This window comes from Streptodolium elevatio (genome assembly GCF_053592165.1).
The window spans coordinates 172,060-285,007 of sequence record NZ_JBSFVE010000005.1 but is presented as its reverse complement, the minus strand read 5'-3'; the positions used below and the strand labels follow the sequence as shown (position 1 = coordinate 285,007).

Below are 112,948 nucleotides of genomic sequence, written 5' to 3'. Positions count from 1 at the left end.
CGGCGCCGACCATGGAGCCGACCACGAGTGCGGTGAGCGTGGGGACGGAGAGTTTCGCCGCGCCGCCTGATCCGCTCGTGGCCTCGGTACTCGTCATGCGCGTCCTTCGGGTCGCCGGCCGATGGCCACACCCTAGAAGAATCACAGCAATTCTCATGGAATCGCCACAAACAATATGAAGAGTCAACGAATCGGGTTTATCTGCGGACCCAGCCGTTCACACTTCCGGGAGCGCCCGCCGCAGCTCCGCGAAAGGCAAGGTGACCGCATGGCCGCTCCGGCCGACTCCGCCGTGCAGGCGTACGGCGTGCATTCCGAAGTAGGCAGGCTGCGCAAGGTCCTGGTCTGCGCGCCCGGCCTGGCGCACCGCAGGCTGACCCCACCAACGCCGACGAACTGCCCTTCGACGACGTGATGTGGGTGGAGAACGCGCAACGGACGTCCGCGCCCACGGCCGCCTGGGTCGTGTCCTCGTGGTCGCGCCGGGCCGACGGCTGCCGACGGCCCTCTGAGGGCTCCCCCGACTTCCGAAGGCGCGCGGACAAGGGGAGCAGGGGATGCGCAGACTGCGGATCGGGGACAGCGCGCACATAAGCGAGGTCGCGCCGGCCGGAGACCTGATGGTCGGGATCGGCGCGGCCGGACCGGCCGTCGCCCTTCAGGCGGGTTGCCTCGGCCTCGGCGAGGGCTGGCGGCTTCCGGGGGCGCAGTACGCGGTGGGTCCGATGCGGGGCGCGTTCCCCGGAGGCGGTGTACGCCTCGTGCCGAGCCACACCGGCGAGCCGCAACTCGTCGTCGACCTGCGCGCCGTGCCCGCCGAACTGCACCACCTGGTGTTCGTCGTGCACGCCGCGCCGAGCGCATCCGGCGGTCCGGCGTACGCGCCGGTGGGGCGCGTGCGGCTCTCGTCGGGCGGCGCGGACACCGCGTACCTGGACCTCGAAGCCGAATACCTCGGACCGGGGACGGCGGTGCTGCTCGCGGAGATCAAGCGACACGGCAACGACTGGTGGTTCGGCACGCTCGGGCGGTCGTACCCGGGCGGGATGGTGCAGCTGAGTTCGGAACTGGGCATACCGATCCGCGAACTCCCCTTTCCCACCCCGGCGTTGGACCACCTTCACCCGGCGGCCGGGGCGGCGGCGTATGTCGAGGCGTATCGGGCGCGGACCGCACAACGGCCCCAATCGCCGCAGCCGCCCCACTCGCCGCAGCCGACGGTGTCGCCCCGGCCGCTGACGCCGCCTCCCGTGCCGTCGGGGGCGCCGGTTCGGCACCCCGCGGCGGCAGCCGTACCGCAGTTCCCGGTCCGGCAGGACGGCCACGGCAACGCGGTGTTCGAACTCGCGACCCCGCTCGGCATGTCGGCCGTCATCGCCGAGTTCACGCACGTCGGCGCATCGGGCACGTCGGGCGCCGGGTACGTCCGGCAGGGCTCAGGGGCGGCCCGGGAGCTCCCGCAGGACGGCCTCCCACCAGGAGGTCCCGGGCAGTGTCATCGGTGCGCCTTCGCCGTTGGTCACGAGGCGTACGCCCGCCCGGCGCAGCAGCGAGGCGCTCGTCGGATAGCGCGGATGCGCAGCGAGGTCCGTGTTGAAGTACGGCGCCGCGACCATCGGCAACTTCGCGCCCAGCGCCTCGTTGAGCCCGCCGAGTGCCACATTGTCGGAAATGCCGGACGTCCACTTGTTGAGAGTGTTGAACGTCAACGGTGCGGCGAGGACCGCCGACGCCGCCGGGAAGGGCTTCTCCTCGCCGGGCAGGCGCTCGGCGGTACGCGGGTGCCGCCCGGCCGCCTCGGCGATGTCGTCCGCCGACTTCTCCAGCCAGCGGGCGGCGGTCGGCGTCAGCGTGAGGCACGGGTCCCATCCCCAGGCCCGGATCAGCCGCAGCGCGTGCGCGATCTCCAGGACGGGTGGGGCGGCACCCGCGATGACGTGCAGGACAGGCGGTTGTGGCATGTCAGGAAGCGTAGGCGCTCGCCGGTTCGGACGGGGTGAGGAACCGCGACCGGGACGGCATCCGGCGGCGTGTCCGCGCGCCCGGGGCGTTGCTCCGTGCTTCCCGTTCCCCTGCCCCTCGGCTTTCCACGCGTCGGCGGTGGTGCGGTCGGGGGTCGGGGGTCGGCTGTCGGCTGTCGGCTGTCGGCTGTCGGCTGTCGGCTGAATCCTGGGCCGGGCAAACCAGTTGGGTACCCCGACCGGGCGGGTTAGGGTCCCGCCATGAGCACGCGTATTTTCCGCATCACCGTCCGCGGCGTCTTCGACGGTCTCGACGCCGACCAGCGCGCCGAACTACTGGCTCGCGCCGCGGACCACGACGTCCTGCGGTCCGCGTTCACGCGCGAAGGGCACCTGGCGTACGACATCGCCGCGCGGGACGCCTTCACTTTCCGGTTCGAGGAGTCCGGCGACGCGGAGGAGGACATCGTGCCCGCGACCGCACGCGCGGAGGCGGCCGCAAAGGCGTGGCTGTCCGAACGCGGCTACGGATACAAAAACCTGCGTTCGCAGGCGACCGACCTTGCGCAGACTCCGTTGGCGAAGCGGCAGCGGCGCGCGGTGGCCCGCGGCGAGGGCTGAGCGGCTCGAACGGCGCAAGGGGTCAGACCGCGTGGTACGCGGACCCGCCCGAGACGTTCGCGGCGGCGGCCAGCGCCGCGGCGAACGTCTCCGCCTCCTCGGGGGCGAGCCGCGCCACCGTGACGCGCACGGCCGGCGGCGAGGCGATCCGGAAGCGCTTGCCGGGGGCGATCAGCCAGCCCCGGGCCAGGAGTTCGGCCACCGTGCCGACCTCGTCGCGCACCGGCACCCACACGTTGATGCCGGAGCGGCCGTGTGCCGCCATGCCGTGCCGGGCGAGGGCGGCGATGAGCGCCGCGCGGCGTTCCGCGTACGCCAGCCGCGCCCGCTCCACCTGCGCCGCGACCTCCGGCGAGGTCCAGGCGTGTGCGACGGCGTGCTGCAGCGCGTGGCTGACCCATCCCGGGCCGAGGCGCTGCCGCCCGGCGATGCGCCCGATGGTCGTCTCGTCGCCGGACACGATCGTGCAGCGCAGGTCGGGACCGTACGCCTTGGCGCTCGACCGTACGTGTGCCCAGTGCTCCGTGTCGCCGACCACCGACGCCAACTCCGGCCCGGCGATGGCGTTTCCGTGGTCGTCCTGGATCAGCAGCACGTCGGGGTGGGCGGCGAGGACCGCGCGCAGTTCCGCCGCCCGCTCGGGTGAGACGGCCGCGCCCATCGGGTTCTGCGCGCGCACGGTGACGACGAACGCCCGCGCGCCGTCCCGGAGTCCGCGCGCGACGTCGTCCGGGATCGGGCCGTCGTCGTCGAGGCGTACCGGCCGCGCGGTCAGGTTGAGGGCGGCGAGCAGGTCGAGGAAGTTGGCCCACCCCGGGTCCTCCACCAGGACGGTGTCCCCCGGACGCGTGTGCGTCATCAGCGCGCGTTCGATCGCGTCGAGCGCGCCGGAGGTGACGACGAGGTGGTCCGCGGGGACCCCTTCTGCCGTGAGGACGCCCCGCGCGGCGTCGGCGAGCGGGCCGTATAGCGGCGGGTGGTTGTAGAGCGGACGCCACGTCGCGGGGTCGGGGAACCGGGGGTCGGGCAGCAGCTCCGGATCCGGTTCGCCCATGACCAGCATGCGGGTCCCGGGCGGCGCGGCCGGGCCGAGGGCGTTGCGTTCCGTCGACGCCGGGCGCGGCAGCACGCGCGTTCCGGCGCGCCCCTGGGTCTCGACGATGCCCCGCTCGCGCAGCAGGCGGTACGCGGCGGCGACGGTGTTGGGATTGACCCCGAGGCCCGCGGCCAGGGTGCGCACCGGCGGCAGCGCGTCGCCGGGTGCGAGGCCGCCGTGCCGGAGGTCGCGCTCGATGGACGCCGCGATCTCGGCGGCGGTACGCCCGGTCGGGGCCACGATCTCCTCCTGAACGGCAACGACGCGCAGTCGTCGGTGCGGTCGCACGGCGCGGGCGACCTGTTGCCCGGCGGCCGCAATCTGTGATCGCACCCTATTGCGTTGACAGTCCCCCAACTCGTCGCCTTATTGTACTAGCACCAACTTGTGATTGACCTAGTACAAAGAGGTTTCCGACATGAGTAGCGCCCGCGAGGCCACCGGGACCACCGGGACCACCGAGCCCCCGTCCGTCTACGCCCGCACCGAGGCGACCACGCCCACGCGATACCGCGAGCGCATGCGCTACGACGCGGAGACCGTGCACGCGATCCTCGACGAGGCGTTTCTCGCGCACGTCGCGTTCACCGCCTTCGGGCAGCCGCAGATCCTGCCGCTGATCTTCGGCCGCGACGGCGGACGCCTCTACCTCCACGTGTCGAGCGGCTCGCACCTGGCCATCGCGGTCCGCCACGCGGGAGACGAGGGCCTGCCGGTCTCCTTCGCGGTGACGCTCGCGGACTCCCTTGTCCTGTCGCGCGCGGCCATGCACCACTCCATGGACTACCGCTGCGTGATCGCCCACGGGCCGCTGCGCCGGGTGACCGACCCCGCGGAGACCGCGCGCGGCTGGGCCACGATGATCGACCACCTCGTGCCCGGGCGGTACGCCGACAGCCGCCCGCCGAGCCCGAAGGAAGCCGCCCAGACCGGCCTGTTCGCCCTCGACCTGTCCGACGTCGCGGCGAAGGTCCGCTCGCACGGGCTCGCCGAGGACGCGGCCGACCGAGAGCTCGGCCACTGGGCCGGGGTGGTCCCGCTGCGCACGGCGGCCGGGACGCCGCGCCCGGACGCCGGGGTGGAGGGCGAGCCGCCCGCGTACCTGAAGGAGTGGCTGGCCCGGCGCGGATGACGGCGTGCGGATGACCGTGTATCGACGGAACCCCCACCTACGGTTCTCTCATATGCGGGATACCATCCCGCATATGAGAGACGACGTCGACGAACGCCTCGCCCGGCGACTCACCGCGCTACGCGTCGAGCACACCTGGTCCCTGGACGAACTCGCCGGCCGGACCGGTGTGAGCCGCTCCACCCTCTCGCGCCTCGAACGCGCCGAGATCAGCCCGACGGCGGCACTGCTGAACAAGCTCTGCACGGCGTACGGGCGCACGATGTCGCGTCTGCTCGCCGAGGTCGAGTCCGGCGCCGAGGCCGTCCGCGTCGTGCGCGCCGAGGAACAGCGGGTCTGGACCGACGAGGCCTCGGGCTTCGTGCGGCGCTCGGTGTCCCCGCCGAACCCGGACCTGCGCGCCGAGGTCGTCGAGGGCCTGCTCGCCCCGGGCGCGCACATCGCGTACGACGGCCCGCCGACGCCGGGCCTCGAACACCACATCCGCGTCCTCGACGGCACGCTCGCCGTCACCGTCGAGGGCACGACGCACACGCTCGACGAGGGCGACGCGATGAGCTTCCGGTTGTGGGGGCCGTCCGCGTACGCCTGCCCGGGCGCACGGCCCGTCCGGTACGCACTCGTGGTGGTCGCGCCGTGACGGCCGCGCCCCGGGTCGGGATCCGTCGCCTGCCGGCGGACGCGTTCGACGACGCCGTGCCCGCTCTCGGGGAACTGCTCGCCGACACCGTGACCGGCGGTGCGTCGCTCGGCTTCCGCACTCCGTTCACGCCCGGCGACGGCGCCGCGTGGTGGCACAGCCAGGCGGACGCCGTGCGCGCGGGCGCCTTCGTCGTGTGGACCGCGTACAACCGCGCCCCCGACAGCGCCTCCGACGGTGCCGCCTTCCACGGCCGCGTGCTCGGCACGGTCTGCCTGGCCTTCAGCTCCTGGGCGAACGGCGCGCACCGCGCCGACGTGGTCAAGCTGATGGTCCACCGCGACGCACGCGGGCAAGGTCTGGGCCGCGCGCTGCTGGCGACCGCCGAGGCGCACGCGGCCGAGGCCGGCATCACGCTGCTCATGCTCGACACCGAGACGGAGAGCCCGGCCGAGCGCATGTACGAGGCGGCGGGCTGGACGCGCTACGGCGTCGTCCCGGCGTACGCGGCCGATCCGGACGGCGTCCTGCGCGACTGCACCTTCTTCTACAAGCCGGTGACCCTCTACAAGCCGTGAACCTCTACAAGCCGGTGAAGAACGGCTCCTGACGCGACGCGTCCCGCGACGGATCACCGGCCGGAAATGCCCCCGGTGACCTTGTGGATCCGCGCGCGCCCCGTCGGTCAAACGTGTGTTGACGGTTTCAGCGGGCTCGTGCGCGCGCCGGGAGGCAGCTTCCCCACATCCGGAACGTCCTAATCGCGGTGATGCGCCGGATTCTCATAACTTTGCCCCTGCTTTACCGAATCGACGCTGCATCACCCCCGGGCCACTTTGGGTGAGGCGATCATGCCCTGCGTGGCCCGGTGATCACCGTACGGAGAAATCCGCACACATACCGGTCGCCCCGAACTACACCGCGTGGCCTATTCCCCGAACGCCGATATTCCCAAACCGGCTTTGCGGGGAGGGGATTTGAGTTGTCGGAGTCCGTCTGCCTACCTTTCTCGGCGTCGGTGTCCCACACATCGACCCCGCTCACCGGAACGCCGAATTCTGCCGCCGGCCGAGACGGGACAGCTGAGAAGCAACCACGGCAGAAGCGGGGGAACCAGGTGAAACGCGCCGGCCCGGCGACAACCGGGACGGCTAGGGGTGAAGCCGCGCTCGACGGCCCTTTCCGAAGGGCGGACGAGAGCGGCCGGGCAACTCCAGCCCGAATCCGACAGCTCACCTCGCAGGCGTAGGAGAGGAAACGCTTGATGCTGTCCGCAACTCGCAACCGTCTGACCACGAAGTCCCGCATCGCCGTCGCCGCCGGTGTCACCGGTGCCGCGATCGCCGCCCCCCTGATCGGCGCCACGAGCGCTTCCGCCGCCCCGGTGAGCACCTGGGACAAGGTCGCCCAGTGCGAGAGCACCGGCAATTGGTCCATCAACTCGGGCAACGGCTTCTACGGCGGCCTGCAGTTCACCCAGAGCACCTGGAACGCGTTCGGCGGCGGCCAGTACGCCGACCGCGCCGACCTGGCCACCAAGGACCAGCAGATCGCGATCGCCGAGAAGGTGCTCGCGGGCCAGGGCCCCGGCGCCTGGCCGGTCTGCTCCGTCAAGGCGGGCCTGACCAAGAACAGCGGTACCCCCTCGATCGACACCGGCTCCACCGGCAGCTCGACCACCAAGTCCCAGAACGCCGCCCCGAAGAGCCAGTCCGGCTCGCAGCTCTCCGAGGACACCAAGTCCGAGGCGAAGACCGAGAGCAAGGCTCCCGCGTCCGCGTCGACCGGCAGCACCTCGTACACCGTCGTCGTCGGCGACACTCTCTCGAAGATCGCCGACGCCCAGCACGTCGACGGCGGCTGGGAGAAGCTGTACCAGGACAACCGCGGCGTCGTCGGCGGCAACCCGAACATGATCTACGCGGGCCAGAAGCTGGCCCTGGCCGGCGGCCAGGCCGCGGCCCCGCAGACCGGTGCCAAGCTCACCGAGGACACCAAGTCCTCCGCCAACACCGGCAGCACGAAGAACCAGGCCAAGAACCAGGCCGGCGCCAAGCTGAGCACCGACTCCGGCAGCTCGACCGCGAAGTCCGGCAGCACGGCCAAGAACTCGACCGACAACGCCACCGCGTCGTCGTCCTCCGCGTCGGGCTACACCCGTCCGGTCCCGGGCGCGCCGCACGGCTCGTACGGCAACTCGGGCTCGCTGTGGTCGAACGGCCACACCGGTGAGGACTTCTCCGCCGCGTCGGGCACCTCCGTCAAGGCGGTCACCTCCGGCACGGTCGTCAAGTCCGGCTGGGGCGGCGCGTACGGCAACGAGGTCGTCATCAAGCACGCCGACGGCAAGTACAGCCAGTACGGCCACCTGTCGTCCTCGTCCGTGTCGGTCGGCCAGCAGGTCTCGACCGGCCAGCAGATCGGTCTGTCCGGCTCGACCGGCAACTCGACCGGCCCGCACCTGCACTTCGAGATCCGCACCACCCCGAACTACGGCTCGGACATCAACCCGCTGGCTTACCTGCGCGCCCACGGCGTCAGCATCTGAGCCACACCAGACGCCCCGCGCAGTTGTGGGGCTGACGCGGGACAGCAGTAAAACCGACGCCCGGCCGGACTCCTCCGGCCGGGCGTCGCCGCGTCCGCACACCCGGGTCGCTGCGACCGGGTCCGCACATGGCTTGACCGGTCTGCCGAACGGCCTGACCGGTCCGGCAGTTCAGCGTGCATTCAGCTTGCGAGTGCCGCGCCGAAGCGCAGGAATCCGGCGACCTGCGGGGCGAAGGTGACGGCACCCTCGCCGACTCCCTCGCGTATACCGGCCGTCACTTCCGCGTCCGGCTCGCCGTACACCTCGAAGCTCTCGACGCGGCAGTGCTCCATCACCCCTTGAATGTACGGATCCGCGAGCCGCCAGTGCGTGCGGACCGCGTCCGAATCCCGGAACAACTGGAAACTGTGCGCGGTCATCTCCGGTTCGTCGACGAAGACTTCGACCATGAGCTGGGGTCCGTGGCGTTCGGCGAACCCGACGGCGTCGGCGATGGCTTTGCGGAAGCCCTCCAGGTGCCCGGCGGTGATCCGCATCGTGTTGTGGAAGAGCAGGATGGCGTCGTTGTCGCTGTTCATGCGGACCATCCTTGAACTTGAAGCGAACTTGAGGTCAAGCCCTTCGGGTGCCGCAATCCACGGCCCTTCACATCGCCCGCCCTACGATGCCGCGCTGCCGTTCGTCACCCAGGTGTGGCAGATCTACCTGCTGATCTTCCTGCTCCAGGCGGCGTCCGCGGCCTTCACCCCGACGTTCCAGGCGACGATCCCCGAAGTCCTGCGCGAGGAACGGCAGTACACGCGGGCTCTGTCGATGTCGCGGCTCGCGTACGACCTGGAGAGCCTGCTCAGCCCGGCGCTCGCGGCCGGTTTGCTCGCGGTCGCGTCGTACGACTGGCTCTTCGCCGGCACGGTCGCCGGCTTCGCGGCGTCGGCGGCGCTCGTCGTCTCGGCGGCCCTCCCGAAACCCAGGCCCGCCGCCCCGGTCGGTCACGCCGGCGGCGTCCGCGCGAAGGCGACGGCCGGAGCGCGGCTGCTGTGGGCCGTCCCGCGCCTGCGCGCGTTGCGCCGCGTGACGGGGGGTTGCGGCGCGCACGCGAGGCAAATGGCGTACGTTGCGCCGTACCGCCTCGCCCGAATTCGCCGCGGATAGCGCCGGCCCGTGAGATACCCCGGTCCGGCAGTCCGCCGGCAGCCCCATCCGGCAGCCAGAAGCGAACGGTCGCAAAACCAGGGCGCCGTGCGGCCCAAACCGCCGCAAAAAGAAAGGCAAGGAGGAATGTTCTCTCCTTGCCACTCTCAACTTATAGCGCATGGGGGGCCTTGCGGCAAGGCCCCCTTCGTACCGCAGAATCGCAGGCCGAAGCCGGAACCTACGGAAATGGGAGATTCACGACGTGCGTGCGTTGTCGTCGGATTACCGCTCGTGCAGCGATGCCGAAGCGGAGGCGGGACCCACACCGCCGCCGCGGCACAGCGATGCCGAGGCGCTCACCGGCGCCCCGGCGGACCACCAGGAGCGACCTCGGAACGGAGCCGATGACATGACCCCGACCACCACCAGCGCCTTCGCCCTGCCCGAGCAGCTCACCGCGAAGGCCGACCGGAAACTGATCAACGCGGACGAACGGCACTTCGCGGCCGTCGCCGCGAGCCTTGACCAGGCCATCGCCGAACTGTCCGACCAACTCGACGCGGCACGCAAAGCGCCCGGCGGCGTCGGCCGTGACGCGATGGACCGGGACATCGAGGTCCACCGCCTCTCCTCCCGCCTGCGCGCGCTGCGGCGCTTCGGCCTGGACCTCTGCCTGGGCCACATCGTCCACGACGACAGCCCCGAACCGGTCTACATCGGACGCCTTGGGCTCACCGACGACTCGGGCCGCCGCCTGCTGCTCGACTGGCGCTCCCCCGCCGCGGAGCCGTTCTTCGCCGCGACCCACGCCAATCCGATGGGGTTGGCCAGCCGCCGCAGGTACCGCTGGACCCGCGGCCGGATCACCGACTACTGGGACGAAATGTTCACCGCCGAGGGCCTGGAAGGGCACGCCGCGCTGGACGACCAGTCGGCGTTCATCGCCAGCCTCGGCGGCAACCGGTCCTCCCGGATGCGCGACGTCCTCGGCACGATCCAGGCCGACCAGGACGCGGTCATCCGGGCGGGCTCGCGCGGCGCCCTGGTCGTCGACGGCGGTCCCGGCACCGGAAAGACCGTGGTCGCGCTGCACCGCTCCGCGTACCTGCTGTACTCCGACCCACGGCTGGGCCACCGTCGCGGCGGCGTGCTGTTCGTCGGGCCGCACGAGCCGTACCTCGCGTATGTCGCCGACGTGCTGCCGAGCCTCGGCGAGGAGGGCGTGCGGACCTGCACCCTGCGGGACCTGCTCCCCGAAGGGGCCGCGGCGTCGCCCGAGCCCGACCCGCACGTGGCGCGCCTGAAGTCGTCCGCGGACATGGTCAAGGCGATCGAGAAGGCCGTCCGGTTCTACGAGGAGCCGCCGACCGAGGGCATGGAGGTGTCGACCGACTGGGGCGACGTCTGGCTGAGCGCGGAGGACTGGGCCGAGGCGTTCGCGGCGCCTTCGGCGGCCACGCCGCACAACGAGGCCCGCGACCTGGTCCTGGAGGAAGTACTCAACATCCTGACGGACAAGTACGACGGCGACGTGTCGCCCGACGTGTTCCGCAGGTCGCTGCGGCACGACACGGAGCTGCTGGACACCCTCAACCGGGCGTGGCCGCTGCTGGAGGCGGCGGACGTGGTCGGCGACCTGTGGTCGGTGCCGGCGTACCTGCGCATGTGCGCGCCGTGGCTCACCTCCGACGAGGTACGCGCCCTCCGGCGCAAGCACGCGCCCCAGGCCTGGACCGTGTCGGACCTGCCGCTCCTGGACGCGGCACGGCTGCGGCTCGGCGACCCGGAGGCGTCACTGCGCCGGCGGCGCCACGAGGCCGGCGTCGCGGCCGAACGGGCGCGCATGGCCGACGTCATCGGCAACATCATCGAGGCCGACGCCGACGGAGAGGGCGCGGTGACGATGCTGCTCGGCAAGGACCTCCAGGACAGCCTGGTCGACGAGAGCGCGCTGCCGAGCGGCAACGCGGATCCGCTGGCCGGGCCGTTCGCGCACATCGTCGTCGACGAGGCGCAGGAACTGACCGACGCCGAATGGCAGATGCTGCTGCTGCGCTGCCCCTCCCGGAGCTTCACGATCGTCGGCGACCGGGCCCAGGCGCGGCACGGGTTCACCGAGTCGTGGGAGGAACGGCTCGAACGGATCGGCCTGGACCGGATCACGGTGACGTCGCTGAGCATCAACTACCGGACGCCGGAAGAGGTCATGGCGGAGGCCGAGCCGGCGATCCGGGCGGCGCTCCCGGACGCGAACGTACCGACTTCCGTGCGCAGCAGCGGAATTCCGGTGACGCACGGGTCCGCGGACGACCTGGAGGAGATCCTCGCGAAATGGATCGCCGAGAACGCCGAAGGAGTGGCGTGCGTCATCGGCGACCCCGGCTTCGAGCCGACGTCACGCGTACGCTCGCTGACCCCGGAGCTGTCCAAGGGCCTGGAGTTCGACTTGGTGGTGCTGGTCGACCCGGAGGCGTTCGGGACGGGAATCGAGGGCGCGGTGGACCGCTATGTCGCCATGACCCGGGCCACCCGCCAACTCGTGGTCCTCACGAGCGGCTGACCGAAGTCGCTGACCGAAGTCGCTGACCGAAGCGACTGACCGAAGCGGCTGACCGGCCCCCGGAGCCGGCGCCAAACCCCGGTTGAGACGAAGAGGTGGCCGCGCTCGACGGCCTAGCTGTCCTGAACTTTGACAGCAGGCTCGAGCGCGGCCACCTCGCGTATTCAGCTGTACGACGACTGTCCGCCTCCGACCTGCACCTCGGACCTCGGATCCGCCATTGGACGGGGTGACGCACAATCTTGTACCTTGCACGTGCCCGTGACACCGCCCGAGGAGGTGAGACCCATGAACGCTGTAGCCATGTGGGTGCTCCCCCTTGCCGTCGCGGTCGGGCGACTGACGTAGTTGTCGCCGGGAGTGCCACGCCAACAAGGCACTCCCGAAAGGCAACACCTATGTACTCTCCGCAGTTCACCACCGCCCCGTCGCCGGACAACACGGCCGCCATCGATGTGATCATCGCCGGGTGCGGGCCGACCGGCGCGATGCTGGCCGCCGAACTTCGGCTGCACGGCGTACGGGTACTCGTTCTGGAGAAGGAATCCGAACCCGTCTCGTACGTCCGCATCGTCGGTCTGCACATTCGCAGCATCGAACTGCTGGCCATGCGCGGCCTGCTGGAGCGCATCCGCGCACACGGACGGCAGCGCCCGGCCGGCGGGTTCTTCGCCGCCATCAACAAGCCCGCGCCCCAGGGCCTGGATTCCGCGCACGCCTACTTGCTGGGCATCCCGCAGCGGGTCATCGTCCGCCTGCTCGAAGAACACGCGGTCGAGCTGGGCGCACGGGTGCGGCACGGCTGTGCGCTGGCCGGTTTCGCGCAGGACGACGAGGGGGTGACCGTCGAGCTGGCCGACGGCGAACAGCTCCGTACGCGCTACCTCGTCGGTTGCGACGGCGCGCGCAGCGCGGTACGGAAGTTGCTCGGCGTCGGCTTCCCCGGCGAGCCCTCGCGGACCGAGACGCTGATGGGCGAGATGGAAGTCGGCGTACCGCAGGAGGAGATCGCCGCGAAGGTGGCCGAAGTCGGGCAAACCGAGAAGCGGTTCTGGCTCAGGCCCGTCGGCGAAAGGGCGTACAGCGTTGTGGTGCCCGCAGCGGGAATCGGCGATCGCACGGTGCCACCCACCCTCGAGGAGTTCAGGCGACAACTGCGCGCCATCGCCGGAACCGACTTCGGCGTGCACTCACCGCGCTGGTTGTCCCGCTTCGGGGATGCCACCCGGCTGGCCGAGCGGTACCGGGTCGGGCGGGTGCTGCTGGCCGGCGACGCGGCCCACATCCATCCGCCCACTGGCGGACAGGGCCTCAACCTGGGCGTCCAGGACGCGTTCAACCTGGGCTGGAAGCTCGCCGGACAGGTCCGCGGCTGGGCACCGGAAACCCTGCTGGACACCTACCACGCGGAGCGCCATCCGGTCGCCGCGGAAGTGCTGGACAACACCCGCGCCCAGATGGAGCTGCACTCCCCCGAGCCCGGCCCTCAGGCGTTGCGCAGGCTCCTCACCGAACTGATGGACTTCGACGAGGTGAACCGCCACCTCATCGAGAAGATCACCGCAATCGGCATCCGCTACGACTTCGGCGAAGGCCCCGACCTGCTCGGCCGCCGCCTGCCCGACATGGATGTGAAGCACGGCCGCCTCTACAACCTGATGCACCACGGCCGCGGCCTGCTCCTCGACCGTACCGAACGCCTGACCGTCGGCGGCTGGTCCGACCGTGTCGACCACCTGGCGGACCCCACCACGGCACTGGATGTTCCGTCCGTCCTCCTACGTCCCGACGGCCACGTCGCCTGGACCGGCGACGACCAACGAGACCTGAACGCCCACCTGACCCGCTGGTTCGGCAACCCCGCCAACTGACCGCGCCCCAACCGCCGAGAAGCCGGTAGTCAACGACCGTCCAGAGACCCATGGCACCCGCCACACCGCGTCCCCGAACTGAGCAAGGAACACCGTCCACACCAAGTTCAGTTCGGGGACCACTCGACGTCGGCATGTCCAGGAGTTCAGACGGCCCGAACTCGACGCCATCGACGAGCGGTATCGCCGGGCCCGCCGGATTCTGTGGAGGTCGTGGCCCGGGTCGAGCCGGCCGCCGCGTGTCGGCCGGCGGAGTCGGCGGGGTGGCGCTGGGCGCGGTGGTGACGACGGTGTGCGCGGGTACGCGCGGCTGGCCCGCCGTGCTGCCCCTGTGGGCGACCGGTGGCGGCCTGGCCGCGACCCTCGTGATCGGCGCGGTCGCCGGCCTCTACCCGGCCATCCGGGCGTCCCGCCTGCCGCCGACGGAGGCACTCACCGCGCCCTGAGCACACGCACTCAGGGCATCCTCCCCGGGAGATCGCCGACGTGACGCCGCTGGACGTGTGCGACACGATCCGCGACACAACTGCCCTAGCACTGCGCAAGCACTGCGGGACGGCTGCGGGGCTGCGGGACGGCCACGGAAAAGTCTGCACAAAGTCCCCGACGGTTGCTCGTTCTGCCCTTGCAGGCAAGGGAGTTGCGGGTCCAGCATGTCCCGTCGGCGATCTCCCGAGAATCGAGGCAACATGACCGACGGCCTGATCCTCCCGCCCGGCGCCGGACGCCCCGTCGGCAACTCCGGCATGACGCTCAAGCTGGGCGAGGAGACCTCGGGCCTCTGGTCGGTCTTCGAGACCGTGGTGCAGCCGGGCTTCGACGTGGGTGCGCACTTCCACCACGAGGCCGAAGAACTGTTCTACATCCTCGATGGCGAACTCGACCTGCTGGCCTTCAATCCGAGCGTGCGCACCGAAGGCGACTGGCAAGCCTGGGAGTCGGCGTCCGGCGACAAGGTGGCGCGGGGCACGACCGGCAGCCTGATGCACGTTCCGGCGGGCTGCGCCCACGCGTTCGCCAACCCCGGAACGACTCCGGCGCGCATGCTCTTCCTGGTCGCCCCCGCGGGCCACGAGAACTACCTCCGGGAACTGGCCGACCTGCTGGCGGCCGGCGGCCCGCCCGACCCGTCCGCGATATCCGAACTGCGGGCCCGCCACGACATCCACCAGCTCACGCCCCTGCGCGGAGGCGGCGGCCCCGGCGGCCCTCGCCCGTGACGGCGGCCACCACCCGGCTCAGCCCACGGGTTCCGGGGCGCGGAAGGACCGCCGGTAAGCCTGCGGGCTGACGCCGACGGTGCGCTTGAAGCGGTCGCGGAAGGCGGTCGGCGAACCGAACCCGGCCTGCACGGCGATGCGTTCGACGGAGTGCGTGGTGGACTCCAAGAGGTACTGCGCGCGGCGGACGCGCATGCGCTGGAGCCATTGCAGCGGGGTGGTACCGGTCTGCTCGCGGAAGCGCCGGTTGAGGGTACGCGTGCTCATACCCGCTTTGGCGGCGATGTCGTCGAGGCTGAGGTCCCGCCCGCAGTTGTCCTCCATCCAGCGCAGCAGCGGCTCCATCGTGGATCCGGCCGGCGCCGGCGGCTTCTCGTGCACGATGAACTGCGCCTGGCCGCCTTCGCGTTCCAGCGGTACGACGGCGAGTCGTGCGGTGTCGGCGGCGACCGCCGAGCCGTAGTCGCGACGCACCATGTGCAGGCACAGGTCGAGCCCGGCCGCGGCGCCTGCCGAGGTGAGGATCTGCCCGTTGTCGACGTACAGGACATTCGGGTCGACGTCGATGTCGGGGTGCAGCTCGGCGAGGCGGTCGGCCGCCAGCCAGTGGGTCGTGGCGCGCAGCCCGTCGAGCAGGCCGGTCTCGGCCAGGACCAGCGCGCCGGCGCAGATCGACGCGATGCGGGTGCCGTTGGCGGCGGCCTTGCGGAGGGCGTCGACGGTCTCGTCGGGCACGGGCGCGGTGAACTCGTGGGTGCCGGGCACGATGACCGTGTCGGCCTGTTCCAGCGCGTCCAGGCCGTAGGGCGCGCGGATCCCGAACAGGGCCGACTCCACCTCGGGGGTCGCCGCGCAGACGATGACGCGGTAGCCGGGCCGACCGTCGGGCAGGCGCGTCAGGCTGAAGACCTCCATCGGCGTCACGAAGTCGAACGCGATGACCTGGTCGAGCGCGAGGACGGCGACGGTGTGCATGGCGCAAGACTAGGTGTCCACCCGAATCCCGCCAAGCCCGTCTGACCTGGCTATCCGTCCGCTCATCCGCGGCGTCGCACCCGGTCGTGGTCATGGCGAGAACCCGTTGGAACCTGTCACTTTCGCCACTTCTGGGTGGCCCGGAACGCCGCTTAGCGTCGGTGCCGTCGCTTTGCCGCCTTCCGGGAGAACCGCCGCCGTGACCAAGTTCCTGTTGATCCTGCACGTCCTGGTGGCGATCGTCGCCATCGGTCCGGTGACCGTCGCGGCCAGCCGCTTCCCGGCCGAGGCGCGGCGCGCGCTCGCCGATCCGGGCGACCCCGGCGCGGTGTCGTCGGTACGGCAGTTGCACCGCATCTGTGTGACGTACGCGTTCGTCGGCGCGGCGGTGCCGGTGTTCGGCTTCGGCACCGCGAGCAGCATGGGCGTCCTGGGGAGCGCGTGGCTGATCGCGTCGATCGTGCTCACCGCCCTGGCGGCCGTCGCCCTCGGCGGCCTGATCCTGCCGCGGCAGGCCGCCATCGTGACCGCGCTGTACGCTCCCCCGGCCGAACGCGACCCGCTCCCCGGCCGCGAGGCGACCGTACGCCTGGCCATGTTCACCGGGATCTTCAACATCCTCTGGGCCGTGGTGACGATCCTGATGATCGTCCGCCCAGGCTCCACGACCGGCGCCTAGTGTGCACCCGACGGTCGGCGCGGTCGTCGTGCGCGCCTCCCTGCACGGACACCCTGCGGCGGAGACCTGCGCGGACACTCTGCGCCGATACCGGCACGGGCGGAGCGGCCAGGCCGGAGTCAGCGTCGGGTATTTTCCGCCGCATGGGACGCAAACCGAACCCTGAGCGCCGGCCGGAGATCCTGCGCGCGGTCGTGGACGAATTGGCGCGCACCGGGCTGGGCGACCTGTCGCTGAGGCCGCTCGCGGGGGCGCTGGGAGTGAGCACGTACACACTGACTTACCAGTTCGGCACCAAGGAGGAACTGCTGCGAGCGGTACTGGAGTTCGTGGAGGAGGAACAGGTCGGCACCGCGCGCGCCGCGGTGCGCGACGCCGCGGGGGACGTGGGCACGGTGGTGGCCGCGTACTGGGAGTGGGTCACGGTTCCCGAGCATCTGGCGCGCGTCCGGCTGGTGTTCGAGGCGCTGACCATTCCCCGGGTCGCGGACCTGCTCGCCGACGACTTCCGGGCGCGGCTGATGTCCGCGTGGGTCGAGTTCCTGACGGGCGATCTGGTCGGCGCGGGGATGGCTCGCGACGACGCGGAGGCCGAGGCCACGATCGCGGCGTCGGCGCTGGCGGGGATGCTGCTCGACCTCCTGGCGACGGGCGACCGGGAACGGCTGGGACGGGCCGCGCGGCGCCTCGCCGCACACCTCCGCGACCTCCAACTCGCGTGCCGGGCACGGTGATCGACGGAGAACCGAGCCGCGGGCAAGGCGTTGCCTTTTGACATGACGCTCGTTATGTTTATTGCCATGACGACTCCGTGCGCCGCCTCATCCCGCTCCGCACACTCCGACGCCCAGGCCGAAGCCCGATCGGTCGCCGGGGCGGCCGCGGCCTCCACCGAACGCCCTCGTCCCGACGGCGCCGTGCCGCGCCGTGCCCACGCCTCGCGGACCGAGACGCTGCGCTGGGAGGGAACCGCCTGGGCGGTCGTCGGCGCCGCCTGGGTCGCCTCGGCATGGCCGGGCCTCCTCGTCGAGTGGGGCGGCCCCGCGTCGGCCGTCGCCGCCGGACTCGCCCTGGCCGCGTTCTTCGTCCTGTGGCAGGCGCTCACGCACGGCACTCCCCTCGGCCGCGTCGGCGAGCGCGTGCTGCGCGCCCGGCCGGGACGACGCCGTAAGTCCCGAGCCCACGTACGGGCCACCGTCATCGCCGACGCCGTCGTGATCGGCGGGTCAGGGGTGCTGTGGTGCGTGGCCGCCCGCGAGTTCGCCTGGTCCGAGGCCGTCACCGGCGGCTTCGCACAGGTCGCCGCGGGCACCGCCTTCCTGGCGTGGGGGGCGCTGCACATCCCGGCGGTCCGCCGCCTGCGCGGCACCCCCCTCGACGCGGACGTGGTCAGCCGCCGGGTACTGGGTGCGGGCGCGATGACCGTCGCCCCGGCCACCACGGCACGCACCACCGAAAACGCCCCTGGAAACGCCACCGAATCCGCCGCCGGGCACGGCGCCGAGCGCGCCGCGGAGCAGGCCGCCGCCCTGGACGCCGCCGAGGCGCGGCACCGCAAGGTCCAGACCCGCCGGCTCCAGCGCCGGCTACTCAACCCGCCGATGCGGATGCTCGCGTGCTCGGGCGTACTCCCCCACCACGCCGTCATCGAGACCACCGGGCGCACGACGGGACGTCGGCGCCGCACGGTCGTCGGGGTGGTCCGCGACCCGGACTCCGTGGTGTGGCTGGTCGCCGAGCACGGACCACGCGCGGGGTACGTGCGCAACCTCGTGGCCGACCCGAACGTACGCGTGCACCTGCGCGGCCGCTGGCTCCCCGGCGTCGCCGCGCTCCTGCCGGACGACGACGTGGCCGCCCGCCTCGCCGCCTTCCCCGCGCATCACGCGCGTACGCTCGGCAAGTTCGCCACCACGCCGGCGACCGTCCGGGTCCGTCTCGCCCCGGCGGCCTGACCGTTCGCGCCCCGCGAGTGCCGGTCAGTGGCCGGGTGGCTTCGGGGGCCGGGCGCCGACGCTGCGCAGGGGGCGTACCGCGCGGGCCGACACGGCGACGCACGGCGTGTCCTGCTCGCGGGCGACGAGCATCACGAACTCGGCCCCGGCGTAAGGCGGTCCGAACAGGACCGCCTCGCAGGCGCGCGGCTGCCACGGCGTCGGGTGCCACATGGGGGTGTAGGCGTAGTGCGGGCCGGCGGACGCGGTCTCGGCCTTCTTGGCGAGATCGACGCCGTCCGGCCCGGGCGACGGCGGATAGGCACCGAAGGGCGTCGCCCAGTACTCGACCTTCGTCCGGAACAGCGGCCACCCGCGCGACTCGTCGTCGGCCGCGAACACCTGCACCGTCCGGCTGTCGACGAACAGCACCTGCACACGCAGGGCCGCCACGGCCGCGCCGCCGGGGCGCAGACGCCGCGCGCGCCTGCGGATGCGCAGCGCCCCCGTGGTCAGCATCAATCCGGGCACGGCGCACACCAGGATGCCGAGCCACCAGGTGATTCCGTCGAAGCGCTCGTCGGCGATCCGGGTCCAGTCGCCGTCGACCAGCACGCCGACCCGTTCGCCCGCCTCGCGGTCGTAGTCGTCGCTCTCGGATATGCGGTGCCCGCGCTCGCCGTCGACCTGCAGCGTGGCGGTCGTGTCGTCGACGTCGACGATCGTCGCCCACACCGTGTCCGCGCGCCGGGCGTGTGCGCGGTCGTCCGCGAAGGCGTCGAGCAGGCCCCATAAGCAGAGTCCGCTGAGGGCCAGCGCGCCGAGGCCGAACACGAGGCGTGCGACGGCGCGTTGCACGGTTCGCCCGAGGACGGCGGCGGGCACCGTGTGGGACACCGCCCCGGCGGCCTCCTCGGCGGCGTAGCGCTGGTCTCGTACGCGCGTGACGCGTAGCGCGGAGGTCACGACCGCCCATGCCAGCCCGGCGAGCAGCAGCCACCACGGCCACGTGGCGCCGATGTCCTCGGGGCGCGGCGGATACAGGACGAGCGCGAGGCCGAGTCCGACGAAAGCGCCGACGACGGCCAGGACGGGCTGGGCGAACAGCGCCGCAACGGCCAGCAGGAGGCCGCCGAGCAGGACGTACAGCACCCATTCGGGGCCGCACTCCCCGGTGTTCGAGTCGCATGCGGTGTCGACCGGGAGCGAGCCGAGCCCCACGACGCCGACGACGATGGCCGCCACCGGCGGGTACGGCGAGGTCCACCACGGCGCCCTGATCGCCGCCCACACCTGGGCCGCGGCGGTCGTCCACGCGCGCGTGTCCGGCGGCACGGCCTCGGGCGGCAGCGGGATGGGTGCGCGCGTGTCCGGCTGCGTCGTGCCGGCGAGCGGGATGCCGAAGGGGTATTGCGGTGGCATCGCCTGTTGCTGCCAGGCCTGGTGCTGTTCCCATGGCTGCTGTTGCCACGGTGGGTGCTGCCCGGGCTGCTGCGGCGGGAACGGCGAGTTCACCTGGGCAGTATGGCGAAACGGCGTCGGTCCCGCTTGATGTCCGAGCAGGTTCGGGATAGGACACAAGGAAATTGACGACTCGTCATATGTCCGGCCGGGTGCGGCCGGGGATCGGATGCCGCGATGACCCAGTCTGCTGCCGTGCCGGCACACGACGCCGTTCCCGTCGGCGACGGCGCGATTCGTCCGTTTCGGATCGAGGTGCCGGACGCCGTGCTGGCCGACCTGCGCGACCGCCTCGCGCGCACGCGGTGGCCGGAGCCGGTGCCGGGCACGGGCTGGGACGCGGGCACGGACACCGCGTACCTGCGCGAGCTGTGCGCGTACTGGCAGGACGGGTACGACTGGCGGCGGCACGAGGCGCGGCTCAACGCCCACCCGAACTTCCTGACCGAGATCGACAACCAGCCGCTGCACTTCCTGCACGTACGCTCGGCCGACCCCGACGCGCTGCCGCTCGTCGTCAGCCATGGCTGGCCCGGCTCGGTCGCGGAGTTCCTCGACGTCATCGGCCCGCTGACCGAACCCGGCCCGGACGCGTTCCACGTCGTGTGCCCGTCGCTGCCCGGCTACGGCTGGTCGAGCCCGGTGCGCGAGGCCGGCTGGGGGCCGGCCCGCATGGCCTCCGCCCTCGCCGAGCTGATGGACCTGCTCGGGTACGCGCGGTACGGCGCCCAGGGCGGCGACTGGGGCTCCATCGTCTCCACCGAACTGGCCCGCGCCCACCCGTCGCGCGTCGCGGGCCTGCACGTGAACCTGCTCATCGCCGGCCCCGGACCGGACGACGACCCCGCCGACTTCACCGACGCGGAACGCGCGTCGCTCGCGCGCATGCGGGAGTTGGGCCGCGACGAGGCCGGCTACCTGCGCCAGCAGGCCACCAAGCCGTACACGCTGGGCCACGGGCTCGTGGACTCCCCCGCCGGGCTCGCGTCGTGGATCGTCGAGAAGTTCCGCGGCTGGAGCGACTGCGATGGCGACGTGGAGAGCCGCTTCACCCGCGACGAGCTGCTCACGAACATCACGCTGTACTGGGTCACGGCGACGGCGCACTCGGCGGCCCGGCTGTACTACGAGAACGCGCACACGGTGTCGCCGACCGCCGGGCAGCGCATCGAGGTGCCGACCGGGTGCGCGTACTTCCCGGCCGAGAAGCTCGGTACGCCGTCGCGGCGGTGGGCCGAGCGGCAGTACAACATCACGCACTGGACCGACATGCCCGCGGGCGGCCACTTCGCCGCGATGGAGGAACCGGAGGCGCTGGTCGACGACATCCGGACCTTCTTCCGCCCCTTGCGCGGCAAGTGACCGGATTCAGCCGGTGGCGCGCGCCGGGGAGGCGCACAACGTGACTGGCTGGTAACCACTCGTAGGGGTGGGCGGCTCATCATGGGAGGACCTCGAATGGGTAGGGTGACCCCTGCCCTAAACCCGACCGGGGGAAGCCGTGCTGATCTACCACTTCATGCATCGCGTCGTCGCACCGACCTCGCGGGCGATTTGGCGTCCCCATGTCGAGGGGACCGAGAACGTGCCGAAGACCGGTGGTGTGATCATCGCCAGCAACCACCTGTCGTTCTGCGACAGCCTGGTCATCCCGATTGTCGCGCCGCGCCAGGTGACATTCCTGGCCAAGGCCGAGTACTTCGACGGCAAGGGCGTCAAGGGCGCGGCGAGCCGGGCGTTCTTCGAGGGCCTCGGGGCGGTCCCGGTGCCCCGCGAGCAGAAGCGCGGCGCGATGGCGGCGCTGGAGGCCGGCAAGGGCGTGCTCGACCGCGGCATGGCCTTCGGCATCTATCCGGAGGGCACCCGGTCGCTGGACGGCCGGCTCTACCGGGGCAAGACCGGTGTCGCGTGGCTCGCGCTGACCGCCCGGGTCCCGGTCGTCCCGGTGGGCGTCATCGACACCGACAAGGTCCAGCCGGTCGGCACGCGCATCCCCAAGTTCAAGCCGAAGGCGCTCGTGCGCTTCGGCGAGCCGCTGGACTTCTCGGCGCACTACGACCGCAAGGACGTGGCCAAGGCCCGCCGCGAGGTCACCGACGAGATCATGGACGCGATCCAGAAGCTCTCGGGCCAGGAGCCCGCGGGCGTCTACAACGAGCGGCCGACCGAGGTCTGACCGCAGCACCGGTGGCCGGCGGTCGGGTCACCGGGCGAGCCGGGTACGCCGACCGCCGCGGGCCGTTGCCGTCAGGCACGCAGTGCGAGGCGGTCGAACAGCACCGTGCCGTCGTTGAACAGCGTGACGTCCGTCAGGGTGTTCTTGTGCGCCAGCGCCGCGACGGCGTTCTGAAACACCCAGACGGGCAGGTCGGCGTCCAGTCGGCGCTGCACTTCCGCGTACGCCGCGGCGCGCACCGCCGGGTCGGTGCTGCGCCGCCCGGTGTCCAGCGCCCGGTCGACGTCCGCGTTGCGGTAGCCGGTCCACGCGGTCGCGCCGCCGCTGTGCAGGAAGGTGTACAGCGCGGGCTCGGGGTCGTCGATCCACAGGGTGAAGACCGATGCCTGGAAGTCCCGGGAGATCTGGGTCTTGAGGGTCATGGCCCCTGGTTCCAGGGTCTCGATGCGCATCGAGGCGTTCCGCAGTGTCTGCAGCCGCGACTGGATGTACTCGGCGGTCTTCACGCTCGGCGGTGACGCGTACGTCGTGAAGGTGAAGTCGAGCGGCCGTCCCTCGGCGGCGAGGGCGTCCAGCAGGCGCTGCGCCTCGGCGGTGTCGTCGTCCGGGGTGCGGGACGCCGGGTCGTGGAAGGCCGTCCCGGGCGCGAACATCCCGCGGGCCGCGGGCGCCTTGCCCTGGTACACCACGGAGTTGAACCCTTCGGCGCTGAGCGCGAGGACGACGGCACGCCGCGCCCGCGGGTCGTCGAACGGCGGGCGGGCGGAGTTGAAGACCACCATCTTGCCGCCGGACAGGTCGAGTTGCTCGACGGTGACGCCGTCCTTGCGGCCCTTGTCGATGAGCTGGTAGTCGACCGTGACCATGGCGGTGGCGCTTCCGGTGGCCACCGACGCCATCGCCTGCTGGATGTCGGGGACGACCTTGAAGGTGACCCGGTCGAGTGCGGGTTTGCCCGGCTGCCAGTACGCGGGGTTGCGCTCCAGCACCATCTGCGCGTCGCGCTGCCACTGCCTGAGCACGAACGGCCCCGCCCCCACCGGCTTGGCGCCGAACCCCTTCGGGTCCTTACGGTAGGCCTCCGGCGATCCGATGTACGTCAGGTTCTTCGCCACCACCCGGTCGAAGTGCGCGTTGGGCGCCGGGAGTTCGATGCGCAGGACGAGCGGCTCGACGACCTGGAGGCGCAGGCCCGCCGCGCTCGACAACTGCGGCGACCGGTTGGCCGGGTCGGCGTGGCGCTCGTAGGTGAAGCGCACGGCCTCGGCGTCGAAGGGCGTGCCGTCCGAGAACCGCACGCCGGGCCTGATCCGCAGGGTCCACACGCGCCCGTCGTCGGCGGCGGTGATGCTCTCGCCGATTCCCGGGCCGACCCGGCCGGTCTTGGGGTCCATCCAGAACAACACGTCGTAGACGGCGGCGAGGCGGTTGCCGTCGCCGACGCCGTTGACGGCGGCCGCGGTCGGGTCCAGGCCGCGGGCCGCCTCGGTGGGCAGCAGGATCGTGGCGGAACCGCCTTGCCGGGGCGGGCCGGACGCGCCGGCCGGGCCGGAGCCGGAGCCGCCGCTGTCTCCGCCGCATGCGGAGACCAGGGCGAGCACGGTGGCGGCGGCTGTCGCGGCGAGGGCACGCCGAAGTGTTCGAGGCGTACGCATGGGGGACTCCCGTCGGTCCGGAGGGCACACCCGGCGGGCCGCCCGCCCCGGACGGTGGGGCCGGGGGCGGCCGGGCGGGCGGCGACGTGCGGAGTTTGATCGAGGCGCGGGTCGGGGCGTACTCGGGGCGTACGGGGAGCCGGTCAGGCCCAGGGGCCGACGGTGCGGAAGGCGAACGGGCTGGCGCCGGCCGGGACGGTGTCCAGCGGCGAGTCGATCTCGTCCCACGTCATCGCGCCGATCGCGCGTGCCGTGCCGGCGAGTGCGGCCGCGTCGAGGCCGTACACCTTGGCGGCCGTGCCGCCGAGCATCGCGCGCACGGCATCCCTGTCGAGACCCGCGAACGTCCGGCGGATCGACAGCTTGCCCATGGCGACGCGCTCGGCGTCGGGGGTCTCGGGGCGCTGGTACTGGTACGTGCCCTCCATGTGCGGATAGTCCGAGCCCCACATGATGCGGTCGGCGTACCCGTCCCGGATCGCGCCGACGGCCTCGGTGCGGGAGAGGAAGCTGCCCCCGATGTAGACGTTGCGGTGCAGGTAGTGGCTGGGGAGTTCGGGGACCTGTGCGGCGAGCCCGGGGTTGCCGCGGGTCGCGGACATGTGCACGGTGTCCAGTTCGGTCGCCAGATACGGCCACCACTCGCCCGGCTGCTCGGTCAGGACCAGGACGAGGCCGGGGTGCCGTTCGAACACGCCGGAGAAGATCATGTGGTGTGCCGCGCGGCGGCTGAACCAGCCGCCGGACTCGATCTGCTGGAGGGCGCCGAGTTCGGGGCCCGCGTACAACGTCGGGTCGCCGGCCCCGGAGTGGGTGGTCAGCGGCATCGACAGTTCCTCGGCGGCGGCCCAGAACGGCTCCCAGGCGCGGTCGTTGTAGTGCCGCAGCCACGGGCGCGGCGCGGGGAAGTTCACGCCGCGCAGGCCCGCGTCCGCCGCCCGGCGCAGCTCGGCCACCGCGGCGTCGACGTCCCACATCGGCAGGTGCGCGAGGCCGACGTGGCGGTGCGGCGCCGCCCGGCACACGTCGGCGAGCCAGCGGTTGTAGATCCGGATGCCGGCCGCGGCGAGCTCCGGGTCGTCGTTGGGGCCGAGCATCGAGGTCTGGAAGGGCACCGGCTGGTCGTTCTGGCTGCCGTGGAAGACGACTTCCGCGGCGATTCCCTCGTGGTCCAGGTCGCGGCGGCGGGCGGCGGGGTCGTGGTGACCGTCGGTGAGCCGGTTCCGCCACGGGGAGTCGGGGTCGACGGCGTCCTCGCGCTCCAGGTAGCGGCCGCGCGAGCGGCCGGGGTCGGCGACGTACGCGTCGTACGCGTCGAGCAGGCCGGCCGGGCAGTACGGACGCAGGTCCTCGACGAGGCGCGGGCCTATGTGGCAGTCGGCGGACACGACGACGACCGGCTCGGTCGAGGAGTCGCGGTCATTCACGGGCACGGGAATCTCCCTTGCTGGAACCGGTGTTCATGTCTCCCGCCGCACCGGCGAGGACCGCCAGGGCGGCCAGCGCCCGCTCCTGGAGGCCGTCCGCGGCGCCCTCGGCGGCCCAGCGCTCGGTGACGTCGTCCAGGACCGCCACGACCGCGGTGGCCAGGACGTGGGCGGACTCGCGTGACAGGCCCTCGCGTTCGGCCACCGCCTCGGCGATGCCATCGCGCCACTGCCCGAGCAGGCCGAGCGCGCGGCCGCGCAGGACCGCCGAACTGGCGATGGCGCGTCGTTGCAGGGCGAGTCGCCGCAGCGACTCGGCGCCCATGGGCGGCTGTTGGGCCACCGCGCCGAGGACGGCGCGCAGCGGCGGCTCGTCGGCCGGGCGGGCGATGACCGCGGCGCGCAGCGCGGGCACGCGTACACCGCGCTCCGGGAACAGCAGGGCGTCCTTGGCCGGGAAGTACCGGGCCACGGTGGCCGGCGAGACGCCGGCGCGGGCCGCGATCTCGGGCACGGTGGTCGTGTCGTAGCCGCGCTCGGCGAACAGGTCGAGCGCGGCGTCGACGATGGCTGCCCGCACCAGCAGCTTCTTGCGGGCGCGCAGGCCGCCGCCGGAAGCCGGGCCCGGGTCGGAGCCGGGGTCGGGGCCGGCCGCCGCGGCGTCGCGGAGGCCGGTTTGCGGGGAGAAGTCGGAAACGGGGATGGGGATCGGCAGCACGCCGTGATGATTGCCGACTCTCATTTGAGAGTCAACACTCATTATTTCCGCTTCGGGCGGTCCGCCCGCCGGCCTTCGGCTATTGGGCGCGGCGCACGGTGCCCTGGGCGGTCGCGCAGATGCGCTCGACACCGCTCTCGTCGAGGGCCGCGATCTCGCAGGAACACACCGCCTGGGACCGCGTCGACGTCAGCACGGTCGCACGGGCCCGCAGGAGCACACCCGAGGCGGGACGCACGTACGTCACCGCGAAGCCGGCGGTCAGAATCGCCGGGCCGAGGACCGTGCCCGCCGCGAAGGTGACGGCGTTGTCCGCGAGGTAGGCGAGCACTCCCCCGTGCACGAACCCGTTCTGCTGCCGCAGTTCCTCGCGTACGTCGACCTCGATCGTCGCGCCGCCGTCGCCGAAGGCCGTCAGGCGGGCGCCGAGCAGCACGCTGAACGGCTGGGCCTCCAGCGTCTTCGATGCCGTCCGGAGGTCGAGCGGAGGCCCGCCCTCCGCCGAGTGTCCTGCTCCCATGCCGCCTCCCGAGATCGCTGCCCAGTCGCCGCCCAGCCGCTGCCCGGTCACCGCCCGGCCGCTGCCGGGGTGCCACCGGGATCGTCGCCGAGATCACTACCGACCGGTAACCCCATCATGCCGCGACCTCCCGCGCGAGGGCAGGCCGCGACACATGGATTCGTCGGCGCCGCCTCCTTCTCCCGGGGCAGGTCACGGAGTTACAGTCGTCGCTTCCCTTTGCGGGGGATTTGCCTAGCGATGAGGGGGTTCGTTATGCCGCAGATCGTGCGCGCCGCGCTCGTACAGGCCAAGTGGACGGGCGACGGTGCGTCGATGGTGGACGTCCACGAGGCATACGCCCGGCAGGCCGCCGCGCAGGGGGCCCAGATCATGGGCTTCCAGGAGGTGTTCAACGCCCCCTACTTCTGCCAGGTCCAGGAACCGGAGCACTACGGCTGGGCCGAACCGGTGCCCGAGGGCCCGACGACCGCCCGTATGAGCGCCCTCGCGCGGGAACTGGGCATGGTGCTCGTCGTGCCGGTCTACGAGGTCGAGCAGTCCGGCTTCTACTACAACACCGCGGCCGTCATCGACGCCGACGGGACCGTGCTCGGCAAGTACCGTAAGCACCACATCCCGCAGGTCAAGGGCTTCTGGGAGAAGTACTACTTCCGGCCCGGCAACCTCGGCTGGCCGGTGTTCGACACCGCGGTCGGCCGGATCGGCGTCTACATCTGCTACGACCGCCACTTCCCGGAAGGCTGGCGCGCGCTGGGCCTCGCGGGCGCGCAGCTCGTGTACAACCCGTCGGCGACCAGCCGCGGACTGTCCGCGTACCTGTGGCAACTCGAACAGCCCGCGGCCGCGGTCGCCAACGAGTACTTCATCGCGGCGATCAACCGCGTCGGGGTCGAGGAGTACGGCGACAACGACTTCTACGGCACCAGCTACTTCGTCGACCCGCGCGGGCAGTTCGTGGGCGAGCCCGCGTCCGACCGAGACGAGGAACTCGTGGTCCGCGACCTCGACTTCGGCCTGATCGACGAGGTCCGCAACCAGTGGGCCTTCTACCGCGACCGGCGCCCCGACGCGTACGGCCCGCTGACGGAGGCATGACGACGTGGCCCGCACCCTGATCCGCGGCGGCCTTGTGGTGACCGCCGCCGAGGAGACGTACGCCGACGTGCTGGTCGACGGCGAGCGCGTCGCGGCCCTCGCCGCACCCGAGGTCGCCGAGGCCTGGGCGCCCGGCGCGGACCGCGTCGTCGACGCGACCGGGATGTACGTGATCCCGGGCGGCGTGGACGCGCACACCCACATGGAGATGCCCTTCGGCGGCACGGTCGCGTCCGACACGTTCGAGACCGGCACCCGCGCGGCCGCGTTCGGCGGCACGACGACGATCGTCGACTTCGCCATCCAGCAGGTCGGCGGGACCCTGCGCGCGGGGCTCGACGCGTGGCACGCCAAGGCCGACGGCAACTGCGCGATCGACTACGCGTTCCACATGATCCTCGCGGACGTGAACGACGCGGTGCTCAAGGAGATGGACCAGCTCGTCGGCGAGGGCGTCACCAGCTTCAAGATGTTCATGGCCTACCCGGGCGTCCTCTACAGCGACGACGGACGCATCCTGCGTGCGATGCAGCAGGCCGCGAACAACGGGGCGCTGCCGATGATGCACGCGGAGAACGGCATCGCCATCGACGTGCTGATCGAGCAGGCGCTCGCCAACGGGCGGACCGATCCGCGCGTGCACGGCGAGGTCCGCAAGGCCCTGCTGGAGGCGGAGGCGACCCACCGGGCGATCCAGCTCGCGCGCGTCGCCGGCAGCCCGCTGTACGTGGTGCACGTGTCGGCCGCGGAGGCCGTCGCCGAACTGACCGCTGCCCGGGACCTCGGCCTGAACGTGTTCGGCGAGACGTGCCCGCAATACCTGTTCCTGTCGACGGACGACCTGGCCCGCCCCGGCTTCGAGGGCGCGAAGTACGTCTGCTCCACGCCTCTTCGGCCGGTCGAGCACCAGGCCGCCCTGTGGCGCGGCCTGCGGTCCGACGACCTGTCCGTGGTGTCCACCGACCACTGCCCGTTCTGCTTCGTGGGCCAGAAGGACCTCGGGCGCGACGACTTCTCGAAGATCCCCAACGGCCTCCCCGGCGTCGAGAACCGCATGGACCTGCTGCACCAGGCGGTGCTCGACGGGCACATCACGCGGCGCCGCTGGATCGAGCTCGCGTGTGCGACCCCGGCAAGGATGTTCGGGCTCTATCCGCGGAAGGGCACCATCGCGCCCGGCGCGGACGCCGACCTGGTGGTGTACGACCCGGCCGCCGAGCAGACGGTGTCCGCCGCGACGCATCACATGAACGTCGACTACTCGGCGTACGAGGGCCGGCGACTCACCGGCCGGGCCCGCACGGTGCTCTCGCGCGGCACGGTCGTGGTGGACGACGGGAAGTACACGGGGCACGCCGGACACGGCTCGTACCTCAAGCGCGACACCTGCCAGTACCTGGTGTGAACGGTGTGAACGGCATCGACGGTGTGATCGCCGTGATCGGCCCCCGGCGTGGCCCTGGTAGGGCCCGGTAAGGAGACAAACCCGCATGGACTTCGGTCTGGTGCTCCAGGCGGACCCGCCCGCGTCCGAGGTCGTCGAGCTGCTGAAGACCGCCGAGCGCGCCGGGTTCACGCACGGCTGGACGTTCGACTCCGTCGTCTTGTGGCAGGAGCCGTTCGTCATCTACAGCCGCGTGCTCGCCGAGACGTCGACGATCACCGTCGGACCGATGGTCACCAATCCGCTCACGCGGGACTGGACCGTCACCGCCTCGCTGTTCGCGACCCTCAACGAGATGTACGGCGACCGCACCATCTGCGGCATCGGGCGCGGCGACTCGGCGGTCCGGGTCCCCGGCGGCAAGCCGGCCACGCTGGAACGCCTCGGCGAGGCCATGCGCGTCGTCAAGGAATTGGCCGAGGGCCGCGAGGTCGACATGCACGGCACGCGCGTGCGGATCCCGTGGGTGCGGGAGGGGTCGAGCCTGCCGATGTGGATGGCGGCGTACGGTCCGCGGGCGCTGGAGCTGGTGGGGCGTCAGGCGGACGGCTTCATCCTGCAGTTGGCCGATCCGTACCTGACCGAGTACATGGTCAAGGCAGTGCGTGCCGCCGCGGTGCGCGCGGGCCGGGACCCCGCGGCGATCAAGGTGTGCGTCGCGGCCCCCGCCTACGTCTGCGAGGACACGGCCGCCGCGGTCGCCCACGCGCGCGAGCAGTGCCGGTGGTTCGGGGGCATGGTCGGCAACCACGTCGCCGACCTGGTGGCGCGGTACGGCGAGCACTCGTCGGCGGTCCCGGAGGAGCTGACCGAGTACATCAAGGGCCGGCAGGGCTACGACTACTCGCACCACGGCCGGGCCGAAAACCCGTCGACGCAGTTCGTCCCGGACGAAATCGTCGAGCGGTTCTGCCTCATCGGGCCGGTCGAGACGCAGTTGGAGCGCCTGATGGAGTTGCGGGACCTGGGCGTGGACCAGTTCGCCGTGTACGCGATGCACGACGCGCGCGAGTCCACCATCGCGGCGTACGGCGAACGGATCATCCCCGTGCTGTCGTGACCTCGCGTGCTCGACCGGCCGCGGGCCCGGCCGCCCGGCCGACCCGCGGGCCGGCCGGGCGGAGGCGCCACGCGGCCGGTCAGTCGTCCCGGCCGCTGGGCGGCGTGTGGTCGCGCAGCATCATCGTGTAGAGCGGGGCGAGCGGGTACGGCCGCGAGAAGCCGACGGAGCGGTACCCCTGGCTGTCCCAGAACCCGACCGCGGCCGGGGAACTGGCGCGCAGCGTCAGCGTGGTGCGCGTGCCGGTCCACGGGCCGACCAGGGCGTTGTGCATCGCGGTGCCGAGGCCCTGGCGCCGGTAGGCCTTTCGTACCGCGAACTCGTAGACCGCGAAGGTCTGCCGGCCGTCCTCGACCGTCATCGGCTCGGGCAGCGGGTCGACCATGCCGGACCACCAGCGGTTGTCCGCGGGCAGCGGGACGCCCAGGCCGAACCCCATGGGTATCGAGTCCTCGGCGGTCCGGGCGAAGACGAGCGCGAAGCCGGGTGCGTCCAGGTGCCGGGGCAGCACGTTCTCGTCCCAGTCCCGGGCGTCGGACTCGGACCGAAGATACGGTTCTTCGGCATACACCTCGGTATATATCGTTCTGATCGTCTGCCGCATCGCCGGAACGGCGACCTCCTGGCCGGTGAGGTGGTCGAGCGTCCAGGGCACGGGCGCGGCGGTCACGGGAACTCCTTCGCGGGGACAGGGCGGAGCGCGTTGGGACGGGCGGTGCGGGGAACAGCCGGAGGACATCGTGGAGGACGGCGGCCCGACGCGACAACTGCGAATCCGCGCCCGGGACGACGGCGGGTCCGGGCGACCGGCAGGTGCGTGCGGAACGCCATCCCCCATGGGGGATGCCGGTGACGCCTCTTCGGTTCCCGGCGCAGGACAGTCCACGCGCGAGCGCGTGCGGACGCAAGGGCGACGGACCGTGCGATGCGCCACCCGCAATGCCGTGGCCCGCCACCCAAACCACCCGGTACCGTGCCGCACATGATCAGAACCGCCACGCGCGACGACGTTCCCACGATCCTGCGCTTCGTACGCGAGCTCGCCGAGTACGAGCGGGCCGCGCACGAGGTCCACGCCACCGAAGCGGATCTCGAACGCGATCTGTTCGGTCCGACCCCGGCCGCGAACGCGCTCATCGCCGAGGACGCGGACGGCACCCCGCAGGGCTTCGCCCTGTGGTTCACGTCGTACTCCACCTGGCTCGGCAAGCCCGGCGTCTATCTCGAAGACCTGTACGTCACGCCCGACTCGCGCGGCGGCGGCCACGGCCGCGCCCTGCTGGCCGAACTCGCCCGCATCGCCGTCGAGCGCGGGTACGGCCGCGTCGAATGGTCGGTCCTGGACTGGAACGACCCGGCGATCGGCTTCTACAAGTCGCTGGGCGCGACCCCGCAGGACGAGTGGACCGTCTACCGCCTGACCGGCAAGGCCCTCGACGACCTCGGCCGCCGCTGATCATTCCGTCTCCGGAGCGCGGAACAGGCCGGGTACGGCGGCCGGTTCCCGTCCGCGCTCCCGGTGAGGCGGCGCGCGTGCCGATTCCGGTCAACCGGCCGCGAGCGGCTTGACCCACCGCGTCCAGTGCGGCTCGGGCCGATACCCCGACGCCGCCCAGGCCGCGCGGCCCGAGGTGTTGCGGTCCAGGACCATGGCATCGCCGCGTCGCCCGCCGAGTGCGACGAAGCGCTGTTCCGCGGCGTCCAGGAGCAGGCGCCCGATGCCGCGCCGCCGCAGGGCCGGGTCCACGGCGAGCCGGTACAGGTGGCACCGCCATCCGTCCCAGCCGGCGACCACCGTACCGACGATGGCGGAGTCACCGGCGGCAGACGTCGCGATCAGCAGCGCGTCGGGGTCACGGGCGACCAGCCCGGCCACACCGTCCCGGTCGTCGCTGATGCTCGTGCCTTCGGCGGCCGCGGCCCAGAAGGCCAGTACGTCGTCGGTGTCGTCGCGGGTCGCGGCACGGATGCGGTAGTCGCTCATGCCATCTGTCTACAGCGCCTCCCGCGCGAGCCCAACCGGATTTGCGCACCCGGTCGGCGGCGTCGGGGTCAGCCCAAGGTGAGGGGCTCGCCCGGCGTCGCGGTGACGACGTCCCGCTCCGGCCCCTCGGTCAGGCCGGTCAGCAGACGCGTGTGCACCTCGCGGCCCGCGTCGCTCAGCACCGCGTCGTGGATGAGGATCGCGCGGCGCGGCGCCACCTCGCGCACGTAGTCCGCCGCCTCGGCGACCTTCAGCCAGGGCGCGGCGGCAGGGGTCAGCAGCGTCGGCACCGGCGCGTCGGGGACGGTCAGCGCGTCGCCGGGGTGGAACACCTCTCCGTCGACCAGGAACCCGACGTTGTCGACGAGTGGGATGTCGCGGTGGATGGTGGCGTGCTTCTCGCCGTACACGTGGACCGGGACGCCCCCGGTGCCGCCGATCTCGAACGTGTCGCCGTGCGTCACGGCCAGCACCCGGCCGCCGAGGTCGGCGAACTGTGCGGCGAGAGCCGGGTTCGTCCATACCTGGAGCTCGGGGTTGTCGGCCAGCGCGGCCCGCAGTTGGTCGGGCACGACATGGTCGAAGTGCTCGTGCGTCACCAGGACCGCGTCGGCGCCGTCGAGGACGTCGGCGGGGTTGAACGCGCCCGGGTCGATGACGATGGTGATGCCCTTGGCATGGAGGCGCACGCACGAGTGGCCGATCTTGGTGAGCTGCATGTCCGTACGGTACGCCTCGCCCCGTGCGATCCGACGGCGGCACGCTCGGGCCGGGTCCGGCGACAGCCCGGGCGGCCGGGGGCACGGCCCGGGCGGCCCGGACCGTGGCCGGGTGCGGGCGTGCCGAGGCGCGCCGGACGGGGCGCGAGGCGGCGGTCAGGCTCCCCCGATCCGCTCGGCGGCGGCCTGCAACTCGCGGATATACCATGCCCGTTCGTCCTTGCCGACTGCCGCCCGCAGCGGACCGATCTGCAACTCGTGCCGCGCGCGCCCGGCCCCGTCGAACACCGGAGCGGACAGATAGCTGAGGGGCAGCGGGCGGTCGTCGTCGAGGTCCGCCTTGGTGTACGGCTGTCCGCCGATCACGACCAACTGGTCCAGCACGCGCGACCGCAGGTCCGCCCGCCCCGGATGCGCGTCCAGCAGGTCCACGACGTCGCGCAGCACGGCCAGAAGCTGCCCGTGCTCGGCGGTGGGCCGCCACAGCGCGACGCCTGTCGCCTGGGCCAGCACCAGCAGTTCCGCCAGCTCTTCGCGGCTGCCCTCCGGTCCACGCGCGAGCCAGGCCGCGCGATCGGCGGGCGGGCGCCACGGCATCACGGCCGCGCCCCCGGGTGGTCGCAAGGGCAGGCGCGTCCCGACGGCGATGCCGGACGGCAGCGCCTCGGGGCCACCCGCGACGGCGACAAAGGTGATCTGCGCAGGGCCGATCTCGGACAGCGCCACCCCGCAGCCGAAAAGCTCGGCGAGGGCGTCGAGTTCGCGCGCGAGCGAATCGAGGACGCCCGCGCGGGTCCGGACCGCGTCCGCGACGCCCAGGAGCCCGGGGCCGAGGGTGTAGGTGCGGGCCGCCGGGTCACGGCGTACCCACCCGGTGGCCTCCAGCGCGGACAGGACGGCCGTGGTTGTCGACCGGTTGAGGTCGAGGCGCGCGGTCACGTCGGCCACCGTGAGCGGCGCCGGATCGGCGGCCAGGAGTTCGACGACGGCCACAACGCGGTGGGTGGGAGGCGAAGGGGATTCCGCGGTCTCGCTCATGCGCCGTCCGTTCCGGCGCCCTGGATGCTCCCGCGCCCTTGAATCGGCCGCACCCGCGGCCTAGAGTCCGCAACGGCACCGAATATACATCACCGGGATGGCGAATATTCGCCATCCTGCCAATGTCGAGGAGCTGTCGATGAGTTCCGCCTCCGATCAGCCCGATCTCATGGACACGCCTGACATCGAAGGGATCGACTTCGCCTTCGACGACATCGAGGACGTACACGCGGTCCTGGCCGACCTGCGCGCGAAGAAGCCGTACGCCGTCGTGCCGTACGCCGGATTCCGCGCCCTCCTGCTGCTCTCCCACGAGTTGGTCACGGCCGCGTTCAAGGACGAGGCGTCGTTCCCGTCCGCCGCCATCTACTCGGCGACCACCGAAGCCGTCCTGGGCCACACGATCCAGTGCATGAGCGGCGAGGAACACCGCATCAACCGCGCGTTGGTGGCACCCGCGTTCCGGCGCAAGCTCATGGACGGGCACGTCGCCGGCATCCTCGAACCACTCGCGCACGAGATCGTGGACCGCTTCGCCGACCGCGGATCCGCGGACCTGGTCGCGGAGTTCACGCACCAGTACCCCATCCAGGTGATCACCCGGCTGCTGGGCCTGCCGGTGGACGACGAGGAGCAGTTCCGGCGCTGGGCGTACGAGCTGTTCCACTACCCCTTCGCGCCCGAGGCGGCGGATCGGGCGTCGGCGGAGTTCACCGCATATGTGACGCCGATCGTGGCCGCGCGCCGCGCGCAGCCCGGTGGCGACCTGCTGTCCACGCTCGCCACGATCCGCGACGACGAAGGCCGCATGCTGTCGGACGAGGAGATCCTGTCGTTCCTGCGCCTGCTGTTCCCGGCCGGCGCGGACACGACATACCTCGGACTCGGGAACGCGCTGCTGGCCCTGCTCACTCATCCCGACCAGCTCGAACTGCTGCTCTCCGCACCCGAGAAGCACCTGCCCTGGGCCGTCGAGGAGGCGCTGCGCTGGGAACCGCCGGTGGGCCTGCTGCCGCGCATGTGCCCCGTCCGGGTGCGGGACTGGCACGGCATCGACATACCCGACGAGACACCGCTGATCTTCGGCATCACCGCCGCCAACCGCGACCCGCAGGTGTACCCCGACCCGGACCGCTTCGACATCACCCGACGCGCGATGGCCACCCTGGCGTTCGGCGACGGCCCGCACGTCTGCCTCGGCACGTTCCTCGCCATCGCGGAGATGCGCGTGGCCCTGAAGGTGGTGCTGGAGCGGCTGCCCGGCCTGCGCCTCGCAGAGGGCGCCGAAGTACGCGTGAAGGGCATGCTGACCACCGCGCTGCGCGGACCTGACCGGCTGCCGGTGACCTTCGGGGGCTGAACCTTCCCTACAGTGCTGTCCCGGCGACGACACGACTCGGCTCGGCAACGGCCCGCGATGCGTGAGGGCTCGAGTCATTCGAAGGGGCGGACGGCGTATGGCACAGCGCATGACACGGCCCACGGCATGGAGACGCAGGCTCACGGCAGTTGCGGCCCTGATCGCCGCATGGGCGCTGCTGGCGGCACCCGGGACCGTCGTGCACGCGGCGGTGAACGACCGCGACGACCAGGTCCCGGGCGCGGGGGGCGTCCCGTGGTCGGTCGCGTCGGCAATGGCCGCAGTCGGAGCGTACGTCTTCTGGCGCTACGTGGTGGTGCCGCGCGGCGGCCGTGACTTCCGCGGCCTGGCAGTCGGCTCGATCGCCCTCGTGGCCGGCGCCTCCGTCGTGGGCTTCGTGGTCGCCGCGATCGACCCCGCCAACGCGTACGCGAGCGGCCTGATCGCCTCGGCAATCTGCCTGGCGGCAGGTGCGCTCAGCCGCGCCCCTGCCGCCGCGGGCCGACCGCCGCGCAGCCGACCGGGCAGGCCTGCCTCGGGCTCACGGCCCTCAGGCGGCCGTCCGCGGCGGCAGCGGGGTACGGCCGGGCCGACGCGTACCGCACGCCCCCCGCGCGTCGTGCGGCCCACGCCGGGGTCGGCACCGTCCCCCGGCCAAATCTGGTTCGCGTCTGTTCCGTTCGACGACGTGGCCGAGACCAAGGACCGCCCGTGCCTCGTGGTCGGCACCGGCCCGCGCGGTGTCGACATTCTGAAGATCACCAGCCAGGACAAGTCGGGCCGCCCGGGGTACATCCGCATGCCGGTCGCGGGCTGGGACAAGTCGGCGACCCACGACAGCTGGCTCGAACTGGACCGTCCCCGTCGGATAGCCCGCTCGGCGTTCCGCCGCCCCCTCGGCATCTGCGACGAGGCCGTCTGGCGCCAGGTAAGCCGCCACCACAACGACCGCTAGCCGCCAGGCGTACGGCAGGATGGCGGGCGTGATCGTGAAGTATCCCTGCGTGTGCTGCGGCCGGTTGACGATGCACGAACAGCCCGGGTCGCACGAGATCTGTCCGGTCTGCTTCTGGGAGGACGACGCGGTGCAACTGCGCTGGCCCGACCGGGCAGCGGGCGCGAACCGGACCGCACTGACCGAAGCCCAGCGGGACTTCCAGAACGTCGTCGGCCTGCCCGTCCCTGTCAGGGTTTCGCGGCGGCTAGGGCTATGAGGTCCTGGGTGAGGTCGGCGTCCTGGTCCTCCAGGTCCCATTTGCCTTCCCGGATGGCGGTGTTGGTGGCCCAGAAGACCATCGTGTGGTCGGACGGGCGGATCGCGAAGCGGGCGAAGGACCAGTCGTTGCCGCCGTCGTGAGTGATCAGCGGGCCCTTGTCGGTCGGGAACACGGTCAATCCGTAGCCGTACGAGCTGGGCAGGCCGTCGCCCTCGGGGACGTGCGGGGTGAACATCTTGGCCTTGGCCGCCCCGTTCAAAATCGTGTCCCCCTCCAGGGCGCGGTACCAACGGAACATGTCACTCGCGGTCGACAGCAGGCCGCCGTTGCCGCGCAGGTTCCAGTACGGGCCGTCCGGCGCCCACGGATGCTCGAACGGCCGCCCCTGGGACGCACCTTGCTCGTCGTACTCGACGGCGACGTCGCCGCGGCCCGGATCGGGCAGCACGTAGCCGGTGCGGGTCATGCCCGCGGGGCCGAAGAGGTTGCGGGCGAGGAAGTCGCCGTACGACATCCCGGACACCTTTTCGACGACGGCGGCAAGCACCGAATAGCCGGTGTTGGAGTACGCGAACTCCTCGCCCGGTGCGGCCTCGAGCGGTGTGGCGAGGGCACGGCCCAGCATCGCGTCCCTGGACAAAGGCTCGTAGTCCTCGCCGATGCCTTCCGGGAGCCCCGAGGTGTGGGTGAGGAGCTGATGGATGGTGATCGCGCGCTTGTCGGCCGGAACCGCGCCCAGGTGGACGCCGATGCTGTCGGTGACCCGCAGCGCTCCGTTCATCTCCAGCTTCAGAACGGCCGCGGCGGTGAAGGACTTCGTGATCGAGCCGATGTCGTAGACGGTGTCGCAGCCCGCCGCCCGGCCCGCGGCCTCGTCCGAGCGGCCCAGTCCTTGGCAGCTCACCAACTCGCCGTTCCGCGCGGTGACCACGGAGCCACCGGCCCCCTCCGGCCAGTTCTCGCCAAGGAACTTCGCGACCGCGTCGGCCTGTTCGGAGGACGGGAGAGGCATCGGGAGGGATGTGGTCCCGCCCGGCGACGGCGGTTGCGAGCCGCCGGACGCCGCAGCCGAGGGCGACCCCGTCGGAGTTCCGGTCGGAGTGCTCGACGGAGTACCTGACGGCGAATCGGCGGTCTTGTCGTCCGTGCCGGAGCAGGCGGACAGTGCGACCGTCAGCGAAGCCACCGTGATTGCCACGTACTTGAGCGCACGCTGACGCGCTTCGTTCTTCATGTTCGGCATGGGATCCCCGAGTTGCCGACGCGGCCTCTCCGCGTCCCCTCCGAAACGCTATGAAGATCGGACGCCGGGGTCGTCACGCATGCGAGCGAACCGTCCCCTCCCCGGTACGGGGGAGCCTCGCCCGGGCGACTCCCTGGCAAGGGGCACCGGCAGCACCCGGCCAGGGGATGCGGAAGCCCGTCCGGGACAAACCACGGGGTCTCCAGGCGGCACGCGGCAAGGTGCCGGGACATGGTGAAGGCCCGCCTCGTGTGCGAGTGTTCCGAGGCGGGCCCGACACCGTCACCAAGGGCGCAGATTCCTTGGAGATGATGTCTGTGACTCTATGCGGCCGCACTGACAACGCGGCCGCACCGACAACACGGCTCGGCGGCGGGCTACTTGCCGCTTTCCTCGGCGAGAGTGTGGGCCACGAGGGCGTTGGCGTGACCGTGGCCGAGGCCGTGCTCGCTCTTGAGCCAGCCCACCAACTCCATGTGCTTGGTCAGCGGCGACGAGCGGATCAGGCCCTGCCACTCCGAAATGGGTCGGCCGTACTTCTTCTCGATCGAGGGAAAGTACGACGCGGGGCCCTTCACCGTCTCAGCCATGTCCGTGGTCCTCTCGGGTGCGGTGCGGTCCGTCGCGCCCCGCCCTGTGCGGTGCGCCTGTCCCCTTATGACCGTCGTCGCCGTGGAAACTCATCGCTCACGCGAACGTGATCCACACCACCCGGCACCTCCCCCGCCCCACGGCGTCCGTCATGCCACGCCGGCCGCGCGGAGGATGTCGGCGTCGGTCAGCGTCGCGGGGGCGAGGCGGTGGCGGGCGTGGTGGTTGGCGAGGCGCTGCACCGCGGCGTTCACCGGGGTCGGCACGCCGTGGAGGCGGCCGAGGCGGGCGATCTCGCCGTTGAGGTAGTCGGCCTCGATGCCGCCGGTGCCGCGCAGCAGGCTCTGGTACGACGAGCCGCCGGCACGGTCGGCGCCGCGTACCGGGAGGTCGACGATGAAGCCGCGGCGCGGGGAGTCGGCCGGTTCGAGGAGGGGTTCGATGCCCGCGGCGGCGTAGCAGGCGTCCGTCTCGCCGCGCAGATGGGTGGCGACGGGGCCGACGCGGACGCTCGGACCGCAGAGCGCCTCCGCGGCGTTGGCCAGGTTGTAGAGGAGCTTGCCGTACTTCCACCGCATGATGTCGTCGCGGGCTTCGGAGGGGAATGTGGCCGACGAGAGCGCCGCCGCGATCTTGCGCGCGGTGTCGTCGGAGCCGCTCGGGTAGCGGCCGAGGTCGAGGGTGCCGGCGACCGGGGTGGAGTGCAGCTGCACGATCCCGGGCTCGGTGTACAGGGCCGGGCACATGACGTTCATGCCGTACACGTTGTCGAACGAGCGCAGGGCCATGTCCTCGTTGGCGACGCCGTTCTGCGCGCAGACCACCGGGGTCGACGCCGGAGCCGCCTCGGCGAGGTCGCGGAGCGCGGCGGGGGTGTCCTGCGTCTTCACGCTCAGGAGCACGACGTCTTCCGGCGCGAACGTGATCTCCTGCGGGTGCTCGGCCACCGGTACGTTCACCACCTGCTCGCCCTCGGGGTCCAGGATGCGGAGCCCCTTCCCGCGGATCGCCGCGGCGTGCGCCGACCGCGCGATGAGCACCACGTCGTGGCCCGCCGCCGCCAGCCTGCCCCCGACCGCTCCGCCGATCGCCCCCGCGCCCAACACGATGAACCGCATCAACTGCCTCCCACCGACCGAAGATCGCTTGCCGTCAGCGGCCCACGATAGAGTTGACGGTCGTCGAATGGGTCAAGGCCCGTGACAGGGGGCCGGCGTCAGTGCGCGGGCGAGACGTGTACGGGGAATCCGTTCAGCACCGCCGTGCCCGACAGGGGGTCGAGCCGTGAGCCGTCCAGCAGCTGGTTCACGTTGACCCCGGGGCGTTCCGCGGCGACCGAGAGCCGGGTGCCGGGGCGGTCGTGCCCCCACCCGTGCGGCAGGCTCACGACACCTGGGCGCATTCCCTCGGTGATCTCGACCTCGGCCTCCAACTCGCCGCCCTCCCCCTTGATCCGGGCCGCCGCGCCGCCGACGAGGCCGAGCCGTGCCGCGTCGTCCGGGTGGACCTGGAGGGTGCAGCGGTTGGAACCGCCGGTCAGCGCCGGGATGTTGTGCATCCAGCTGTTGTTGGAGCGCAGGTGGCGGCGGCCGACCAGCTGGAGTGTGTCGGCGGCCGGAACGGCGTCGAGCGCGGCGCGCAACCGGGGCATGTCGGCTTCGACGGGTGCGGGGAACAGCTCGATGCGCCCGCTGCGCGTCTTGAGGACGCCGGGCAGCCGCGGCTCCAGCGGGCCGAGGTCGATGCCGTGCGGAGCGGCGCGCAGGGCGTCCAGCGTGAGCCCGTAGGAACCGAGGCGCAGCATCATGTCCAGGCGGCGTTCGGGCCCGGTGGCGCCGATCAGCTCGGCGGTCACCTCCTTCGGGTCCCGTCCGTGTACGGGCGACTGCTCGTCCGCCACGGCCTTCGCGAGGGTCGTGGCGACGGCGAGGTCGTCGACCGCCGAGGGCGGGGCGCCGTGCATGCCGGAGACGGCCAGGATCAGCCGGGCGTGGATCTCGCACTCGTCCATGCGGCCCGGACCGAGCGGGAGGACGGCCGGCGAGTACCGGGCCTGGTTGCGCACCGCGAACTGGTTGAACACGAAGTCGAAGTGCGGGCTCTGGGACGGCGGAGGCGGCGGCAGCACGACGTCCGCATGCCGGGTGGTCTCGTTGAGGTACGGGTCGACCGACACCATGAAGTCGAGCGTGTCGAGCGCCGCGTCGAGGCGCCGTCCGTCGGGTGCGGACAGGACGGGGTTCGCGGCGATGGTGACGACCGCGCGGACGCGTCCTTCGCCCGGGGTCTCGATCTCCTCGGCGAGGGCGGTGAGCGGCAGTTCCCCCTTGGCCTCGGGGTGGCCGGACACCCGGCTGGCCCAGCGTCCGAGCGCAAACCCCTTGCCGGGTCCGGCCTTTCGAGGTGCCGGTGCGGTCGCCCCGTGCGGGAAGAGCGCGCCGCCGGGCCGGTCGAGGTTCCCGGTGAGCACGTTGAGGACGTCGACGAGCCAGTTCCCGAGCGTGCCGTATTCGACGGTTGAGGAGCCGACCCGCCCGTACACGGCCGCAGTGGGCGCGGCGGCCAGCTCGCGGGCCGTGGCGCGGATGGCGTCGGCGTCCAGGTCGCAGGCGGCGGCAACCGCGTCGGGGGTGAACTCCTTGACCGCCTCCCGGAGTTCGGATACGCCGTCGACGTGCTCGGCAAGGTCTCCGAGCCTGACGAGATCCTCGGCGAACAGGGTGTGCACGAGTGCCGCGAGGAACAGCGCGTCGGCGCCCGGCCGGATGGCGAGGTGGCGGTCGGCCAGGCGGGCGGTGCGGGTACGGCGGGGGTCGACGACGGTGAACGTTCCGCCCCGCGCCTGCAGTGCCTTGAGCTTGCCCGGGAAATCGGGGGCCGTGCACAGGCTGCCGTTGGAGTCGAGTGGATTGGCCCCGAGCATCAGCAGGTGGTCGGTCCGGTCGAGGTCGGGCACCGGGATGGCGAACGGGTCGCCGAAGAGCAGCCCGCTGGACACGTGCTTCGGCATCTGGTCGACCGTGGACGCCGAGTAGTAGTTGCGCGTGCCGAGGGCGCGGAGCAGCAACGGCGGGTAGAGCGCCCCGGCGACGGTGTGCACGTTGGGGTTGCCGAGGATCAGGGCCACGGCGTTCTTCCCGTGTTCCTCGACCAGCGGCCGGACCCGGGCGGCGATGAGGTCGAAAGCCTCGTCCCAGGTCGCTTCGCGCAGAGCCCCGTTCTCGCGTACGAGGGGCCCGGTGAGCCGGTCCGGATCGCCGTCGACCTCGGGGAACGCGGCGCCCTTGGGGCAGATGAAGCCCCGGCTGAAGATGTCGTCACGGTCGCCGCGGGCGGCCGTGACCCGTCCTGCGTCGATCGTGAGCGTCAGCCCGCAGGTTGCTTCGCACAACGGGCAGATGCGCAGGGCCTTCGACATGGCGATCTCCCAGGGGCGGGGCAATGGCGGTGGCTCACGGGCACCCGCGAGCATACCGACGGGTAGCCGGGCCTGACAGCTTTCGGTCCGCCGCCTGTGGCCCGTCACATCGGTGGAGTCACGGGGTCGGTGCGCCAGCCGCGTTCGACGGACCGGCCGCACTGCGCGGGGTCGTCGCCGGCCGCGACGTACAGACCGGTCAGCATGGGGATCGCGTACGTCAGGGCGCCCTCCGGCAGCGGTCCGGCGGTGGCGAGCGAGGCGAGTCCGTGGCCGATCACCCAGCTCTGGGTTGCCAGTTCGAGCGGATCGACGTCGCCGCGGAACCGGCCGGAGTCTTTCGCCCGGCCGACGTTGCGTACGAGACTGTCCAGCGTGTCGTCGGCCGCCTGAGGGTCCTCGAGTTCGAAGTCCGCGTCGAACATGACGCGGTAGAGGTCGGGCGCGTCCAACGCATTGGCCACGTACGCGGCCCCCTGCGCCGCCAGGTCCCGCACCGGATCCGCACTCGGTGCGACGGCGGCGAGCCGGGCCGCCAGGAGGGTGAACCCCTCCTGGCGCAGCGCGCTCCAGAGTCCGTCCATGCCGCCGAAGTAGGTGTAGACCGCCATCGTCGAGACGCCGGTGCCCGCCACGAGGGAACGGAGCGTCACCGGTTCGCGTGCCCGCAGCATCTGCGCCGCTCGCCGCAGGAGCAGGGCGCGTACCGCCGGGTCCTTGGTTCTTGCCACGGCAACACAATACATAGCACTGCTATGTTATTCCGAAGCACACCGACAGCCAGGAGGACCGACATGGCCGTGCAGCTCATGAACCCCGACGGTCTGCCCAAGCCCGAGGTCTACCGCCAGCTCTCCGTCGCGACCGGGTCCCGCCTCGTCTTCCTCGCCGGGCAGGTCGCCCGCGACGCCGACGGCGGGAAGGTGGGCGAGGGCGACCTCGCCGCGCAGGTGGAGCAGGTGTACCTCAACATCGCCACCGCCCTCGCGGCCGTGGGCGGGTCGTTCGACGACGTGGCCAAGCTGACCGCGTACGTCGTCGACTGGACTCCCGACAAGATGCCGCAGCTCGGCGAGGGCGTCGGGCGGGCGGCCGCCAAACTCGGCGTCGACCCGACCAAGCCCGTCACGCTCATCGGCGTCGCCGCCCTGGCGGAACCGGACCTGCTGGTGGAGATCGAGGCCACCGCCGTCCTGGACTGACGACGCACGCGGGGCCGGCGCCCGGCCCCTGACGCCCGACCCTGACGCCTTGAGGCGCCGGGCGCGGCCCGGAGGGGCGGGGCTGTCGGTGGCATCACCTGCGAGGTAGCTTCGCGGGGTGTTGCTTCACGAGATCTTGCGGGCCGCGGCGGGCCGGGCGGCGGATGACATCGCGCTCATCTGCCCCGAGGACGGAGTCGAGCTGACATTCGGTCAGCTCGACGCGCAGTGTGAGGCGTTGGCGGCGGCGGTGGCCGAGCGCGTCTCGCCCGGCGGCCGGGTGGCGATAGTCGCGCACAACCGGGCCGAGTACGTGGTGGCCTGCTACGCCGTACCGCGTGCGGGACGCGTCCTCGTGCCGCTGAACCCGCGCCTCCACCGCAACGAGTGGGTCGACCTGCTGAACCGCTCGGGTACGGAGCTGGTGCTCGCGGACCCTGCGCTCGCGTCCGAGCTCGCCGACCGGGAGCGCCCGGTGGTGACCTTCGACGAGTGGGACGCCCTCCTGGCGGAGGGTCGCGCTGCCGCGGCCTCGGCGCCGACCGGCCCGAGCGACGACCGGGCGCTCGCGTGGCTGCTGTTCACCTCCGGCTCGACCGGCCGCCCCAAGGGCGTACGCCTGACGCATCGCAGCCTCACCGCCGGCATGCGCACGACACTCGCGCGGCGCCCGGTGCACGCCGACACGGTGTTCCTCACGCCGTTCCCGCTGTGCCACGTGGCCGGGGCGTACCAGGTGCCCATGCACCATATGCGCGCCCGCCCCGTCGTGTTGGTGCGCAAGTACGACCCCGCGGCGCTGCCCGCCCTCGTGGCGCGGCACGGCGTCACCAACATGTCGCTCGCGCCGACGATGATCGACGCGCTGTTGGCGCAGGACGGCGTCGCGCGGTTGCGCGGCCGCCTGCGCGGCATCGGGTACGGCGCCTCGCCCATCTCCCCCGAACTGCTCCGCCGTACCGCCGATGTCCTGGGCTGCGACCTCGGACAGGGCTACGGCTCCACCGAACTGTCGGGCAACGCGGTATTCCTGACACCGGAGGAACACCGCCCGGAGCTGCTGTCGGCGGCCGGTCGGCCCGGTCCCGGCGTGGAGCTGCGCATCATCGACGACGCGTGGGCGGACGTGCCGACCGGGCAGGTCGGCGAGATCGCCGTCCGCGCCAAGCAGGTGTGCGACGGGTACTGGGAGGACCCGAAGGCCACCGACGAGGCGTTCCGGGACGCGTGGTTCCGCACCGGCGACCTCGGGCGCCTCGACGACGCCGGCTACCTCTACGTCGCGGACCGCAAGAAGGACATCGTCATCTCCGGCGGAGAGAACGTCAGCGCGCGCGAGGTGGAGGGTGTCCTGCGCACCCATCCGGGGGTACGCGACGTCGCGGTCATCGGCATTCCGGACGCCCGTTGGGGTGAACGCGTATGCGCGGTGGTCGTGCCTGCCGACGCACGACCGTCCGAAGCCGAGCTGGAAGACGAGCTGGTGGCGCTGTGCCGTGCACGCCTCGCGGGCTTCAAGATCCCGCGTGTGGTCCACTTCGTCGACGAGCTGCCCGCGACCGGGACGGGGAAGGTCAGCAAGCCCGCCCTGCGGCAGCGCTTCGCGACGGCAGCGGGCTGACCGCGCCCACCCCGGCCCGGCGCCGCCGGCCTCGTACCCTCATGTCGCACCCCTGTGACAGCGTGCCTGTCATGATCGCCCCCACCTCGCTCCCGGCCCTCGACCGCGCCTTCCGCACCGCCTGGGCGACGGACACGTGCTCGCCCGACGACGCCGCGCGCGAGCCGTGGCGGCCGGACAATCCGGCGTGGGGGCACTGCGACATCACCGCCCTCGTGGTGCACGACCTGTTCGGCGGCGACCTGATGCTCGCGGACGTCGAACTGGACGGCGCCGATGTCGGCTACCACTGGTGGAACCGGCTGCCCAGCGGCCTGGCGCTCGACCTGACGTACGAGCAGTTCCGGCTGGGACAACAAATCCTCGATCCGCGCACGGTCGTACGGCCGACCGGCCCCCTCAGGCGCCGCGGGCCCGAGTACCACCTGCTGCGCGAGCGCTTTGCCGCGGCTCTGGGCCGGGAACTGCCGCCGGCCGGCAACTGAGCGCCGCCGATGACCGGCCGCGCGTCAGGCGAGAGGCCCAGGCCTTGTAGGTGTGCGGCCGCGTCCCAGCGGACAAATGCCCATATGACGCGAAGATCAAGTTCGCATGGAGGAGCGCACGCGGCGCGGCACACACGCCGAAGGCGCACACACAGGAGACCGTAGGGAGCCCCGGGCATGGCTAAGCAGACCGTCGCGGAACAGTACGTCGACCTCCTCGCCCGCGCGGGAGTCCGGCGCGTGTTCGGGGTCGTGGGCGACAGCCTGAATCCGGTCGTGGACGCCATCCGGCGCAACAGCGCCGTCGAATGGGTGCAGGTGCGCCACGAAGAGGCGGCGGCGTTCGCGGCGAGTGCGGAGGCGCAGCTCACCGGCCGTCTCGCGGCGTGCGCCGGGTCGTGCGGGCCGGGCAACCTCCACCTGATCAACGGGCTCTTCGACGCGCATCGTTCGATGGCCCCCGTGCTCGCGCTGGCGTCGCACATCCCGAGCGCGCAGATCGGCCTCGGGTACTTCCAGGAGACGCACCCGGAGCGGCTGTTCGAAGAGTGCAGCCACTACTCCGAAATGATCTCGACGCCGGAGCAGATGCCGCGCGTCGTGCAGACCGCGATCCAGCACGCGGTCGGGCGGCGCGGTGTGTCCGTCGTGACCCTGCCCGGCGACATCGCGAGCCTCGCCGCCCCGGAGGGGTCGGTCGAGTTGGCGATGGCGTCGGAGCGTCCCACGATCCGGCCGGGCGACGGCGAGGTGGACCGGCTGGCCCGGCTCGTCGACGAGGCCGACAAGGTGACGCTGTTCTGCGGGCGCGGCGTCGCCGGGGCGCACGCCGAGGTCATGGAACTGGCGGAGAAGGTCAAGTCGCCGGTCGGGCACGCGCTGCGCGGCAAGGAGCACATCCAGTACGACAACCCCTACGACGTCGGAATGTCCGGCCTGCTGGGCTACGGCGCGGCGTACGAGGCGATGCACGAGTGCGACCTGTTGATCCTGCTCGGCACGGACTTCCCGTACAGCGACTTCCTGCCGCGCGACGTGCGGACCGTGCAGATCGACATGCAGCCGGAGCGGCTGGGACGGCGTACCTCGCTGGACCTGGCGGTGTGGGGCGACGTACGCGAGACGCTGCGCTGCCTGACGCCGCGCATCCGGGCCAAGTCGTCGCGCGCCTTCCTGGACCGGATGCTGAAGAAGCACCTGGACTCGCTGGAGGGCGTCGTCGGGGCGTACACCAAGAACGTCGAGAAGCACGTGCCGATCCACCCGGAGTACGTCGCGTCGATCCTCGACGAAGAGGCCGCCGAGGACGCGGTCTTCACCGTCGACACCGGCATGTGCAACGTGTGGGCGGCGCGGTACCTCACGCCCAACGGGAAGCGCCGCGTGGTGGGTTCCTTCGTGCACGGGTCGATGGCGAACGCGATGCCGCAGGCGATCGGCGCGCAACTGATCGACCGCAAGCGGCAGATCGTGTCCATGTCGGGCGACGGCGGGTTCTCGATGCTGATGGGCGACTTCCTGACGCTCGTGCAGTACGACCTGCCGGTCAAGGTCGTGCTGTTCAACAACTCGTCGCTGGGCATGGTCGACCTGGAGATGATGGTCGACGGGCTGGCGCCGCACGGTACGCGCTACCCGCACACCGACTACGCGGCCATCGCCACCGCCGCGGGCGCACGCGGCATCCGGGTCGAGAAGCCGCGCAAGGTACGCGCCGCGCTGCGCGAGGCCTTCTCGCACGACGGCCCCGTGCTCGTCGACATCGTCACGGACCCGGACGCGCTGTCCATCCCGCCCAAGATCACCTCGGCGCAGATCAGCGGCTTCGCGCTGTCCGCCAGCCGGATGGTCCTCAACGGCGGTGTGGGCCGGATGGTCCAGATGGCCCGGTCGAACCTGCGGAACATTCCGCGGCCGTAGCGCGCGTTCGGCGCCACGGCCGGGGGTGGGCGGCGTGTCGGGACCGCGACCGGGTCCCGACACGCCGCCCATCACACGGCGTCAACTCGGCAGGCCGCCGATCGGCACCCCGACGGATGCCAACCCGACCACCGGACCGTCCCCGAGCCGACCGCCGAATCCGCCCTCCGAAGCCGGATCCCGGGCGTTGCCCCCTCCGGCTAGCCGTTCACCTCCAGTGCCGCGCGCACCGCGGACTCCAGCGAACCTTCGATCCAGGCGTGCTTGAGCGAGGTGTGCTCACCCGCGAAGTGCACGGGGCCCTCGGGCGTGGTGACAGCCGGATGCAGGGCGGTCCACTGGCCCGGGGTGAACACGGCCGCCTCGCCGCAGGCGTAGCGGTTGCGCAGCCAGCTCTGGGTCGCGCCGTGGCCGGTGAAGAAGACCTCGACGCGCCGGCCGTACACCTCCTGCAAGCCGCGCAGGGCGTACGCGTAGCGCTCGTCGTCGTCGAGCGAGTCCCAGCGCAGCGCGTCGTCGGCCCAGGTGTAGCTGGCCAGGACGACACCGCCGGCGCTGCCGCCCGCGGTCGGGTGCGACGGGTGGTAGATGAACCGGTTGGCGTTGTCGGTGACCGAGCCGCCGCCCACGGCCTGTACGGCGGGCGGCTGGTCCCCGGCGGCGGTCTGCGGCGCCGAGGCGTACCGGGAGCGCAGCCCAGGGGCGATGTCGGCGCGGTTGACGGAATAGTGCGCGCCCAGCAGTTCGGCGTCCTTGCCGGCGCGGCCGGTCCGGTACAGCTCGTACAGGCCCGGGCGGATCGACTCCAGTTCCTTCCGCCACTGGTCCTCGTCGAACTCCCACCAGCGGCGCGAGAATTCGAGCAGGACCTTGGTGGCCGCGTCGTAGTGCAGCTCGGTGATCGCGCGGCGCTTGGGGTAGGAGAAGGCCGGTTCGACCTGCACGTGGCGCAGGGCCGCGAACGGGATGGTCACGATCGCCACGTCCGCCTCGAAGATCTCCCCGCCGGGCAGTTCGGTGCCGGAGTCCTGGTCGTTGCCGCCCGCCTCCCGCACGGTGTGCACCCACACCGAGCTGCGGCCGGGCTCCGCCAGGTGGGTGGTCCTGGCGGCCGGGTCCGCGGGGTCGCGGTACTCGAGTCGCGTGACGCGGCGGTTCATCACGATGTCGTTCTCGAGCTCGGGCAGCAGCGCGTACGGCAGTTCGGCGGTGCCGCCGGCGATCTCCCAGTAGGTGGCCGACGGGTTGATGTCGGTGTGGCCGAGGAAGCTGTGCAGGAAAGACAGCGGCAGGCGCGAGGTCAGGTTCTCCAGCGTGCCGAGTGCCTCGATGGTCGCGTTGTCGAACCCGGCGACCTCGGACATGAACCGGCGCAGCGAGAACTCGTCGTAGTCGTAGATGAGTTGCGCCCAGCCTTCGATGCGCTGCGGCAGGGGCAGCGGTTCCCGGGTGCCGTCCGGCCGGGTCGTGGTGATCTTCGCGTACGCCGGGGCGAGTGCGTTGGCCCAGCGCTCCCCCATCGTGCCGCCGCCCGCGGGCAGCCCGAAGCCGCCGTGCATGACGTCGGGGGACTTGGCGTATTCGTTCTTGCGCTGCCGCACGCCGTTGGCGCGGATCCAGGTGTTGTTGAGCTTGTCGGGTGCCTTGAAGTCGCTTTGCGCGGGCCCGAACCGCCATGTCTCGCCGGTGAACGCCTTGTACTCGACCGCGGGCGGCTGCCCTGCCGGGTTGCCGGTGCCGGGAACGATGTCGACGAGGTGGAACGGGCGCCGCTCGAGCCCGAGCTTGTCGATCAGCGCGAGGGTCATCGGGTGGAAGCTGGGCAGCCGCATCGCGCCGGCCTCGGCGGTGGCCTTGGGGTCGGCGAACGGGCGGGCGGAGTCCTGGCCGCCGGGGGCGGAGCGGAAGGTCTTGATGCGGCCGCCGATGCGGTTCGCGTTGGCCTCCAGGATGGTGACGCGGTGCCCGGCGCGCTTGAGCAGGGTGCCGGCGACCAGACCGGCGATGCCCGCTCCGATGATCATGACGTGCTTGGGAGCGGTGGTCTTGGGCAGGCCGTCCTCGATCAGGATCTTGAGGTACTTCAGCTTGAGGTCCTCGTCGCGCTCCCCCACCAGCAGGAGTTGGCGTGCCACCGCCACGCAGGTGTTCCAGCGGGCCGGGTCGACGTCGCGCTGCCGCGGGACCCCGACGGCGGTCCCCGGCGCCAACAGCGCGCCGGCTGCGGGGATCACCGCGGTCGTGCCCGCGGCGGTGAGGAACGCCCGGCGGGACGGGGCCGTTGGGCCGCCGCCCTCGCTGGGCGATTCGGGTGACTCGTCACTCTTGGAGTTGCTCTTGAAGGCCATGGAGACAGACTGGTTGCCCGAACGGCCCGCATCCGAATGGCCGCACCGTATCGGGTGAAAGGTTCACCCGAACGCTTGAACATCCAGACACTTGGGGGGTGTTCGGCCGCGACCCGTGATGCGGGCTCAGGCGGCGAGGAGTCCGCCGGTCGCGACCGCGCGAAGGGCACGGCTTACGGCCTCGTCGGCGGAGCGTACGGACGACTCGCCCGCGGCCCAGCGCTCCATGGCGATGCGCACGGCGGTGTTGACGGTCCCGGCGGCCAGTTGCACGTCGAGGTCATCGGGGGACGCTCCGACGCGCGCGGCGATCGCGGGGCGCAGGCTGTCCTCGGTGTCGCGGTAGACGTTCAGCCACACGGCGCGCAGCGCGGAGTGTCCGCCGACCAGGCGTAGGAGGGCGCGGAGTTGGTCCTCGTCGAGGCCGTCGGGGGTACGCGCGTGGCGCACCGACGCGCGGTACGAGGTCAGGAGCGCGTCGACGAGGCCTAGGGACGCGTCCGCGTCGGCGAGCCGGTCCACCCAGTCGCGCGTACCCGCCGCGAGCAGCGGGGCGATCGTCTCCTCCTTCGCCCGGAAGTAGCGGTAGAAGGTGCGCAGGGCCATGCCCGAGGCGGCGGCGATGTCCTCGACGGTCGTCGCGTCGTAGCCGCGGTCGGTGAACAGCCGGGCGGCGACGCGGGACACCTCGGTGCGGGTGTCCTCCTTGCGCCGCTCGGTCAGCGACGGTCGGCCCGGGCCCCGGCGCGTGCTCGTGGTCATGCACACAGCCTAGCGTCCGCCCGAGGAATTATTGGCACGACATGTATGTTTGACATGACGCGTCAACAACAAGGACCGGTGGGAGGCGGGGGCCGAGCGCCGGACCAGCACCAGACGGAAGGCTCCTCATGAACCGCTTCGACAACCGCCGCATCCTGGTCACCGGCGCCGGCTCCGGCATCGGCCAGGCCACCGCGCTGCGCCTGCTCGCCGAGGGCGGCACCGTCGTCGCCGCCGACGTCGCGGCGGACGGGCTCAAGGCCACCGAGACCCGCGCCGCCGAGGCCGGACTCGACACGTCCCGTCTGCGCACACTGGTACTGGACATCGCCGACGAGGCGAATGTCGTCGCGGGCGTCGCCAAGACCGTCGACGACCTCGGCGGCCTCGACGTGCTGGTGAACGCGGCCGGGATCCTGCGCGCGGCACACACGCACGAGACGTCGCTCGACCTGTGGAACCGCATCATCGGCGTCAACCTGACCGGCACGTTCCTCGTCACGCGCGAGGCGCTGCCCGCCCTCCTGGCGACCGGCCGCGGCGTGGTGGTGAACTTCAGCTCGACCTCCGCCGCGTTCGCGCACCCCTACATGGCGGCGTACGCGGCCAGCAAGGGCGGCGTGCAGTCGTTCACCCACGCGCTCGCGCTCGAGTACGGCAAGCAGGGCCTGCGCGCGGTGAACGTCGCACCCGGCAGCATCAAGTCCGGCATCACCGACGCGACCGGCGGCTACCTCCCCGAGGACACCGACTGGTCGCTGTTCGCGAAGCTGAGCCCGATCCTCGACACCGACGTGGAGTCCGCGAGCGGAGCTCCGATGGCCGGACCCGAGACGGTCGCCGGAGTGATCGCCATGCTGGCGTCGGACGACGGGGCGTTCATCACCGGCACCGAGATCCGCATCGACGGCGGCACGCACGCCTGAGGATCCGCCGCGGCCCGGTCCGACCAGACCCGACCCACGCGCCCGCGGCACCGCGCTCATAGGGTGATCAGTCCCGTCGTACGACACGGCGGGGCACGATCCTCGGGAGCACACCATGGCCAGGCCGGCACGTATCGCGCTGTTCTCGATCTCGGGACTGCTCTTGGCCGGCATGGTCGGCTCCGCGGGATTCACCGGCCTGGTCCTGCTGTCCAGCCACGACGTCGCGGCCTCCACGCAGTTCGACCTGCCCGGCGAGACGCTGACGATCGAGAGCGACGACGGCGGCCTCCACCTGGTGCCGGGCGGGCCGGGACACGTACGGGTGGACCGCAAGACCACTGAAAGCATCCGCGGCGCCGACCCCGAGTGGTCGCTCAGCGAGGGCACACTGCGCCTGACGACAAACTGCCCGTCCTTCTTCACGGTCGACTGCGACGGCGACTACACAGTCGCCGTTCCGCCGACCGTGAAGGCCGTCAAGGTACGCAGCGGAGACGGCTCGATCTCGGTCCGCGGCCTGGCCGCCGACATCGACCTGCACAGCGGCGACGGCTCGATGAAGATCCGCGACGTCCGCGCCGGCACCCTCGAGCTGTCCACGTCCGACGGCTCGGTCTCGGTGGCGGGCACCGCGGCGACCGACCTGACCGTCTCCTCCGGCGACGGCGGCGTGGGCCTGACCCTGACCGAGCCGCCGATGCACGTGAAGGCGTCGACGGGCGACGGGAGCCTGCGCCTCACACTGCCGCGCACCGAGGACGCTTACCGCACATCCGTCAAGGTCGGCGACGGCAGCCAGACCATCCAGATCAAGCAGGACCCCGACTCCCCGCGCACCATCGAACTGAACACAGGAGACGGTTCCGTCACCGCCACCTACCCGCGCTGACCCGCACCCACCGTCAACTCCCCACCCCCGCAGCCGAAGTCCACCCCACGTCCCGGTCACATCTACAGGCCGGCTCGCTCCAGCAGTGCTTCTGCCTGTTCGCGGGTGAGCGTCGGCGGGGCCGGTGGCGGTGAGCAACCCGTGTGGGGGTTGGCGGCGGTACGACAGGATCCATTCGGCGCCAGGGTTGGAAGGTTCTCCTGGGCCGCCGACGCGCTCAGTTCGGCATCCAGACCCATGGACCACAGGCTGGACCCGCACAGATCTCCGCGTCGCGGCGTCTTCGCACTCCCCCGCACCGTCGGTGATCCCGCACAGCCACGGGTTCCTCGCACGCATTGGACGGCGCAGCCGTTTCTGCCGGCTGTCCGCGGGGTCGGGTTGCCGGGTTTTGGGCGGGGTAGCGGGTAGCTTTCGCATCGGATACCTGGTTCATCCGGATACGTGGGTTCCCTTGACGCGGTCGTGTCGGGTCGCGCGGGGATTCGCGGTTGCGCCGGGGGCGATGTGGATCGGCTGACCTCCCTCAGGAGCACCGCAGGAGCACGGCATGAGCCACGAGGCACCGGAACCCGGCGAACCGCAGGCGACCGAGACGGCAGGCGGCGCGGATAGCGGCGGCGGGGAGAACCTGCGTACCGTCGTCGTCGCGGTCGCGGCCAACCTGGCCATCGCGGTCGCGAAGGCGGTGGCCGCGATGGTCACCGGGTCGGCGTCGCTGTGGGCCGAGACGGCGCACTCGTTCGCCGACACCGGCAATGAGGTGCTGCTGTTCGTCGGTCTGCGGCGCAGCGACCGGCCCGCCGACCGGCGCCATCCCTTCGGGTACGGCCAGGAGCGCTGGTTCTGGGCGTTCCTGGCCGCGATGGGCATCTTCGTCGTCGGCGGTGTGCTGGCGATCCAGGAGGGCATCCGGTCGCTGCTCGACCCCGAGCCGCTGGAATCGGTGTGGGTGGGCGTCGGGGTGCTGCTGGTCTCCGCGGTCCTGGAGGGCGTCTCGTGGCGCCAGGCGCACAAGCAGTTGAAGGCCGAAGCGGCGGCGAGCGACCGTACGCTCACCGCGCAGTTGCGGCGTGGCTCGGACCCCACGGCCGCGACGGTGTTCTTGGAGGACTCCGCCGCGCTCGTCGGCCTCGCGCTGGCCCTCGCGGCACTGGGCTTGCACGCGTGGACCGGCTCGGCGTTGTGGGACGCGGCCTCCAGCATCATGATCGGCCTTCTCCTGGTGGCGGTCGCCTGGCAGCTCGCCCGCCGCAACAAGGCGCTGCTCATCGACGAATCCGCGCCTGACAAGGTCGTCGAGCAGCTGCGCGAACGCGTCACCTCGCGCCCGTGGGTCGCCGAAACCGCCGAGGTGACGGCCGTGTTCGTCGGACCGCGACAGTTGTTCGTGTCGGTACGCGTGGTCCCGGTGCCGACGGTGGCGATCGGCGCCGCCGACCGGCTCCTGGCCGAAGTCGCCCGGTTGACGGCGGCGTTGGAGGCGGAGCCGACGATCACGCGGGCCGATGTGGTCGTGGTGGCGGCCGATTCCGCGGCATGAGCGGCCGTGGCCGTGTCCGCGGCGACGGCTACGAGGGCGTGGGCCCGCCGAGCGGGAGGGGGACGGCGTAGCGCCAGAACCCGTCCGGAGCGCGCCGTACGACGTCCGTGGCGGAGCCGCCCCGCCGTGCGTCGCCGCCGGGTGCCCACTCGATGACGAGGAGGCCGATATCGCCCGCCACGTGGTTGTGCCGCAGGCGCACGCTCAACTCCAGGGCCGCCGCCGACAGGTCGAGCCTCGCGACGACCGTCGCGCGAACGGCGTCGAACGCCGCCTCCAGCGCCTCCGCCTGCCCGCCCGCGCCGCGGGTCAGGCCGAGCTCGACCGTGCCGGTCGCCCGGTGCAGGGTCATGCGGACGACCGGGTCCGCGGGCTCGGGCACCATGAGGCGGAAGCCCGTGAGCCCCCAGGAGGGCGCGGAGGATCGGTCCGTCGGCGGCCGGTGCGGCGGCGGGGTCGAGGACGACGCGGGCAGGCTCATGCCGGCTCTCCTGGGTTGCGGCGGACGGTCGGGGCCGTCCGGTCGATCGGTACGCGTCCACTGTCGACCGGGGCGCTGACCGTTCCCTGACCACCGCCTGACCGACCACGCGGCCAACCGCGCGACCGACCGACTGCCCGACAACCCGCCTACCGCCGTGTTCCTCTTCGTCCCGCACCCACTCCCCTACGCCACCCCGGAATCGGCCCCGGCCCGCACGAAGCCTCGCCCGGCGCACGCCGCTTCGCGCGTACGGACCGTCCCCCTCCGGTGTGGCGTTCAGCCCTCATTCATCCGTCCGAGACCCTTACCTGGTATGCACATCGGGTGACCTCCCCCGATGTGCCCTTCCCCGCCCCCGCACCGTCCGCCCGGCCCGCCGCTCTCGCGCGCCGGCTGGGCACCGGCGACGCCGTGATGGTCGGTCTCGGTTCGATGATCGGCGCGGGGGTCTTCGCCGCCGTCGGCCCTGCCGCCCGCGCGGCGGGGTCGGGCCTGCTGGTGGGCCTCGGCATCGCGGCGGCGGTGGCCTACTGCAACGCCACCTCGTCGGCCCGGCTCGCGGCGCGGCATCCGGAGTCAGGGGGCACGTACGTCTACGGCCGCGAACGCCTCGGCCCCTTCTGGGGGTACCTCGCGGGCTGGGCGTTCGTGGTCGGCAAGACGGCGTCGTGTGCGGCGATGGCAATGACGGCCGGGGCGTACATCTGGCCGGAGTACACACGGGCGACCGGCGTGGGCGCGGTCGCCCTGCTGACGCTGCTGAACCTGCACGGCGTGCAGAAGGCCGTGTGGCTGACGCGCGCGATCGTCGCCACCACGTTGACCGTGCTCGCCTTCGTCGTCGCGGCCTGCCTCACGTCTGCCGACGCCGCGCGCCTCGAACCGTTCCCGGACGCGAGCCTGTATGGCGTCCTCCAGTCCGCCGGACTGCTCTTCTTCGCGTTCGCCGGGTACGCGCGGATCGCGACCCTCGGCGAGGAGGTCCGTGACCCCGCTCGGACGATCCCGCGCGCGATTCCGATCGCCCTCGGCATCGCGCTCGTCGTGTACGTCGCCGTGGCCGTGGCCGCGCTCCTCGCCGTCGGTGCCGACCAACTCGGCGCCGCGACCGCGCCGTTGGACACCGCGGTGGCGGCGACCGACCTCGACGGCGGAACGGCGGCGGTACGCGTCGGCGCGGCGGTCGCGGCGCTGGGCGCGCTGCTCGGCCTCCTGCTCGGCGTCTCGCGCACCGCCCTGGCGATGGCCCGCGACGGCCACTTGCCGCGTGTGCTGGCCGCCGTCGACACGACACACCAGGTCCCCCGCCACGCCGTCATCGCGGTCGGCGCCGCGGTGGTGCTCCTGGTCGGCCTGGTGGATCTGCGCGGCGCGATCGGGTTCTCCTCCTTCGGCGTGCTGGCCTACTACGCGGTGGCCAACGCCTCCGCCCTGAAGCTGCGTTCCGACGAAAACCCGCCGCCTCGCGCCCTCTCCGTCCTCGGCCTCCTCGGCTGCGTCGTCCTGGCCGCAACCCTCCCCTGGCGGTCGGTCGCCTGGGGTGCGGCCGTGCTGGCGACGGGCGCGGTCATCTGGTTCGTCCGCACCTCCCGCAGCGCACCGGACCGCGCAGCACCGTGAAAAGCCGCTCGCCCGGCGCGCCGCCCGTCGGCATAGTGCGGGCCATGATCTACCGAATCGAGTCCCACCCCGCCCGGTGAGCCCCCAGCACGAGCGCAACCCGCTCGACGGCACACCTGCCTTGTACGACCTGGCCCGGCACATGCTGCGCGACAGCCGCGAGGCGCTCGCCTCCCGGGCCCGCATCACCACCCGGCTCCCGCCCGCCCCTCACGACGATTCGCCCTCGCCCTGACGACATCACGCCCAGAATCTCAGTAGGTGCGGGGCACTGCGGCGATGCAGGTCGGGGTGCCGGTGGTGAGGGCTTCGGCCGGGGGTGCGAGGAGGCCGGTGGTCGGGTCGCGGCGCAGGGCGGTGACGGTGTCGGAGCGTTCGCCGGCGATGTAGAGGTGGTCGCCGATCAGTGCCGCGTCGCGGGGCCAGGTGACGCCGGTGTCGATTTCGGCGACGACGCGGGGCGTACCGCCGTCGAGGGCAAGGACGGTGACCGTGTCGGGGCCGCGGTTGGCGACGTAGAGGTGGCGGCCGTCCGGGGAGGCGACGATCGCGGAGGGGTGGTTGCGCGTCGGGCCCGCCGTGGCCAGGCCGGTCGCCGGGCCGTCGGGCAACGCACGGACCGCGGGGACCAGTTCGCCGACGACCCAGGCACGGTCCGGCGCCGTGTGCACGAGGTGGCGCGGGCCGAAGCCGGGCGGGGTGGGAACGGGCGCTTCCGCGACGAGTGTTCCGTCCGGGCGGAGGCGGTACCGCCAGACGCGGTCGGAGCCGAGGTCGCAGACCAGGACCGTGTCGCCGTCGAAGGCCACCTGGTGGGCATGCGGTCCGGCCTGGCGGTCGCGGTCCGGGCCGTCGCCGTGCAGTTCTACGACGGTGGTGTGCCGGCCGGCGGCGCCGTTCGGGGCGAGGGGGTGGACGGAGACGCGGCCGTCGCCGTAGTTCGCGGTGAGCGCGTACGCACCCGTGGGGTCGACCGCGACGTGGCAGGGCGCGCTTCCGCCGCTGGGGACGCTGCCGAGCGGGGTGAGCGAGCCGTCATCGGCGATGGCGAACGCGCTGAGGGTGCCCTGCGGTTCGAGCTCGTTGACCGCGTAGAGCCTACGTCCGTCGGGGTGCGCGGCGAGGAACGACGGGGACGGGGTCGCGGTCGGCTCGCCCAGCGGCGTCAGCACGCCGGTGGCCGGGTCCTGGGCGCATACCGTGATGCCGGATCCGCGACCGCCGGTGGCGGGGGTGTAGCTGCCGATGCAGACGAGCGGCTGGGCCATGGCGGGGCATACTCCTGATCCTCGTGCGGTCGGACCGGAACGGGCATTGGTCTGGTCCAATGCCCGTTCCGGTCCGACCGTACGGCAAGCGGGGTCAGCCGCGTGCGCCGACCTCCACCCGCTCCGCGTCGTCCTCGCCCGGTGCGGCGGCCTCCTCCGCGGTGTCGGCCGCGAACTCGGCGACCGGCCGCGTGTCGGTCTTGGCGGTGCGCTTGAAGGTGAGCGCCGCCACCGCGCCGAGCAGCAGCGCCGCGGCCACGAGGTAGAGCGTGCCCTGTTGACCGTCGGCGACGGCGTGCTCCAGTTGGGTGCCGGTCAGTCCGTCGGTGTCGGTGTTGGCGATCGCCACGAAGATCGCGAGGCCGACGGCGGCACCGACCTGGGACGCGGTCGAGGCCATGCCGGAGGCGACTCCCTGCTCGCTCGCGTCGACGCCGGACGCGGCGGCGATCCACATCGCGGTCCACGCGATGCCCTGGCCGACGCCCATGACGACGAGGCCGGGGACGAGCACGCCGTACGAGCCGTCCGCCGTGACGCCCGTCGCCAGCACAGCGGTGCCGATCGCGCCGAGCACGAATCCGCTGAGCAGCGCCGGGCGCAGGCCCGCACGGGTGGTCATGCGCTCGCCGATCTGGGTGCCCGCGAAGATCGCCACGGCCGGGACCAGGAACGCGAAGCCGGTCTGCAGCGCACTGAGGCCCTGGACCTCCTGCCACAGAATGGTCAGGAAGTACGGGATCGCCCCGAAGGTCCCCATGAACACGAAGGTGATCATGGTCGCGGCGGCGAGGCTGCGGTTGCGGAACAGGCGCAGCGGCATCAGCGGGTCGGCGGTGCGGGACTCGATGAAGGCGAAGCCGGCCAGCAGCCCGACGGCGAGGGCGGCGGAGACGAGGATCGTCGCAGACGTCCAGCCTGCCGCCGGCGCCTCGACGAGGACGTACACCAGAAGGGTGATGCCGGCGGTCGCGGTGAGCGCGCCGGGCAGGTCGAAGCTGCGGCGTGGGCCGGACATGCGGTCGCGCGGGATGAAGGCGAAGGCTCCGGCGATCACCAGTGCGGCCAGCGGCACGTTGACGAAGAAGACCGAGGCCCAGCCGAACCAGCTGGTCAACACGCCGCCGAAGAGCGCGCCGAGGGAGAGCCCGCTCGCGCCGGCGCCGCCCCAGACGGCGAGGGCGCGGTTGCGCTCCGGGCCTTCCGCGAACAGCGTGTTGACGAGCGACAGGGTGGCGGGGAACAGGAGTGCGCCGCCTATGCCCTGGACCGCGCGGGCGCCGACCATCATGCCGGGGTTGACCGCGAGCCCGCCGAGGACGGAGGCGCCCGCGTAGAGGCCGAGTGCGGTGATCAGGACCGAGCGACGGCCGAAGAGGTCCGCCGTACGGCCGCCGAGCAGCAGGAAGCCGCCGAAGGCGACCGCGTAGCCGCTGATCACCCATTGCAGGGATTGTTCGGAGAAGCCGAGTTCGGTGCCGATCTCGGGAAGGGCCACGAAGACGATGTTGTAGTCGACGGCGATGATCAACTGGGCGAACGCCAGGACGGCGAGCGCCCACCCGAGGTGCCGCGGGCGGGCGGCGGGGACGGTTGTGGGCATGGCGGAGAGACCCCTTGCTGGTGGGACTTGGTGCCGGGTGGGCCGTGCGGGGGGGGGACCGTGACACTGTGGAGCGACTGTGGGAATGTACGTGGACTTGCGTACTGAACGACTGTACGAGGATCTTCGTACAGTCTCACGACGGCCGTCAAGCCGGCTCCGCAGAATTGTTCGTACGTTCACGAACGGTCGTAATCGCGCTATCGTGGGTCCATGACGCTGTTCCACCCCGCCCCCGAGCAGTTCCAGGTGGAGAACGTGCTGACCGCGCTGGGCAACCCCACCCGGCTGGAGGTCGTACGCAAGCTCGCCCACGACTGCGAGTACGGCCACCCCTGCGGCACCCTCATCACCGGGGTCGCCAAGTCGACGCTCACCCACCACTGGCGCGTGCTGCGCGAGGCCGGCGTCATCCGGCAGGAGCCGGCCGGGCGCGAACTGCTCATCAAGCTGCGGCGCCAGGAGATGGACAGTCGCTTCCCCGGGCTGCTCGACGCGGTCCTGCTGGCCGCAGCCCAGGCCGCGGACTCGGCAGAGACCGACGCCGACGCTGAGGCCTCAATCGCCTGACGGCTCCGGCGAGCCCGGCCCGCCCGGTGCGTACACGGCCATGACCGCGCGCGCCGTCGCCTCGACGTCCGCGCGCAGCTCCGGCGGCGCCAGCACCTCGACGTCCGGCCCGAAGCGCAGCAGTTCCAACGCGCCGAAGCGCATCGTCTCCAGCGGCAGCACCGCCTTGACCCAGCCCTCCGCGTCCGGCGCGCTCTCCGTCTCCGCGACGACGCGCTCGCGCTGCGGCCCGAACAGGCCCGCGACGGCCGCCCTTGCGCGCGGTGACAGGCGTACGACGGCGGGGACCTGGTAAAGATTGCGCTCGAAATCCTCCGACCACACGGTCCAGTAGTCCGCCAGCGAGAAGCTCGGGTCCCGCTCGAACTCCTCGTCAAGCGTGGTCAGTTCGATGATCCTGCCGACCCGGTACGTCCGGTCCTTACGTGACCGCCCGCCCTCCCCGCCCTCGGCCGGCCGCGCCACCAGGTACCAGACGCCCGCCTTGAGCACGAGGCCGTACGGGTCGAGCACCCGCGGCGCGACCGCCCCACCCCACCGGCGGTAGCTGATCCGGATGCGCCGCCCGTGCCAGACGGCGTTCGCCGCCTCGGCCAGGTACGGCGACTTCTCGGCCTCCGCATACCAGCCCACCGTGTCCAGATGGAACCGCTCCCCCGTGCGCGTCGCCCGCTCTCGCAGCTCCGGCGCGAGACCCGCCATCAGCTTCAGCTGCGCGGACGCCACCACGGCGCCGAGCCCCAGCTCGGCGGCGGGCCCGGGCAGTCCGGCCAGCATCAGCGAATCGGCCTCGTCGGCGGTCAGACCGTTGATCTTGGTGCGGAATCCGTCGAGCAGGCGGTAGCCGCCGGCCGGGCCGCGCTCGGCGTACACCGGGATCCCGGCGGCGCTCAGCGACTCGATGTCCCGGTAGACCGTGCGCACCGACACCTCGAGCTCGTCGGCCAACTCCTGCGCGGTGACGTGGCCGCGCGTCTGGAGGGTCAGCAGGACGGACAGCAGTCGACTCGCACGCATGCCCCCAGTCTGCCCTGGATCCTGACAGAGGGTGTCAGGTATGGCGGGCATGATCGTCCGAGCGGACCGCGCTGCAGGATGCACTGTTGCGGAGTTCACCGTTGTTGAATGCACTGTTGCGGAATGCACTGTTGCGGACAATCACTGCGATGCGAGGAGCGACGGCATGACCCGCGAAGTCGGCAAGACCCAGGACGTCGGCTACGAGATCGGCGTCTCCAAGACCCTCCCCTACCCGGCGTCCGTGGTCTGGGAGTTCCTGACCGACGACGACGGCCTCGCGGTGTGGCTGGGCCCCGGCGCCGAACTCGGGCGCGAGAAGGGGACGCCGTACCGCACCGACGACGGCACCGAAGGCGAGTTGCGCAGTTGGCGGGAGATGGACCGGGTGCGGCTCACCTGGCGGCCGGCCGGCTGGGACCACGACACGACCGTGCAGGTGGCGATCCGCGCTTCCGGCGAGAAGACGATGCTGCGCTTCCACCAGGAGTGGCTGGCGGACGGCCGCGAGCGAGAGCGGCAGCGCGAGCACTGGAGGGCCGTCATGGACGCCGTCGTCGCCGCCTTGCGCGAGGAGCCGTCGGACGACTGACCCGCGGCCGGAAATTCATATAACCGGAACGTTGCCTTCCGTGATCAGCGGGTACCAGATGTGCGTTGAGGCTTGACGGCACGAGGAAAGGCGGCGTCATGAGCGGGTTCCTGGACAAGGCGAAGGAAAAGGCCAAGGAAACCATGGCCACCGGCAAGCAGAAGGCCGACGAGTTCCAGGCCAACCGTGCGCAGGGCGACCTCTACAAGCAGCTCGGCGCCGCCTACTACGCCGAGCAGCGCCAGGGCGCTTCGCACGACGAGGTGTCGCGGCTGCTTGCGGCCCTCGACGCCCACGAGCGCGAGCACGGACCGTCGACCGGCGACAGCCCCTCGGACGGCCCGGGCCCGGTCGGCCTGGCCTGACCGGACCGAGTGGCCCGACGGAACCGAGCGGCACGACAGGGCCGAGTGACCCGACAGGACCTGACCCGGCCGATCGGCGCCCTACCGACCCCTGCCGAGCCCCTGCCGGACGCCCTGAATGCCGGACGTCCCGAACCCCCATCGGACTTCCCGGCCCCCGGGCGCGCCCGCTCGCGCGTCCGGGTGTTCGGCACTCCGGGGCTGTTCTAGGGGTTCGGGCCGTCCGGAACCGTCGAGGCGTCCGCCGCCTGCCCGGCGCCCGGACGGGCGTCCGCCCCCTGCGTCCCTTCCGCCGTCCCCGGTCCGAACTTCACCACCGTGATCGACGGGCGCCGATTGCGCACCACCGGGATCAGGTGTGCGTGCGGCGCCACCCGGGTGTAGAAAAATCCCCGCCCGGGGACCAGCGCGAGGTCGCTGATCTCCACGATGTTCGGGTGCGCGCCGTGCAGCTTCCAGCGCTCGGAAGCGTCCATGCCCCAGGGCATCGGCGGCGCGACGTACCCCTCGCGCGTCTTCACCCGGCCCTTGACCGTCTGGGCGCTGAACCAGCGCGGCACCGCGTCCAGAATCAGCGAGCCGTTCGGGAACCGCTCGGCGCACCGGGCGATGAGCGCGCGTACGTCGGACGGTTGCAGGTACATCAGCAGGCCCTGCGCGGTGACGATCACGCCGCGCGCCGGGGCCACCTGGTCCATCCACGCCTCGTCGAGCGCCGAGCCGGCGATGGGATGCACGCGGGTCTCCTGCGGGAGCAGGCGCGCCCGTAGCTCGACTATTTCGGGGAGGTCGACCGACAGCCAGGTGAGGAGGCCGTTGTCGACGCGCCAGAACTGCGTCTCCAGCCCTTCGCCGAGGGCGACCACCGTGCCGTCCGGGTGTCTGCCGAGGAACTCGCGGATCTGCTCGTCGAAGGTGCGCGCCCGGAGTGCCTGGCCCTGCGCGCTGCCCATGTCGGCCTTGCCGAACCGCCGTTCGAAGGGATAGTCGATACCGTCCAGCAATTCGACGCCCATCGGGTCGTCGAGCACCGCGTCGGGACGCCTCGCCTCCATCGCCCGGTGGTACAGGGTCCACAGCAGCGTCTCCGGAACCCCGTCGAGCGCAACACGGGTTTTCGGGCCGTTCGTGGTCGCAGTCGCCATGCCGAGACCTCCTCCCGTGCCCCACGCTAGTCCCACGCCCGGGAAAATACCTGGTGACGGGCAAGCGATTCCGCCTACTGTGAGGCACGTGAACAACGCACCTCCCGGTGCGAAGGGTCCGGATACTTCCTTCCACGAAAATCTCCGGTCCCGCTTTTGATCTCGGGAGGACAGGCGTGGGGTGCCCGGTGCGCAGGCATCGGTTACTTCGACTCATAATCGCGAGGTTCCGGGTTCGATTCCCGGTCGCCGGCGCAAGCTCGGCGGTAGCTCAATTGGTAGAGCACGTGTGCCGAAGCCGCTTCGATCTCGGGCACCCCCTCACGCCTCCTCCCCCCAATCCACGGTCCCACGGGGGGATTTCGGCATGTCCAAGTTCAACAGCCGTACACAGCGCGCCGTCGCGGTCGGTCCGGTCCGCACCACCACGCGCACGCCGACCACCACGACGTTCGAGGGCGGCGCCGCGTACGTGCGCGAGCCGCGCGGCGAGCTCCTGCTGTTCGCACTCACCAACATGGTCGGCGAGGCCGCGTTCTACGAGTCCGCCGACGCCCGCGACCGCCGGTTCCGCGACCTCGTACACGACGTGGCCGCCGAGGACCCGGCGTGGATGCGCGGCTTCATCGGCTGGCTGCGGGACGCCGCCGGCATGCGCTCGGCGTCGCTGGTCGCGGCCGCCGAGGCGGTGTTCGCGCGCCTGACGCTCGGCCTGCACGGCGAGAACCGGGCGATCGTCGACGCGGCGCTGCGGCGCCCGGACGAGCCCGGCGAGATGCTGGCGTACTGGACCGCGACGCACGGCCGTTCGCTGCCGAAGCCGGTCAAGCGCGGCGTCGCGGACGCGGCCGCCCGGCTGTTCACCGAGCGTGCGCTGCTGAAGTACGACACCGCGGGCAAGGGCTTCCGCTTCGCCGACGTGCTGGAGTTGACGCACGCCTCGCCGGCGGCCGACAAGCCGTGGCAGGGCGAGCTGTTCAGGCACGCGATCGACCGGCGCCACGGGCGCGACGAGAACGTTCCGGAGCGTCTGCGCGTCGTCGCGGCGAACCGGGCGCTGCGCGCGGAGGCGGCCGAGGACCCGTCGGTCCTGTTGGCCGCCGACCGCCTGCGGGCGGCCGGGATGACCTGGGAGGACGTGCTCTCGCTGGCCGGCTCGCGGCTCGACAAGGCGCGGCTGTGGGAGGCGATCGTGCCGTCGATGGGCGTCATGGCGCTGATCCGCAACCTGCGCAACTTCGACGAGGCGGGGCTGTCGGACGAGGTCGCGCAGGATGTGGCGCGGCGTATCGCGGACCCGGCGACCATCGCGTCGTCGCGGCTGTTCCCGTACCGGTTCCTGTCGGCGTACCGTGCGGCGCCGTCGCTGCGGTGGGGGCACGCGCTGGACCAGGCGCTGGCCGCGTCGACGGCGAACGTGCCCGCGCTGCCCGGCCGTACGCTCGTGCTCGTCGACACCTCGGGCAGCATGTCGTCGTATGTCTCGGCGAAGTCGAAGGTCACGCACGCGGACATCGGTGCGCTGTTCGGCATCGCGCTGGCCCACCGCGGGGCCGAGGTGGACCTCGTCGGGTTCGCGGACCGGCACTTCACGCACCGGATCACGCGCGGCGGTTCGGCGCTGCGCGACATCGAGGCGTTCTGCGGGCGGAACGGTGAGGTCGGCCACGGCACCGAGACCGTCGCGGCGCTGAAGGCGACGTACAAGGGGCACGACCGCGTCGTGCTGGTGTCGGACATGCAGGCGTTCCGGTACGCGGGCTCGGGTGCGGCCGGTGTGTCGGTGTCCGACGCGATCCCGGCGAACGTACCGATGTTCGGCGTCAACACGACCGGCTACGCACCCGCGGTGATCGCGAGCGGCACGCGCAACCGGTACGAGATCGGCGGCTTCAGCGACAAGCTCTTCACGCTGATGGAGGTCCTGAGCAAGGGCGGCGACGCCGGTTGGCCGTGGGAGTGAGCGGCCCGGGACGGCCCGCGATCACGCGTGCCGTCCCGGTTCGCGGGCTCTCGTTGGCTCTCGGGCCGTCACATCCCGCCGGGTCCCGGACGGGGGGACCACCCGGTCCGGGGCTCAGCGCGTGATCCCGAGCGCGCCCGCGATGAGGTCGCTCAGCCCGGTCCGGGTCCCGGCGAGGAAACCGCCGTCGACGGCGATGGCCTGCCCGGTCACGAACGACGCGTCGTCGGACGCCAGGAACAGCGCCGCCGCGGCGATCTCGTCGGGGCGGCCGAAGCGGCCGAGCATGTGCAGTTCGCGGTACTCCTCGCGGTACTGCGTCATGTTGCCCGACCCCATCACGGCCTGGAACATCGGTGTGTCGATGAACCCCGGGCAGATCGCGTTGACCCGGATCCCCGCACGGCCGTAGTCGATGGCCATGTTGCGGGTCAGGGTCACCACGCCGCCCTTCGAGGCGTTGTAGGCGCTGCCGCCCTCGGTGCCCTGGAGTCCCTCGACGCTGGCGATGTTGATGATGCTGCCGGACTGCTGCCCGATCATCAGGCGCAGCGCGTGCTTGGCGACCAGGAACGTGCCCTTGAGGTTGACGTCGACGATGCGGTCCCACTCGGCCGCGTCCAGGGCGTGCACCACTCCCCCGCCGGAGACCCCGGCCGAGTTGACGAGGATGTCCAGACGCCCGTGCTCGGCCTCGACCGCGGCGACGGCCGCGGCGACCGCCTCCTCGTCGCGTACGTCCGCCGCCACCAGGCCGCCCTTGCCCGGGAATTCCCCGTCGGGCGTGCCGAGGTCGAGGCCGACCACCGTGGCTCCCTCTGCGGTGAACCGCTCGACGCAGGCCAGGCCGAGACCGGACGCGCCGCCGGTCACCAGCGCGACCCTGCCGTGCAGCCTGCCGACCTGCCCGCTGTTGGTGCTCATCGAGGCCTCCCGTACGCGTGGAATCGTGGCACCGGCCGATGAGTCCGGCCGGTGGATCCGGCCGAGGGAACCTAGACCAACCGGGTGCGCGCGGCAAGCGAAACGCCTGTGCAGTTCCCGCGCGCTGTCCGGGTGCGGGCGTAGCGTGGATGGCCACGGAGAGGTCGGTCGTGGCGGAAGGACGAGGATCGCGGCATGGCGCGTTGGACCGATGTGGTCGAGAACGAGGCGGAGTTCGCGGACGAGGTCCGCAAGGCGTTCGACGCCTACACGCACAAGACGCTCGCGACGCTGCGCAAGGACGGTTCGCCGCGCATCAGCGGCAGCGAGGCCGGGTTCGTCGACGGCGACCTGTGGTTCGGCAGCATGCCCGGCGCGCTGAAGGCGCTCGACCTGCTGCGTGACCCGCGGTTCGCGTTGCACGCGGGCACCGGGGACGCCGACAGCGACTCCTGGCGCGGCGACGCGAAGCTGTCCGGGCGGGCCGTGGAGGTCACCGACCCCGAGGCAGTCGCGGCGGTCTACCGGGCGTGGACCGGCGAAGCGCCGGAAGGGCCGTCGCACCTGTTCCGGGCCGAGCTGACGGACGTGGTCCTGACGACGCTGAACCAGGCCCGCGACGGCCTGGCCATCCGGCTGTGGACCCCGGACGGCGGGTTGCGGACGTTCGCCCGCAAGTGAGCGCCCGGCGCGGTACGGGCCGGAAGCACGGGCGACCTCGACCGGCGGTTCCTCAGTCGGCGGTCGGTTCGGCGAAAGGGTCCGCGAGTGCCTGCGTCTCGGCGTAGCTCGGCACCCCCGCGGCGGCCCGCCCCGCGTCGTACGTGTCCCCGGCGATGGACCATGCCAGCTCCACCGCGCTGTGCAGCGCCGTGCGGAAGAGCAGCGACCCGCAACTGATGCGGGCGACGCCGAGGTCAGCGAGGCGGCCGTACGTGTGGCGGGCCGGGTTGAAAAGCAGGTTCACAGGCGCGGCGACCTCGCCCACCACCGCGCTGATCTCCGCGTCGTCGTCCAGCCCCGGGACGAACACCCCGTCCGCGCCTGCCTCGACGTACGCGGCGCACCGGCGCAGGGCCTCGTCGAGCGGCTTGCCGTCCGGCCTAACGAGCCAGAACGCGTCGGTACGCGCGTTGACGAACATGTCGGGCACGGCCGCCTTGACCGCGCTGATCGCCGCGCGCTGGAAGCCGAGGTCGGCAAGAGTGCCGTCCGACCTGCCGTCCTCCAGGTTCATGCCGACCACGCCGGCGGCCGCGAGTTCGGCGGCGAGCGCGGCCACCTCGTCGGGGTCGTCGCTGAAGCCGCCTTCCGCATCGACGGTGACCAGCGCGGCCAATCGGGTGATCCGGCGGGCCAGCGCGACGGTGTCGTCCCGCATGCCACCGCCCTGGCCGTCGGGCTTGCCGAGGGCGGAGGCCACGCCGAGGCTGGTGGTGGCGATGGCGGTGAATCCCCGGGCGACGAGTGCCGACGCCGACGCGTGGTCCCACGCATTGGGCAGCAGCAGCGGCCGTGAGCCCTGGTGCAGGGCACGGAACGCCTCGTAGCGGTCGCCGCGTTCGGTGGTCTCGGGGGTCGGCATCGCGTGATCCTGTCTGTCGTGGGTGACGTTCTGCGCGGGGGCGGACGGCTCAGCGGGGCTCGACGAACAGACTCGCCGGAATCCGCAGCACCGGGTGGGCTTCGTACGCGACCGGCGTGTCGACCCGGCGCCTGCCGTCGGCCGACAGCGCTTCGAGTACGCCGCAGGCGATGGCCAGGGCATGATCGCGGCCCGGACACGCGTGCAGGCCGTGGCCGAAGGTGAGGTGCGCGGTGGAGCCGCGCGTCGGGTCGAAGGTGTCGGGGTCGGGGAAAGCGTCCGGGTCGCGGTTCGCTCCCGCGAAGTCGAGGAAGACCGAGGCCCCTTCCGGCAGGCCGAGTTCCGGCACGGGTGCGGTGGTGCGGCGCCGAGTGCCGCGTACCGGCGGGTCGAGGCGCAGGGTCTCGTGCACGAGCGCGGCGACCGGGACGCCCGGGTACGCGGGACGCTCCGAGCGTTCGGCGCTCTTCGCGCCCTCCGTGCCCTTCGCGTCGGCAACCCGCGGCCCGGCGGGGAGCGCCGCGACGGCCGTGTTCCCGATGAGGCCGACGGTCGCGTCGCAGGTCTGCACGAGGACGGCGACGAGGTTGGCAGTGCGCTCGTCGTCGCCGGCGCCGTCGCCTGGGTCTGGGCTTGGGCCTGTGCCTGGGCCCAGGATCGTGGCCGCCCGGGCGACGCCTTCGTCGGCGCGGCACATCGCATGGTCCGGCGCGCCCGGCTGGTAGGCGGGGGCGATGCTCAGAATCGCGGCCACCAAGCTGTCCAGGTCGGATTTCCCGGCCCCCAGCGCCGCAGCGACCACGCGCACCGGAACGCGGCGGGCGAGTTCGGCCATGACGTCGACGGGTTCGGCGCGTCGCCCGAGGATCGCCGCGGTGGTCGTACGGGCAGCGGCACCCAGGGCGTCCGGCGCGATGCCGGCCAGGCAGTCGGCCAGGAGCGCGCGGCGGCGGGTGTGGGGCTCGCCGTCGGCGAAGCGGGCGGCCTCGGCACGCAGCCATGCGGTCGTGCGGTGCTCGCGGTCGGCGGCGGTGGCGGGTCCGACGGGTGGCACCGCGAGGCGCGGGTCGGCGAGGGCGGCGCGTACCGCGGCGTGGCCGGTGACCAGGGTGTCTCCGACTGCGGCTGCCTGAGTGCTCGTCATGCCGCCGACGCTAGGCGCGGATCGTTTCGGCGCACGCCGAACTTTGCCTGCGGCATGCTGGGGGCCATGACCCGCACAGATCATTCCGCGTCACGGCTCTCCGCCTTGACGGCGCTGCTCGCGGACGAGACGCGCGCGACGATGTGCCTCGCGTTGCTCGACGGGCGGGCCTGGACCGGCGGCGAACTGGCCCGGCACGCGGGTGTGGCCCCGTCGACCGCCAGCGAGCACCTGTCGCAGCTGGTCGCGGGCGGGTTGCTCGCCGAGGAGCGGCAGGGGCGCCACCGGTACCTGCGGATCGCGGACCCCGCGACCGCGCAACTGATCGAGGATCTGGCGGCCTTCGCGGGGCCGCCGGCCGGCACCGCGTCGTCGCTGCGGGCCCGTTCCGCGAGCACCGCCCTCGCGCGGGCGCGCACGTGTTACGACGATCTCGCGGGACGCCTCGGCATCGCCATCACGGACGCGATGACCGAGCGCGGGCTGCTCGCCCAGGAGACCGGGTTCGCGCTCACCGACCAGGGGCTGCGGTGGTTCGCCGAGTTGGGCGTGGACCTCGCGGGTGCGCCGCGCGGTCGCCGGCCGCTGGCCCGGCCGTGCCTCGACTGGACCGAACGCAGGCCGCACCTGTCCGGGATCTCCGGCGCGGCGTTGTGCGCACACGCGTTCGAGGCCGGCTGGTGCACGCGCATCGGGACGCAGCGCGCACTCGCGGTGACGGACCTAGGGCTGCGGGAACTGGGTGCGCGGCTGGGGATCGAGCCGGACGCCTTGTCCGTCTGAAGTCGCGGCCTGGGCCGAAAACCGATCGGGGGCGCGCGCCGTGGCGCCGCCCCCGGATCACCGGTCCTCGCGAAGGTCCGCGTCAGAAGTCCGGGTCAGGAATCCTGTCACAAATCCTCTTCACGTCAGCAATCCTCGTCAGAAGTCCTCGTCGAAGGAGACCGTGCCGGTGACGGCGACCTGGTACGCGGACACGCGCCGCTCGAAGAAGTTCGCCAGCTCCTGCACGTCCTGGAGTTCCATGAACGCGAACGGGTTTGCGGCGCCGTACATCGGCTCCATCCCGAGCTGCGCGAGCCTGCGGTCCGCGACGTGCCGGAGGTACGTGCGCATGTCCGCGACCGTCATGCCCGCGACTCCCCCGCCCAGCAGGTCCTCCGCGAACGCCGTCTCCGCCTCGACCGCCTCGGCGAGCATCCGACGCACGTCGTGGGCGAGTTCGTCGTCGAACAGGTCCGGTTCCTCGTCGCGCACGGTCTCGACCACCTGGAACGCGAAGTCCATGTGCGCGGACTCGTCGCGGAAAACCCAGTTGGTGCCCGAGGCAAGGCCGTTGAGCAGGCCGCGCGAGCGCAGGAAGTAGACGTACGCGAAGGCGCCGTAGAAGAACAGTCCCTCGATGCACGCCGCGAAGCAGATCAGGTTGAGCAGGAACTGCCGGCGCTCGTCGCGGTTCGTCAGCCGTCGGAGCCCCATCGCGGAGTCGATCCAGCGGAAGCAGAACTCCGCCTTCCGGCGGATCGACGGGATGTGTTCGACGGCCGCGAACGCCTTGGCCCGCTCGTCCGGATCAGGCAGGTACGTGTCCAGCAGCGTCAGGTAGAACTGGACGTGCACGGCCTCCTCGAACAGCTGGCGCGACAGGTACAGCCGCGCCTCGGGGGCGTTGATGTGCCGGTACAGGTTGAGCACCAGGTTGTTCGCCACGATCGTGTCGCCGGTGGCGAAGAAGGCCACGAGGCGCTGGACGAGGTGGCGTTCGGCCGGCCCCAGCTTGGCCAGGTCGGCCAGGTCGGAGTGGAGGTCGACCTCCTCGACGGTCCAGGTGTTGCGGATCGCCGCCCGGTACTTCTCGTAGAAGTCCGGGTAGCGCATCGGCCGCAGGGTGAGGCTCATACCGGCGTCGAGAAGCCGCGCCCGGTCCGGGGCGGGCCCCGCCTGCGCGGCGTGCGCGCCCAAGGCGGGCGAGGCGGTCGGCGCAGCCGGGGCGGGCAGGTCGGCCGACGCCGCTCGCGCGGCCTCGGGCTCGGGCTCGTGGACGGTCGTCACTGGCATGCCTCGCAGGCCTCGGGGTTCTCCAGGGAGCAGGCGATGACCTCTTCGTCCGCGACGGCGGGGGCGGCGGTCGCGACGGTCGCCTGCTGGATGCGCGTCGCGGGGCGCGAGCGCAGGTAGTACGTCGTCTTCAGGCCGGTCGACCAGGCGTACCGGTACATCGACGAGAGCTTGCCGATGGTCGGGTCGGCCATGAACAGGTTCAGCGACTGCGACTGGTCGATGTACGGCGAGCGCGCCGCCGCCAGGTCGATCAGCGCGCGCTGCGGCAGCTCCCACGAGGTGCGGTACAGCAGGCGTACGTCGTCCGGGAGTTCCGTCAGGTCCTGGACCGACCCCTCGGCGCGCTTGATGCGCTCGCGGATGGCCGCGGTCCACAGCCCGCGACGCTTGAGTTCTCGCACCAGGTAGGTGTTGACCTGGAGGAACTCGCCCGAGAGCGTCTCGCGCTTGAAGAGGTTGGAGATTTGGGGCTCGATGCACTCGTACGCGCCGGCGATCGAGGCGATGGTGGCGGTCGGCGCGATCGCGATCAGCAGGGAGTTGCGCAGGCCGTGGGACGCGACGCGGTCGCGCAAAGTGTCCCAGCGCTTGGTCTGCGTCGGGGTGACGCCGTCCCACAGGTCGGGCTGCAGGCGGCCGCGAGCCGCGTGCGTCTCCTGGTAGGCAGGGTGCGGTCCGGCCTCCTCGGCCAGGTCGCACGAGGCTTCCAGGGCCGTCAGGTAGATCTCTTCGGCGATCCGGGTGGACAGTTCGCGGGCCTCGGCCGAGTCGAAGGGCAGGCGCAGCGTGAAGAAGACGTCCTGGAGCCCCATGACGCCCAGGCCGACGGGACGCCAGCGCGGGTTCGAGGCGGCGGCCTGGCCGGTCGGGTAGTAGTTGATGTCGATGACGCGGTCGAGGAAGGTGACGGCGGTGCGCACGGTGGCCCGCAGCTTGTCCCAGTCGATGCCGGCGTCGGTGACGTGCGCGCCTAGCTGCACGGAGCCGAGGTTGCACACCGCGGTCTCCCCGTCGCTGGTGACCTCGAGGATCTCGGTGCACAGGTTGGAGAGGTGGACGACGTTGCCGGGCTCGGCGGCCTGGTTGCAGGTGCGGTTGGACGCGTCCTTGAAGGTCATCCAGCCGTTGCCGGTCTGCGCGAGGGTGCGCATCATGCGGGCGTACAGCTCGCGGGCCGGCATCTGGCGTACGAACCGCCCGTCGCGCTCGGCCTGTTCGTAGGCCGCGTCGAACTCCGCGCCCCACAGGTCGGGCAGCTCGGGCACCTCGTCGGGGTCGAACAGCGACCACACCCCGTCGGCGTCGACGCGCCGCATGAACAGGTCGGGGATCCAGTTCGCGAGGTTGAGGTTGTGCGTGCGCCGCGCGTCCTCGCCGGTGTTGTCGCGCAGTTCCAGGAACTCCAGGACGTCCGGGTGCCACGGCTCCAGGTACACGCACGCCGCGCCGCGGCGCTTGCCGCCCTGGTTGACCGCCTGGACGGAGGCGTCGAGCGTGTTGAGCCACGGGACGATGCCGTTGGAGTGGCCGTTGGTGCCGCGGATGAGAGCGCCGCGCGAGCGTACGCGCGACCAGGCGACGCCGATGCCCCCGGCGAACTTGGAGAGGCGCGCGATGCGGCCGTACATGTCGTAGATGGACTCGATGTCGTCCTGCGGCGAGTCGAGCAGGTAGCAGGAGGACATCTGGGTGTGCCGCGTACCGGAGTTGAAGAGCGTCGGCGAGCTGGGCAGGTACGCGAGGGAGGACATGAGGCGGTAGAAGCCGACGGCCTCGGGCGCGGTCTTGGACAGGCCGCAGGCGACGCGCAGCAGGAAGTGCTGGGGTGTTTCGACGACCGCGCGGTTGACCGGGTGACGGAGCAAGTAGCGGTCGTAGACGGTGCGCAGGCCGAAGTACTCGAACCGGCGGTCGGCGGCGGGGTCGACCGCGGCGTCGAGTTCGGCGGCGTGCGCGGCGACGAATGCGGCCGTCTCGTCGCCGACGAGGCCTTCCGCGTGGCCGAGCGCGATGCCGGAGCTGAAGCCGGTGATCCCGTGGGTGCCGACCTCGGTGTCGATGGTGCGGGCCAGCAGGCGGGCGGCGAGCCGGGAGTACTCGGGCTCCTCCGCGATGAGTTCTGCGGCGGTGCGCACCACGAGCGCGTCGCGTTCGATGTCCGTGGCGCCGGCGTGGAGTCCGGCGAGGGCCCGGGTGGCGACGCGTTCGGGATCGACGTCGGGGAGGTCGTCGGCGAGGGCCCGGATGACGGCGGCGATCGCCTCGGGGCTGTCCGCCGCGGTGTTCGCAGGGGTCCCCGCGGACGTGTCCGCCGGGTTTCCTGCGGAAATGCCCGCGGGAGTGCCCGCGGCAGCGTTGGCCTCAGATGCGGACATACCGGGGGAAACCGGCTTGTTATGGGCGCGCGAAATCGCGCTGTCCATGACGGTCACGGGCTCTCTCCTCGCGAGCTCGAAATGCGGTGACCACCGTGCGCCGCCTGACAGGGGGGCGGACACGGGCAACCGGCAGGTCTTCGGACTCGCGGGCATGCCGGGCACCGGCACGCTGGGGGCGTGCCGGACCGCGGAGTTCCTAGTGGCCGTCGCTTCCCCCGGCCGGGGGGCCGGAGTGCTTGGTGACGGCGGTCGTTCCCGCTCACCGCTGCGGGGGCAGTCCCGGCTTGACGTACACGCGCCGCGACATGTCGCGGGTGCGCGCACCCGGGTTCCCTCTTCAAAGGACCAATGCCACCTGACGGGACATCAGCACCTTTTCGCCACTTGCTCCGACAGCGCGGAGCAGGTGAACCAGCTGCGATCAGGAGCATATATCTAGTGGGTACCCCCGACGCGAACCACCAGTGGTTGTGTTCGGCGTGTCGCACGGCACGTGTCGTGACACGGGGGGTTCCGTCCCCCTCGCTCTCCGGGTATGTTACCCCCGGTAACACCTTCTGCCCGGGCCCTCCGCCCGGCGGATCGCGCGCTTCGCGCTCCGCTCCCGCACGGTTCACCTCTCCGAAAGGCGGTCGGCATGGCGACCCCGCTTACGGACGCATCCACCGGATCGACCGGTGTGACCGGAGTAGCTGATATGCCTGATATAGCCGACAAGTTCGGTTTGCCGGGAGCATCCGGCGAAGTCGGCGCGGCCGGCCTGACCGGTGCGGACCTCGACGGCTTCCGCGCGGCGCAACGCCTGGCCTACGACTGCGCCGAGGCCGTCGCGGCGCGCCTGCGCCCCGGCACGACCGAGCGCGAGGCCACGGCGATGATGCGGCAGTGGCTCGTGGCGCACGGCGTACGCGACTGGCTGCACCTGCCGTTCGCCTGGTTCGGCGACCGCACCGCGTTCACCGGCTTCAAGGTGCCACACCAGTTCTTCGCGACCGACCGCAGGCTGACCGAGGGCATGCCGTTCATCCTCGACGTCGCCCCGGTGTACGACGGGTACACCGCCGACATCGGCTACACGACCTCGCTCGGGCCGAACCGCGTCGTGGACCGTTTGCTCGACGACCTCGCGGCGCACCGCGCGTTCATTCTGGAGGCCGTGCAGGCCGGTCGGACGCTGCGGCAGATCTACCTGGACGTCGATGCCTTGATGGCCCGTCAGGGATACGAGAACCGGCATCGCGCGTATCCGTTCGGGGTGATCGCGCATCGCGTCGACAAGGTGGCCGACGCCCGGCTGCGGCCGCACGCGTTCGGCTTCGGAATGCGCGCGCTGCGGGGGCTGCTGCACGACGGCCTACGCGGCCACCGCGAGGGCTGGTCGCCGCTGTGGAACCACCGCAAGATGTCCGACCACCCGGCGACACCCGGGCTGTGGGCGGTCGAGCCGCACGTCGGATTCCGGGGCGTGGGCGCGAAGTTCGAGGAGCTTCTCGTCGTCGAGGACGACGGGCACGCGTACTGGCTCGACGACGACCTGCCGCACGTGCACCGCTGGGCGGACCGCGGATTGGCGGGGACCGCGGCCACCGGGACCGCGCCGGGGTTTGCCTCGGCCTTCAGTTCGGCCGCGGGGTCGGCGTCGGGCCCGGATTCGGCTCTGGGCCCGAATTCGGCTCTGGGCCCGAATTCGGCTCTGGGCCCGGCATCGGGCGCGGCATCGAAGGAGTCGGTGTGACCTCGCTGTACGACCTGCCGGGAGCCCGCCGCTTCGAGGTCACGTCGCCGGAGGGCGTACGCCTCGCCGCCGTCGAGGCCGGAGCCGCCGACGGCCCGACCGTTGTTCTCGTGCACGGGTACCCGGACACCAAAGAGGTGTGGTCCCACGTCGCGGCGCGTCTCGCCGACCGGTACCGGGTGGTGGCGTACGACGTACGCGGGGCCGGCGAGTCCAGCCGCCCCGACGCGACGTCCGCGTACGCACTCCACCGTCTCACCGACGACTTCGAGCGCGTCCTCGACGCCGTCGCGCCGGAGGGCCGCGTGCACCTGGTGGGGCACGACTGGGGGTCGGTGCAGAGCTGGGAGTTCGTCACGACGCCGCGCGTCGCGCGTCGCGTCGCCTCGTTCACGACGATCTCCGGGCCGAGCCTCGACCACCTGGGCCTGGTGACCCGGGAGGGGCTGACCCGCCCGACACCCGGGCGGATTTCGCGGAACATCGAGCAGGGGTTCCGGTCCTGGTACGTGTACGCGCTGCACGTGCCGGTCGCCCCCGACCTCGCGTGGCGCGGTGTGCTGGGCAAGCGCTGGCCCTCGATCATGGCCAGGGCCGAGAAGACGCTCGGCGCCCCCGAGCCGTCGTTGTCCGAGGACGGGGTGTTCGGCGCCAAGCTGTACCGCGCGAACGTCCGGCGGCGCATGGCGAGTCCGCGCCGGGACGCGATCGCCCGGATGCCGGTGCAGTTGGTCGTGCCCGACCGGGAGCGGTACCTCGCAAAGCGGATCTACGACGAACTCGACCGCTTCGCACCGGACCTGACGCGCCGCCAGGTGTCGGGCGGGCACTGGGTGCCGCGTACCAGGCCGGACCTTTTGGCGCGCTGGATCGGGGAGTTCGTGGACGGTGTGGAGCGCGCGGGTGGTGTGACTGACGGCCGGGCTGCGGGGATGACGGAGGCGGGCATGCCGGTTGCCGGAGTGGACTCATCCGCGGCGTCGGCGTCCGGGTCCCGCCCGCGGGGGCGCAGGGCGCGTCGGGCCGAGGACAACCGCCGTCGCTTCGCCGGCCAGCTCGCGGTGATCACGGGCGCGGGGAGCGGCATCGGCCGGTCGACGGCGCTGTCGCTCGCCGAGGCCGGCGCACGGCTGGTGCTCGTCGACCGCGACGGTGCCGCCGTGGCGCGCACCGCCGATCTGGCCGAAGTGCTGGGAGCTGCCGAGGCGTTCGCGGAGACCGTGGACGTCTCGGATGCGGCGGCGATGGAGCAGTTGGCGGGCAAGGTCCAGGCCTCGCACGGGGTTCCCGACCTGGTCGTCAACAACGCCGGTATCGGCATCGCGGGTTCGTTCCTGGAGACCACCCCCGAGGACTGGAAGCGCACGCTCGACGTCAATCTGTGGGGCGTCATCCACGGGTGCCGTTTGTTCGGGGCGATGATGGTCGAGCGCGGGCAGGGCGGGCACATCGTGAACACGGCGTCCGCCGCGGCGTTCCAGCCCTCGAAGTCACTGCCCGCGTACTCGACTTCCAAGGCCGCCGTGCTGATGCTCAGCGAGTGCCTGCGGGCGGAGTTCGCCGCGTACGGCATCGGCGTCACCGCGGTCTGCCCGGGGTTCGTGGCGACCGGGATCACGGGGGCCACCCGGTTCGTGGGCACGAGCGCCGAGCAGGAGCGGACACTGCGCGAGAAGACCACGAAGGCGTACAAGCGCCGCGGCTACCCGCCCGAGAAGGTGGCCGACGCGATCCTGCGAGCGGTCGCCGAGAACACCGCCGTACGGCCGGTCACGCCCGAGGCCCGTGCCGCCCGGGCCGCGTCGCGCTTCACACCGCGTGTGCTGCGTGCGCTGGCCCGCATCGACCTGCCCAAATGACCGGCCGACTGGCAAGCGGCAGTGAGGAGTCAGCACAGATGAACACGATTCCTTCGGACGGGCTCAGCGCCTCCTCTCCTCCCGTGGGGCTGGTGGGTCCGGCCAGGTCGGCGGGGTCCGTGGGTGCGGCGACGACGGCAATCTCGGCTACTGACACGCCGATTCGGCCGCGCCGGGTGGCGTTCGACTGGGAGCACACGCCGGTGCACTGGATCCCGGGCGATGCGCCGACCACCCATCTGATCAACGTGCTGCACCTGCTTCTACCCGCGGGCGAGAAGTGGTTCGTCCAGGTCTACAAGGAGGCACTGCCGCTCGTCACGGACGACAAACTCCGGGAGGACGTACGGGGGTTCATGGGCCAGGAGTCGGTGCACTCGTACTCGCACGCGGCCGTCCTGGACCACCTGCGGACGCAGGGCATCGACGCGTCCGGCTACACACGGAAGTTGGACTGGTTCTTCTTCGAATTCCTCGGCGACAAGCCGTACATCCCGATGCCCAAGGCCGAGTGGCTGCGCTTCCGTCTGTCGCTCATCGCCGCGATCGAGCACTTCACCGCGCTGCTGGGCAAATGGGTGCTGGAGGCCGAGGAACTCGACCACATCGGTGCGGACCCGGTGATGCTGGACCTGCTGCGTTGGCACGGGGCCGAAGAGGTCGAACACCGGTCGGTGGCGTTCGACCTGTACCAGCACCTGGGGGGCACGTGGGGGCGGTATCCACGGCGCGTGGAAGGGATGCTCTTCACCGCCCCGACCATCTTGTGGCTGTGGCACGTGGGTGCGAGCTATTTGATACGGCACGACCCGACCATCCCGGACCGCCGCTACCGGCTCCGCGACATGACGCGCGCGGCCCGGCAGGGACGGGCGCCGAGTTTCGTCGACTTGGTGTTCTCGATCCCGCGCTACCTGAAGCCGTCGTACCACCCGGAGGGCGAGGCGTCGACGCAGAAGGCGATCGACTACCTGGCGACGTCGCCCGCCGCGCGGGAGGCCGAGCGGCGGGCCGCGGAACGACGGGCTCGCTTGGCGGGGTGAGGTGTGCACCCGGCGGTCCGAGGTCCGGGCCCCAAGCCTGGCCTGGGGTCCGGACTCCAGGCCAGGCTTGGGGCCCGGGGCTGGGACCGGCTCCGGACGGGCTCTAGACTCCGGCGGATGGACCATGCTTCGGGAAATGTCGTGCGGGTGGGCGGCGCGACGTACGAGTTCCGGGACGAGACGCCGTCGGTGGAGACGTACCGCATGCTCCGGCCGGGCTCCGGGCTGAGCGCCAAGACGCGGGAGGCGTCCGAACTCGGGCTGCCCAACTCGTGGTACGCGGTGACGGTCTTCCACGACGGCGCACCGATCGGCATGGGGCGCGTGATCGGGGACGGCGGGCTCTTCTTCCTCGTCGTGGACATCTGTGTGCTTCCCGACCACCAGGGGCGCGGCCTCGGCAAGCGCATCATGCAGGCGATCAGTGATGAACTGGGCCGCCGCGCACCGCAGTCCGCGCACGTCGCGCTGATCGCGGACGGCGACGCGAAGTACCTCTACGAGAAGTTCGGCTTCGTCGAGACCGCCCCCGGCGGTGTCGGTATGGCCTACGTCGTCGGCGGCACCCGCGACGACATCTGAACCCCGGTCACACCACGGGTTCGTCGGCGAGGTAGGGCGGGGCGGGCTCGTACTGGATGTAGCGGCGTACGGTCCGGGCGTGGTCGCGCCCGTGCAGGCGTCCGATGAGCCACAGCGCCATGTCGATGCCTGCCGACACACCCTGCGAGGTCACCAGGGTGCCGTCGACCACGTAGCGCGCGTCGCGCACCACGGTGATGTCACCGCGGGCCTCAAGGGTGTCCTCGAAGCTCCAGTGCGTGGCGACCCGGCGGCCCTTTGCCGGGCCGGCCTCGTGCAGGAGCAGGGAGCCGGTGCAGACGCCGGTCGTCCACTCGGCCGCGGCGGAGGTCTTGGCGATCCAGTCGAGGAGGGAGCGGTTCTCGACCTCGCGCCGGGTACCCTGGCCGCCGGGGACGAGCAGGACGTCGAGCGGCGGGTGGTCGGCCGTCGTGGCGTCGGGGAGGATGCGCAGGCCCTTGGCGGCGCGGACCGGGTCGAGGGACTCTGCGACGGCGACGACGCGGTCCTGCGTGGCGGGTTCCTGGCTCGCGCGCAGCATGGCGGAGACCGTGAAGACCTCCCAGGGGCCGACGAAGTCCAGTTCCTCGGCACCTTCGAACAGCAGCAGTCCGTACGTAGTCATGGTCGGCCTTTCGTGCTCCGGAATCGGTCGCGGTAGTCGGACGGCGATACGCCGACGCGGCGGTGGAAGGTGCGGCGCAGGGTCTCGGCGGTGCCGAAGCCGCAGCGCCGCGCGACGGCGTCGACGGGATCGTCGCCTTCCGCGAGGGCGCGGCGGGCGGCTTCGACGCGGACCTGTTCCACGTACACGGTCGGCGGGACGCCGCACTCGGCGGTGAAGCGCCGTTGGAAGTGGCGGGTGCTGAGCCCGGCGCGCTCGGCGAGTGTGTCGACCGTGTGGCGGGCGGCCGGGTCGGTGGTGACCGCCTCGGTGGCGGCGCGGATGGGGTCGGTGGCGGGGCGCACCGCCCACAGGGGTGCGCTGAACTGCGACTGGCTGCCGGGCCTGCGCAGGTAGAGCACAAGGTGCTGGGCGACGCGGTGGGCGAGTGCCCGGCCGAGGTCGTCCTCGACCAGCGCGAGCGCGAGGTCCATGCCGGACGTGACGCCCGCGGACGTCCAGACGGGCCCGTCGTGGATGAAGATCGGGTCGGGATCGAGTGCGATGTCCGGGTGGTCCTGCCGGAACTGCGCGACGCGGCTCCAGTGCGTCGTGACGGTGCGTCCGGTCAGCACGCCGGCCGCGGCCAGCAGGAAGACGCCGCTGCACACGGATGTGGTCCGTCGCGCGTGCCCGGCGACCTGGCGTACCCAGGCCACGAGTTCCGGGTCGCGGCTCGCCGCGTCGACGCCTCCGCCGCCGACCACGACGAGCGTGTCGACGTCGGCGGGGTCGATGTCGTCGATGCCGTACGCCGCGTGGATCGGCAGCCCGCTCTCCGACACGACCGGGCCCGCGTGCCGTGCGGCGACCAGGCAGCGGTACTCCGGGATATGGGCCATCACCTCGAAGGGACCGGCCAGGTCCAGGGACTGGAGGCCGGAGTAGGTCAGGAAGACGACAGTGCGTTGGGCCACGTGCCCAGCTTTCCGTGTGTGCCTGGCGTCGTCCACGTCGATGACCCCACAGATTGCGCCATCGGGGGCAGCGGGCGGGCGCGCTGATGATCACTCATTGAGAAGGCGGCCCATCCCGCCTACGCTCCGCTGACAGACCGTCAGATTCAGGGGCCGGGGCGCTCGTGGGCTGTTGTGCCGTGGGCCCGGGCCACCGTGGGCGAGGAGGAGCGATGGGCGTAAGGCTGTCCGACGACGAGGCGTGGGACGTCCTCGCGTCGTCGCACACGGGGGTGTTCACGTCGCTGCGGGCGGACGGCTTCCCGGTGTCGCTGCCGGTGTGGTTCGTGGTCGACGGGCGCGAGGTGTGGATCGCGGGGGCGGCGTCGACGTACAAGTTCCGCCGGGCGCGGCGTGACGACCGGGTGTCGTTCCTGGTCGAGTCCGGGCTGAAGTGGTCGGAGCTGCGGGCGGTCCAGTTCACCGGGCGGGCGGTCCTGGAGCCGGCGCCGGACTGGGCGCGGGTCGACGCCCTGTTCGAGGCGAAGTACCGGGACTTCCGTACGCCGCGCCCCGACATGCCCGAGAGCGCCCGCGCCCGGTACGACGCGGCCCGCGCACTCCTCCGGATCCGCCCCGACGGCCGCCTGCTGAGCTGGGACAACGCACGGCTGGACGGTGGCCGGTGACCGGCACGAGCGGGAGCGACGGCGACCTCCTCCGCACCGATCTCGACGACGGCGTCCTGACCCTCACGATCGCGCGCCCCGAGGCGAAGAACGCGCTCACGCTGGCGATGCGGCAGCAGATCGAACGGGTGTGCGCGCAGGTGGACGCGGACGACGACGTGGCGGTCGTGGTCTTGGCCGCCGTCGACCCCGTCTTCTGCGCCGGGGCGGACATCAAGGAGATCGCGGCTCTCGGTGCCGCACTGCCCCCGACCAACCCGGGCGCCGCCCTGCGGGCCGTCCGCAAGCCGGTGATCGGCGCGGTCAACGGCGCGTGCGTGTCGGGTGGCCTGGAACTGGCGCTCAGCTGCGACTGGATCATGGCGTCAGAGCAGTCGTTCTTCGCCGACACACACGCCCGGCTCGGTGTGCTGCCGCGTTGGGGGCTGTCGGCGCTGCTGCCGCGTGCGGTGGGCGTACGCCTGGCCAAGGAGATGACCGCGACAGGACGCCGCGTCCCGGCCGCCGAGGCACTGCGTGCGGGCCTGGTCAACCAGGTGGTCCCGCACACCGAACTCGCGGACCGGGTAAGGGAGTCCGCCCGCGCAGCCGCCAACACCGACCGCGCGGCGCTCGCGGCGTCACTCGCCCTCTACGACGCCGGCGACGGCACGGAGGAAGCCCTGCTCCGCGAACGCGAGCGCGCCCTCGCCTGGGCACCTCCACCGACCTTCCGCTGACACGAGAAGCCGCAAGCCCGAACACCCTCCCACCCCGGGCCAAGACCTGAACGCCAGGGCAGACCGACCACCCGGGGGGTGGCTTCCCCGTTCCGGCAACACTGGCGACGCCAGCAGCACCAGTTCGCACCGCGGCCCCGCCCTCGGCGCGAACCTGTATCGCGAGGAAGTTGGTGACGCCCAGTCAGGCTCCTCACCCGTACGGCTTTCTCCCGTTGCCGATGCCTCCGCGCGCGGTGACCATGGGCCAGGGGGCCGACTCGTTACGGCCTCCGGTCTGGAGGACACAGTGCGCGCGGTTGCCGTCGCGAAGCCCGCGGGCGAGCCCGAGCTCATGCGGCTGCCCGTTCCCGAGCCCGGGCCGGGCGAGGTGCTCATCAAGGTGGTCGCGGCGGGGCTGAACCCGCTCGACTGGAAGCTCGCGGACCGGGCACGGCGCGGCGAGACGGCCGACGAGGCGGTGTATCCGCTGATCTACGGCGTCGACTTCGCCGGCAAGGTCGCGGCGCTCGGGCCGGGGGTGACGCGGTTCGCCGAGGGCGACCCGGTGTTCGGGCAGCCCAAGCGCGTGCCGGTGGGGGCGTACGGCACCTACGCCGAGTACGTCATCGCCGCCGAGGACGGTGTGCTGGCGGCCGCGCCCGAATCGCTGCCCCTCCCACTGGCCGCCGCGCTCCCGACCGCCGGACTGACCGCCATGTCCATGCTGGACGCGGCCGGGCTCGTCGCGGGGCAGACTTTGCTCCTGGTCGGCGCGGCCGGCGGGGTCGGGTCGTTCGTGACGCAGCTTGCCGCGGCGCACGACGTACGCGTAGTCGCGGTCACGCGCGGCGTGGGCGAGCACGAGATGGGCGAGTTGGGCGCGGCGGACACCGTCGACGCGCGGAGCGGGCTGCCGGTCGACGAGTTGCGCGAGGCGTATCCCGAGGGGGTCGACGCACTGATTGACCTGGCGTCTGATCCCGAGCGGTTCGCGGCGTACGCGGAACTCGTGGCCGACGGCGGCGTGGCGGTCAGCACGATCGGTGCGGCCGATCCCGATGCCTTGGCACGGCGCGGGGTCGAGGGGGTCAACTTCGTCGTGTCGCCGTCCGCTGAGTTGTTGGCGCGGCTGGCGGCCGAGGTCGACGCCGGGCGCGCGACGGTACGGCTCGGCGCGCAGGTGCCGCTCGCGGACGCGCCCGACGCGGTGGCGCGCAGCCGGGCGGGGAAGGCGCGGGGCAAAACGGTGATCCTCGTGTGACGAGCGCGCTGGTCGGTCCGGACCGCCGGGCGGCGGTCGGGGTCCCGTCCGCGGCCGAGGAAGCGGACCGAAGGCGTGTTCCGGCGCGTCCGGTGGCCCCACCCACCGGACGCGCCCGCTTTGCCCCCGCGTCGGTCGCGTCGTCGCGGCCGGGACGTCAGCTCTTCGGGAAGCTGTACGTGTACCCCTCCGCGTCGAGACGTTCCAGCAGCCCCGTCAGCGCCGTCACGGACTGCGAACGGTCACCGCCGCCGTCGTGCACGAGGACGACCCGCCCCGGCCTGATCTGCTGCTCGAGGCTCGCCAGGATCTTGTCGGCGCCCTCCCGCTTCCAGTCCCCTGGATCGACGTTCCAGCCCAGCGGGCGCAGGCCGTTCTCGACGGCCATCTCGCGGATCCACGGCGTGAAGTCGCCGCCCGGAGCCCGGTAGTACCAGACCTTCGCCCCGGGCCCCGCGGCCTCGCGGATGAGGCGGTCGGCCTCGGTGATCTCGTGCCGGTTGTAGTCCGCCGAGCGGTCGCTCTGCCGCACGTTGTGGCTCATCGAGTGGTTGCAGAGCCGGTGGCCTTCGGCGACGACGCGCTTGACCAGGTCGGGATGGGCCTTGGCGGCCGGGCCCAGCATGCAGAACGTGGCCTTGGCGTTGTGCTGCTTGAGGATGTCGAGCATCTGCGGTGTGTAACGCGGGTCGGGGCCGTCGTCGATGGTCAGGGCTATCGTCTTGCCGCCGGTCCCGGTCCCCGACTCGGCTTCGCGGGATATCGAGGGGTCCACGCCACCCGGGGCGAAGCGGGGCGCCTTCTTGGCGTCGGTGCCCCCGTCGGAACCCGGGTCTGTCCCGGGGTTCCGGCCCGGGTCCGCGCCCGGGCTGGTTCCGGGGGGTGTGCCCGGGGTTGTCGCAGGGGTCGTGCCCGGGGTTGATGTGGGGGTCGTGCCCGGGTGTGTGCCCTGGTCGGTGCTCGCCCCCGTGCCGGTGCTCGCGCCGTTGCCCGTGCCGGCACCCGCTCCCGGGGCGGCGGCGCTGTTGCCGCCGGGCACCTGACCGCGGGTCCCCTGCACACCGGACGCCTGGCCGCCAGACGTCTGGCCTCCCCCGCTCACCACCGCACCAGGGTCGCCGTGCGACGTGGCTGAGCCGCCCGTACCGGAGCATGCGGCGACGGTCAGGAGCAGTCCCGCACTCGCGATGCCCAGCATCATTCGGTTGCGAGCCGTCCGCGCGCCCATCCGCATATGTACATCTCCCTGTCGTCGTACCGCACGCCCGTCGGCGCCGCCGTCCGGCCTCCGTATCCGGCCTGGACGTCGGGCCACCTTCGCGGGTCTATGTGTGGGTGACACGTAGGTCAGCCGACGAATGTGTAACAGTTGCCCATCACTCTCATTTGGGGCAGCTGATCGCGGTTTGCGACGGCTTCGACCCGAGAGTCGTCCCGAGCCCGAGGACCCCCTCCCCCAAATGCTTGACTCGGTCTACTATCAGCGGATGACCGGAAGTCCTTCACACCGCGACGCCTGGAAGCCGCTGCTCGACGACCTCGCGGGACGCCGTACGGCCTCCCGGGCGATGGGCGGCCCGGCGAAACTCGCCCGCTACGGAGCCGCCGGCCGGCTCAACGCCCGCGCCCGGATCCGCGCTCTCCTCGACCCCGACTCGTTCGACGAGCTGGGCACACTCGCGGGCGGCGCCGAGTCGCCAGCCGACGCTTTCGTGGCGGGCTCCGGCCGCATCGCCGGGCGCACCGTGTTCGTCGGCGCCGAGGACTTCACCGTGCAGGGCGGTTCGATCGGCGCGTCGGCGGCGGCCAAGCGGGCGCGGCTCGCCCGACTGGCGGGCCAGGAGCGGGCCCCGCTCGTCATGATCCTCGAGGGCGCGGGCCACCGAGCGACCAACGCGCTCCAGGGCCACACCGCCTCGCCCAACGACCTCCAGGCCATCGCGGAACTCGCCGGGCGCGTACCGACGATCGCGATCGTCGTGGGGCCGTCGGCCGGGCACGGCGCGCTCACCGCACCGCTGTCGGACTTCGTGGTCATGGTCGAGGGCTCGGGCGCACTCTTCACCGCGGGCCCGCCCCTCGTCGCGGCGGCGACCGGCGAGCAGGTCGACAAGCAGACACTCGGCGGCAGTGCCGTGCACTGCGCGCTCAGCGGCGTCGCGCACAACGCGGTCACGGACGACGCGGCGGCCCTGGCGCTCGCCCGCCGCTACCTGTCCTACCTGCCCTCGAACGCGTGGCAGCGGCCGCCGTACGCCGGTGCCGAGCAAGGCAACGCGGACACCGCACCGCGCTCGACGGACGCGCTGCTGGACCTGATCCCGCCCGACGCGCGGCGGCCGTACGACATGCGCGCCGTGCTCGACACGGTCTTCGACGCGAAGAGCGTGCTGGAGATCCAGCCGAAGTACGGCGCCTCGGTCCTCACCGCATTCGCGCGTCTCGGCGGCCACGCGGTCGCCGTGCTCGCGAACCAGCCGTCCGTACGCGCGGGCACGATCGACGCGGACGCCGCCGCAAAATCGGCGCGGTTCCTCGACGTGTGCGGAGCGTTCCACCTGCCGGTGGTGTTCCTCGCCGACAACCCGGGCGTGCTGGCCGGGACGGCTTCCGAGAAGGCCGGGATCCTGCGCGCCTCTGCCCGCATGTTCGCCGCGCAACACCGGTTGCGGGTGCCGAAGTTGCACGTGACGCTGCGCAAGGCGTTCGGGTTCGGGTCGTCGGTGATGGCGATGAACCCGTTCGACGCGCAGACGGTGTCGTACGCCTTCCCGGGCGTCACCCTCGGCGGCATCCCGGCCGCCGCCGGTGCGGCGACCGCCAAGCAGGACGACGCCACGCGGGCCCGCCTGGTCGCGAACGAGGCGTCGGGGCCGTGGCGTTCGGCGAACGCGCTGTCGTACGACGACGTCGTCGAACCCGCCGAACTGCGCAACGTCCTGCTGGCCGGCCTGGCCCGGGCAGGCGAACGCCTGACGGGCCCCGTCGAACCGATCACCCACACCGGCTACCTGCCCTGACCGGGCGCCGCCCGCTGTCGCCGTGCGAGCCACGGCGGCAGCGGACTCCCCGCGCACATACCGGCCGGAGGCAGGCGTGCCTTCCTATCTTGAGGCGGGTCGGGTACGCAGGACGGCATGGTGACGCGTACGACGATCCTTGACGGCCTCTGCTTCGGCGAGGGCCCCCGCTGGCACGACGGACGGCTGTGGCTCTCCGACCTGATCGGCCATCAGGTCCTGGCCGTGGACGTCCCCGACGACTTGGCGACTCCCGTCAAGGCCGAGACGGTTGTCGCGGAGCACGCGGATCAGCTCTCCGGCCTCGGCTGGCTGCCGGACGGCGACCTGCTCGTGGTCTCGATGGCCGAGCGGCGGGTGCTGCGGCTGCGCGACGGCGTGCTGACGACGCACGCCGACCTCGCCGGCCTCGGGCGGCACCACGTCAACGACATGGTGGTGCGGTCGGACGGCTTCGCGTACGTCGGGCAGATGGGCTACGACTTCCACACCCACGGCAGCCGCCCCGAGCCGATGCCGCTGATCGGCATCGCGCCGGACGGCACCGCGCGGGCTGTTGCCGACGACCTCAATTGCGCCAACGGCATGGCGCTCTCGCCGGACGCCGGGCTGCTGGTGGTGGCCGAGAGCGCCGCGCGGCGGCTGACGGCGTTCGATGTGGCGACGGACGGATCGCTGTCCGGGCGGCGGGTCTTCGCGGCGCTCGGCGACGGCGACCATCCCGACGGGATCTGCCTCGACGCCGAGGGCGCGGTCTGGGTCTCGTGCCCGGTCTCGCGCCGCTTCATCCGGGTCCGCGAGGGCGGCGAGGTCACCGACGGCATCGAACTGCCGGAGGGGCGCCGGGCTATCGCGTGTGTGCTCGGCGGCGGAGACCGGCGCACGCTGTTGATGGTCACGGCGGAAACGCTCGGGGATGCCGAGAAGTCCCGCGAACTGCGGGCCGGGCGGGTCGAGGCGGCTCGCGTCGCGGTGCCGGGCGCGGGACGTCCCTGACCTCCGGGTCGTCGCCCCGCAACACGTCGTCCTGGCATGCGTCCGTTGAGTGAGCGTCGCCATCGGTACGGGCCAGGCCGGCAAGCGTCGGATCGCGGCCTACGTGGGCGTCACCCTGCGTCAACCGGCGGCCAGGAGCACGGTCCCGGCCAGCGCGAGCCCCGCGCCCACGGCCTGTGGCGGCAGTAGCCGTTCCTTGAGGAACACGACGGCCGCAAGTGCGGTGATCACGGGGTACAGCGAACCGAGGACGGCCGCGACGGTGACGGGGCCGTGCTGGGCGGCCGTGGCGTACGTGCCGTTCGCCGCCACGTCCGTCACGCCGACGATCGTGAGCGCGGGGAGCAGGGCCCAGGGAATCGCACGTGCGGCCGAACGAGGCGCGAGCGATCCCGCCTTCGGCGCCGCCGCGACGGTGACGCCGGCTGTGACGCCGGCTGTGGCGGCAGCACGCACGGCAGCTGGGGCCGCGGTACGTGCCGGCCCGGGAACCCGCGGCTCCGGCACGGGAGTTCCCCCGCCGCCCGGGCGCACCTTGGCAAGGATCCGCGTCGACCTGGGCCGAGGAATCCGCCTCCGCAGGCCGCCCGCGTCGGCCGCGCCGCCCTCGCCGCCCTCTCCAGTCGCGTCGCCCGCCTTCGGCCGCCGCTCGGTGGCCACCATCACCGTGCCGCCCACGACGACGTTGACGCAGCGCTGCACGAACTGCGCGAGCAGCAACCCCGTCAGACTCGCCGAGGCCTCGGCGATCAGGGCGAACACGCTGCCGAAGCCGACGGCCGCGCCCGCGGTGAGCAGCAGCGTCTGCCGCTGTACCGCGCCGCCGCCGCCCAGCTTGCCGCCGCCCGCGAGGGCGATCCCGGCGATGGCGACGGCGATGCCGACGTACTGGAGGGGCCCTGGCCGGTCGCCGTCCACCGCGAGGCCGACCGACACCGGGATGACCACGCCGGCCGTGGCCAGGGGCGAGACGACGCCCATCGGCCCGCGGGCCAGGGCCTCGTAGAAGCACAGCAGCGCCAGTGGTCCGACGAGGCCGGCGGCGACCGCGAACCACAGGCGCGGGCCGGCCTCGGACACCGCGCCCATCGCCAGGACAACCGCCCCGAGCACCACACATGCGGCGGTCTGGGACAGGACCACCACGCGTGCCGCGGGCAGGCGACGGGCGAGCAGCCCCGCGCCGAAGTCGGCGAAGCCCCACAGCACGCTCGTGACGAGCGCCAGAGTGACAGTCAAGATGACCCCGCAGTGCAGTACGGTGAACAAAGCAGTGCATTACAACGTAGTGCAGCAGAGTGAATGATGTCATCCAGAATATTGGACGGTCTGATGCCCGACCTGGAAATCGTCGCCCAATCGCTCGCCCGCAACGCCAAGCGCGTGCGGCAAGCCCGCGGTTTCAGCCTGGACCGGCTCGCCGCACGCGCGGGGGTCAGCCGGGGCATCCTCATCCAGATCGAGCAGGCCAGGACCAACCCGAGCATCGGCACCGTGATCCGGGTGGCCGACGCGCTCGGTGTGAGCATCGCGCAACTGCTGGACTACTCGGACGCGCCGACCGTACGCGTCACCGCCGCCGAGGACGCCGTCGAACTGTGGCGCACCGACGCCGGGAGCAGCGGCGTGCTGCTCGCCGGGACCGAGGCACCCGGCCCTCTGGAGCTGTGGACGTGGCGGATCATGCCGGGCGAGGGGCACGACTCCGACGCGCACCCGCCGGGCAGCGCCGAACTGGTCAGGGTCGACGAGGGCGAGCTGACGCTCGTCGTGGACGGGCGGGAGTACCGCGTACCGCAGGGCTCGACCGCGCACTTCGAGGCGCACCACGCACACGCCTACCGCAACACGGGCGACGTCCCCACGGTGATCACCCTCGCGGTGTCGATCCCGGCGCCCGCGTAGTGCACCGAAGTACGCGCCTCACCGACGGAAATTGCCTTCCCCGGGAGGTCCCTTTTTGGCACAGCGTGCCATACGGTGTACCGCGCCGGATCTGACGCGCAGTCAATCAACCGCGCGGTTCCGGCGGCTCGTCACCGCGTCGTCCAAGGAGCAGCGATCATGAGTGTTACCCCCGAGCAGTCCGCCCGCACGGTCCTGGTCACCGGCGGCGGTTCCGGCATCGGCCGGGCGATGTCGATCGCGTTCGCGGCGCTCGGTGACCGCGTCGTGGTCGCCGACCTCTCCGAGGAGACCGCGGCCAAGACCGTCGCGGAGATCCAGGCCGCGGGCGGCACGGCGACGGCGCTGCGCGTCGACGTCTCGGACGAGGAGTCGGTGGCGGCCATGGTCGCCGCGACGGTGTCCGCGTACGGCAGCCTCGACGTGCTCTGCAACAACGCCGGCGTGCTCGACTCCATGGGCGTGCTGGAGGACATCTCGCTGGCCGAGTGGCAGCGCACCATCGGCGTCAACCTGACCGGTGTCTTCCTCGTCGCGCGCGCCGCGCTCCCGCACCTGCTGGAGAGCAAGGGCAGCATCATCAACACGGCGTCCGAGGCGGGCATCCGCGGCGGTTGCGGCGGGCCGTCGTACACCGCGTCCAAGCACGGCGTGGTGGGGCTGACCCGGAGCATCGCGTACATGTACCGCGAGCAGGGTGTGCGCGCCAACGCGATATGCCCGGGCGGCGTCAACACCAACATCGTGCAGGGCGAAATGAGCGAACAGGGCTTCGGCCGGCTCGCCGGCGTCCTGATGAACGCCGGGGCGATGGCCGAGCCGGAGCAGATGGCGTCGGTCGCGGTGTTCCTGGCGTCGGACGCCGCGTCGTACGTCAACGGCGCGATCATGCCGGTGGACGGCGGCTGGTTCGCGGGCTGACGCGCCCGGCACGCCCGGCGCTCCCGACGCGCCCGGCCCAGGAACATCACCCGGCGGCACCGCACGCGCGCGACGCGACGGTGTCGCCGGGGTCGGCCCGGAGACGGCCTCGGCGGGCCACGGTCGGCCCGATTGCGCGGGCGGGCACCTCGCCGCCCACACCTTCCAGCCGATGAGCCAGAATCGCTGCATGTTGTTCGGCATTCTGGGCCCGGTCGAGGCACGTCACCAGGACGGTACGCCGGTCGCCGTGGGCGGCCCCCGCGTACGCTCCCTCCTCGCCCTGCTGCTCCTGGACGCGGGCCGCATCGTGCCCGCGCAGACGCTGGTCGCCGGCCTCTACGGCGAGGCGCCTCCCGGGGACGCCACCAACGCCCTGCAATCGCAGGTGTCGCGGCTGCGGCGTGGTCTGCGCGACGACTCGGGCACCGACAAGCTCGTCGAGTTCCACGCCGCCGGATACCGCTTGGCCGTCGACCCCGAGCAGGTGGACGCGCACCGCTTCGAGCGCCTGGTCCGCGAGGGACGCCGCGCACTCGCCATCGGCGGCCACGCCGACGCCCACCGCCTGCTCGACGAGGCCCTGAACCTGTGGCGCGGCCCTGCCTTCGCCGACGTCATGGACGCGCCCTTCGCCGCCACCCAGGCCTCCGCCTGGGGCGAACTGCGGCTGGACGCCCTGGCCGACCGCGCCGAGGCCGCACTCGCGCTCGGCCGACACGCGCAGGTAGTGGGCGAGTTGCAGCGGCTGGTCGCGGAGAACCCGCTGCGCGAGCGGCTGGTCGGCCAACTGATGCGCGCGCTGTACGGAGCGGGCCGGCAGGCGGAGGCGCTGGCCGCGTACGAGAACACCCGCACCCTGCTTGCGGACGAACTCGGCGCCGACCCCTCGGCCGAACTCGCCGCCGTGCACCTGGACATCCTGCGCTCAGCCCCCTCGCTCACCCCGGCCGCCGCGCCCGCCGTCCCCACCGAGGGCGAACACCTGGGCCTGCCCGCCCAGTTGACGAGCTTCGTGGGCCGCGACACGGAACTGGAGCGGGTCGGCGCGCTGCTCGGCGCGGCACGCCTGGTGACGCTGACCGGGCCGGGCGGCGCCGGCAAGACGCGCCTCTCGGTCGAGGCGGGCCGCCGCGACAGCGGTGACGTCTGCTTCATCGACCTCGCGGCCGTACGTCGCGGCGACGAACTCGTGGCCGCCATGCTCACCGCGCTCGGCCTGCGCGAGGCAGGTCTGCTGCCGGCCAGTTCCCCGGAGACCGGCACCGCACGCCTGGTGGCGGGCCTGACCGCGCGCAAGGTACTGCTGATCCTGGACAACTGCGAGCAGATCGTCGCCCAGGTCGCGCGGCTCGCCCACACGCTGCTCAGCGCCTGTCCGGACGTACGCATCCTCGCGACCAGCCGCGAGGCGCTCGGCATCACCGGCGAAACCCTTTGCCCCGTGCCGAGGTTGGCGGTTCCCGCGGAAGGCACGCAGCTCGACGAAGCGCTGGCCGCGCCGGCGGTGCGCCTGTTCGCGGACCGCGCGAGCGCGGTCCGCCCCGACTTCACGATCGACGCCGACACGCTGCCGACCGTGCTCGCCGTGTGCGCGGCGCTCGACGGACTGCCGCTGGCCATCGAACTGGCCGCCGCCCGCCTGCGCGCGCTGCCGCTCGACGAGGTCGCCGCGCGCCTCGGCGACCGGTTCCGGCTGCTGTCGCGCGGCAACCGTACCGCGGCCCCGCGCCACCAGACCCTGCGCGCCGTGGTGGCGTGGAGCTGGGACCTCCTCGACGAAGCGGAGCAGGAACTCGCCCGCAAACTCACGGTGTTCCGGGGCGGTGCCACGATCGCGTCGGCGGCCCGGGTGTGCGGCCTGCCCGAGGAGGAGGCCGTCGAACTCCTCGCCGACCTCGCGGACAAGTCGCTGATCGACGGCACCGACGGCCGCTACCGCATGTTCGAGACGATCCGCCTCTACGGATCGGAGCGCCTCGACGAGGCGGGTGAACACGACGCCGTACACCGCGCGCACGCCGAGTACTGCCTCGAACTCGCCGAGCGCGCCATGCCGTTCCTGCGCACCGGCGAGCAGATCGGATGGCTGGACCGGCTCAGCGCGGAACACACCAACCTACGCGCCGCACTGCGCTGGACGATCGACAACGACCCGCCGCTCGGGCTGCGCCTGAACGCGGCGCTCGCCTGGTACTGGTGGCTGCGCGGGCTGCGGCACGAGGCGGGCGGCCTAGCCGGCCAACTCCTGGCCGCGGTGGGCGACGAGCCGCCGCCGGGGATGACGGAGGCGTACCTGCTGTGCCTGCTGGGGTCGCTGGCGGAGACCGCCGATCACGACGACGGCACGCGCGCCCGGCGCATCGCCCGCGCCCAGCCGCTGCTGTTCAGCCTCACCGAACCGCCGCGCCAGCCGGAGCTGTTCATCCTCATCGCGGTGGCACTCGGCCCGGAGGGCTCGGACCAGGAGCGGACCGCCTCGCACATGGGCGACGACCCGTGGTCGCAGGCCGTCATGTGCCTCGGCTACGGCTTCACGGAGTTGTACGGCGGCAAGATCCCGGAGGCGCGCGCCTACTTCCAGAACGCCTTGGAGAGCTTCCGGGTCCTGGGCGACGCCTGGGGCATGGCCAACGCGCTGGACCAGCTCGCGGTGTTCGCGGACTGGGCGGGCGACATCCCGGGCGGCCTCGCCCTCATGGACGAAGCGCTGGCCATGATGCGGGAGTTGGGCATCACCGAGGACATCGACGACCTGCTGGTGCGGCGCGCCGAGATGGTCCTGCGGCTGGGCGACCACGACGCCGCGCGGGACCTCTACAGGCACGTCATGGAGTCGGCCGAGCGGACCGGGCGGCCCACGACCCTGGCGCTCGGGCGCAGCGGCCTGGGCGACCTGGCCCGGCACGCCGGGGACCTCGCGGAGGCGAAGCGGCTCCAGGAGCGGGCGCTCGCGGAGTGCCCGGCGGACCTGTTCGACAGCGCCTCCGCGCAGGCGTACATCCTCGTCTCGCTGGCGTGGACGTCGGCGACCTCGGGGGACGCCCACAAGGCCCGCGGACTCGCATACGCGGCACTGGACTTGACGTACTCGCAGGGCAACCTGATGCTCACGGCCGAAGCCGTCGAAGCGCTCGCGGGCGCGGCGGTGGAGGACGGCGACGCGGCCGGGGCGGCGTGGCTGCTCGGGCTGGGGGTCGCGACCCGGGGTTCGGCGGTGCCCGGAAACCTGGATGTGGCGCGCGTGACGAAACGCGCACGTGCGAAGTTGGGGGACGCGGAGTTCGAGGAGGCGTACGCCCGCGGCCGCGCGGTCGAGCGGAGTGCGGTGGGCGACGCCCTGGAGTCGGTCCGCACCTGAGGAGTGCGTGGCGCGGTCAGCGGACGGTCAGTGCGCGGTCAGCGCCGGACGGCACGGTTGCCGCATGGATTCCTCGCACACATCGACCCGGCAGGCCGGTCCCCCGGTGCAGTACTCGGCCGCCCGCAAGTGGGCCACTGTGGCCGTCGGCTGCCTTGCGGTCGTCGTCCTGTCCGTCGACCTGACCGCGCTGCACCTGGCCATCCCGGGACTGGTCTCGGACGTCGACCCGTCCGCAAACCAGATCCTGTGGATCGCGGACGCGTACGGCTTCGCACTCGCCGGCCTGCTGGTGACCATGGGCGTGCTCGGCGACCGCGTGGGGCGCAAGAAGCTGTTCCTGATCGGCACGGTGGCCTTCGGTGCGGCGTCGCTGCTGACCGCGTACGCCTGGAACGCCGAGACGCTCATTGCGGCCCGCACGCTCCTCGGCGTGGCCGGCGCCACGATCATGCCGTCCACGCTGTCGATCGTCCGGAACGTCTTCACCGATCCGAAGGAGCGTACGGCCGCCGTCGGCATCAGCATGGGCGTGGGCGCGCTCGGCGTGGGGCTCGGCCCGGTGTTCGGCGGACTGCTGCTGGACCATTTCTGGTGGGGCTCGGTGTTCCTGGTCAACGTCCCGCTGATGGCGGTGGCGTTCGTGGCCGGCGCGGTGATCCTGCCCGAGTCGCGGGATCCGCGCCCGCAGCGCCTGGACTTGATGAGCGTGCCGCTGTCGATCGCCGGGGTGATCGGGTTGGTGTACGCGGTGAAGGAGGCGGCGTCCGGCGGGCTCATGCAGGGCCGCGTCGCGGTGGCGCTGCTGGTGGGTGTGGTGGCGGCCGGGGCGTTCGTCCGGCGGCAGCGGCGCATCGACAACCCGCTGATCGACGTGGCGCTGTTCCGGCGCAAGGCGTTCACGGGGTCGATCCTGGCGAACCTCATGGCGATGTTCGCGCTCGTGGCGCAATCGCTGCTGTTCGCCCAGTACTTCCAACTGGTGCTCGGCTGGTCGCCCCTGAAGGCCGGGCTCGCGGGGCTGCCGGGCGGCGTCTTCGCGATGCTGGGCGGGGTCGCCGCGGCACCGCTGATCACCGTGCTGGGCCGGGCCCGGCTGGTGGCCGTGGGGATGACGCTCGCGGCGGCCGGCTTCTCCCTCTACACGCTGTCGGGGGCGTCCTCCAACTACCCGCTGCTGGTCCTGGGGATGGCGCCGTGCGCGCTCGGCATGGGGATGGCCATGACGGTGACCGGCGACACGATCCTGGCGTCGGTGCCGAAGGACCGCGCGGGGTCGGCGTCGGCGATCTCCGAGACCGCGACGGAACTGGGCGCGGCGCTCGGCATGGCACTGCTGGGAAGCATCCTGAACGCCGTCTACCGCACGTCCGTCGACGTGCCCGCCGACGTGCCGGAGTCGGCGCGCGGCGCCGTCGAGGACTCGATCGGGGCGGCACGGCACAGCGCGGCGGGGATGCCCGCCGATCTCGGCGCCCGGGTCGTGGACGCGTCGCGGGACGCGTTCGTGACCGGCATGCACGTGGCGCTGCTGACCAGTGCGGCGCTGGCCTTGGCGGCCGGGGTGGCGGCGTTGTTCCTGCTGCGCGATGTACCCAAGGTGCTGGTCGACGAGGAGGACCCGATCGACGAGGGCGATAAGCAAGCCCCCCGGAAGGCCGCGCCGATTGCGGAGGCCCGCTGATCCACCGGTAGACCCCGGGCCACACCCCGGGGCCACCGGTCGGGGTCATGCCGCCTCGATCGTGGGCGATCGGTGGTCACCGCGGCTGCTGTTCCGCGATGACCGCCCAGTCGTCCGTCCCACGACCGTCGGCGATGGCCTCATCGAAGACCGCACGCAGCAGTCGACCGATCGGGAGGGGAATGCCTTGGTCGGTCGCTTCATCGAGCGCGAGGTGGAGGTCCTTGCGGCCCAGGACCGCGGTGAATCCGGCCGGCTGGTAGCGCCGTTCGGCAATCATCGACCCGTATCCGGAGTAGACGGCCCCGGGGAAGAGTGTCGAAGTCAGCAGCTCGACGAACTGACCGGAGTCGACACCGGCGCCCTCCGCGAGGCTGACGGCCTCGCCCAGCGACTGGATCGTGCAGGCGATCAGGTAGTTCCCGAGGATCTTCACGATGTTGGCCTGCTCCGGACGGTCGCCCAGTCTCCAGGTCCGCGAGCCGATCACGTCGAAGAACGGCTGCACGCGGTCGAGCAGCGCCGGCTCGCCGGCCGCAAGGACGTTGAGTGCCCCGGCTTCGGCGACCGGAACGCGGCCGAAGACCGGTGCCGCGACATATCCGACACCGTGCTCGGCGTGCGCTGCGCCGAGCCGGCGAGCCAGGCCCGTACTCACGGTGGCGAGGTTGACGTGAACGGTCCCGTCCGGGATCTGTGCGAGGACACCGGAGTCGATGAACGTCTCGGCGACGGCCCGATCGTCGGACAGGATCGAGAAGACCACCGGCGCCCGCATGGCCTCGGCCACCGAGGCGGCACGACGGGCACCCGCTCCGACCAGTTCGACCGCGGGCCCGTCGGAGCGGTTCCACACCACGACGTCGTGGCCGGCCTTCAAGAGGTTGCGTGCGATGGGTCTCCCCATGGCTCCCAGACCGATGACCGCAGTGCTGCTCACGCCGAGCGCTCCTTTCCTTGAACCGTCTAAGGCGGTTCAAGGATGCCATGGAGTTACGATCGCAAGGAACCGCCTGAAGCGGTTCAGCGCGTAGTCCTGCTCACTGCGGAGGTTGGAATGACCGAGGACGTACGTCGTGTGTTCCGGATGGACAACGAGGTCCCGGCGTTCCGGTTCACCGCCACCGTCAGCGATCGCGCCGGCCGGACGCCGAGGGAGCGGCTGACCGATACGGAACGGCTGAAGATGTGGCTGGAGGCCGCGGGGCTCGACGTCGCAGATGTGTCGCCGACCGATCTGAAAGACGCCGTCGAACTGCGCGAGGCGATCTACCGAATCGGGTCGGCGATCGCCGCAGGCGAACGACCGGAACCCAAGGATGTCCGCATCCTCAACACGATCGCTGCCGCTGGGCATGCGAAAGCTGCACTGGACAACGAACGAGCAGGATGGCACCTGACGCAGACAACCCCTGTCGGTGACGCCCTCGGGGTCCTGGCCACGGATGCCATCCGCGTACTCGGGGGGCCCGACCGCGGCCGCATCAAGAACTGCGAAGGCCCGGCGTGCGCGGGGCTGTTCCTCGACACCAGCCGCGGGGCCAACCGCCGCTGGTGCTCGATGAACACCTGCGGCAACAAGGCCAAGAAGTCACGAATCACCGCGAGCTGAGCCGGCGGAGCGGCGACCGGCCCCGTCAACAACGTGATGCTCCGCAACGTACCGCGCCGACGCGATGGCTAGTGCTGTGGCCGGGAAGGTTTGCCGGTTCCCGGTGTTCGGTGCCCTGCATCGCAAGGCGCAGGCCCGAAGCTCGTACTCGGTCGTACTCGCGAGGGCCTGCAACGCAGCGAGGCGGGGTGCCGGGCGCCGGGAACCGGTGAACCTCTCCGGTCACAGCACTAGCCGCGCGCCGTCCAGTATTCCAGGCGTGTGCGTACGCTCGCCGCGTAGGCGCTGCCCGTGCCCTGCGCCGCCTGCGCCTCACCGACGAGCAGCGTGTAGAGGTGCACCGCGCGCGCGGTGTCGCCCTGCACGCCGATCCAGTGCGCGAAGGCGTTCTTGACATCGAGCGTCACCAGGGAGTCCTCGCCCAGCGCGGTCCGGCAGTCGCCGACGAGGCGCTCGAAGTGGCGTACGGCGCGGTCGACATCGCCTACCTTCGCGATCCACATCGCCCACTCGGCGCGCACCGACAGCGTGTCCGCGGCGAGCTCGCCCATCGTCCGCAGATAGTCCCCGGCCAGCAGGCCCGCCGCTTCCGCGGCGCCCGGCACGTCGCCGGAGTGGCCGAGCCAGTGCGCGTGTTCGCCGCGCAGGAGCAGCGTGTAGGGGTGGTCGGCGCCGAGCGCGCGGAATGCGCCCTGCGTGGCGGACAGTGCCTGGTCCCGGGCGGCGGCGGCCCACCCGAGACGGCCGGTCGCGTGAATGCTGCCGAGGAGCGAGCACACCGCGTACGCGTGCCACGGCCCGAAGACCTGTCCGGCGACCTGGGTGGCCTGGCGGAACGCCTCGGCCGCATCGCTCACGTGCCCGTCGTGCAGCAGACGGCAGGCCTGGTCGTAGTGCGCGATGGTCGCCTGCTCCGACGCGGACTGCGGCGGAACGTACGCGCGGGCCGCGGCGTACCGCTTGGCACGGGCCTCCGGCGGATCGGGCAACTGCGGTACGGCCCGCTGGTGTCCGGTCGGCGGCACCAGGGCGGGCCCGGCCGCGGGCGGAGCGGCGGGATGGTGTCCCGTCGGCCCGGCGGCAACGGGATGGCGGCCGGTCGGCACCGGCGGTGCGGCGGGGTGGTGACCCGTGGGACCGGGCGGAACGGCACCCGGCGGAACCGCGCCGGGCCCGACCGCGCCGGGAGCCACCACGCCGGGCGGCACGCGCGGCGGCGGTGGAACGGACTGGGTGCGCTGCTCGGGCATCGCGGGCATGGGTGCGTCGCGGAAGGCGCGCACCAGTTCCCATTCCCGGTCGCCGAGCCAGCCGCGCGCGTTGTCGTGCGCCACGAGGTCGACCTCGGCGGCGAGCAGACGGATGACCTCGGCGGGCTCGGGGCGGTGCCGGGCGTCCCGGCGCAGGCAGCGTTCGACGATGCCGCGCAGCGGCTCGTCGAGTTCGGTCGGCGCGTGCACGGGCAGTTCGTGCTGGCCGGTGGCGAGGCAGATCAGGGTCAGGCCGAGCGCGTAGACGTCGCTCGCGGTGGTCACCTGCACGTTGCCGTACGCCTGTTCCGGCGACATGTACCCGGGCGTGCCGATCGCCGCCGTACCCCCCGTGGAGACGTACGTCCCTTCCGCGTGGACCACGCCGAAGTCGATGACCCGCGGGCCGTGTTCGTCGAGCAGGATGTTGGACGGCTTGAGGTCGCGGTGCACGACGCCGACGGCGTGGATGGACTGCAGCGCCTCCGCGATGCCCGCACCGAGCCACATCACGGTGTCGACCGGCTGCGGCCCGCACGTCTTGATGAGGCGCTTGAGCGAAGGCGCGGGCACGTACGCGGTCGCGATCCACGGCACCCGGGCGCCGGGGTCGCTGTCGACCACCGACGCGGTGAACACCCCGCTGACCCGGGCCGCCGCCTGCGCCTCGTGCGCGAAGCGCCGCCGGAACTCGCCGACGGTGGTGAACTCGGGACGTATGGTCTTGACCGCCACCCACCGGCCCGCGGCCGACCGCGCGAGGTAGACGCGGCCCATGCCGCCCGCACCGAGCCGGGCCAGCACCTGGTACGGCCCCACCTCGGCCGGGTCACCGGCCTCCAGCGGCTCCCAGGCCAGCACGGCGCACACCCCCTCCGCAACCTCTCGCTCCCGCATCCGCGCCGTCGCCGGGGCGATTTCCGCCCCGCCCCCCGCGTCGCAGATCAGCGAAGCTTTTCACATTTGCGGGGACGGGTTCTCGCGGACGGGCGCCCGACGCGGAACGGCGGCGCGCCGCGGCCGAAACCGAGCCCAGGATGGTGCCGCATACGCAGACCCGCTCACACTCGATGCCACGCTCGCCACGCCGGAGGTAAGCCGTGGACCGGCCTCGTCGTGGTGACGACCCACGCCGGTAACGTACCGCCGCGCCCGCGGGTTTGGCATACCGCGGCAACCGCGGGGATCCGCGCCGAGACGACAAGCGGGCGACCGGTGTCACCCGGGTGGGCGACCGGGCGGCCGCGCGTCCGGGGATTGCCGCGGGCAGGGCCTAGGGTCGACCGCATGGTTGCACCGACCCGGGTCCGCGCCGACCAGCACGGGCCGGAGCGGCTCATCGCCCTCTCCGACGGCGTGTTCTCGATCGCGATGACCCTGCTGGTCCTGGACATCTCCGTGCCGCCGGGGCTGAGCACCGCGGATTTCGACGAGGCGCTCGGCGACCTGCCGCAGAAGATCTCCGCGTACGCGCTGAGCTTCGTCATCATCGGCGCCTTCTGGCTCGACCACGGGCGCGTGCTGCGCGGCCTGCGCGCGGTGGACCGGCCGATCATCGCCGTCACACTGCTCGGGCTCGGCTTCATCGCGTTCCTGCCGTTCCCCACCTCCTTGTTGTCCGAGTACGGGAACGAGCCGGTGTCGGTGGCCGTGTACGCCGCGACGATCGCCGCCACGGACGTGACCCAGATCGGACTGGTGCTGCTCCGCGCGCGACGCCCGTGGCTCAACGAACACCCGATTCCGCCCGAGCTGGTGCGGTCGTGGATCACCGACACGGGGGCGACGGTCGCGGTGTTCGCGGTGTCCATCCCGCTGGCCTGGCCGCTGGGCGGACACGCGATCTGGCTGTGGCTGCTGATGATCCCGGTGAAGTTCGCCACGGGTCGGCGGCACGCGGCGGTCGTGCGGCGCGTCGGCGAGCAGGACATGGACGCCCCGTAGCGGGCCGCCGCGCGCGTCGCCGCCACGCGTCACCGATGTTTCGCCGGTGCGAACCGAGGGGTACCCGTGCGCGGCCGACGCACGAAAGGCCGAGTCGATGCCCGACACCCCTCCTCCCTCCTCCGGTCCCCGCGCATCCGGCCCGGGCACTTCCGACGACGGGGTCGCCGCCACGCCGGCCACCGGCTTCGGGCCCGCGGGCGACGGGGATCCGTCCCGGGAGCCGTACCGGCACCCCAGCGCGGGCTGGGGAGCGGCCAAGTCGGTCGCGAAGGTGGTCGCGCGCGCCGAGGAGCCGGTCACGGCCGTGCGGCTGATGGACACGATGAACCACGCGGGGCGCGGCTTCGACTGCCCAGGGTGCGCGTGGCCGGACGCGTACGACGGCCTGCACCTGGACCTGTGCGAGAACGGCATCAAGCACGCGACCTGGGAGATGACGCACAAGCGCGTCGGCCCGGAGTTCTTCGCGGCGCACACCGTCACCGAGTTGCTGTCGTGGCCCGACTTCGCGCTCGAGGACCAGGGTCGGCTGACCCAGCCCATGGCGTACGACCCGGACTCCGACCGCTACGTCGCGATCACCTGGCCCGAGGCCTTCTCCGTCATCGGCGACACGTTGCGGGCGCTGGACTCCCCCGACCGCGCGATGTTCTACACCTCCGGGCGCCTGAGCAACGAGGCGAGCTTCCTGTACCAGTTGTTCGTACGCGAGTTCGGCACGAACAACCTGCCCGACTGCTCCAACATGTGCCACGAGGCCAGCGGCCGGGCGCTGACCGCCGCACTCGGCACCGGCAAGGGCACGGTCGACCTCCAGGACCTCGAACTCGCCGACGCCATCTTCGTGATGGGCGTCAATGCCGCCTCCAACGTGCCGCGCATGCTGACCGCCCTCGCCGACGCGTACCGGCGCGGCGCGCAGGTCGTGCACGTCAATCCGCTGCTGGAGGCGGCGTCGGGCCGCACGATCGTGCCGCACGAGTTCCGCGCGATGGCCGCGTTCAAGGCCACTCCCACCGGGACGCTCGACCTGCAGCCGCGCATCGGCGGGGACCAGGCTCTGCTGCGCGGCATCGCGAAGGCCGTGCTGGCCGCGGCGGAGGACGATCCGGCGGTCCTGGACCACGAGTTCCTGGCGCGCTTCACCACCGGGTTCGAGGCGTACCGCGACCTTTGCCGGGCCACGGCGTGGGAGGACATCGAGCAGGCCTCCGGGCTGCGCAGGCAACGCATCGAACAGGCCGCGGCCGTGTACGCCGCGGCCTCGCGCACCGTCTTCAGCTGGTGCCTCGGCATCACACAGCAGGAGCACGGCGTCGACACCATCCGCGAGATCGTCAACGTGCTGCTCCTGCGCGGGAACATCGGCCGCGAGGGCGCGGGGCCGTGTCCGATCCGCGGGCACAGCAATGTGCAGGGCAACCGCACCTGCGGCATCAACCACCGGCCGGGCGCGGAGTTCCTCGACCGCCTCGCCGAGGTGTGCGGCATCGACCCGCCCCGCGAACCCGGGTACGACACGGTCCGCGGCATCGAGGCGATGCTGCGCGGGGACGTACGCGTGTTCGTCGGCATGGGCGGCAACTTCGCGCGCGCCGCGCCCGACACCGAGCGTACGGCCGAGGCGCTGCGCGGCTGTGAACTGACGGTCCACGTGTCGACCAAGCTCAACCGCAGCCACCTGGTGCACGGCCGCAAGGCGCTGATCCTGCCGTGCCTGGGGCGCACGGAGAAGGACGTCCAGGTGACCGGCGTGCAATCGGTGTCCGTGGAGGACTCGATGAGCATGGTGCACCTGTCGCGAGGCATGAAGCGCCCCGCCTCCACCCACCTGCTGTCCGAGCCCGCGATCATCGCCGGCATCGCCCGCGCCACCCTGCCGGACGGACCCACACCATGGCAGGAGTACGTCGACGACTACGACCGCATCCGCGACGTCATGCAGCGTGCGCTGGACGGTTTCGAGGACTTCAACCGCCGGGTCCGCGGCCCGCACGGGTTCCGCCTGCGGCAGCCCGCCCGTGAGCGGATCTTCCTGACGCCTTCCGGGCGTGCCGAGTTCTCGCTCGCGCCGCTGGCGGACCCGACGCCCGGCGAAGGGCTGCTGACGCTGGCCACCGTACGGTCGCACGACCAGTGGAACACCACGATCTACTCCGCCGACGACCGCTACCGGGGCGTGCGCAATCTGCGCACGCTGGTGTTCCTCAACCCCGCGGACATGCGCGAGCGGAGCCTGTCGGCGATGGACCGCGTGGACATCACGAGCATCGCCAAGGACGGCGGCCGCCGCACGGTGCACGGCTACCTCGCGGTCCCCTACGAAGTGCCGCCCGGCTGCGCGGTCGGGTACATGCCGGAGCTGAACGTCCTGTGCCCGCTGGGCGACTTCAGCGCGCAGAGCGACCAGCCGCTGATGAAGCACCTCGCCGTCGAAATCACCCCGTCGGCGGTCGACAGCGAGGCCTGACCGTGAATGCCCTTGCGCCACGCAGGTGATCTTCTGTCGGCCCGGCCGCCGCGACCGCCCGGTTTCCCGCCGAACTTGTGGGTAACCTCGGCGAGCGTGGGCACCAGTGGTGCAGAGACGACCGACTCTTGGAGGCGAGGATGACCCAAACAAGCGCGAAGTCCGAGCCCCTGGCCGTTCGTGCGGTGGACAAGTTGACCGTCGGGCTGGGCGCGTTGCTCTTCACCGAGTGCCTGGCGTGGCTGACGTACGCCATGCTCGTCACCCCGGAACGCTTCGCCCTCGCACCGGACTTGGCCCAACCGCTCACCGGGCCGTTCCTGACCCCGCCGACCGCCGGCGACGTGTCGGCGGGCGTGGCGCTGTCGATGGTGGTCCTGAACTGGTGGGGCGGCTTCGGCGCGGTCAAGCGCTCGGTCGGCAGCAAGTCGGTCGGGTTCACGATGTGCGCCGTCGCGAACACCGCGCTGCTCGCGTGGTCGCTGGGCCTCGCGTTGACCGGGCACGGCCTGTGGCTGCCGGCCTTTGCCACGCTGCCGATCGTGGCACTCTCGGCCCTGATGCGCGCGGCCGTACGCCCTGCCCCGCCCCGCGTCGTCTGACCGGCGTCATCTGACCGACCCGCGTCACCGGAGCGGCCTGCGTCGGCTGAGCGCTTGGCGTCGGCCGAACGCCTGACGTCGTCTGGACCCTTGATGTCGTCTGAACGCTAGACGTCATCCGTCCATTTGGCCCCATATTCCTACTTGTTGTCACGTTGCGGTCACGACATGCGTTCCACGGCAGCACGGGTGGTACCGGTGCGATGCCGGACAAACAGCCCGGCGTGAGATCACCCAAGGAGGATCCTGTGGACGCGTTCGAAACCCGCATCATCGCCGTCGTCGCCGACGAGCTGGGCATCCCCGAGGCGGAGGTGACCGAGCGGTCGCAGTTCGCCGACGACTTCGGGATGGACACGTTCGCGGTGGCCGGTCTGGCCCTGCGCGTGAGCGAGGAGTTCGAGGTCGCCCTGTCGCACGACGACATCGAGGCCTTCGACACCGTCCGGGACCTGATCGACGCGGTCAGGGAGCTCGCCCCGCAGGCCTCCTGACGACGGTTTCGCACAACGCCGGAACCGGTCCTGCGGTCCGGTCGCCGCGGCAGCACGGCGCGGCGACCGGATCACCGCAGGCAGGCCCCAGCACACCAGCCACGCGGCTTCCCACGGCGGAGACGCGCCGCCCGCCGGGCACAAGGCCACCCGGTCGGCCGCCAGGCCCGCGCGCCCCCGGGCGGCCCCCGGCGTCGGCGTCCGCGTCGGCGTCGCGCGCCGTCCGGGGACGGGGTGCGTACCCGAGTGTTCATCGAGGTGACCGGACGAGGAGTCGACGGGATGCGCCTCCGGCGCGGATTCCCGCGCACACCCCGATCACTTGTCACACGAATGCCGAGTTACGCGGACCAATGAGGCGGGCCCGGGGCCGGAAAAACTCCGCAGCATTTTTTGCGGTCGATTCGTTTCGACCGACACAACACACCGCGCACCGCCTTCCCGACCGTCGAACCACGCTGGCCATCGTGCGCCTTTCGCTTCGCATTCCGCAGGACCGACGCGCCGGTGATCGAAATCTTTCGGAAGCAGCCGGGCCCGGATCGCCTGCCCGACACGCCAGTTGGCCGGATTGCGCAAATCCCCGGGACACGCCCGGAAACAAATGCGTTGACCTGCGTGAATCCCGAAGACGGTTGATATCACCGCCGTTGATTTGCTTTGGTCATGGGCATGTGCAAATCGCACCCCGAGGGTTCCCGGTCCGATTCATCGGGTCGGGATCCGCGCCTCATGAGGCCGCGGACCCAGCGAATGCCCGGACATCGCAAAGCTGATGACGTCCCGGCGCCCGACGCGGCAATGCCTTCGGGCTCGTGCCGCCGCATCGCCCCGCGGGAATTCCGGAAGGACTGTGCATGTCTCTCCGTCGTGTTCTCGGCAGCAACGCTCGTACAACGACCGGCCGTTCCCGGTGCGCCCGCGGCGCCGACGTCGTTCTCACCACCGTTCTCGTACTCGTCACGGTCGGCGTCACCACGGCCGGCTCGGCCGAGGCCGTGAGCGTCGCCACGTGGGACAAAGTCGCCAAGTGTGAAAGTGGCGGCAACTGGTCGATCAACACCGGCAACGGCTACTACGGCGGCCTACAATTCAAGCTGAGCACGTGGCGGGCACACGGCGGCAAGGGCATGCCGCACCACGCCTCGAAGTCGGAGCAGATCCGCATCGCCGAGAAGGTGCTCGCCAGCCAGGGACCGGGCGCGTGGCCGGTCTGCGGCCGGCGCGCGGGTCTGCGCTGAGCGTTACGCGAACAAGCCGTTCGCACGCGGCCCGTCCGGCGCCGCAGCGTCCGCCCTCAGGGAGCGGTCCACCGCAAGGGCGGGATGTAGCGCGGGAATCCGCGGATCACCAGCCGGGCCTGCAGTGCCTCCAACGCCTCGTCGTACAGGGCGTCGGTCACCCCCAGGGCGAACGCCCGCTGCAGCACCGCGAACGGGTCCGCGGCCGGCACCGGCCACCCGCCGCACGTGCGGATCGCCGCGTCCACCGCCATCTCCATCAACACCGCGCGGTTCCCGCCGAGTCCGGCGGGAACCGCGGCCGATGCGGACGGCCCGTCCGTGCGACAGTCACGGCAAAGGGAACCGTGCACGCAGCCCTCATCCATGCGTTCTCCCGAGCACCTCGGCGGGCACCGGCGTACGACCTTTGGCCGCTACTGCCCGCTGCCACCAACTCCACACCGGACGGTTCGTCCGTACCCGGCGACGCGCCGGGAAGGATGGCCGGAAACAAGCCGTCACACCTCCCGGGCCTCCGGCGGCCACGTCACCCAGGGCACTGCGCCCTTTCCCGGCAGAGGAGTTGCCCGGCGCGACGACCAACACGTCGGTCGACACACCGGGAAATCCTGGATCCGCACCGTCGATTCGCCGTCCGGTTCAGCTCTCTCAGCTCCCGCGCAGGCCGTCCCTGACACGGTCGACCATGCCCGCGAACGGCCCCACGGTCCATTGCGCGGCGGTCGATCCGGCGCTGCCCGGGTGCGGGTGCGTGGGGGCGACCTTCTCCGCGGCGCGCACCCGGACACCCATCGTGCGGCGTTCCTCCGCGGAATATCCGTCATGGAGAGCCGGGAACTCCTGACGCTCCTCACGGTCCGCGTGTGCCTTGACCGCCGCCTCGAATTCGGCGAACTTCGCGTCGAACGCGGAAGTGTTCACATCGATGCCCTCCAGTTCGGCCAACACCGTCGCGGCCTGTTTCTCCTCGCGATTTCGGGCATCGGTTTCCCGGGACCCGGCCACTTTCTTCGCGGCGGGGCGTACGACCATTTCTTCCGCGGCCTCGTGGACCGCGAGGACACAACGCAGTTCGTCGAACGCATTCTGCTTCGCCGTCCGATCTCCGTGCCGCTTCACCTCGGCGAACAGTTCTTCGATTCGGGCGTGCTGGTGCATCAATATGCCCACCACATCGTCGTCGTGGAGCCTCGCGGCCTGGGCGCGGTTCATGGCGGAGTTCGACACAGGTTCTGCCTCCTCATGTGTTGGATCGAGCGCGGGGCCTTCCCGCGGAGGCGCCGCTACCCGGTGAGCCCGGAGTGACCCGTGCGATTTGACCGTCCCATCCGGCGGAGGGGCGCGGACTCGGATTCGGTCCCGGACTCGGCCTCGGGATCGGCCTGGGGATCGGCCGCGGGTTCGGCGCCCGGCGGCTGTACGAGGAACACCGAGGCCAGCGTCCCCGCCACCGCCGCAACCACGATCGTGATGACGACCCGGTTCAGGACCAGGTCGCCCGGGGTCGCCGCGCCGCCCATGAGCAGCGCGCCGGGCGTGGTCCAGAACACCGTCTTGCGGTACACCGCAAGCCCCTTCAGGGACCACGCGACGCTGAACACGATGCACACCACCGCAACCAGCAGCGTGACCTGCTTCGGCACCGTGACCAGCAGGACGAACGACGCCACCCCGCCCGCGACCGTGGCCACCACCCGGTCCACCGCCTTACGCGGCCCCTGCCCCGGCGTCGGCACGAACACGACGCACAGCGTCAGCATCACCCACATGCCGTGGATGAGGTGGAACCCGAAGGACACCCAGGTGGCCACCGCGCAGCACGCGGCCATCAGCAGGCTGTGCCGCAGCGCGGTGCGCCGGTCCACGGGCGACCGGGGCAGGTGCAGCTTGGCCGGTTTGATCATCAGCGCCGCGAACGCCACCCCCGCCGCCGCGGCCAGGCCCACCGCGAGCAGTGGCTTGTCGGACGCGGCGCCGCCGCTGCCCGCCTGCACGAACGCGGCCATCGGCAGGTAGGAGGCGGCGCCCGCGGTACGGCGGTTCGCGACGTACAGGCACAGCCCCGCGGCCGAGACGACGGCCACCGACCAGCCCGTGTGCCCGGCGGCGAGCAGTCCGCCCACCGTGGCCGCGACCGTCGCCGCGGCCAGCACGACGCAGTCCGGCCACAGCGGCAAGGCGGGCACCGCGGTCACGGACACGATCACCGCGAACAGCAGGGCGACCGCCGGGAGTGTCCCGGCAACCGCGTACACCGCGGCCGCCGCACCCAGGATCGGTGCGAGGATCACGAGCACCGACTTGGTCTGCTTCCACGGCGGCGGCACCGCGCCGAAACGGTCCGGCACGTCCCGGACGCCCCGCATCACAGCTCCCCGCCGGCGGTACGACAGCCGGAGTTCTCGCGGGTCATGCCCGGGCGGGCTCCAGGTAGCTGTTGTGTCCGTCGTGGCCGTCGGCGTCCGCCTCGTCGAACCAGTGGCCACCGTGCGCGAGGTACCGGAAATGCAGCCGCTCGTTCGCGGGCACGGCCACGGTCACCGCGCGGGTGCCGTCCGTGCGTACGAGGAGTTCGTGGGCGCCGGGTGTCCAGTCGTTGAAGTCGCCGACCACGCTCACCGCCGGGCATGCCGGGTCGGGCGGGAGGATGAACGTGACACGGGTCGTGTCCTTGCGGCGAGTGCGCTCCAGCACGTCGGGCTCCTCGGTTTCGGCTTCGATGCGCCCGCAACCGGACGTCGACGCCGATGCGGCTCACCCGCCATCGTGGAACCCGATATGTCCCGGAAACTGCGGTTCGCCGCCGCCGCGCTGACGCTTTCACCCACCCAGCCCCACGCCACGGCCGACGAACCTCCCCCGCCGCGCAGAGGTCGGCGAGGCACGAGCGGCAATCGCCGTCGTGGCCGGGTCAGCCGGAGAGTCCCGATCCCTCGTCGCTGTTGTGGGCGACCACCCGCAGGCGGGCGAACTCGTCGGCCAGGGTGTCCACCGTGAAATGGGCGTTGAGGCCGCTCGGGTTGGGGAGCACCCACACGCCTGTGTCCCCCAGCGTCGTGTCCTGGCGCCCCAGCGCGGCCTTGGGGTCTCCGAACGCAACGCGGTACGCGCCGATCCCGACCACCGCCAGCCAACGCGGCCGGTACTGCTCGACCTTCGCGCGCAGGGCCTTCCCTCCCGTGCGGTACTCGTCGGCGGTCAGCTCGGCCGCGCCGGCGGTCGCCCGCTCGACCACGTTGGTGATGCCCAGCCCCAGGCCGAGAAGGTCGTCCTGCTCGTCCGGCCGCAACAGCCGCGGGGTGAAGCCCGACCGGTGCAACGCGGGCCAGAAGCGGTTGCCGGGCCGGGCGAAGTGGTGCCCTGTCGCCGCCGACATCAGGCCGGGGTTGATTCCGCAGAACAACACGTCGAGGCCTGGGCCGATGACGTCCGGGATGGTCCGCCCGGCGGTGGCGGCGAGTTCTTCGCGGGTATAGCGCTTGGTCACGCAACCAGTCTCCCGGATGGCTCGCCGGGTTCATGTGTCGGTAGGGCGCCAACGAGGTGCCCACGGCGAACTCGATGTCCCCGCGTGTGGGGCGGCGAACTCCCTTTGAAGCTGGGGCAGTGCGGCCGGGCGGCGGATCGGTGGCTGGGGTCGGCGGCAGTGTTCAGGGGTGGCGTTCGGCGGTGGGTTCGGCCGTACGGGTGAATGGTCTTGTCGGGCGCGCGATCCAACCATCAGGATGGCAAGCGGAACCTTCCGCGGGGCCCCTCAACTCGCGGACGCCGCAGCATGGTTGCGGCGTCTCGCTCCGCTTGTCTCCCTCCACTTGTCTCCCTGTGCCTCTCCCGCCTCCTGGTTTTTCGTCCCGCGTGCCGTCCTCCCTGCCTGCCTTCCCGCCTGCCTGCCCTTTCCGCCTCACCGAATCCGGGCGCGGCGTCGCCCGCGTCTCCGCGGCGCGAGCCATGTGCCTGTGCCTGTGCCGAGGAGTGACCGCAATGACCGACGACGAATTCGACCTGGACATCCGCCTCGGAGGTAAGACCCCCGACGGCGGCGCGTGGGGCATGACCATCGGGGGAACGCAAGGCGCGACGTGCAGCACCACGTGCGTGACGTGCAATACGTGTCCCAGCTACTGCACGCGCAACACGGAGTGCAACCAGAACACTTGCAACACGTGCGCGCAGACGTGTCCGAGCAGACCGACATGGCCCTCCCCCTTGCGGGAAGCCGGGTCAACCGCGCCGTGGCCATGGAGGCGGCGCACGCGGCCGAACTCCTCATGCGGCTTTCGCCGGCGCCCGATGCCCCCGCCGCGATCGAGGGCTACCGCCGCGCGTTCGAGGCCAAGTACGGCGACGAACAGGAGGTGCCGATCCTCGCGCTTCTCGACCCGGTCACGGGCCTCGGCCCGCCCAACCACGGGCCGGGCGCCTCCGGCGCCCAGAACGAGGAGCGCCACCACTTTCTGCGTTCTCTCGCCCTGGACGCGATCAGGGACGGCCGCACCGTCGTCGACCTCGACGAGGCGGCGTTGCGCAAGCTGGAGACCTGGCCGGTGTCCGGGGCATCCGCCCCCGCCTCCCTCGACATCGCCGTGTTCGTCGTGGCCCGCTCCGCGCAGGCCCTGGACGCCGGTGACTTCCAGCTGGTCGTGGGCCCCAACCTCGGCGGTCAGTCCGCCGGACGCAACCTCGGGCGCTTCGCCGACCTCCTGGGGCCACCGGCCGAAGAGGCACTGCGCTCGGTCGCCGACGGCGAAGTGGCGGTACGCCCCGGCCGGTTGACGGCCGAGATCGTCTACCTCCCGCGCCGCACCCGGTCGGCGAACGTGGTGATCCGCCCGATGGTCCGCGACGGCGAGATCGTCCTGGGTACCACGCCCGAGAGCACCCGAACGATCCCGCTGGACGAGCTGGTCGTGGGCCTCGACGACGACGGCCGCTTCAGGGTGCGCTGGCCGGCCCGCGACCTCGAAGTGGTGCCGTGCACCGGCCACATGCTCACCACCACGCAGGCACCTCCCGCCATCAGACTGCTCGACGACATCTCCCGCGACCGACAGCCCCAGCTCGGCGCGGCGCCTTGGGCGTCCGTCGCCGATCTCCCCTTCCTCCCCCGCGTCCAGTCCGGTCGCGTGGTCCTGTCCCCTGCCATGTGGACCCTCGGCTCCGACGTACGACCGGACACGCTTGCCGCCTGGCGGAAGCGGTGGTTGGTCCCCCGGCACGTCTACCTCGCGTCCGGCGACAACCGGCTGCTGCTGGACCTGGCGGACCTGCGGCAGGCCGGGCAGTTGCACGCCGAGATCGACAAACGGCCGAACGGCGGACGCGTGTTCCTCCAGGAGGCGCTGCCCGGTCCCGAGCACGCCTGGCTGCCGGGGCCGCAGGGCCGCTACGTCAGCGAGTTCGTGGTGCCGGTGGTGCTGGACGCCGCGCACGCCGCACCGGTACGCCCGTCTCAGCGGCGGTCACGCGTGGTCCGCACCTCCTCGCCGCTGCCCGAGGAGGTGTTGCGGCCGCCGGGCAGCGACTGGCTGTACGCCAAGCTCTACCACCCGCCCCGCCTCGGCGACCACCTCGTCGCCGGACCCGTCCGCGACCTCTGCCGCGACATGACCGAACGCGGTTGGGCGGAGCGCTGGTTCTTCCTGCGCTACCACGACTCGTCCCCGCATCTGCGGCTGAGACTGCACGGCGACCCGCGTACGCTCTCCGCCAAAGTGCTGCCGGAGCTTCTGGCCTGGGCCAACTCGCTGACCGGTGAGGGCCTGTGCGAGCGCTTCGCCGTCGACACCTACGAGCGCGAGATCGAACGGTACGGCGGCCCGCTCGCCATGCCGTGGGCGGAATCGCTCTTCGCCGCCGACAGCCACGCCGTGGCCGAGCTCCTCGCGCTCCTGCGCGACACCGGCACCGGCACCGGCTCCGGGGTCGACACGGACACCGCGACTGAGGCCGACGGCAAGGAGGCGGACAGCGGCCGCCTCGACCGGACACTCCTCGCCGTCCGCAGCGTCGACGAACTCCTCGCCGGCCTCGGCTTCGACGAGTCCGCCCGCGCCCGCTGGTGCCGGGGCCGGATCGATCGGGCCGGCCGATCCCAGCAACGGGCCGTGGGGCTGCGATACCGCCGCCACGCCGCCGACCTGCGCAGGCTTCTGGCCGACGACGACTGGCTCGCCGACCGTCGCGGCGGGCCGCAGGCGCTGGCGGTCCTGGCCACGCTCCGGCGGGAAGCCGCCGCGGCGGCTGCGGCGTTTGCCGACCTCCGCGGTCGCGGGGAGCTGTGGCAGCCGATGGACCGACTCGCGGGGAGCTTCGTCCATATGCACTGCAACCGCTTGCTGGTGTCGGGCCGGGACGAGGAGATCCAGGTCATCGGCCTGCTGCAACGTGCCGGGGCCGGCCTTCTCCACGCGCCCCGGCCAGCCGGGTCCCAGCGGTCCGACACACGCACGGCGCCCGAAACGCCCGCGATCCGTCGGTCCGAGAACCCGCTTTCGAGCCCTGCCGACGACCCGCGACTCGCCGAGGGCAATTGCGTGGACGCGGCGGCCCGGCCCCTCTAGCGTCGGGTCCGTATGTCCGGCACCACCCATCTCGCGGGGAGAACATGAGCAATCCGTCCGACGGCACCCACACGCAATCGTCCCCGGTCACCCTCGTGACGGGCGGCACCAGCGGCATCGGGGAGGCCGCCGTGCGCGGGCTGCTCGCCGCCGGGCACCGCGTCGCGCTGACCGGCCGCAACGAGAAGAAGTTGGCCGCGGCCGTGGAGCGCTTCGACGCGGGCGACCGGGTGCTCGCGCTGCCCGGCGACGCGTCGGACTGGGACGCGGTACGCACCGCGGTCGAGGAGACCGCGGCCACGTTCGGACGGCTCGACAACGCCGTGGCCAACGCGGGCTTCTCCACGGCGGGCACCGTCGAGTCGGGCGATCCCGCCGAATGGCACGACATGGTGCTGACGAACGTGCTCGGCCCGAGCCTGCTCATCAAGGCGTCGCTGCCGGCGCTGCGGGCGACGCGGGGGCGCATCGTGCTGGTCGGCAGCGTCGCGGGCTTCAAGAACACGCCGGGCAATCTGTACTCGGCGACGAAGTGGGCCGTGACCGCGCTCGCCGAGAACACGCGCATGCTGGTGACCAAGGACGGCATCGGCGTGACGCTGATCGCGCCGGGCCGGGTGCTGACGCCCTTCTGGGACGACCGCCCGGACGGCGCCAGCGCGGGTCCGATGCTGACGTCGGAGCACATCGGGGACACCATCGTGTGGGCGGTGTCGCAGCCGGAAGGCGTGGACGTCAACACCGTGGTGGTCCGCCCGCAGGGCCAGGCCAACTGACCGAGCCAGTCGGGCGTCACCGGGACGCGGACCGATCTCGCCGGAACACGGACCGAAACGCGGTCTCGCCGGGCCGCGGACCGAATTGCCGTCTCGCCGAAACGCGGACCGCGTCGCTACCGGTGTGCCGCCCCGTCGTGGCCGACCGCGAACAGCCGCTCCTCGGCCCGGTCGAGGGCGACCCGTAGCGCGCCCAGCGAAATGCCGTCCGCGCCCAGCGCGGACAACTCCACGCGCGGCAACCGCAGGCAGAACCGGGCGAGTTCGCCGCGCAGCGGTTCCACGACGTCGTCCAGCCCGACCGCCCAGCCGCCCACCACGACGATCTCCGGGTCCAAGGTGAGCACCAGCGCCGTGATGTCGTGCACGAGCCGCTGGACGAAGCGGTCCATCGCCTCCTGCGCGACCGAGTCCCCGGTACGCGCCAGGCGGAACACCTCGGCGACCGCGGTCTCGTCCAGCGGCACCAGCGGCGTCCCGGTCGTCGACAGCAGGCTCTCGGGCGGTGCCTGGCGGCCCAGCAGATGCAGTGCGCCGATCTCCCCGGCCGCGCCGCCGAACCCGCGGTGCACGCGCCCGTCGATCAGCGACCCGGCACCGGGGCTGAGCCCCGCCAGCACGTAGACGACGTCGTCGGAGCCGACGGCGACGCCTTGCCAGCGCTCGCCGATGGCCGCGAGGTTGGCGTCGTTCTCGACGAGCACGGGGCAGCGCAGCGAGCGGCCCAGGCGTCCGGCGAGGTCCGTCCCGGTCCAGCCGGGCATCGCGGCGCTGAACGTGACGACGCCCTTGCGGTCCACGATGCCGGGGGTGCCGACCCCCGCGGCCCACAGCCGGTCGCGTGCGACGTGGGCGCGGCGCAGTAGTTCGGCGACCGCCGTACGCGCGCGGTCGAGGCGGTCCTCGGGGCCGAGGCCGTCGGCGGGCCGGCTGTGCCGGGCGACGACGGTGCCGGTCAGGTCGGCGAGGACGCAGCGTACGTCGTGGATGCCGATGTCCAGGCCCAGGACGTACCCGGCCTCGGCGTGGAAGCGCAGCCGTCGTGCCGGGCGGCCGCGGCGGCGTCCGGCGGCGGACGTGTCCGGTTCCGACTCGACGACCAGGTCCTCGTGCAGCAGGCCGTCCACCACGCCTTCGACGGTGGGCCGGGACAGGCCGGTGGCGTCCATGAGTTCGGTGACGGTCAGGTGCGCGCCGCCGCGCAGCGCGCGGAGTGTCGCGGCCGAGTTGATGCGCCGCAGCAACGAGGAGTCCCCGCCGGTCAATCCCGCCACGGCGGCCGCTCCTTCCCGTTCCGCTCGTTCCGTTCGGTCCGCGTCGGCGGATGGTATCCGACCTGGCCGACGAGGTTCACGGTGCTGAGCGTCACAAGGCGATCACAAGCCGGTCACGAGGCGGAGCGGGCCCCGATCGGGGCGTCCTCGCCGAACGCGAGGCGGCAGGTGTCGGCGCGGTACGTGGCGACGGCCAGGGCCGCGGTACGCCCGCCGGCGGTGTACGCGGTGGTGACCACGAGCACGGCGGTACCGGGCGGCCGCTCCAGCAGGCGGGCCTCCTCGGGTTCCGCGACGCCGACCTCGACCGACCGGGTGAGCCCTTCGAGCGTGTTGTTGCGCAGGTGGCGGAGCACGAGCGCGGCGCGGCGGTTGTCGCCCAGCAGTTCGGGCACGCGCGGGACGACGGCGCGCGGGACGTACAGGCACTCGATGCCGACGGGCTGACGCATCGACAGCTGCCTGCGGCGCACGCGGTGGACCATCGCACGCGGGCGCACTCCCAGTTGGGCGGCGAGGCGCCCGGGGACCGCGGCGGTGGTGCCGTCGACGAGGTCGCGGTCGCCGGGCTCGACGCCGGGCCAGCCCTCGTCGTGGGTGCCGATGGTGATGTCGACGCGCGGGCCGGCCACCACCGTCCCGGCGCCGCGGCGACGGTGCAGGCGGCCCTCGAGTTCGAGTTGTTCGAGGGCTTGGCGGAGGGTCGCGCGGGCCACGCCGAAGCGGGCCGAGAGGTCGCGCTCGTTGGGGAGCGTCTGGCCCGTGGTGAACTCCGATTCGATCGCCTGGACCAGCACCGTGCGCAGGTGCCAGTACTTCGGCTCGGCTGCCACCTCGACGGTCGCCGTCGTCGCCATGCCGCCCCCCTGGCGGGAATTATGCTTCCCGCTTTACTAAAGGTGCTTGGACTTATCTTCGGCGACAGTACGCAGGTCCAGACCAGTGGTCAAGGAGCCGCGATGCCAACCATGTGGTTTGCCTGACGGCCCGTCACCAACGCCTGCGCGGACGCCTCACAGGTCACGTACGAAGCACACGCGCGCCAGCCCCTCGCCGTCGTAGTTCGCCTTGGCGGCAACCCCGTCCACCTCGTGGTCGCCGTCCTCGATCCGGAATCCCATGCGCGTGTGGTACGCCACCGACGCGAGGTTGGCGGGGCCGGTGATGCAGCGCACGCGGGTGCGTCCGGCCTCCCGGGCCAGTGCAAAGAACCGCTCGTACAGCGCCGAGCCGATGCCCGCCCGCTTGTGCTCGGGGGCGACGCCGACAAAGTGGATGTACGCCTCGTCGGGCCGGTCCTGGGAGAGGAAGCCGATCAGGAACGCGGCGAGCGGCCCGCGGCCGCCCGGGTCCTCCGCACTCTCGACGACCAGGCTCGTGCCGGTGAAGTGCTGGAGGAACAGGCGCGGGACCAGCAGGCGCCGCTGCTGCGCCCCGGCCTCGCCGCCCAGGCCGCCCCACCAGTGCGTGAGTCCGTGCTG

The 112,948-nt window shown here is 72.0% G+C and carries 100 protein-coding genes, 1 tRNA gene, 5 pseudogenes and 2 riboswitches (2 of these 108 running past the window's edge); of the genes and pseudogenes, 61 read left to right on the top strand and 45 right to left on the bottom strand.

The features are described 5' to 3' along the window. Positions 1–97: the 5' end (the start) of a basic amino acid/polyamine antiporter gene (locus ACWD12_RS12965; protein ID WP_450099583.1), read on the bottom strand. 1,457 nt of this gene lie to the left of the window's left edge; 97 of the gene's 1,554 nt are visible here — the first part of the coding sequence; the start codon lies at positions 95–97; the stop codon falls past the left edge of the window. 171 nt (positions 98–268) lie between these two features. On the opposite strand from ACWD12_RS12965, the pseudogene ACWD12_RS12960 reads away from it, so the two are divergent. Then, positions 269–447: pseudogene (locus ACWD12_RS12960) on the top strand (arginine deiminase); the annotation flags it as partial. A gap of 110 nt (positions 448–557) precedes the next feature. Then, positions 558–1,049 (top strand): annotated as a pseudogene (locus ACWD12_RS12955) (TerD family protein); the annotation flags it as partial. 387 nt (positions 1,050–1,436) lie between these two features. Here ACWD12_RS12955 and ACWD12_RS12950 read toward each other — a convergent pair. Then, entirely contained in the window at positions 1,437–1,961 is a 525-nt protein-coding gene (locus ACWD12_RS12950) for a flavoprotein (RefSeq protein ID WP_358364850.1), read from the bottom strand. A 261-nt stretch (positions 1,962–2,222) separates the two neighbouring features. Here ACWD12_RS12950 and ACWD12_RS12945 point away from each other — a divergent pair, with 261 nt between their 5' ends. Then, positions 2,223–2,582, top strand: coding sequence for a DUF6204 family protein (locus ACWD12_RS12945; protein WP_450099582.1), 360 nt, complete (start codon positions 2,223–2,225; stop codon positions 2,580–2,582). A 22-nt stretch (positions 2,583–2,604) separates the two neighbouring features. Here the strand turns inward: ACWD12_RS12945 and ACWD12_RS12940 are convergent, their stop codons facing one another. Continuing rightward, positions 2,605–3,918 carry an aminotransferase class I/II-fold pyridoxal phosphate-dependent enzyme gene (locus ACWD12_RS12940; protein WP_450099581.1) on the bottom strand — a complete coding sequence of 438 codons (1,314 nt, stop codon included), beginning with the start codon at positions 3,916–3,918 and terminating at the stop codon, positions 2,605–2,607. A gap of 178 nt (positions 3,919–4,096) precedes the next feature. Between ACWD12_RS12940 and ACWD12_RS12935 the strand changes: the two genes are divergently transcribed. The 4 genes from ACWD12_RS12935 (at position 4,097) to ACWD12_RS12920 (ending at position 7,998) form a co-directional block, all read left to right on the top strand. After that, positions 4,097–4,810, top strand: coding sequence for a pyridoxamine 5'-phosphate oxidase family protein (locus ACWD12_RS12935; protein ID WP_450099580.1), 714 nt, complete (start codon positions 4,097–4,099; stop codon positions 4,808–4,810). Positions 4,811–4,883: 73 nt separating this feature from the next. After that, positions 4,884–5,450 (top strand): helix-turn-helix domain-containing protein, encoded by a 567-nt coding sequence (locus ACWD12_RS12930; RefSeq protein ID WP_358364856.1) that lies wholly within the window; start codon positions 4,884–4,886, stop codon positions 5,448–5,450. Beyond that, positions 5,447–6,028 carry an N-acetyltransferase family protein gene (locus ACWD12_RS12925; RefSeq protein WP_450099579.1) on the top strand — a complete coding sequence of 194 codons (582 nt, stop codon included), beginning with the start codon at positions 5,447–5,449 and terminating at the stop codon, positions 6,026–6,028. Before ACWD12_RS12930 ends, ACWD12_RS12925 begins: the two co-directional genes overlap by 4 nt. Positions 6,029–6,537: 509 nt before the next feature. Then, a riboswitch (cyclic di-AMP (ydaO/yuaA leader) is annotated at positions 6,538–6,711 on the top strand. Positions 6,712–6,714: 3 nt separating this feature from the next. After that, complete coding sequence (locus tag ACWD12_RS12920) at positions 6,715–7,998, top strand: transglycosylase family protein (RefSeq protein ID WP_450099578.1); 1,284 nt, start codon at positions 6,715–6,717, stop codon at positions 7,996–7,998. A 182-nt stretch (positions 7,999–8,180) separates the two neighbouring features. Here the strand turns inward: ACWD12_RS12920 and ACWD12_RS12915 are convergent, their stop codons facing one another. Then, positions 8,181–8,579 (bottom strand): hypothetical protein, encoded by a 399-nt coding sequence (locus ACWD12_RS12915; RefSeq protein WP_450099577.1) that lies wholly within the window; start codon positions 8,577–8,579, stop codon positions 8,181–8,183. Positions 8,580–8,670: 91 nt separating this feature from the next. On the opposite strand from ACWD12_RS12915, the pseudogene ACWD12_RS12910 reads away from it, so the two are divergent. From ACWD12_RS12910 to ACWD12_RS12890, 5 genes and pseudogenes are all read left to right on the top strand, one after another. Further along, a pseudogene (locus ACWD12_RS12910) lies at positions 8,671–9,066 on the top strand (MFS transporter); the annotation flags it as partial. Positions 9,067–9,544: 478 nt separating this feature from the next. Continuing rightward, on the top strand, positions 9,545–11,695 hold the full coding sequence (gene helR, locus ACWD12_RS12905; protein WP_450099576.1) for an RNA polymerase recycling motor ATPase HelR: 2,151 nt from the start codon (positions 9,545–9,547) through the stop codon (positions 11,693–11,695). A 398-nt stretch (positions 11,696–12,093) separates the two neighbouring features. Continuing rightward, the gene (gene rox, locus ACWD12_RS12900; RefSeq protein ID WP_450099575.1) at positions 12,094–13,566 is read left to right on the top strand and encodes a rifampin monooxygenase; all 1,473 of its coding nucleotides are present in this window, start codon (positions 12,094–12,096) and stop codon (positions 13,564–13,566) included. Positions 13,567–13,814: 248 nt separating this feature from the next. Continuing rightward, positions 13,815–14,012, top strand: a pseudogene (locus ACWD12_RS12895) (ABC transporter permease); the annotation flags it as partial. A gap of 243 nt (positions 14,013–14,255) precedes the next feature. Continuing rightward, a complete protein-coding gene (locus tag ACWD12_RS12890) occupies positions 14,256–14,786 on the top strand; it encodes a cupin domain-containing protein (RefSeq protein WP_450099574.1) in 531 nt (176 codons plus the stop codon). Positions 14,787–14,804: 18 nt separating this feature from the next. Here the strand turns inward: ACWD12_RS12890 and ACWD12_RS12885 are convergent, their stop codons facing one another. Continuing rightward, positions 14,805–15,761 carry a GlxA family transcriptional regulator gene (locus ACWD12_RS12885; protein ID WP_450099573.1) on the bottom strand — a complete coding sequence of 319 codons (957 nt, stop codon included), beginning with the start codon at positions 15,759–15,761 and terminating at the stop codon, positions 14,805–14,807. A gap of 199 nt (positions 15,762–15,960) precedes the next feature. Here ACWD12_RS12885 and ACWD12_RS12880 point away from each other — a divergent pair, with 199 nt between their 5' ends. From ACWD12_RS12880 to ACWD12_RS12870, 3 genes are all read left to right on the top strand, one after another. Next, entirely contained in the window at positions 15,961–16,440 is a 480-nt protein-coding gene (locus ACWD12_RS12880) for a hypothetical protein (protein ID WP_450099572.1), read from the top strand. 143 nt (positions 16,441–16,583) lie between these two features. Further along, positions 16,584–17,174 carry a TetR/AcrR family transcriptional regulator gene (locus ACWD12_RS12875; RefSeq protein WP_450099571.1) on the top strand — a complete coding sequence of 197 codons (591 nt, stop codon included), beginning with the start codon at positions 16,584–16,586 and terminating at the stop codon, positions 17,172–17,174. A 66-nt stretch (positions 17,175–17,240) separates the two neighbouring features. Beyond that, positions 17,241–18,395: a nitroreductase/quinone reductase family protein gene (locus tag ACWD12_RS12870; protein ID WP_450099570.1), complete on the top strand. Its 1,155-nt coding sequence runs from the start codon at positions 17,241–17,243 to the stop codon at positions 18,393–18,395. Between the two features lie 24 nt (positions 18,396–18,419). Here ACWD12_RS12870 and ACWD12_RS12865 read toward each other — a convergent pair whose 3' ends face one another. Next, complete coding sequence (locus ACWD12_RS12865; RefSeq protein WP_450099569.1) at positions 18,420–19,889, bottom strand: hypothetical protein; 1,470 nt, start codon at positions 19,887–19,889, stop codon at positions 18,420–18,422. Positions 19,890–20,012: 123 nt separating this feature from the next. Between ACWD12_RS12865 and ACWD12_RS12860 the strand changes: the two genes are divergently transcribed. Together ACWD12_RS12860 and ACWD12_RS12855 are read left to right on the top strand one after the other, a co-directional pair. Continuing rightward, positions 20,013–21,197: an epoxide hydrolase family protein gene (locus ACWD12_RS12860; protein ID WP_450099568.1), complete on the top strand. Its 1,185-nt coding sequence runs from the start codon at positions 20,013–20,015 to the stop codon at positions 21,195–21,197. Positions 21,198–21,336: 139 nt separating this feature from the next. After that, positions 21,337–22,011, top strand: a complete 675-nt coding sequence (locus ACWD12_RS12855; RefSeq protein ID WP_358352123.1) for a lysophospholipid acyltransferase family protein — start codon at positions 21,337–21,339, stop codon at positions 22,009–22,011. A 71-nt stretch (positions 22,012–22,082) separates the two neighbouring features. Here ACWD12_RS12855 and ACWD12_RS12850 read toward each other — a convergent pair whose 3' ends face one another. From ACWD12_RS12850 to ACWD12_RS12835, 4 genes are all read right to left on the bottom strand, one after another. After that, positions 22,083–23,666, bottom strand: coding sequence for an ABC transporter substrate-binding protein (locus tag ACWD12_RS12850; RefSeq protein ID WP_450099567.1), 1,584 nt, complete (start codon positions 23,664–23,666; stop codon positions 22,083–22,085). Between the two features lie 143 nt (positions 23,667–23,809). After that, entirely contained in the window at positions 23,810–25,099 is a 1,290-nt protein-coding gene (locus ACWD12_RS12845; RefSeq protein ID WP_450099566.1) for an amidohydrolase family protein, read from the bottom strand. Continuing rightward, positions 25,086–25,811 carry a TetR/AcrR family transcriptional regulator gene (locus ACWD12_RS12840; RefSeq protein ID WP_450099565.1) on the bottom strand — a complete coding sequence of 242 codons (726 nt, stop codon included), beginning with the start codon at positions 25,809–25,811 and terminating at the stop codon, positions 25,086–25,088. Before ACWD12_RS12840 ends, ACWD12_RS12845 begins: the two co-directional genes overlap by 14 nt. Positions 25,812–25,890: 79 nt before the next feature. After that, positions 25,891–26,331, bottom strand: coding sequence for a PaaI family thioesterase (locus ACWD12_RS12835; RefSeq protein WP_450099564.1), 441 nt, complete (start codon positions 26,329–26,331; stop codon positions 25,891–25,893). 255 nt (positions 26,332–26,586) lie between these two features. Between ACWD12_RS12835 and ACWD12_RS12830 the strand changes: the two genes are divergently transcribed. From ACWD12_RS12830 to ACWD12_RS12820, 3 genes are all read left to right on the top strand, one after another. Beyond that, positions 26,587–27,429 (top strand): nitrilase-related carbon-nitrogen hydrolase, encoded by an 843-nt coding sequence (locus ACWD12_RS12830; protein ID WP_450099650.1) that lies wholly within the window; start codon positions 26,587–26,589, stop codon positions 27,427–27,429. Between the two features lie 4 nt (positions 27,430–27,433). Beyond that, positions 27,434–28,834: a dihydropyrimidinase gene (gene hydA, locus ACWD12_RS12825; protein WP_450099563.1), complete on the top strand. Its 1,401-nt coding sequence runs from the start codon at positions 27,434–27,436 to the stop codon at positions 28,832–28,834. 85 nt (positions 28,835–28,919) lie between these two features. Further along, complete coding sequence (locus tag ACWD12_RS12820; protein ID WP_450099562.1) at positions 28,920–29,933, top strand: TIGR03842 family LLM class F420-dependent oxidoreductase; 1,014 nt, start codon at positions 28,920–28,922, stop codon at positions 29,931–29,933. Between the two features lie 79 nt (positions 29,934–30,012). Here ACWD12_RS12820 and ACWD12_RS12815 read toward each other — a convergent pair whose 3' ends face one another. After that, the gene (locus ACWD12_RS12815) at positions 30,013–30,603 is read right to left on the bottom strand and encodes a GNAT family N-acetyltransferase (protein WP_358352136.1); all 591 of its coding nucleotides are present in this window, start codon (positions 30,601–30,603) and stop codon (positions 30,013–30,015) included. A 312-nt stretch (positions 30,604–30,915) separates the two neighbouring features. On the opposite strand from ACWD12_RS12815, the gene ACWD12_RS12810 reads away from it, so the two are divergent. Beyond that, positions 30,916–31,389 (top strand): GNAT family N-acetyltransferase, encoded by a 474-nt coding sequence (locus ACWD12_RS12810; protein WP_358352137.1) that lies wholly within the window; start codon positions 30,916–30,918, stop codon positions 31,387–31,389. Between the two features lie 90 nt (positions 31,390–31,479). Here the strand turns inward: ACWD12_RS12810 and ACWD12_RS12805 are convergent, their stop codons facing one another. From ACWD12_RS12805 to ACWD12_RS12795, 3 genes are all read right to left on the bottom strand, one after another. Next, on the bottom strand, positions 31,480–31,917 hold the full coding sequence (locus ACWD12_RS12805; protein ID WP_450099561.1) for a GNAT family N-acetyltransferase: 438 nt from the start codon (positions 31,915–31,917) through the stop codon (positions 31,480–31,482). 68 nt (positions 31,918–31,985) lie between these two features. Beyond that, the gene (locus ACWD12_RS12800) at positions 31,986–32,636 is read right to left on the bottom strand and encodes an MBL fold metallo-hydrolase (RefSeq protein ID WP_450099560.1); all 651 of its coding nucleotides are present in this window, start codon (positions 32,634–32,636) and stop codon (positions 31,986–31,988) included. A 156-nt stretch (positions 32,637–32,792) separates the two neighbouring features. Further along, positions 32,793–33,674: an IclR family transcriptional regulator gene (locus tag ACWD12_RS12795; protein WP_450099559.1), complete on the bottom strand. Its 882-nt coding sequence runs from the start codon at positions 33,672–33,674 to the stop codon at positions 32,793–32,795. A 139-nt stretch (positions 33,675–33,813) separates the two neighbouring features. Here ACWD12_RS12795 and ACWD12_RS12790 point away from each other — a divergent pair, with 139 nt between their 5' ends. From ACWD12_RS12790 to ACWD12_RS12780, 3 genes are all read left to right on the top strand, one after another. Beyond that, the gene (locus ACWD12_RS12790; protein ID WP_450099558.1) at positions 33,814–35,034 is read left to right on the top strand and encodes a cytochrome P450; all 1,221 of its coding nucleotides are present in this window, start codon (positions 33,814–33,816) and stop codon (positions 35,032–35,034) included. A 109-nt stretch (positions 35,035–35,143) separates the two neighbouring features. Beyond that, positions 35,144–35,989, top strand: coding sequence for a type II toxin-antitoxin system PemK/MazF family toxin (locus tag ACWD12_RS12785; RefSeq protein ID WP_450099557.1), 846 nt, complete (start codon positions 35,144–35,146; stop codon positions 35,987–35,989). A gap of 28 nt (positions 35,990–36,017) precedes the next feature. Beyond that, on the top strand, positions 36,018–36,248 hold the full coding sequence (locus tag ACWD12_RS12780; protein ID WP_450099556.1) for a CPCC family cysteine-rich protein: 231 nt from the start codon (positions 36,018–36,020) through the stop codon (positions 36,246–36,248). On the opposite strand, the gene ACWD12_RS12775 is transcribed toward ACWD12_RS12780, so the two are convergent. The 5 genes from ACWD12_RS12775 to ACWD12_RS12755 all read right to left on the bottom strand — a co-directional run bounded on the left by ACWD12_RS12775 (position 36,220) and on the right by ACWD12_RS12755 (position 42,234). Next, on the bottom strand, positions 36,220–37,263 hold the full coding sequence (locus ACWD12_RS12775) for a serine hydrolase domain-containing protein (RefSeq protein WP_450099555.1): 1,044 nt from the start codon (positions 37,261–37,263) through the stop codon (positions 36,220–36,222). The genes ACWD12_RS12780 and ACWD12_RS12775 overlap by 29 nt on opposite strands. Before the next feature lie 608 nt (positions 37,264–37,871). Beyond that, positions 37,872–38,084 carry a DUF4287 domain-containing protein gene (locus ACWD12_RS12770; RefSeq protein WP_450099554.1) on the bottom strand — a complete coding sequence of 71 codons (213 nt, stop codon included), beginning with the start codon at positions 38,082–38,084 and terminating at the stop codon, positions 37,872–37,874. Between the two features lie 150 nt (positions 38,085–38,234). Continuing rightward, the gene (locus tag ACWD12_RS12765; RefSeq protein ID WP_450099553.1) at positions 38,235–39,203 is read right to left on the bottom strand and encodes a ketopantoate reductase family protein; all 969 of its coding nucleotides are present in this window, start codon (positions 39,201–39,203) and stop codon (positions 38,235–38,237) included. Between the two features lie 98 nt (positions 39,204–39,301). Then, positions 39,302–41,503: a molybdopterin oxidoreductase family protein gene (locus ACWD12_RS12760; RefSeq protein WP_450099552.1), complete on the bottom strand. Its 2,202-nt coding sequence runs from the start codon at positions 41,501–41,503 to the stop codon at positions 39,302–39,304. Between the two features lie 104 nt (positions 41,504–41,607). Further along, entirely contained in the window at positions 41,608–42,234 is a 627-nt protein-coding gene (locus ACWD12_RS12755; protein ID WP_358357736.1) for a TetR/AcrR family transcriptional regulator, read from the bottom strand. Positions 42,235–42,297: 63 nt separating this feature from the next. Here ACWD12_RS12755 and ACWD12_RS12750 point away from each other — a divergent pair, with 63 nt between their 5' ends. From ACWD12_RS12750 to ACWD12_RS12735, 4 genes are all read left to right on the top strand, one after another. Next, entirely contained in the window at positions 42,298–42,705 is a 408-nt protein-coding gene (locus tag ACWD12_RS12750; protein ID WP_450099551.1) for a RidA family protein, read from the top strand. A 118-nt stretch (positions 42,706–42,823) separates the two neighbouring features. Further along, on the top strand, positions 42,824–44,326 hold the full coding sequence (locus tag ACWD12_RS12745) for a class I adenylate-forming enzyme family protein (RefSeq protein ID WP_450099550.1): 1,503 nt from the start codon (positions 42,824–42,826) through the stop codon (positions 44,324–44,326). A gap of 71 nt (positions 44,327–44,397) precedes the next feature. Next, the gene (locus tag ACWD12_RS12740; RefSeq protein WP_450099549.1) at positions 44,398–44,811 is read left to right on the top strand and encodes a YunG family protein; all 414 of its coding nucleotides are present in this window, start codon (positions 44,398–44,400) and stop codon (positions 44,809–44,811) included. A gap of 177 nt (positions 44,812–44,988) precedes the next feature. Beyond that, positions 44,989–46,731, top strand: a complete 1,743-nt coding sequence (locus tag ACWD12_RS12735; RefSeq protein ID WP_358357744.1) for a pyruvate dehydrogenase — start codon at positions 44,989–44,991, stop codon at positions 46,729–46,731. Positions 46,732–46,931: 200 nt separating this feature from the next. Here the strand turns inward: ACWD12_RS12735 and ACWD12_RS12730 are convergent, their stop codons facing one another. Both ACWD12_RS12730 and ACWD12_RS12725 read right to left on the bottom strand, forming a co-directional pair. Further along, positions 46,932–49,079, bottom strand: coding sequence for an FAD-dependent oxidoreductase (locus ACWD12_RS12730; protein ID WP_450099548.1), 2,148 nt, complete (start codon positions 49,077–49,079; stop codon positions 46,932–46,934). Positions 49,080–49,205: 126 nt separating this feature from the next. Beyond that, a complete protein-coding gene (locus ACWD12_RS12725; protein WP_450099547.1) occupies positions 49,206–49,841 on the bottom strand; it encodes a TetR family transcriptional regulator in 636 nt (211 codons plus the stop codon). A gap of 128 nt (positions 49,842–49,969) precedes the next feature. Here ACWD12_RS12725 and ACWD12_RS12720 point away from each other — a divergent pair, with 128 nt between their 5' ends. The 3 genes from ACWD12_RS12720 (at position 49,970) to ACWD12_RS12710 (ending at position 53,202) form a co-directional block, all read left to right on the top strand. Further along, on the top strand, positions 49,970–50,767 hold the full coding sequence (locus ACWD12_RS12720; protein WP_450099546.1) for an SDR family NAD(P)-dependent oxidoreductase: 798 nt from the start codon (positions 49,970–49,972) through the stop codon (positions 50,765–50,767). Between the two features lie 115 nt (positions 50,768–50,882). Beyond that, positions 50,883–51,659 (top strand): DUF4097 family beta strand repeat-containing protein, encoded by a 777-nt coding sequence (locus ACWD12_RS12715; protein ID WP_450099545.1) that lies wholly within the window; start codon positions 50,883–50,885, stop codon positions 51,657–51,659. Positions 51,660–52,209: 550 nt separating this feature from the next. After that, positions 52,210–53,202 (top strand): cation diffusion facilitator family transporter, encoded by a 993-nt coding sequence (locus ACWD12_RS12710; RefSeq protein ID WP_450099544.1) that lies wholly within the window; start codon positions 52,210–52,212, stop codon positions 53,200–53,202. A gap of 28 nt (positions 53,203–53,230) precedes the next feature. On the opposite strand, the gene ACWD12_RS12705 is transcribed toward ACWD12_RS12710, so the two are convergent. Next, a complete protein-coding gene (locus tag ACWD12_RS12705; protein ID WP_450099543.1) occupies positions 53,231–53,683 on the bottom strand; it encodes a hypothetical protein in 453 nt (150 codons plus the stop codon). 327 nt (positions 53,684–54,010) lie between these two features. On the opposite strand from ACWD12_RS12705, the gene ACWD12_RS12700 reads away from it, so the two are divergent. Both ACWD12_RS12700 and ACWD12_RS12695 read left to right on the top strand, forming a co-directional pair. Then, positions 54,011–55,306: an APC family permease gene (locus tag ACWD12_RS12700; protein ID WP_450099542.1), complete on the top strand. Its 1,296-nt coding sequence runs from the start codon at positions 54,011–54,013 to the stop codon at positions 55,304–55,306. Between the two features lie 76 nt (positions 55,307–55,382). Then, the gene (locus ACWD12_RS12695; RefSeq protein ID WP_450099541.1) at positions 55,383–55,541 is read left to right on the top strand and encodes a hypothetical protein; all 159 of its coding nucleotides are present in this window, start codon (positions 55,383–55,385) and stop codon (positions 55,539–55,541) included. A 19-nt stretch (positions 55,542–55,560) separates the two neighbouring features. On the opposite strand, the gene ACWD12_RS12690 is transcribed toward ACWD12_RS12695, so the two are convergent. Beyond that, entirely contained in the window at positions 55,561–56,574 is a 1,014-nt protein-coding gene (locus ACWD12_RS12690) for a lactonase family protein (RefSeq protein ID WP_450099540.1), read from the bottom strand. A gap of 94 nt (positions 56,575–56,668) precedes the next feature. Further along, positions 56,669–58,177: an MFS transporter gene (locus tag ACWD12_RS12685; protein ID WP_450099539.1), complete on the bottom strand. Its 1,509-nt coding sequence runs from the start codon at positions 58,175–58,177 to the stop codon at positions 56,669–56,671. A 213-nt stretch (positions 58,178–58,390) separates the two neighbouring features. On the opposite strand from ACWD12_RS12685, the gene ACWD12_RS12680 reads away from it, so the two are divergent. Then, the gene (locus tag ACWD12_RS12680) at positions 58,391–58,747 is read left to right on the top strand and encodes an ArsR/SmtB family transcription factor (protein WP_358357769.1); all 357 of its coding nucleotides are present in this window, start codon (positions 58,391–58,393) and stop codon (positions 58,745–58,747) included. Here ACWD12_RS12680 and ACWD12_RS12675 read toward each other — a convergent pair. After that, positions 58,736–59,764 carry a helix-turn-helix transcriptional regulator gene (locus ACWD12_RS12675; RefSeq protein ID WP_450099538.1) on the bottom strand — a complete coding sequence of 343 codons (1,029 nt, stop codon included), beginning with the start codon at positions 59,762–59,764 and terminating at the stop codon, positions 58,736–58,738. The two genes, ACWD12_RS12680 and ACWD12_RS12675, sit on opposite strands and share 12 nt — an antisense overlap. Positions 59,765–59,930: 166 nt before the next feature. Between ACWD12_RS12675 and ACWD12_RS12670 the strand changes: the two genes are divergently transcribed. Together ACWD12_RS12670 and ACWD12_RS12665 are read left to right on the top strand one after the other, a co-directional pair. Continuing rightward, entirely contained in the window at positions 59,931–60,356 is a 426-nt protein-coding gene (locus ACWD12_RS12670) for an SRPBCC family protein (protein ID WP_450099537.1), read from the top strand. Between the two features lie 98 nt (positions 60,357–60,454). Then, entirely contained in the window at positions 60,455–60,721 is a 267-nt protein-coding gene (locus tag ACWD12_RS12665) for a hypothetical protein (RefSeq protein WP_358357776.1), read from the top strand. A 206-nt stretch (positions 60,722–60,927) separates the two neighbouring features. Here ACWD12_RS12665 and ACWD12_RS12660 read toward each other — a convergent pair whose 3' ends face one another. After that, positions 60,928–61,866, bottom strand: coding sequence for a class I SAM-dependent methyltransferase (locus ACWD12_RS12660; RefSeq protein WP_450099536.1), 939 nt, complete (start codon positions 61,864–61,866; stop codon positions 60,928–60,930). Positions 61,867–62,049: 183 nt separating this feature from the next. Between ACWD12_RS12660 and ACWD12_RS12655 the strand changes: the two genes are divergently transcribed. Together ACWD12_RS12655 and ACWD12_RS12650 are read left to right on the top strand one after the other, a co-directional pair. Further along, positions 62,050–62,121, top strand: a tRNA-Ser gene (locus tag ACWD12_RS12655). A gap of 112 nt (positions 62,122–62,233) precedes the next feature. Further along, entirely contained in the window at positions 62,234–63,829 is a 1,596-nt protein-coding gene (locus ACWD12_RS12650; protein WP_450099535.1) for a TROVE domain-containing protein, read from the top strand. Between the two features lie 114 nt (positions 63,830–63,943). Here the strand turns inward: ACWD12_RS12650 and ACWD12_RS12645 are convergent, their stop codons facing one another. Then, positions 63,944–64,753, bottom strand: coding sequence for an SDR family NAD(P)-dependent oxidoreductase (locus ACWD12_RS12645; protein WP_450099534.1), 810 nt, complete (start codon positions 64,751–64,753; stop codon positions 63,944–63,946). Positions 64,754–64,948: 195 nt separating this feature from the next. On the opposite strand from ACWD12_RS12645, the gene ACWD12_RS12640 reads away from it, so the two are divergent. Then, positions 64,949–65,434, top strand: a complete 486-nt coding sequence (locus ACWD12_RS12640) for a pyridoxamine 5'-phosphate oxidase family protein (RefSeq protein WP_450099533.1) — start codon at positions 64,949–64,951, stop codon at positions 65,432–65,434. A gap of 52 nt (positions 65,435–65,486) precedes the next feature. Here the strand turns inward: ACWD12_RS12640 and ACWD12_RS12635 are convergent, their stop codons facing one another. Next, the gene (locus ACWD12_RS12635) at positions 65,487–66,338 is read right to left on the bottom strand and encodes an isocitrate lyase/PEP mutase family protein (protein WP_450099532.1); all 852 of its coding nucleotides are present in this window, start codon (positions 66,336–66,338) and stop codon (positions 65,487–65,489) included. A gap of 49 nt (positions 66,339–66,387) precedes the next feature. After that, a complete protein-coding gene (locus ACWD12_RS12630; protein WP_450099531.1) occupies positions 66,388–67,482 on the bottom strand; it encodes a cytochrome P450 in 1,095 nt (364 codons plus the stop codon). A gap of 66 nt (positions 67,483–67,548) precedes the next feature. Between ACWD12_RS12630 and ACWD12_RS12625 the strand changes: the two genes are divergently transcribed. After that, a complete protein-coding gene (locus ACWD12_RS12625) occupies positions 67,549–68,265 on the top strand; it encodes an ArsR/SmtB family transcription factor (RefSeq protein WP_450099530.1) in 717 nt (238 codons plus the stop codon). A 138-nt stretch (positions 68,266–68,403) separates the two neighbouring features. Here ACWD12_RS12625 and ACWD12_RS12620 read toward each other — a convergent pair whose 3' ends face one another. Together ACWD12_RS12620 and ACWD12_RS12615 are read right to left on the bottom strand one after the other, a co-directional pair. Continuing rightward, positions 68,404–69,381, bottom strand: coding sequence for a ribonucleotide-diphosphate reductase subunit beta (locus ACWD12_RS12620; protein ID WP_450099649.1), 978 nt, complete (start codon positions 69,379–69,381; stop codon positions 68,404–68,406). 149 nt (positions 69,382–69,530) lie between these two features. Continuing rightward, positions 69,531–71,918: a ribonucleoside-diphosphate reductase subunit alpha gene (locus ACWD12_RS12615; RefSeq protein WP_450099648.1), complete on the bottom strand. Its 2,388-nt coding sequence runs from the start codon at positions 71,916–71,918 to the stop codon at positions 69,531–69,533. 114 nt (positions 71,919–72,032) lie between these two features. Continuing rightward, positions 72,033–72,300, bottom strand: a riboswitch (cobalamin riboswitch). A 318-nt stretch (positions 72,301–72,618) separates the two neighbouring features. Here ACWD12_RS12615 and ACWD12_RS12610 point away from each other — a divergent pair. The 4 genes and pseudogenes from ACWD12_RS12610 to ACWD12_RS12595 all read left to right on the top strand — a co-directional run. Next, a pseudogene (locus ACWD12_RS12610) lies at positions 72,619–73,488 on the top strand (M24 family metallopeptidase); the annotation flags it as partial. A gap of 164 nt (positions 73,489–73,652) precedes the next feature. Next, positions 73,653–75,515 carry an SDR family oxidoreductase gene (locus ACWD12_RS12605; protein ID WP_450099529.1) on the top strand — a complete coding sequence of 621 codons (1,863 nt, stop codon included), beginning with the start codon at positions 73,653–73,655 and terminating at the stop codon, positions 75,513–75,515. A 38-nt stretch (positions 75,516–75,553) separates the two neighbouring features. Beyond that, positions 75,554–76,558: a metal-dependent hydrolase gene (locus ACWD12_RS12600; protein ID WP_450099528.1), complete on the top strand. Its 1,005-nt coding sequence runs from the start codon at positions 75,554–75,556 to the stop codon at positions 76,556–76,558. Between the two features lie 117 nt (positions 76,559–76,675). Then, positions 76,676–77,140: a GNAT family N-acetyltransferase gene (locus tag ACWD12_RS12595; RefSeq protein WP_435839112.1), complete on the top strand. Its 465-nt coding sequence runs from the start codon at positions 76,676–76,678 to the stop codon at positions 77,138–77,140. Positions 77,141–77,147: 7 nt separating this feature from the next. Here the strand turns inward: ACWD12_RS12595 and ACWD12_RS12590 are convergent, their stop codons facing one another. Together ACWD12_RS12590 and ACWD12_RS12585 are read right to left on the bottom strand one after the other, a co-directional pair. Further along, a complete protein-coding gene (locus ACWD12_RS12590) occupies positions 77,148–77,765 on the bottom strand; it encodes a DJ-1/PfpI family protein (RefSeq protein ID WP_450099527.1) in 618 nt (205 codons plus the stop codon). Next, the gene (locus ACWD12_RS12585; protein WP_358357803.1) at positions 77,762–78,721 is read right to left on the bottom strand and encodes a GlxA family transcriptional regulator; all 960 of its coding nucleotides are present in this window, start codon (positions 78,719–78,721) and stop codon (positions 77,762–77,764) included. The genes ACWD12_RS12590 and ACWD12_RS12585 overlap by 4 nt, the downstream gene beginning before the upstream one ends. 212 nt (positions 78,722–78,933) lie before the next feature. On the opposite strand from ACWD12_RS12585, the gene ACWD12_RS12580 reads away from it, so the two are divergent. The 3 genes from ACWD12_RS12580 to ACWD12_RS12570 all read left to right on the top strand — a co-directional run bounded on the left by ACWD12_RS12580 (position 78,934) and on the right by ACWD12_RS12570 (position 81,351). Further along, positions 78,934–79,389 carry a pyridoxamine 5'-phosphate oxidase family protein gene (locus ACWD12_RS12580; RefSeq protein WP_450099526.1) on the top strand — a complete coding sequence of 152 codons (456 nt, stop codon included), beginning with the start codon at positions 78,934–78,936 and terminating at the stop codon, positions 79,387–79,389. After that, positions 79,386–80,108, top strand: coding sequence for an enoyl-CoA hydratase-related protein (locus ACWD12_RS12575; RefSeq protein WP_450099525.1), 723 nt, complete (start codon positions 79,386–79,388; stop codon positions 80,106–80,108). Before ACWD12_RS12580 ends, ACWD12_RS12575 begins: the two co-directional genes overlap by 4 nt. Positions 80,109–80,397: 289 nt before the next feature. Then, entirely contained in the window at positions 80,398–81,351 is a 954-nt protein-coding gene (locus ACWD12_RS12570) for an NADP-dependent oxidoreductase (protein WP_450099524.1), read from the top strand. A 157-nt stretch (positions 81,352–81,508) separates the two neighbouring features. Here ACWD12_RS12570 and ACWD12_RS12565 read toward each other — a convergent pair whose 3' ends face one another. After that, positions 81,509–82,585, bottom strand: a complete 1,077-nt coding sequence (locus ACWD12_RS12565) for a polysaccharide deacetylase family protein (RefSeq protein WP_450099523.1) — start codon at positions 82,583–82,585, stop codon at positions 81,509–81,511. A gap of 253 nt (positions 82,586–82,838) precedes the next feature. Here ACWD12_RS12565 and ACWD12_RS12560 point away from each other — a divergent pair, with 253 nt between their 5' ends. Next, complete coding sequence (locus tag ACWD12_RS12560) at positions 82,839–84,371, top strand: acyl-CoA carboxylase subunit beta (RefSeq protein ID WP_450099522.1); 1,533 nt, start codon at positions 82,839–82,841, stop codon at positions 84,369–84,371. A 117-nt stretch (positions 84,372–84,488) separates the two neighbouring features. Next, on the top strand, positions 84,489–85,367 hold the full coding sequence (locus ACWD12_RS12555) for an SMP-30/gluconolactonase/LRE family protein (protein WP_358363542.1): 879 nt from the start codon (positions 84,489–84,491) through the stop codon (positions 85,365–85,367). Positions 85,368–85,487: 120 nt separating this feature from the next. Here ACWD12_RS12555 and ACWD12_RS12550 read toward each other — a convergent pair whose 3' ends face one another. Continuing rightward, a complete protein-coding gene (locus tag ACWD12_RS12550) occupies positions 85,488–86,606 on the bottom strand; it encodes an EamA family transporter (protein WP_450099521.1) in 1,119 nt (372 codons plus the stop codon). A 93-nt stretch (positions 86,607–86,699) separates the two neighbouring features. Here ACWD12_RS12550 and ACWD12_RS12545 point away from each other — a divergent pair, with 93 nt between their 5' ends. The 4 genes from ACWD12_RS12545 to ACWD12_RS12530 all read left to right on the top strand — a co-directional run bounded on the left by ACWD12_RS12545 (position 86,700) and on the right by ACWD12_RS12530 (position 93,238). Next, positions 86,700–87,272, top strand: coding sequence for an XRE family transcriptional regulator (locus ACWD12_RS12545; protein WP_450099520.1), 573 nt, complete (start codon positions 86,700–86,702; stop codon positions 87,270–87,272). Between the two features lie 159 nt (positions 87,273–87,431). Continuing rightward, positions 87,432–88,193, top strand: coding sequence for an SDR family NAD(P)-dependent oxidoreductase (locus tag ACWD12_RS12540; protein ID WP_358363547.1), 762 nt, complete (start codon positions 87,432–87,434; stop codon positions 88,191–88,193). Positions 88,194–88,383: 190 nt separating this feature from the next. After that, positions 88,384–91,554: a BTAD domain-containing putative transcriptional regulator gene (locus tag ACWD12_RS12535; protein ID WP_450099519.1), complete on the top strand. Its 3,171-nt coding sequence runs from the start codon at positions 88,384–88,386 to the stop codon at positions 91,552–91,554. A gap of 64 nt (positions 91,555–91,618) precedes the next feature. Further along, complete coding sequence (locus ACWD12_RS12530) at positions 91,619–93,238, top strand: MFS transporter (RefSeq protein ID WP_450099518.1); 1,620 nt, start codon at positions 91,619–91,621, stop codon at positions 93,236–93,238. A gap of 76 nt (positions 93,239–93,314) precedes the next feature. Here the strand turns inward: ACWD12_RS12530 and ACWD12_RS12525 are convergent, their stop codons facing one another. Beyond that, entirely contained in the window at positions 93,315–94,178 is an 864-nt protein-coding gene (locus ACWD12_RS12525) for an NAD(P)-dependent oxidoreductase (RefSeq protein WP_450099517.1), read from the bottom strand. Between the two features lie 117 nt (positions 94,179–94,295). Between ACWD12_RS12525 and ACWD12_RS12520 the strand changes: the two genes are divergently transcribed. Then, a complete protein-coding gene (locus tag ACWD12_RS12520) occupies positions 94,296–94,850 on the top strand; it encodes a CGNR zinc finger domain-containing protein (RefSeq protein ID WP_450099516.1) in 555 nt (184 codons plus the stop codon). A 230-nt stretch (positions 94,851–95,080) separates the two neighbouring features. On the opposite strand, the gene ACWD12_RS12515 is transcribed toward ACWD12_RS12520, so the two are convergent. Then, positions 95,081–96,961, bottom strand: coding sequence for a protein kinase domain-containing protein (locus tag ACWD12_RS12515; RefSeq protein ID WP_450099515.1), 1,881 nt, complete (start codon positions 96,959–96,961; stop codon positions 95,081–95,083). 426 nt (positions 96,962–97,387) lie between these two features. On the opposite strand from ACWD12_RS12515, the gene ACWD12_RS12510 reads away from it, so the two are divergent. The 5 genes from ACWD12_RS12510 to ACWD12_RS12490 all read left to right on the top strand — a co-directional run bounded on the left by ACWD12_RS12510 (position 97,388) and on the right by ACWD12_RS12490 (position 102,854). Further along, positions 97,388–98,044, top strand: coding sequence for a TMEM175 family protein (locus ACWD12_RS12510; RefSeq protein ID WP_450099514.1), 657 nt, complete (start codon positions 97,388–97,390; stop codon positions 98,042–98,044). Between the two features lie 97 nt (positions 98,045–98,141). Continuing rightward, the gene (locus ACWD12_RS12505; RefSeq protein WP_450099513.1) at positions 98,142–100,517 is read left to right on the top strand and encodes an FdhF/YdeP family oxidoreductase; all 2,376 of its coding nucleotides are present in this window, start codon (positions 98,142–98,144) and stop codon (positions 100,515–100,517) included. A gap of 140 nt (positions 100,518–100,657) precedes the next feature. Beyond that, positions 100,658–101,119: a hypothetical protein gene (locus ACWD12_RS12500; protein WP_450099512.1), complete on the top strand. Its 462-nt coding sequence runs from the start codon at positions 100,658–100,660 to the stop codon at positions 101,117–101,119. A gap of 248 nt (positions 101,120–101,367) precedes the next feature. After that, positions 101,368–101,613: an acyl carrier protein gene (locus ACWD12_RS12495; RefSeq protein WP_358362299.1), complete on the top strand. Its 246-nt coding sequence runs from the start codon at positions 101,368–101,370 to the stop codon at positions 101,611–101,613. Between the two features lie 857 nt (positions 101,614–102,470). After that, on the top strand, positions 102,471–102,854 hold the full coding sequence (locus ACWD12_RS12490) for a transglycosylase family protein (RefSeq protein WP_358362297.1): 384 nt from the start codon (positions 102,471–102,473) through the stop codon (positions 102,852–102,854). A 56-nt stretch (positions 102,855–102,910) separates the two neighbouring features. Here the strand turns inward: ACWD12_RS12490 and ACWD12_RS12485 are convergent, their stop codons facing one another. The 5 genes from ACWD12_RS12485 to mug all read right to left on the bottom strand — a co-directional run bounded on the left by ACWD12_RS12485 (position 102,911) and on the right by mug (position 106,344). Then, entirely contained in the window at positions 102,911–103,120 is a 210-nt protein-coding gene (locus tag ACWD12_RS12485) for a hypothetical protein (RefSeq protein WP_358362296.1), read from the bottom strand. 385 nt (positions 103,121–103,505) lie between these two features. Further along, a complete protein-coding gene (locus ACWD12_RS12480; RefSeq protein ID WP_450099511.1) occupies positions 103,506–104,084 on the bottom strand; it encodes a hemerythrin domain-containing protein in 579 nt (192 codons plus the stop codon). A 56-nt stretch (positions 104,085–104,140) separates the two neighbouring features. Next, positions 104,141–105,223, bottom strand: a complete 1,083-nt coding sequence (locus tag ACWD12_RS12475; protein ID WP_450099510.1) for an FUSC family protein — start codon at positions 105,221–105,223, stop codon at positions 104,141–104,143. A gap of 43 nt (positions 105,224–105,266) precedes the next feature. Beyond that, positions 105,267–105,551, bottom strand: coding sequence for an isoamylase early set domain-containing protein (locus tag ACWD12_RS12470; RefSeq protein ID WP_450099509.1), 285 nt, complete (start codon positions 105,549–105,551; stop codon positions 105,267–105,269). 217 nt (positions 105,552–105,768) lie between these two features. Continuing rightward, positions 105,769–106,344, bottom strand: a complete 576-nt coding sequence (mug, locus tag ACWD12_RS12465; RefSeq protein WP_450099508.1) for a G/U mismatch-specific DNA glycosylase — start codon at positions 106,342–106,344, stop codon at positions 105,769–105,771. 556 nt (positions 106,345–106,900) lie between these two features. Between mug and ACWD12_RS12460 the strand changes: the two genes are divergently transcribed. Together ACWD12_RS12460 and ACWD12_RS12455 are read left to right on the top strand one after the other, a co-directional pair. Next, positions 106,901–109,417: a lantibiotic dehydratase gene (locus ACWD12_RS12460; protein ID WP_450099507.1), complete on the top strand. Its 2,517-nt coding sequence runs from the start codon at positions 106,901–106,903 to the stop codon at positions 109,415–109,417. Between the two features lie 44 nt (positions 109,418–109,461). Beyond that, entirely contained in the window at positions 109,462–110,193 is a 732-nt protein-coding gene (locus ACWD12_RS12455; RefSeq protein WP_450099506.1) for an SDR family oxidoreductase, read from the top strand. 116 nt (positions 110,194–110,309) lie between these two features. On the opposite strand, the gene ACWD12_RS12450 is transcribed toward ACWD12_RS12455, so the two are convergent. The 3 genes from ACWD12_RS12450 to ACWD12_RS12440 form a co-directional block, all read right to left on the bottom strand. Further along, a complete protein-coding gene (locus ACWD12_RS12450) occupies positions 110,310–111,467 on the bottom strand; it encodes an ROK family protein (RefSeq protein ID WP_358362281.1) in 1,158 nt (385 codons plus the stop codon). Between the two features lie 113 nt (positions 111,468–111,580). Then, positions 111,581–112,324 (bottom strand): GntR family transcriptional regulator, encoded by a 744-nt coding sequence (locus tag ACWD12_RS12445; protein ID WP_358362279.1) that lies wholly within the window; start codon positions 112,322–112,324, stop codon positions 111,581–111,583. A gap of 156 nt (positions 112,325–112,480) precedes the next feature. Beyond that, on the bottom strand, positions 112,481–112,948 hold the 3' portion of the coding sequence (locus ACWD12_RS12440) for a GNAT family N-acetyltransferase (RefSeq protein WP_450099505.1). 24 nt of this gene lie beyond the right edge of the window; 468 of the gene's 492 nt are visible here — the last part of the coding sequence; its start codon lies beyond the right edge, outside the window; its stop codon occupies positions 112,481–112,483.

What these genes read in the sequence shown, in the direction of transcription:
- ACWD12_RS12950 (WP_358364850.1), bottom strand. Translation starts at nt 1,961, where the DNA reads ATGCCACAACCGCCTGTCCTGCACGTCATCGCGGGTGCCGCCCCACCC.
- ACWD12_RS12945 (WP_450099582.1), top strand. Translation starts at nt 2,223, where the DNA reads ATGAGCACGCGTATTTTCCGCATCACCGTCCGCGGCGTCTTCGACGGT.
- ACWD12_RS12935 (WP_450099580.1), top strand. Translation starts at nt 4,097, where the DNA reads ATGAGTAGCGCCCGCGAGGCCACCGGGACCACCGGGACCACCGAGCCC.
- ACWD12_RS12930 (WP_358364856.1), top strand. Translation starts at nt 4,884, where the DNA reads ATGAGAGACGACGTCGACGAACGCCTCGCCCGGCGACTCACCGCGCTA.
- ACWD12_RS12920 (WP_450099578.1), top strand. Translation starts at nt 6,715, where the DNA reads ATGCTGTCCGCAACTCGCAACCGTCTGACCACGAAGTCCCGCATCGCC.
- ACWD12_RS12915 (WP_450099577.1), bottom strand. Translation starts at nt 8,579, where the DNA reads ATGAACAGCGACAACGACGCCATCCTGCTCTTCCACAACACGATGCGG.
- helR (WP_450099576.1), top strand. Translation starts at nt 9,545, where the DNA reads ATGACCCCGACCACCACCAGCGCCTTCGCCCTGCCCGAGCAGCTCACC.
- rox (WP_450099575.1), top strand. Translation starts at nt 12,094, where the DNA reads ATGTACTCTCCGCAGTTCACCACCGCCCCGTCGCCGGACAACACGGCC.
- ACWD12_RS12890 (WP_450099574.1), top strand. Translation starts at nt 14,256, where the DNA reads ATGACCGACGGCCTGATCCTCCCGCCCGGCGCCGGACGCCCCGTCGGC.
- ACWD12_RS12885 (WP_450099573.1), bottom strand. Translation starts at nt 15,761, where the DNA reads ATGCACACCGTCGCCGTCCTCGCGCTCGACCAGGTCATCGCGTTCGAC.
- ACWD12_RS12875 (WP_450099571.1), top strand. Translation starts at nt 16,584, where the DNA reads ATGGGACGCAAACCGAACCCTGAGCGCCGGCCGGAGATCCTGCGCGCG.
- ACWD12_RS12870 (WP_450099570.1), top strand. Translation starts at nt 17,241, where the DNA reads ATGACGACTCCGTGCGCCGCCTCATCCCGCTCCGCACACTCCGACGCC.
- ACWD12_RS12860 (WP_450099568.1), top strand. Translation starts at nt 20,013, where the DNA reads ATGACCCAGTCTGCTGCCGTGCCGGCACACGACGCCGTTCCCGTCGGC.
- ACWD12_RS12850 (WP_450099567.1), bottom strand. Translation starts at nt 23,666, where the DNA reads ATGCGTACGCCTCGAACACTTCGGCGTGCCCTCGCCGCGACAGCCGCC.
- ACWD12_RS12835 (WP_450099564.1), bottom strand. Translation starts at nt 26,331, where the DNA reads ATGGGAGCAGGACACTCGGCGGAGGGCGGGCCTCCGCTCGACCTCCGG.
- ACWD12_RS12830 (WP_450099650.1), top strand. Translation starts at nt 26,587, where the DNA reads ATGCCGCAGATCGTGCGCGCCGCGCTCGTACAGGCCAAGTGGACGGGC.
- ACWD12_RS12820 (WP_450099562.1), top strand. Translation starts at nt 28,920, where the DNA reads ATGGACTTCGGTCTGGTGCTCCAGGCGGACCCGCCCGCGTCCGAGGTC.
- ACWD12_RS12810 (WP_358352137.1), top strand. Translation starts at nt 30,916, where the DNA reads ATGATCAGAACCGCCACGCGCGACGACGTTCCCACGATCCTGCGCTTC.
- ACWD12_RS12805 (WP_450099561.1), bottom strand. Translation starts at nt 31,917, where the DNA reads ATGAGCGACTACCGCATCCGTGCCGCGACCCGCGACGACACCGACGAC.
- ACWD12_RS12800 (WP_450099560.1), bottom strand. Translation starts at nt 32,636, where the DNA reads ATGCAGCTCACCAAGATCGGCCACTCGTGCGTGCGCCTCCATGCCAAG.
- ACWD12_RS12795 (WP_450099559.1), bottom strand. Translation starts at nt 33,674, where the DNA reads ATGAGCGAGACCGCGGAATCCCCTTCGCCTCCCACCCACCGCGTTGTG.
- ACWD12_RS12790 (WP_450099558.1), top strand. Translation starts at nt 33,814, where the DNA reads ATGAGTTCCGCCTCCGATCAGCCCGATCTCATGGACACGCCTGACATC.
- ACWD12_RS12785 (WP_450099557.1), top strand. Translation starts at nt 35,144, where the DNA reads ATGACACGGCCCACGGCATGGAGACGCAGGCTCACGGCAGTTGCGGCC.
- ACWD12_RS12775 (WP_450099555.1), bottom strand. Translation starts at nt 37,263, where the DNA reads ATGCCTCTCCCGTCCTCCGAACAGGCCGACGCGGTCGCGAAGTTCCTT.
- ACWD12_RS12770 (WP_450099554.1), bottom strand. Translation starts at nt 38,084, where the DNA reads ATGGCTGAGACGGTGAAGGGCCCCGCGTCGTACTTTCCCTCGATCGAG.
- ACWD12_RS12765 (WP_450099553.1), bottom strand. Translation starts at nt 39,203, where the DNA reads ATGCGGTTCATCGTGTTGGGCGCGGGGGCGATCGGCGGAGCGGTCGGG.
- ACWD12_RS12760 (WP_450099552.1), bottom strand. Translation starts at nt 41,503, where the DNA reads ATGTCGAAGGCCCTGCGCATCTGCCCGTTGTGCGAAGCAACCTGCGGG.
- ACWD12_RS12750 (WP_450099551.1), top strand. Translation starts at nt 42,298, where the DNA reads ATGGCCGTGCAGCTCATGAACCCCGACGGTCTGCCCAAGCCCGAGGTC.
- ACWD12_RS12740 (WP_450099549.1), top strand. Translation starts at nt 44,398, where the DNA reads ATGATCGCCCCCACCTCGCTCCCGGCCCTCGACCGCGCCTTCCGCACC.
- ACWD12_RS12735 (WP_358357744.1), top strand. Translation starts at nt 44,989, where the DNA reads ATGGCTAAGCAGACCGTCGCGGAACAGTACGTCGACCTCCTCGCCCGC.
- ACWD12_RS12730 (WP_450099548.1), bottom strand. Translation starts at nt 49,079, where the DNA reads ATGGCCTTCAAGAGCAACTCCAAGAGTGACGAGTCACCCGAATCGCCC.
- ACWD12_RS12725 (WP_450099547.1), bottom strand. Translation starts at nt 49,841, where the DNA reads ATGACCACGAGCACGCGCCGGGGCCCGGGCCGACCGTCGCTGACCGAG.
- ACWD12_RS12720 (WP_450099546.1), top strand. Translation starts at nt 49,970, where the DNA reads ATGAACCGCTTCGACAACCGCCGCATCCTGGTCACCGGCGCCGGCTCC.
- ACWD12_RS12715 (WP_450099545.1), top strand. Translation starts at nt 50,883, where the DNA reads ATGGCCAGGCCGGCACGTATCGCGCTGTTCTCGATCTCGGGACTGCTC.
- ACWD12_RS12710 (WP_450099544.1), top strand. Translation starts at nt 52,210, where the DNA reads ATGAGCCACGAGGCACCGGAACCCGGCGAACCGCAGGCGACCGAGACG.
- ACWD12_RS12705 (WP_450099543.1), bottom strand. Translation starts at nt 53,683, where the DNA reads ATGAGCCTGCCCGCGTCGTCCTCGACCCCGCCGCCGCACCGGCCGCCG.
- ACWD12_RS12690 (WP_450099540.1), bottom strand. Translation starts at nt 56,574, where the DNA reads ATGGCCCAGCCGCTCGTCTGCATCGGCAGCTACACCCCCGCCACCGGC.
- ACWD12_RS12685 (WP_450099539.1), bottom strand. Translation starts at nt 58,177, where the DNA reads ATGCCCACAACCGTCCCCGCCGCCCGCCCGCGGCACCTCGGGTGGGCG.
- ACWD12_RS12680 (WP_358357769.1), top strand. Translation starts at nt 58,391, where the DNA reads ATGACGCTGTTCCACCCCGCCCCCGAGCAGTTCCAGGTGGAGAACGTG.
- ACWD12_RS12675 (WP_450099538.1), bottom strand. Translation starts at nt 59,764, where the DNA reads ATGCGTGCGAGTCGACTGCTGTCCGTCCTGCTGACCCTCCAGACGCGC.
- ACWD12_RS12670 (WP_450099537.1), top strand. Translation starts at nt 59,931, where the DNA reads ATGACCCGCGAAGTCGGCAAGACCCAGGACGTCGGCTACGAGATCGGC.
- ACWD12_RS12665 (WP_358357776.1), top strand. Translation starts at nt 60,455, where the DNA reads ATGAGCGGGTTCCTGGACAAGGCGAAGGAAAAGGCCAAGGAAACCATG.
- ACWD12_RS12660 (WP_450099536.1), bottom strand. Translation starts at nt 61,866, where the DNA reads ATGGCGACTGCGACCACGAACGGCCCGAAAACCCGTGTTGCGCTCGAC.
- ACWD12_RS12650 (WP_450099535.1), top strand. Translation starts at nt 62,234, where the DNA reads ATGTCCAAGTTCAACAGCCGTACACAGCGCGCCGTCGCGGTCGGTCCG.
- ACWD12_RS12645 (WP_450099534.1), bottom strand. Translation starts at nt 64,753, where the DNA reads ATGAGCACCAACAGCGGGCAGGTCGGCAGGCTGCACGGCAGGGTCGCG.
- ACWD12_RS12640 (WP_450099533.1), top strand. Translation starts at nt 64,949, where the DNA reads ATGGCGCGTTGGACCGATGTGGTCGAGAACGAGGCGGAGTTCGCGGAC.
- ACWD12_RS12635 (WP_450099532.1), bottom strand. Translation starts at nt 66,338, where the DNA reads ATGCCGACCCCCGAGACCACCGAACGCGGCGACCGCTACGAGGCGTTC.
- ACWD12_RS12630 (WP_450099531.1), bottom strand. Translation starts at nt 67,482, where the DNA reads ATGACGAGCACTCAGGCAGCCGCAGTCGGAGACACCCTGGTCACCGGC.
- ACWD12_RS12625 (WP_450099530.1), top strand. Translation starts at nt 67,549, where the DNA reads ATGACCCGCACAGATCATTCCGCGTCACGGCTCTCCGCCTTGACGGCG.
- ACWD12_RS12620 (WP_450099649.1), bottom strand. Translation starts at nt 69,381, where the DNA reads ATGAGCCTCACCCTGCGGCCGATGCGCTACCCGGACTTCTACGAGAAG.
- ACWD12_RS12615 (WP_450099648.1), bottom strand. Translation starts at nt 71,918, where the DNA reads ATGTCCGCATCTGAGGCCAACGCTGCCGCGGGCACTCCCGCGGGCATT.
- ACWD12_RS12600 (WP_450099528.1), top strand. Translation starts at nt 75,554, where the DNA reads ATGAACACGATTCCTTCGGACGGGCTCAGCGCCTCCTCTCCTCCCGTG.
- ACWD12_RS12595 (WP_435839112.1), top strand. Translation starts at nt 76,676, where the DNA reads ATGGACCATGCTTCGGGAAATGTCGTGCGGGTGGGCGGCGCGACGTAC.
- ACWD12_RS12590 (WP_450099527.1), bottom strand. Translation starts at nt 77,765, where the DNA reads ATGACTACGTACGGACTGCTGCTGTTCGAAGGTGCCGAGGAACTGGAC.
- ACWD12_RS12580 (WP_450099526.1), top strand. Translation starts at nt 78,934, where the DNA reads ATGGGCGTAAGGCTGTCCGACGACGAGGCGTGGGACGTCCTCGCGTCG.
- ACWD12_RS12565 (WP_450099523.1), bottom strand. Translation starts at nt 82,585, where the DNA reads ATGCGGATGGGCGCGCGGACGGCTCGCAACCGAATGATGCTGGGCATC.
- ACWD12_RS12560 (WP_450099522.1), top strand. Translation starts at nt 82,839, where the DNA reads ATGACCGGAAGTCCTTCACACCGCGACGCCTGGAAGCCGCTGCTCGAC.
- ACWD12_RS12555 (WP_358363542.1), top strand. Translation starts at nt 84,489, where the DNA reads ATGGTGACGCGTACGACGATCCTTGACGGCCTCTGCTTCGGCGAGGGC.
- ACWD12_RS12545 (WP_450099520.1), top strand. Translation starts at nt 86,700, where the DNA reads ATGCCCGACCTGGAAATCGTCGCCCAATCGCTCGCCCGCAACGCCAAG.
- ACWD12_RS12540 (WP_358363547.1), top strand. Translation starts at nt 87,432, where the DNA reads ATGAGTGTTACCCCCGAGCAGTCCGCCCGCACGGTCCTGGTCACCGGC.
- ACWD12_RS12535 (WP_450099519.1), top strand. Translation starts at nt 88,384, where the DNA reads ATGTTGTTCGGCATTCTGGGCCCGGTCGAGGCACGTCACCAGGACGGT.
- ACWD12_RS12530 (WP_450099518.1), top strand. Translation starts at nt 91,619, where the DNA reads ATGGATTCCTCGCACACATCGACCCGGCAGGCCGGTCCCCCGGTGCAG.
- ACWD12_RS12520 (WP_450099516.1), top strand. Translation starts at nt 94,296, where the DNA reads ATGACCGAGGACGTACGTCGTGTGTTCCGGATGGACAACGAGGTCCCG.
- ACWD12_RS12510 (WP_450099514.1), top strand. Translation starts at nt 97,388, where the DNA reads ATGGTTGCACCGACCCGGGTCCGCGCCGACCAGCACGGGCCGGAGCGG.
- ACWD12_RS12505 (WP_450099513.1), top strand. Translation starts at nt 98,142, where the DNA reads ATGCCCGACACCCCTCCTCCCTCCTCCGGTCCCCGCGCATCCGGCCCG.
- ACWD12_RS12500 (WP_450099512.1), top strand. Translation starts at nt 100,658, where the DNA reads ATGACCCAAACAAGCGCGAAGTCCGAGCCCCTGGCCGTTCGTGCGGTG.
- ACWD12_RS12490 (WP_358362297.1), top strand. Translation starts at nt 102,471, where the DNA reads ATGTCTCTCCGTCGTGTTCTCGGCAGCAACGCTCGTACAACGACCGGC.
- ACWD12_RS12475 (WP_450099510.1), bottom strand. Translation starts at nt 105,223, where the DNA reads ATGCGGGGCGTCCGGGACGTGCCGGACCGTTTCGGCGCGGTGCCGCCG.
- ACWD12_RS12455 (WP_450099506.1), top strand. Translation starts at nt 109,462, where the DNA reads ATGAGCAATCCGTCCGACGGCACCCACACGCAATCGTCCCCGGTCACC.
- ACWD12_RS12445 (WP_358362279.1), bottom strand. Translation starts at nt 112,324, where the DNA reads ATGGCGACGACGGCGACCGTCGAGGTGGCAGCCGAGCCGAAGTACTGG.